The sequence below is a fragment of the Alteromonas portus genome (assembly GCF_005117025.1).
GTDB classification, from domain to species: domain Bacteria; phylum Pseudomonadota; class Gammaproteobacteria; order Enterobacterales; family Alteromonadaceae; genus Alteromonas; species Alteromonas portus.
Genome location: NZ_SWCO01000007.1, coordinates 1 through 115,343 on the forward strand (window position 1 = coordinate 1; position 115,343 = coordinate 115,343).

At 43.5% G+C, this 115,343-nt stretch carries 114 protein-coding genes (1 of these 114 running past the window's edge); 68 read left to right on the forward strand and 46 right to left on the reverse strand.

Annotated elements, in window-relative coordinates; genetic code table 11:
* Positions 1-528 precede the first annotated feature (528 nt).
* Complete coding sequence (locus E5672_RS19805; RefSeq protein ID WP_161569400.1) at positions 529-702, reverse strand: hypothetical protein; 174 nt, start codon at positions 700-702, stop codon at positions 529-531.
* A gap of 38 nt (positions 703-740) precedes the next feature.
* Here E5672_RS19805 and E5672_RS11655 point away from each other — a divergent pair, with 38 nt between their 5' ends.
* Together E5672_RS11655 and E5672_RS11660 are read left to right on the forward strand one after the other, a co-directional pair.
* Positions 741-1,559 (forward strand): glycosyltransferase family 2 protein, encoded by an 819-nt coding sequence (locus E5672_RS11655; RefSeq protein WP_131137242.1) that lies wholly within the window; start codon positions 741-743, stop codon positions 1,557-1,559.
* Positions 1,560-1,584: 25 nt separating this feature from the next.
* Entirely contained in the window at positions 1,585-2,127 is a 543-nt protein-coding gene (locus tag E5672_RS11660; RefSeq protein WP_136782356.1) for a gamma carbonic anhydrase family protein, read from the forward strand.
* Here the strand turns inward: E5672_RS11660 and aroE are convergent.
* A complete protein-coding gene (gene aroE / locus E5672_RS11665; RefSeq protein ID WP_136782357.1) occupies positions 2,124-2,963 on the reverse strand; it encodes a shikimate dehydrogenase in 840 nt (279 codons plus the stop codon). The two genes, E5672_RS11660 and aroE, sit on opposite strands and share 4 nt — an antisense overlap.
* Between aroE and E5672_RS11670 the strand changes: the two genes are divergently transcribed.
* Positions 2,962-3,393 (forward strand): group II truncated hemoglobin, encoded by a 432-nt coding sequence (locus tag E5672_RS11670; RefSeq protein ID WP_136782358.1) that lies wholly within the window; start codon positions 2,962-2,964, stop codon positions 3,391-3,393. The genes aroE and E5672_RS11670 overlap by 2 nt on opposite strands.
* 123 nt (positions 3,394-3,516) lie before the next feature.
* On the opposite strand, the gene E5672_RS11675 is transcribed toward E5672_RS11670, so the two are convergent.
* The 7 genes from E5672_RS11675 to E5672_RS11705 all read right to left on the reverse strand — a co-directional run bounded on the left by E5672_RS11675 (position 3,517) and on the right by E5672_RS11705 (position 9,325).
* Complete coding sequence (locus E5672_RS11675; protein WP_136782359.1) at positions 3,517-4,197, reverse strand: OmpW/AlkL family protein; 681 nt, start codon at positions 4,195-4,197, stop codon at positions 3,517-3,519.
* Between the two features lie 232 nt (positions 4,198-4,429).
* On the reverse strand, positions 4,430-5,362 hold the full coding sequence (gene hemF / locus E5672_RS11680; RefSeq protein ID WP_136782360.1) for an oxygen-dependent coproporphyrinogen oxidase: 933 nt from the start codon (positions 5,360-5,362) through the stop codon (positions 4,430-4,432).
* The gene (gene tsaC, locus E5672_RS11685) at positions 5,359-5,964 is read right to left on the reverse strand and encodes an L-threonylcarbamoyladenylate synthase type 1 TsaC (protein WP_136782361.1); all 606 of its coding nucleotides are present in this window, start codon (positions 5,962-5,964) and stop codon (positions 5,359-5,361) included. The genes hemF and tsaC overlap by 4 nt, the downstream gene beginning before the upstream one ends.
* Positions 5,965-5,997: 33 nt before the next feature.
* Positions 5,998-6,540 carry a DNA topoisomerase family protein gene (locus E5672_RS11690; RefSeq protein ID WP_136782362.1) on the reverse strand — a complete coding sequence of 181 codons (543 nt, stop codon included), beginning with the start codon at positions 6,538-6,540 and terminating at the stop codon, positions 5,998-6,000.
* A gap of 85 nt (positions 6,541-6,625) precedes the next feature.
* The gene (locus E5672_RS11695; RefSeq protein ID WP_014947732.1) at positions 6,626-7,102 is read right to left on the reverse strand and encodes a DUF494 family protein; all 477 of its coding nucleotides are present in this window, start codon (positions 7,100-7,102) and stop codon (positions 6,626-6,628) included.
* Position 7,103: 1 nt separating this feature from the next.
* Positions 7,104-8,213 carry a DNA-processing protein DprA gene (dprA, locus tag E5672_RS11700; RefSeq protein WP_136782363.1) on the reverse strand — a complete coding sequence of 370 codons (1,110 nt, stop codon included), beginning with the start codon at positions 8,211-8,213 and terminating at the stop codon, positions 7,104-7,106.
* Positions 8,214-8,251: 38 nt separating this feature from the next.
* Positions 8,252-9,325, reverse strand: coding sequence for a LysM peptidoglycan-binding domain-containing protein (locus E5672_RS11705; protein WP_136782364.1), 1,074 nt, complete (start codon positions 9,323-9,325; stop codon positions 8,252-8,254).
* A gap of 216 nt (positions 9,326-9,541) precedes the next feature.
* Between E5672_RS11705 and def the strand changes: the two genes are divergently transcribed.
* The 4 genes from def (at position 9,542) to trkA (ending at position 13,776) form a co-directional block, all read left to right on the forward strand.
* A complete protein-coding gene (gene def, locus E5672_RS11710) occupies positions 9,542-10,051 on the forward strand; it encodes a peptide deformylase (protein WP_136782365.1) in 510 nt (169 codons plus the stop codon).
* A gap of 8 nt (positions 10,052-10,059) precedes the next feature.
* The gene (gene fmt / locus E5672_RS11715) at positions 10,060-11,010 is read left to right on the forward strand and encodes a methionyl-tRNA formyltransferase (RefSeq protein ID WP_136782366.1); all 951 of its coding nucleotides are present in this window, start codon (positions 10,060-10,062) and stop codon (positions 11,008-11,010) included.
* A 2-nt stretch (positions 11,011-11,012) separates the two neighbouring features.
* Entirely contained in the window at positions 11,013-12,332 is a 1,320-nt protein-coding gene (gene rsmB, locus E5672_RS11720) for a 16S rRNA (cytosine(967)-C(5))-methyltransferase RsmB (protein ID WP_136782367.1), read from the forward strand.
* 64 nt (positions 12,333-12,396) lie between these two features.
* Positions 12,397-13,776 (forward strand): Trk system potassium transporter TrkA, encoded by a 1,380-nt coding sequence (trkA, locus tag E5672_RS11725; protein ID WP_136782368.1) that lies wholly within the window; start codon positions 12,397-12,399, stop codon positions 13,774-13,776.
* 130 nt (positions 13,777-13,906) lie between these two features.
* On the opposite strand, the gene E5672_RS11730 is transcribed toward trkA, so the two are convergent.
* Both E5672_RS11730 and elbB read right to left on the reverse strand, forming a co-directional pair.
* On the reverse strand, positions 13,907-15,358 hold the full coding sequence (locus tag E5672_RS11730; RefSeq protein WP_136782369.1) for a TrkH family potassium uptake protein: 1,452 nt from the start codon (positions 15,356-15,358) through the stop codon (positions 13,907-13,909).
* Between the two features lie 265 nt (positions 15,359-15,623).
* Positions 15,624-16,277, reverse strand: a complete 654-nt coding sequence (elbB, locus tag E5672_RS11735; RefSeq protein ID WP_136782370.1) for an isoprenoid biosynthesis glyoxalase ElbB — start codon at positions 16,275-16,277, stop codon at positions 15,624-15,626.
* Between the two features lie 421 nt (positions 16,278-16,698).
* On the opposite strand from elbB, the gene polA reads away from it, so the two are divergent.
* Positions 16,699-19,491, forward strand: a complete 2,793-nt coding sequence (gene polA / locus E5672_RS11740; protein WP_136782371.1) for a DNA polymerase I — start codon at positions 16,699-16,701, stop codon at positions 19,489-19,491.
* A gap of 414 nt (positions 19,492-19,905) precedes the next feature.
* On the opposite strand, the gene yihA is transcribed toward polA, so the two are convergent.
* Entirely contained in the window at positions 19,906-20,541 is a 636-nt protein-coding gene (gene yihA, locus E5672_RS11745; protein WP_136782372.1) for a ribosome biogenesis GTP-binding protein YihA/YsxC, read from the reverse strand.
* A gap of 174 nt (positions 20,542-20,715) precedes the next feature.
* Here yihA and E5672_RS11750 point away from each other — a divergent pair, with 174 nt between their 5' ends.
* The 4 genes from E5672_RS11750 (at position 20,716) to E5672_RS11765 (ending at position 23,450) form a co-directional block, all read left to right on the forward strand.
* Positions 20,716-21,339, forward strand: a complete 624-nt coding sequence (locus tag E5672_RS11750; protein ID WP_020742572.1) for a c-type cytochrome — start codon at positions 20,716-20,718, stop codon at positions 21,337-21,339.
* A 300-nt stretch (positions 21,340-21,639) separates the two neighbouring features.
* Positions 21,640-22,338 (forward strand): class I SAM-dependent methyltransferase, encoded by a 699-nt coding sequence (locus E5672_RS11755; RefSeq protein ID WP_136782681.1) that lies wholly within the window; start codon positions 21,640-21,642, stop codon positions 22,336-22,338.
* 127 nt (positions 22,339-22,465) lie between these two features.
* Positions 22,466-22,969, forward strand: coding sequence for a Der GTPase-activating protein YihI (yihI, locus tag E5672_RS11760; RefSeq protein ID WP_136782373.1), 504 nt, complete (start codon positions 22,466-22,468; stop codon positions 22,967-22,969).
* 19 nt (positions 22,970-22,988) lie between these two features.
* A complete protein-coding gene (locus E5672_RS11765; protein WP_136782374.1) occupies positions 22,989-23,450 on the forward strand; it encodes a DUF2489 domain-containing protein in 462 nt (153 codons plus the stop codon).
* Positions 23,451-23,547: 97 nt separating this feature from the next.
* Here the strand turns inward: E5672_RS11765 and E5672_RS11770 are convergent, their stop codons facing one another.
* Positions 23,548-24,156, reverse strand: a complete 609-nt coding sequence (locus tag E5672_RS11770; protein WP_136782375.1) for a DNA-3-methyladenine glycosylase I — start codon at positions 24,154-24,156, stop codon at positions 23,548-23,550.
* A gap of 146 nt (positions 24,157-24,302) precedes the next feature.
* On the opposite strand from E5672_RS11770, the gene glyQ reads away from it, so the two are divergent.
* The 3 genes from glyQ (at position 24,303) to E5672_RS11785 (ending at position 27,819) form a co-directional block, all read left to right on the forward strand.
* On the forward strand, positions 24,303-25,208 hold the full coding sequence (gene glyQ / locus E5672_RS11775; protein WP_014947716.1) for a glycine--tRNA ligase subunit alpha: 906 nt from the start codon (positions 24,303-24,305) through the stop codon (positions 25,206-25,208).
* A 2-nt stretch (positions 25,209-25,210) separates the two neighbouring features.
* Positions 25,211-27,289 (forward strand): glycine--tRNA ligase subunit beta, encoded by a 2,079-nt coding sequence (gene glyS / locus E5672_RS11780; protein ID WP_136782376.1) that lies wholly within the window; start codon positions 25,211-25,213, stop codon positions 27,287-27,289.
* An 86-nt stretch (positions 27,290-27,375) separates the two neighbouring features.
* On the forward strand, positions 27,376-27,819 hold the full coding sequence (locus E5672_RS11785; protein ID WP_136782377.1) for a hypothetical protein: 444 nt from the start codon (positions 27,376-27,378) through the stop codon (positions 27,817-27,819).
* Positions 27,820-28,580: 761 nt separating this feature from the next.
* Here the strand turns inward: E5672_RS11785 and E5672_RS11790 are convergent.
* The 5 genes from E5672_RS11790 to E5672_RS11810 all read right to left on the reverse strand — a co-directional run bounded on the left by E5672_RS11790 (position 28,581) and on the right by E5672_RS11810 (position 31,386).
* Positions 28,581-29,198 (reverse strand): hypothetical protein, encoded by a 618-nt coding sequence (locus E5672_RS11790; protein ID WP_136782378.1) that lies wholly within the window; start codon positions 29,196-29,198, stop codon positions 28,581-28,583.
* The gene (locus E5672_RS11795) at positions 29,195-30,043 is read right to left on the reverse strand and encodes a hypothetical protein (RefSeq protein WP_136782379.1); all 849 of its coding nucleotides are present in this window, start codon (positions 30,041-30,043) and stop codon (positions 29,195-29,197) included. The genes E5672_RS11790 and E5672_RS11795 overlap by 4 nt, the downstream gene beginning before the upstream one ends.
* A 13-nt stretch (positions 30,044-30,056) precedes the next feature.
* On the reverse strand, positions 30,057-30,575 hold the full coding sequence (locus E5672_RS11800; protein ID WP_136782380.1) for a lecithin retinol acyltransferase family protein: 519 nt from the start codon (positions 30,573-30,575) through the stop codon (positions 30,057-30,059).
* Positions 30,576-30,661: 86 nt separating this feature from the next.
* Positions 30,662-30,997 carry a YegP family protein gene (locus E5672_RS11805; protein WP_136782381.1) on the reverse strand — a complete coding sequence of 112 codons (336 nt, stop codon included), beginning with the start codon at positions 30,995-30,997 and terminating at the stop codon, positions 30,662-30,664.
* 164 nt (positions 30,998-31,161) lie between these two features.
* The gene (locus tag E5672_RS11810; protein ID WP_136782382.1) at positions 31,162-31,386 is read right to left on the reverse strand and encodes a DUF2188 domain-containing protein; all 225 of its coding nucleotides are present in this window, start codon (positions 31,384-31,386) and stop codon (positions 31,162-31,164) included.
* A gap of 87 nt (positions 31,387-31,473) precedes the next feature.
* Between E5672_RS11810 and E5672_RS11815 the strand changes: the two genes are divergently transcribed.
* A complete protein-coding gene (locus tag E5672_RS11815) occupies positions 31,474-31,842 on the forward strand; it encodes a helix-turn-helix domain-containing protein (RefSeq protein WP_136782383.1) in 369 nt (122 codons plus the stop codon).
* Positions 31,832-32,659 carry an ImmA/IrrE family metallo-endopeptidase gene (locus tag E5672_RS11820; RefSeq protein ID WP_136782384.1) on the forward strand — a complete coding sequence of 276 codons (828 nt, stop codon included), beginning with the start codon at positions 31,832-31,834 and terminating at the stop codon, positions 32,657-32,659. The genes E5672_RS11815 and E5672_RS11820 overlap by 11 nt, the downstream gene beginning before the upstream one ends.
* Before the next feature lie 474 nt (positions 32,660-33,133).
* Here E5672_RS11820 and E5672_RS11825 read toward each other — a convergent pair whose 3' ends face one another.
* The 5 genes from E5672_RS11825 to E5672_RS11845 form a co-directional block, all read right to left on the reverse strand.
* Positions 33,134-34,975 carry a TniQ family protein gene (locus E5672_RS11825; RefSeq protein ID WP_136782385.1) on the reverse strand — a complete coding sequence of 614 codons (1,842 nt, stop codon included), beginning with the start codon at positions 34,973-34,975 and terminating at the stop codon, positions 33,134-33,136.
* Entirely contained in the window at positions 34,972-35,946 is a 975-nt protein-coding gene (locus E5672_RS11830) for a TniB family NTP-binding protein (protein WP_136782386.1), read from the reverse strand. Before E5672_RS11830 ends, E5672_RS11825 begins: the two co-directional genes overlap by 4 nt.
* Positions 35,943-37,874 (reverse strand): Mu transposase C-terminal domain-containing protein, encoded by a 1,932-nt coding sequence (locus E5672_RS11835; RefSeq protein WP_161569401.1) that lies wholly within the window; start codon positions 37,872-37,874, stop codon positions 35,943-35,945. Before E5672_RS11835 ends, E5672_RS11830 begins: the two co-directional genes overlap by 4 nt.
* On the reverse strand, positions 37,828-38,571 hold the full coding sequence (locus E5672_RS11840; RefSeq protein WP_136782388.1) for a TnsA endonuclease N-terminal domain-containing protein: 744 nt from the start codon (positions 38,569-38,571) through the stop codon (positions 37,828-37,830). Before E5672_RS11840 ends, E5672_RS11835 begins: the two co-directional genes overlap by 47 nt.
* A 167-nt stretch (positions 38,572-38,738) precedes the next feature.
* Positions 38,739-39,116, reverse strand: coding sequence for a helix-turn-helix domain-containing protein (locus E5672_RS11845; RefSeq protein WP_136782389.1), 378 nt, complete (start codon positions 39,114-39,116; stop codon positions 38,739-38,741).
* Between the two features lie 499 nt (positions 39,117-39,615).
* Here E5672_RS11845 and E5672_RS11850 point away from each other — a divergent pair, with 499 nt between their 5' ends.
* From E5672_RS11850 to E5672_RS11880, 7 genes are read left to right on the forward strand one after another with little or no spacing between them, the layout of a single operon-like run.
* The gene (locus E5672_RS11850) at positions 39,616-39,819 is read left to right on the forward strand and encodes a helix-turn-helix domain-containing protein (RefSeq protein ID WP_136782390.1); all 204 of its coding nucleotides are present in this window, start codon (positions 39,616-39,618) and stop codon (positions 39,817-39,819) included.
* 12 nt (positions 39,820-39,831) lie between these two features.
* Complete coding sequence (locus tag E5672_RS11855; RefSeq protein WP_136782391.1) at positions 39,832-42,945, forward strand: type I restriction endonuclease subunit R; 3,114 nt, start codon at positions 39,832-39,834, stop codon at positions 42,943-42,945.
* 33 nt (positions 42,946-42,978) lie between these two features.
* Positions 42,979-44,613 (forward strand): HsdM family class I SAM-dependent methyltransferase, encoded by a 1,635-nt coding sequence (locus E5672_RS11860; protein WP_136782392.1) that lies wholly within the window; start codon positions 42,979-42,981, stop codon positions 44,611-44,613.
* Entirely contained in the window at positions 44,606-45,949 is a 1,344-nt protein-coding gene (locus tag E5672_RS11865) for a restriction endonuclease subunit S (protein ID WP_136782393.1), read from the forward strand. The genes E5672_RS11860 and E5672_RS11865 overlap by 8 nt, the downstream gene beginning before the upstream one ends.
* A 40-nt stretch (positions 45,950-45,989) precedes the next feature.
* Positions 45,990-46,199: a hypothetical protein gene (locus E5672_RS11870; protein WP_136782394.1), complete on the forward strand. Its 210-nt coding sequence runs from the start codon at positions 45,990-45,992 to the stop codon at positions 46,197-46,199.
* On the forward strand, positions 46,192-47,205 hold the full coding sequence (locus E5672_RS11875) for a DNA-binding protein (RefSeq protein ID WP_136782395.1): 1,014 nt from the start codon (positions 46,192-46,194) through the stop codon (positions 47,203-47,205). Before E5672_RS11870 ends, E5672_RS11875 begins: the two co-directional genes overlap by 8 nt.
* A 16-nt stretch (positions 47,206-47,221) precedes the next feature.
* A complete protein-coding gene (locus tag E5672_RS11880) occupies positions 47,222-47,695 on the forward strand; it encodes a type II toxin-antitoxin system death-on-curing family toxin (protein ID WP_136782396.1) in 474 nt (157 codons plus the stop codon).
* Between the two features lie 360 nt (positions 47,696-48,055).
* Here E5672_RS11880 and gyrB read toward each other — a convergent pair whose 3' ends face one another.
* From gyrB to dnaA, 4 genes are all read right to left on the reverse strand, one after another.
* Positions 48,056-50,476 (reverse strand): DNA topoisomerase (ATP-hydrolyzing) subunit B, encoded by a 2,421-nt coding sequence (gene gyrB, locus E5672_RS11885; RefSeq protein WP_101563204.1) that lies wholly within the window; start codon positions 50,474-50,476, stop codon positions 48,056-48,058.
* An 8-nt stretch (positions 50,477-50,484) separates the two neighbouring features.
* Entirely contained in the window at positions 50,485-51,573 is a 1,089-nt protein-coding gene (recF, locus tag E5672_RS11890) for a DNA replication/repair protein RecF (protein WP_136782397.1), read from the reverse strand.
* A gap of 125 nt (positions 51,574-51,698) precedes the next feature.
* Positions 51,699-52,799: a DNA polymerase III subunit beta gene (dnaN, locus tag E5672_RS11895; RefSeq protein WP_136782398.1), complete on the reverse strand. Its 1,101-nt coding sequence runs from the start codon at positions 52,797-52,799 to the stop codon at positions 51,699-51,701.
* Positions 52,800-52,831: 32 nt separating this feature from the next.
* Positions 52,832-54,499 (reverse strand): chromosomal replication initiator protein DnaA, encoded by a 1,668-nt coding sequence (dnaA, locus tag E5672_RS11900; RefSeq protein WP_136782399.1) that lies wholly within the window; start codon positions 54,497-54,499, stop codon positions 52,832-52,834.
* Positions 54,500-55,125: 626 nt separating this feature from the next.
* Here dnaA and rpmH point away from each other — a divergent pair.
* The 25 genes from rpmH to E5672_RS12025 all read left to right on the forward strand — a co-directional run bounded on the left by rpmH (position 55,126) and on the right by E5672_RS12025 (position 77,066).
* Positions 55,126-55,260, forward strand: a complete 135-nt coding sequence (gene rpmH, locus E5672_RS11905) for a 50S ribosomal protein L34 (protein ID WP_014290886.1) — start codon at positions 55,126-55,128, stop codon at positions 55,258-55,260.
* Positions 55,261-55,276: 16 nt separating this feature from the next.
* Positions 55,277-55,636 carry a ribonuclease P protein component gene (gene rnpA / locus E5672_RS11910; RefSeq protein WP_015000154.1) on the forward strand — a complete coding sequence of 120 codons (360 nt, stop codon included), beginning with the start codon at positions 55,277-55,279 and terminating at the stop codon, positions 55,634-55,636.
* On the forward strand, positions 55,621-55,869 hold the full coding sequence (gene yidD, locus E5672_RS11915; RefSeq protein WP_014951464.1) for a membrane protein insertion efficiency factor YidD: 249 nt from the start codon (positions 55,621-55,623) through the stop codon (positions 55,867-55,869). Before rnpA ends, yidD begins: the two co-directional genes overlap by 16 nt.
* 10 nt (positions 55,870-55,879) lie before the next feature.
* Positions 55,880-57,538 carry a membrane protein insertase YidC gene (gene yidC, locus E5672_RS11920; protein ID WP_136782400.1) on the forward strand — a complete coding sequence of 553 codons (1,659 nt, stop codon included), beginning with the start codon at positions 55,880-55,882 and terminating at the stop codon, positions 57,536-57,538.
* A 64-nt stretch (positions 57,539-57,602) separates the two neighbouring features.
* Entirely contained in the window at positions 57,603-58,085 is a 483-nt protein-coding gene (locus tag E5672_RS11925; RefSeq protein WP_014977844.1) for a YajQ family cyclic di-GMP-binding protein, read from the forward strand.
* Positions 58,086-58,087: 2 nt separating this feature from the next.
* The gene (gene mnmE / locus E5672_RS11930) at positions 58,088-59,476 is read left to right on the forward strand and encodes a tRNA uridine-5-carboxymethylaminomethyl(34) synthesis GTPase MnmE (protein WP_136782401.1); all 1,389 of its coding nucleotides are present in this window, start codon (positions 58,088-58,090) and stop codon (positions 59,474-59,476) included.
* Positions 59,477-59,573: 97 nt separating this feature from the next.
* Entirely contained in the window at positions 59,574-60,011 is a 438-nt protein-coding gene (gene mioC, locus E5672_RS11935) for an FMN-binding protein MioC (RefSeq protein ID WP_136782402.1), read from the forward strand.
* Positions 60,012-60,038: 27 nt separating this feature from the next.
* Positions 60,039-60,707 (forward strand): DnaT-like ssDNA-binding domain-containing protein, encoded by a 669-nt coding sequence (locus E5672_RS11940; protein WP_015000151.1) that lies wholly within the window; start codon positions 60,039-60,041, stop codon positions 60,705-60,707.
* 6 nt (positions 60,708-60,713) lie between these two features.
* On the forward strand, positions 60,714-61,541 hold the full coding sequence (locus tag E5672_RS11945) for an ATP-binding protein (RefSeq protein WP_014977842.1): 828 nt from the start codon (positions 60,714-60,716) through the stop codon (positions 61,539-61,541).
* Between the two features lie 896 nt (positions 61,542-62,437).
* Positions 62,438-64,339 carry a tRNA uridine-5-carboxymethylaminomethyl(34) synthesis enzyme MnmG gene (mnmG, locus tag E5672_RS11950; protein ID WP_136782403.1) on the forward strand — a complete coding sequence of 634 codons (1,902 nt, stop codon included), beginning with the start codon at positions 62,438-62,440 and terminating at the stop codon, positions 64,337-64,339.
* Between the two features lie 319 nt (positions 64,340-64,658).
* Positions 64,659-65,294, forward strand: a complete 636-nt coding sequence (gene rsmG, locus E5672_RS11955) for a 16S rRNA (guanine(527)-N(7))-methyltransferase RsmG (protein ID WP_015000148.1) — start codon at positions 64,659-64,661, stop codon at positions 65,292-65,294.
* A gap of 35 nt (positions 65,295-65,329) precedes the next feature.
* A complete protein-coding gene (locus E5672_RS11960) occupies positions 65,330-66,124 on the forward strand; it encodes a ParA family protein (protein WP_014951455.1) in 795 nt (264 codons plus the stop codon).
* A 45-nt stretch (positions 66,125-66,169) separates the two neighbouring features.
* The gene (locus tag E5672_RS11965) at positions 66,170-67,048 is read left to right on the forward strand and encodes a ParB/RepB/Spo0J family partition protein (RefSeq protein ID WP_136782404.1); all 879 of its coding nucleotides are present in this window, start codon (positions 66,170-66,172) and stop codon (positions 67,046-67,048) included.
* 206 nt (positions 67,049-67,254) lie between these two features.
* On the forward strand, positions 67,255-67,641 hold the full coding sequence (locus E5672_RS11970; RefSeq protein ID WP_136782405.1) for an ATP synthase subunit I: 387 nt from the start codon (positions 67,255-67,257) through the stop codon (positions 67,639-67,641).
* Positions 67,642-67,742: 101 nt separating this feature from the next.
* Positions 67,743-68,576 (forward strand): F0F1 ATP synthase subunit A, encoded by an 834-nt coding sequence (gene atpB, locus E5672_RS11975; RefSeq protein ID WP_136782406.1) that lies wholly within the window; start codon positions 67,743-67,745, stop codon positions 68,574-68,576.
* 99 nt (positions 68,577-68,675) lie between these two features.
* A complete protein-coding gene (gene atpE, locus E5672_RS11980) occupies positions 68,676-68,906 on the forward strand; it encodes a F0F1 ATP synthase subunit C (RefSeq protein ID WP_075177146.1) in 231 nt (76 codons plus the stop codon).
* A gap of 37 nt (positions 68,907-68,943) precedes the next feature.
* The gene (atpF, locus tag E5672_RS11985) at positions 68,944-69,414 is read left to right on the forward strand and encodes a F0F1 ATP synthase subunit B (protein ID WP_075177147.1); all 471 of its coding nucleotides are present in this window, start codon (positions 68,944-68,946) and stop codon (positions 69,412-69,414) included.
* A gap of 14 nt (positions 69,415-69,428) precedes the next feature.
* Entirely contained in the window at positions 69,429-69,962 is a 534-nt protein-coding gene (atpH, locus tag E5672_RS11990) for a F0F1 ATP synthase subunit delta (protein ID WP_014951451.1), read from the forward strand.
* Positions 69,963-69,975: 13 nt separating this feature from the next.
* Positions 69,976-71,517 carry a F0F1 ATP synthase subunit alpha gene (gene atpA / locus E5672_RS11995; RefSeq protein WP_014951450.1) on the forward strand — a complete coding sequence of 514 codons (1,542 nt, stop codon included), beginning with the start codon at positions 69,976-69,978 and terminating at the stop codon, positions 71,515-71,517.
* Between the two features lie 58 nt (positions 71,518-71,575).
* Complete coding sequence (gene atpG, locus E5672_RS12000) at positions 71,576-72,436, forward strand: F0F1 ATP synthase subunit gamma (RefSeq protein WP_012520217.1); 861 nt, start codon at positions 71,576-71,578, stop codon at positions 72,434-72,436.
* A 33-nt stretch (positions 72,437-72,469) separates the two neighbouring features.
* A complete protein-coding gene (gene atpD, locus E5672_RS12005; protein ID WP_039221268.1) occupies positions 72,470-73,855 on the forward strand; it encodes a F0F1 ATP synthase subunit beta in 1,386 nt (461 codons plus the stop codon).
* Positions 73,856-73,915: 60 nt separating this feature from the next.
* Complete coding sequence (locus E5672_RS12010) at positions 73,916-74,329, forward strand: F0F1 ATP synthase subunit epsilon (RefSeq protein WP_136782407.1); 414 nt, start codon at positions 73,916-73,918, stop codon at positions 74,327-74,329.
* 208 nt (positions 74,330-74,537) lie between these two features.
* Positions 74,538-75,473 (forward strand): hypothetical protein, encoded by a 936-nt coding sequence (locus E5672_RS12015; protein ID WP_136782408.1) that lies wholly within the window; start codon positions 74,538-74,540, stop codon positions 75,471-75,473.
* 18 nt (positions 75,474-75,491) lie between these two features.
* Positions 75,492-76,379 carry a hypothetical protein gene (locus E5672_RS12020; protein ID WP_136782409.1) on the forward strand — a complete coding sequence of 296 codons (888 nt, stop codon included), beginning with the start codon at positions 75,492-75,494 and terminating at the stop codon, positions 76,377-76,379.
* Positions 76,380-76,466: 87 nt separating this feature from the next.
* The gene (locus E5672_RS12025; protein WP_136782410.1) at positions 76,467-77,066 is read left to right on the forward strand and encodes a glutathione S-transferase family protein; all 600 of its coding nucleotides are present in this window, start codon (positions 76,467-76,469) and stop codon (positions 77,064-77,066) included.
* A 23-nt stretch (positions 77,067-77,089) separates the two neighbouring features.
* On the opposite strand, the gene E5672_RS12030 is transcribed toward E5672_RS12025, so the two are convergent.
* Positions 77,090-77,671 carry a tRNA-uridine aminocarboxypropyltransferase gene (locus tag E5672_RS12030; RefSeq protein WP_136782411.1) on the reverse strand — a complete coding sequence of 194 codons (582 nt, stop codon included), beginning with the start codon at positions 77,669-77,671 and terminating at the stop codon, positions 77,090-77,092.
* Positions 77,672-77,750: 79 nt separating this feature from the next.
* On the opposite strand from E5672_RS12030, the gene E5672_RS12035 reads away from it, so the two are divergent.
* The 3 genes from E5672_RS12035 to E5672_RS12045 all read left to right on the forward strand — a co-directional run bounded on the left by E5672_RS12035 (position 77,751) and on the right by E5672_RS12045 (position 80,374).
* A complete protein-coding gene (locus E5672_RS12035; protein ID WP_136782412.1) occupies positions 77,751-78,089 on the forward strand; it encodes an MGMT family protein in 339 nt (112 codons plus the stop codon).
* 69 nt (positions 78,090-78,158) lie between these two features.
* Complete coding sequence (locus E5672_RS12040; protein WP_136782413.1) at positions 78,159-79,358, forward strand: cyclic di-GMP phosphodiesterase; 1,200 nt, start codon at positions 78,159-78,161, stop codon at positions 79,356-79,358.
* A gap of 374 nt (positions 79,359-79,732) precedes the next feature.
* Positions 79,733-80,374, forward strand: a complete 642-nt coding sequence (locus tag E5672_RS12045; protein ID WP_136782414.1) for a YiaD family glycine zipper/OmpA-like lipoprotein — start codon at positions 79,733-79,735, stop codon at positions 80,372-80,374.
* Between the two features lie 46 nt (positions 80,375-80,420).
* On the opposite strand, the gene E5672_RS12050 is transcribed toward E5672_RS12045, so the two are convergent.
* The 4 genes from E5672_RS12050 to E5672_RS12065 all read right to left on the reverse strand — a co-directional run bounded on the left by E5672_RS12050 (position 80,421) and on the right by E5672_RS12065 (position 85,118).
* The gene (locus E5672_RS12050; protein WP_136782415.1) at positions 80,421-80,888 is read right to left on the reverse strand and encodes a nuclear transport factor 2 family protein; all 468 of its coding nucleotides are present in this window, start codon (positions 80,886-80,888) and stop codon (positions 80,421-80,423) included.
* A gap of 220 nt (positions 80,889-81,108) precedes the next feature.
* The gene (locus tag E5672_RS12055; protein WP_136782416.1) at positions 81,109-82,110 is read right to left on the reverse strand and encodes a LacI family DNA-binding transcriptional regulator; all 1,002 of its coding nucleotides are present in this window, start codon (positions 82,108-82,110) and stop codon (positions 81,109-81,111) included.
* Positions 82,111-82,155: 45 nt separating this feature from the next.
* On the reverse strand, positions 82,156-83,763 hold the full coding sequence (locus tag E5672_RS12060; protein ID WP_136782417.1) for an MFS transporter: 1,608 nt from the start codon (positions 83,761-83,763) through the stop codon (positions 82,156-82,158).
* A gap of 17 nt (positions 83,764-83,780) precedes the next feature.
* The gene (locus tag E5672_RS12065; protein WP_136782418.1) at positions 83,781-85,118 is read right to left on the reverse strand and encodes a GH1 family beta-glucosidase; all 1,338 of its coding nucleotides are present in this window, start codon (positions 85,116-85,118) and stop codon (positions 83,781-83,783) included.
* Positions 85,119-85,557: 439 nt separating this feature from the next.
* Between E5672_RS12065 and E5672_RS12070 the strand changes: the two genes are divergently transcribed.
* The 5 genes from E5672_RS12070 to E5672_RS12090 all read left to right on the forward strand — a co-directional run bounded on the left by E5672_RS12070 (position 85,558) and on the right by E5672_RS12090 (position 93,772).
* On the forward strand, positions 85,558-88,569 hold the full coding sequence (locus tag E5672_RS12070) for a TonB-dependent receptor (protein ID WP_167483142.1): 3,012 nt from the start codon (positions 85,558-85,560) through the stop codon (positions 88,567-88,569).
* 143 nt (positions 88,570-88,712) lie between these two features.
* Positions 88,713-90,386, forward strand: coding sequence for a tryptophan halogenase family protein (locus tag E5672_RS12075; RefSeq protein WP_136782419.1), 1,674 nt, complete (start codon positions 88,713-88,715; stop codon positions 90,384-90,386).
* Positions 90,364-91,869: a tryptophan halogenase family protein gene (locus tag E5672_RS12080; protein ID WP_136782420.1), complete on the forward strand. Its 1,506-nt coding sequence runs from the start codon at positions 90,364-90,366 to the stop codon at positions 91,867-91,869. Before E5672_RS12075 ends, E5672_RS12080 begins: the two co-directional genes overlap by 23 nt.
* 294 nt (positions 91,870-92,163) lie before the next feature.
* A complete protein-coding gene (locus E5672_RS12085; protein ID WP_136782421.1) occupies positions 92,164-93,501 on the forward strand; it encodes a HipA domain-containing protein in 1,338 nt (445 codons plus the stop codon).
* Entirely contained in the window at positions 93,494-93,772 is a 279-nt protein-coding gene (locus E5672_RS12090; protein ID WP_136782422.1) for a helix-turn-helix transcriptional regulator, read from the forward strand. The genes E5672_RS12085 and E5672_RS12090 overlap by 8 nt, the downstream gene beginning before the upstream one ends.
* A gap of 98 nt (positions 93,773-93,870) precedes the next feature.
* Here the strand turns inward: E5672_RS12090 and E5672_RS12095 are convergent, their stop codons facing one another.
* The gene (locus E5672_RS12095) at positions 93,871-94,734 is read right to left on the reverse strand and encodes a YicC/YloC family endoribonuclease (protein WP_025257194.1); all 864 of its coding nucleotides are present in this window, start codon (positions 94,732-94,734) and stop codon (positions 93,871-93,873) included.
* 302 nt (positions 94,735-95,036) lie between these two features.
* Here E5672_RS12095 and rph point away from each other — a divergent pair, with 302 nt between their 5' ends.
* From rph to tusA, 3 genes are read left to right on the forward strand one after another with little or no spacing between them, the layout of a single operon-like run.
* Positions 95,037-95,750, forward strand: a complete 714-nt coding sequence (gene rph / locus E5672_RS12100) for a ribonuclease PH (RefSeq protein WP_014951432.1) — start codon at positions 95,037-95,039, stop codon at positions 95,748-95,750.
* Positions 95,751-95,807: 57 nt separating this feature from the next.
* Positions 95,808-96,449, forward strand: coding sequence for an orotate phosphoribosyltransferase (pyrE, locus tag E5672_RS12105; RefSeq protein WP_136782423.1), 642 nt, complete (start codon positions 95,808-95,810; stop codon positions 96,447-96,449).
* Positions 96,439-96,699, forward strand: a complete 261-nt coding sequence (gene tusA, locus E5672_RS12110; RefSeq protein WP_136782424.1) for a sulfurtransferase TusA — start codon at positions 96,439-96,441, stop codon at positions 96,697-96,699. The genes pyrE and tusA overlap by 11 nt, the downstream gene beginning before the upstream one ends.
* A gap of 53 nt (positions 96,700-96,752) precedes the next feature.
* Here tusA and E5672_RS12115 read toward each other — a convergent pair whose 3' ends face one another.
* The 7 genes from E5672_RS12115 to E5672_RS12145 form a co-directional block, all read right to left on the reverse strand.
* Entirely contained in the window at positions 96,753-97,556 is an 804-nt protein-coding gene (locus E5672_RS12115) for a DUF1206 domain-containing protein (protein WP_136782425.1), read from the reverse strand.
* Positions 97,557-97,673: 117 nt separating this feature from the next.
* Positions 97,674-97,856, reverse strand: coding sequence for a hypothetical protein (locus tag E5672_RS12120; protein WP_240692224.1), 183 nt, complete (start codon positions 97,854-97,856; stop codon positions 97,674-97,676).
* Positions 97,857-97,883: 27 nt separating this feature from the next.
* A complete protein-coding gene (locus E5672_RS12125) occupies positions 97,884-98,345 on the reverse strand; it encodes a hypothetical protein (protein WP_136782427.1) in 462 nt (153 codons plus the stop codon).
* Positions 98,346-98,516: 171 nt separating this feature from the next.
* Entirely contained in the window at positions 98,517-99,104 is a 588-nt protein-coding gene (locus E5672_RS12130; protein ID WP_136782428.1) for a YqaA family protein, read from the reverse strand.
* A 24-nt stretch (positions 99,105-99,128) separates the two neighbouring features.
* Complete coding sequence (locus tag E5672_RS12135) at positions 99,129-100,421, reverse strand: amidohydrolase family protein (RefSeq protein WP_136782429.1); 1,293 nt, start codon at positions 100,419-100,421, stop codon at positions 99,129-99,131.
* 90 nt (positions 100,422-100,511) lie between these two features.
* Positions 100,512-101,093, reverse strand: a complete 582-nt coding sequence (locus tag E5672_RS12140; RefSeq protein WP_136782430.1) for a DUF1285 domain-containing protein — start codon at positions 101,091-101,093, stop codon at positions 100,512-100,514.
* Positions 101,080-101,940, reverse strand: coding sequence for a DUF3014 domain-containing protein (locus E5672_RS12145; RefSeq protein WP_136782431.1), 861 nt, complete (start codon positions 101,938-101,940; stop codon positions 101,080-101,082). Before E5672_RS12145 ends, E5672_RS12140 begins: the two co-directional genes overlap by 14 nt.
* 503 nt (positions 101,941-102,443) lie before the next feature.
* Here E5672_RS12145 and E5672_RS12150 point away from each other — a divergent pair.
* Both E5672_RS12150 and E5672_RS12155 read left to right on the forward strand, forming a co-directional pair.
* On the forward strand, positions 102,444-102,713 hold the full coding sequence (locus E5672_RS12150; protein WP_240692225.1) for a hypothetical protein: 270 nt from the start codon (positions 102,444-102,446) through the stop codon (positions 102,711-102,713).
* A gap of 94 nt (positions 102,714-102,807) precedes the next feature.
* Positions 102,808-103,116 carry a DUF6482 family protein gene (locus E5672_RS12155; protein WP_136782433.1) on the forward strand — a complete coding sequence of 103 codons (309 nt, stop codon included), beginning with the start codon at positions 102,808-102,810 and terminating at the stop codon, positions 103,114-103,116.
* 153 nt (positions 103,117-103,269) lie between these two features.
* Here E5672_RS12155 and E5672_RS12160 read toward each other — a convergent pair whose 3' ends face one another.
* The 4 genes from E5672_RS12160 to E5672_RS12175 all read right to left on the reverse strand — a co-directional run bounded on the left by E5672_RS12160 (position 103,270) and on the right by E5672_RS12175 (position 108,725).
* A complete protein-coding gene (locus tag E5672_RS12160; RefSeq protein WP_136782434.1) occupies positions 103,270-104,637 on the reverse strand; it encodes an ABC1 kinase family protein in 1,368 nt (455 codons plus the stop codon).
* 342 nt (positions 104,638-104,979) lie between these two features.
* Positions 104,980-105,399 carry a hypothetical protein gene (locus tag E5672_RS12165; RefSeq protein WP_136782435.1) on the reverse strand — a complete coding sequence of 140 codons (420 nt, stop codon included), beginning with the start codon at positions 105,397-105,399 and terminating at the stop codon, positions 104,980-104,982.
* A 289-nt stretch (positions 105,400-105,688) separates the two neighbouring features.
* Positions 105,689-106,273 (reverse strand): DUF6702 family protein, encoded by a 585-nt coding sequence (locus E5672_RS12170; protein WP_136782436.1) that lies wholly within the window; start codon positions 106,271-106,273, stop codon positions 105,689-105,691.
* On the reverse strand, positions 106,263-108,725 hold the full coding sequence (locus tag E5672_RS12175; protein ID WP_205676493.1) for a M1 family metallopeptidase: 2,463 nt from the start codon (positions 108,723-108,725) through the stop codon (positions 106,263-106,265). The genes E5672_RS12170 and E5672_RS12175 overlap by 11 nt, the downstream gene beginning before the upstream one ends.
* Positions 108,726-108,918: 193 nt before the next feature.
* Here E5672_RS12175 and proB point away from each other — a divergent pair, with 193 nt between their 5' ends.
* The 4 genes from proB to E5672_RS12195 all read left to right on the forward strand — a co-directional run bounded on the left by proB (position 108,919) and on the right by E5672_RS12195 (position 112,529).
* Positions 108,919-110,019: a glutamate 5-kinase gene (gene proB, locus E5672_RS12180; RefSeq protein ID WP_136782437.1), complete on the forward strand. Its 1,101-nt coding sequence runs from the start codon at positions 108,919-108,921 to the stop codon at positions 110,017-110,019.
* A gap of 124 nt (positions 110,020-110,143) precedes the next feature.
* Complete coding sequence (locus E5672_RS12185; RefSeq protein ID WP_136782438.1) at positions 110,144-110,581, forward strand: acyl-CoA thioesterase; 438 nt, start codon at positions 110,144-110,146, stop codon at positions 110,579-110,581.
* 115 nt (positions 110,582-110,696) lie between these two features.
* Entirely contained in the window at positions 110,697-111,617 is a 921-nt protein-coding gene (locus E5672_RS12190; protein WP_420809574.1) for a D-2-hydroxyacid dehydrogenase, read from the forward strand.
* Positions 111,618-111,626: 9 nt separating this feature from the next.
* Positions 111,627-112,529 (forward strand): DMT family transporter, encoded by a 903-nt coding sequence (locus E5672_RS12195; protein WP_136782440.1) that lies wholly within the window; start codon positions 111,627-111,629, stop codon positions 112,527-112,529.
* Between the two features lie 40 nt (positions 112,530-112,569).
* On the opposite strand, the gene E5672_RS12200 is transcribed toward E5672_RS12195, so the two are convergent.
* Positions 112,570-112,845, reverse strand: a complete 276-nt coding sequence (locus tag E5672_RS12200; protein ID WP_136782441.1) for a hypothetical protein — start codon at positions 112,843-112,845, stop codon at positions 112,570-112,572.
* A 210-nt stretch (positions 112,846-113,055) separates the two neighbouring features.
* On the opposite strand from E5672_RS12200, the gene E5672_RS12205 reads away from it, so the two are divergent.
* Together E5672_RS12205 and E5672_RS12210 are read left to right on the forward strand one after the other, a co-directional pair.
* A complete protein-coding gene (locus E5672_RS12205; protein ID WP_136782442.1) occupies positions 113,056-113,562 on the forward strand; it encodes an RNA polymerase sigma factor in 507 nt (168 codons plus the stop codon).
* On the forward strand, positions 113,555-114,175 hold the full coding sequence (locus tag E5672_RS12210; protein ID WP_136782443.1) for a hypothetical protein: 621 nt from the start codon (positions 113,555-113,557) through the stop codon (positions 114,173-114,175). Before E5672_RS12205 ends, E5672_RS12210 begins: the two co-directional genes overlap by 8 nt.
* A gap of 42 nt (positions 114,176-114,217) precedes the next feature.
* Here E5672_RS12210 and E5672_RS12215 read toward each other — a convergent pair whose 3' ends face one another.
* Positions 114,218-115,343, reverse strand: partial view of a translocation/assembly module TamB domain-containing protein gene (locus E5672_RS12215; protein ID WP_136782444.1) — the final stretch only. Its footprint extends 2,765 nt past the window's final position; 1,126 of the gene's 3,891 nt are visible here — the last part of the coding sequence; the start codon falls outside the window, past its right edge — the gene reads right to left on this strand; its stop codon occupies positions 114,218-114,220.

Here is a 115,343-nt window from a genome sequence, read left to right on the forward strand (position 1 = left end):
CCATGATCAAACTCTTCAATTAAATATATCGAAATATGAATCGTCGTTGTGACACTCTTAACGAGTGCCCACACAGATTGTCTTGTCTAAATTTTTAAAGAACATTCACTTGAAGCCGTTGCTTCTTAGTGACTCACCCTGCTCGAGTGAGGTGCGCATTATACGCTGGAAGTTTTCGTTGTCAACACTTTTTGAAAATTTATTTTCTGAAGCGTTTCTTCTAAACTCCCGTCTTTACTGGCCTATAAAGGTAGTAGAGACTTACTTCAGGAGGCTTGCTGTTTTGCTTTTCCCCCGAAGCGGATGCGCATTTTAGGGAAATGAGCGCTCACGTCAACACTTATTTTAAAAAAAGTGTCATATTTGCTTTGATTGCTTAAAATAGCCGCAACATGAGGAAATATCGAACGAACAAAGGGGCAAAAGCCCGTATTCTATTACCTGTTATTAGTCATCTTACCTATAAACCGCATTTGTTGACTGGTAAACTAATTCAAGTATTACATCTTTTAACTCTTGGCGAACTTGTTAGGCTTTGAAGCTATCTATAAGAAGTTCAAATATGAAATAAGATTCGTCGCGAACAAATATATGTCTATACCCCCTACTACGTAGATAGTCTACCGAACGCTGCTGATACTCTCGATTATTCTTTTGAGGGAAGTTAACTTGTTCGCGGGTACTGGGTATGTCATCCGACATTGCTACACTTATTATATAGATGAGGTTCATCACGCAATATGAAAACGAGCGTTATTTTTACAACCTATAATTCACCAGCATGGTTAGAGAAGGTGCTATGGGGTTTCTTTGAGCAAACCGCAAATGATTTCGAAATCGTTATTGCAGATGATGGCTCTCGTGATGAAACCAAGATGCTTATTCAACGCATGCAAAGTGAAACAGAGATTCCTATCAAGCATGTATGGCAAGAAGATGATGGCTTTCAAAAATGTCGTATTCTCAATAAAGCCATTTTAGCCTCTGAAGGTGAATATCTTATTTTCACAGATGGCGACTGTATACCTCGAAAAGATTTTATCGCTCAACATTTAAGACTGTCAGAGGAAAATACCTATCTTTCTGGTGGTTACTTCAAATTACCTATGAACGTGAGCGAAGCAATAACCCGAGAAGACATAGTAACTCAACGTGCATTCGACGTTGATTGGTTAGTTAGTAAAGGGTTAAAGAAAACGCACAAAACAATGAAGCTAACTGCAAGAGGTGCTTGGGCAGAGTTTTTAAATAAAATAAGTCCAGCTCGCCCAACATGGAATGGTCATAGTGCGTCATGCTATAAAAAACATATTCTTGCCGTAAATGGGTTCGAAGAAACGATGCAGTATGGTGGTCAAGATTGTGAATTTGGAGACCGCTTAGTTAATTACGGATTAAAAGCCAAACGGATACGCTATTCAGCAGTTTGTGTTCACCTAGATCATAAACGTGGGTATGTTACGCCAGAGATGCTTCAAAGAAGTAAGGCAATACGCGAAGATACTAAGAAGAATAAGATAATTAAAGCACGTGTTGGTATAGAAGAATCATCACAGTAAAGCTGTAATTAAAAGAGTTGTTCTGATGCATAAATCAATTGATAGTTTTAAAGGTGTTTCTCCTACATTAGGAAATGATGTCTATATTGATAGCTCGGCAAGGGTCGTCGGTGATGTGGTGTTAGGAGATGATGCGAGCATTTGGCCGCTGGTTGCTGCACGTGGCGACGTGAACAAGATTCGTATCGGCGCTCGCAGTAATATTCAAGACGGCAGTGTTTTGCACGTTACCCGTAAATCCGAGAAAAATCCCGACGGATTCCCACTTATTATTGGCGAGGACGTTACCGTTGGTCATAAGTGTATGCTGCATGGCTGCCAATTGGGTAATCGGATTCTTGTTGGCATGGGCGCTATTGTAATGGATGGCGTTGTCGTTGAAGACGATGTGTTTATCGGCGCAGGTACTTTAGTACCGCCAAACAAGAGACTAGAGAGTGGGTTTCTTTACGTTGGAAACCCTATGCAAAAGAAAAGACCGCTTAAAGACGCTGAAATGGCTTTCCTAAAACAGTCTGCTGTTAACTACGTTGTGTTAAAAGATGAGTACCTTGAAGAAGCGAACTAGTTTCGCTTCTCTCCTTGCTCAACTATAACTCTGACACGTTTTACAATATCTGAAGTGTCAGGGCGCTTTTGTGTCCATATATAGAATGCTTCTGCCGCTTGCTCAACCAGCATGCCCAACCCATCTATTTGTGTTTTAACACCTAATTCGGCTGCATCTCTCATAAAGCGCGTGGGTGAGTTTTTATAAACCATGTCGTAAACCACTTCACAGTGTTGTAAAACACCATCTTCTAAACTACACGGCAACTCGTTGCTTAGACTAGCAGCGGTTGAATTGATAATAATATGTGGCGCAACAGATGCGATATCTTCGAGCGCTACCACCTGCACTTTAGGGTTAGATGCGGCAGTTGCTACTTCATCAGCTTTTGCTTTGGTTCTATTTGCAATGGTCAAAGAAGCCGCCCCTGCTTTTAATAACGGGGAAATGACGCCACGAGCTGCGCCACCGGCACCAATAAGCAATACACGTTTGCCCTCAATTTCCACTCCACTATTAAGTAGATCATTTACCAGGCCCACACCATCTGTGTTGTATCCAAGCACTTCACCATTGATACTATTCATTAGGGTATTAACAGCTTGTGCATCTTTTGCAGCTTGGTCATCTACCTTTGCCAAGTTGAATGCATCGAGCTTAAAAGGCATGGTGACGTTGCAGCCTACAGCGCCTTCCTGTGCTAGAAACGCTTTTGCAGCGCCTACAAAACCATCTACTGGCGCAAGTATCTTTTCATAAGAAATCGTTTCACCCACTTGTTCTGCAAACATTTGATGGATAGTTGGTGATAAACTCTGTGCAATAGGATTTCCGAATACAGCGAATTTTTTCATGGGAATACGAGACTTATTTAATATAAAGAAGAAAAGCGATAGTCGTACTTCGCAGGGTACACCATATGAGCGTATAGGTGGAGAGGAGAAAGTACGGGAATTAGCAAATACGTTTTACGACATTATGGAGACCGACCCACTTGCGAGTGAACTACTTGCTATTCACCCTCAGCCATTAGACAGAATTCGCCACGTGTTCTTTTTGTATTTAAGTTTATGGCTTGGTGGTCCTGATGATTATCAGCAGCAGTTTGGCCACCCGCGCCTGCGTGCACGCCACCTTCCCTATACAGTAACACCAGAATTAAAAGCGCAGTGGATGTATTGTATGCGAAAAGCCATGTTTAAAACGGTTGCAGATATCACTTTAGCTCAACAGTTAATAGACGCTCTTGATCAACTTGCCAATCACATGGTGAATACAAAATAAAAAAGCGCGTTGAAAGGATTAACCTTTAACGCGCAACTCCCCTGTTACTATTTACGCTCTTTATGGCGCATAAAGTAGTGCAATTTTGAAAGCCTGATAGTTAGTAAGGCGTCAAACTAAGAATTAGAATGTGTAACCCACCGATAAGGTATACACCCAAGGATCTATTTCAATATCGCTTACAGTTCCATCAGCCTCACCCACTTTAAAGGTGGCTTCTGTATCAATATCAATAAATCGAACCGATGCGTTTACATGCCATTTGGTATCTATTTGATAGTCCATGCCCACCTGAGCTGATAAACCCAATGAGTTATCAAGCGATAGGTCGCTTAAGCCCGCAGCTTCATTTGCGCCCGTAAACTCCTCATCAAAGATAAAGGTGTAGTTGATACCAGCACCAATGTACGGCTGAAATGCAGCGCTTGCATCGTTGAAATAGTAGTTCGCCGTTAACGTAGGAGGAAGATGCGTGACTTCACCAAGCTGGTTGCCTGTACCTAAAGGGTCAGCTACGGAAAAATTAACGTCGTGCTTAAAGGGCGTTGCTGCGAGTAGTTCGATATTAATATTATCAGTAATAAAGTACGCTACATTTAAACCGAGCTGAGTATCGTTATCGATATTAAGGGCTACACCAAGGTCGGTGCCGCCTGCTACGATGTTAGTCGTAGATTCGTCAGGAGCAACGGTAGTAAGTCCGCCACGGACAATCCAATCGCCTTGCTGATGAGCGCTAGCTAAAGGTGAGAGTGCAGCAAGTGTAAGACAAAGTGCAGATGCAGATAAAAAGTGTTTGCGCATGATGTGTCTCTTTTGTGTTTAACTAAGATGGCGCTACTTTACGTCAGCGCTTAAAAGAAACATTGATCCAGCGCAAGATTGATAACTCACTGAAACACCGATGATATTCCACCTTGATGTAGATCAAAAAAACGCCGCATTAACGTTAATACGGCGTTTTTTAGTCATTAAAGATGAAAGCTGCTATAGGCGGTCCGCTTAAGGATTTGAGCGCTGCCTTATTTAACAATAATTACCAGTCAGTAGGCTTTAACCAATCAGTTAACTTAGCTTCAGCGCTACCCGGTGCAGGCGTATAGCAATACTCCCAACGCGCTAGCGGCGGCATCGACATTAGAATTGATTCCGTACGCCCGCCGGTTTGCAGTCCAAATAAAGTGCCTCGGTCGAATACAAGGTTAAACTCGACGTAGCGGCCCCGGCGATAAAGTTGAAAATCACGCTCTCTTTCGCCGAAATCGGTTTGCTTACGACGTTCAACAATGGGAACGTAAGCATCGATGAAGCCGTTACCAACAGCCTGCATAAACGCAAATGACTGTTCAAAACCCCACTCATTCAGGTCGTCGAAGAATAACCCTCCCACGCCGCGAGTTTCGTTGCGATGTTTCAAATAAAAATAATCATCGCACCACTTTTTGTACTTAGGGTAGACATCATCGCCAAACGGCTTACATAATTTTTTTGCAGTATCATGCCAGTGTAAAACGTCATCTTTAAACGGATAAAATGGCGTCAAGTCGAAGCCGCCGCCAAACCACCAGATAGGTGCTTCGCCTTCTTTTTCTGCAATAAAAAAGCGAACATTAGCGTGTGACGTTGGGATATACGGGTTATGTGGATGAATAACGAGCGATACACCCATTGCTTGAAAGTTTCTTCCCGCAAGTTCAGGGCGATTAGCCGTTGCTGAAGCAGGCATTTGACTGCCAAACACATGAGAAAAGTTAACGCCGCCTTGTTCAATCACCGCACCATTTTTTAAAACTCGAGAGCGACCACCGCCCCCTTCTTCACGCTGCCAACTGTCTTCAACAAACTGACCTTTACCGTCGGCGAGCTCAAGGGTTTGGCAAATGGTGTCTTGCAACCCTAGTAAATAGCGTTTTACTTGCTCTATTACTTCAGCGGCATTTTTACCGTCCAGTAATTCTGCTGATGTCATGCTCTTATTACCTCTGCTGTGTCACCATCGCGAATGGTACTGGGTTTAGTTGCACCGCCTACTTCCCCTTCGACATAGAAAACGGAATCAGCGAATACGGCTTTTGCTTCTTCAGTGGTGGTGGCTGGCGGTTGGCCGGTCAGGTTAGCGCTTGTAGAAACTAACGGTTTACCAAACTTGTTGCACAATTCCACTACTACAGGGTGATTAGTTACGCGCACCGCTATTTTACTATGCTTGCCGGTTAACCAAACTGGCGCAGATGACGACTTAGGTAATAGCCAAGTATTAGGCCCTGGCCAGCTCGAAAAAATATCGGTGCGTCTATCAGGACGAATAGCGTTGTCGTTAACATAAGGCAGTAGCTGACTGTAGTTTGCAGCTATCAAGATCACGCCCTTTTCTACTGGTCGCTGTTTTATCTCTAACAACGCATTTACTGCTACTTCATTGTCAGGGTCACATCCAATACCCATCACCGCTTCGGTTGGATAAACGATTAAACTACCCGCTTCAAAAGCAGCAATAACAGGGTCTACTTCAGATGAATTAGCCTCAACGGGGGTAAACGTATTTACGTTCCCATTTTGGATATCAGACATGGTTTTGATCTCTACGTATAGTTCTTTATGTAATTACTTTTTATAGCCGCAAGCCGGCTGAGGGCACTGTAACTGCCCTTTTTTATCTATTAATACTCCCCAACCGCAGTCTGGACAGCTTTCATTTACCGGCGTGAAATTTAGCACATATCGACATTGTGGATAATGGTTACACGCAAAAAACTGTTTACCGTATTTGTTAGTACGCGAGATCAGGTGCCCTTTCTTACACTTTGGACAATCCACCAAAGTATCTTCTTTTTCTTTAATGGGCTCGATGTGATGGCATGAAGGAAAATTGGTACAGCCGATAAACATGCCAAACCGCCCCTTCTTTATGGCTAAGTCAGATGCGCACTCGGGGCAAGCTATACCATCTAGGGTTTTAAGAACAGTGGTTTGTTTATCGTGCAAAGGCTTGCTGAAGTTACATTCAGGATAGCCCGTACACCCGATAAAAGGACCAGATTTACTGTTCTTTATATGGAGAGGTTTACCGCACTCGGGGCAATCTCCAAAATTATCATCAAGAGCATGCTCGTGAGCAGAAAAAAGTGAATGGTCTATTTTAGACATGTATTAGACGTTAGGGCCTTTAACGCGCTGTAATTTCACAGCGCATTTTTATATAAAGATTTAAATGCTAGAGGCTACGGCTGCATTAATGCAGCACACCGTCTGGCTCTTCGAACAAAAGATCTTCCATTTGTGCGTAGGCTTTTTCCTTACCGGGTACATTAAACAGTACCATTAGTACCACCCACTTCAGGTCTTCCAAGCAAAATTCATTAGAATCAATTTCCATAACGCGATCTATAACCATTTCGCGTGTGGAAGCATCCAATACATTGACCTGCTCTAGGAACATAAGAAAGCCGCGACACTCCACATCTAAACGCATTTGTTCTTCGTGCGTGTAAATACGGCTTAAGCTAGTGCTAATGCCTTTGCAAAAATACGGTTTAATATCCGTTTCTTGTAAAGCAGCTAACTTTTCCAACCATGCGAGGGCTTTATAAATCTCATCGTGATGAAATCCTGCGCGCACAAGCTCTTCCGTTAACTCGTCTTGGTCAACACGAATTTCCGTTTCACTGTGAATGAAGTTTTCAAACAGATACATGAGGATATCGAACATATTATTTTCCCCTCAATTTCACGTAACCACCAGGGACAGCGGCCACTAAACCACGCAACTCATATTCTAATAATGATGCCATTGCTTGCGATACTGATAAGGCATTGCGCTGGGCTATAACATCAATAGCGGTGATGTCATAATCCACACTAGCTAATAATTTATCGGTTGCCAAGCTATTCGCTGTACTTTTTTCGTTTTGCTGATCAACATTCAAGCCTAATTGTGTAGGCTGAACGCCAATTTCATCTAGAATATCGTTTATATTAGTTACTAATTTGGCGCCCTGTTGGATTAACCAATGGCAGCCTTCAGAATACGCGTGAAAGATATTACCAGGCACAGCGAATACTTCTCGCCCCATATCTGCGGCCAAATTCGCAGTTATCAAGGTGCCACTCTTAATTTTTGCCTCTACCACTAAGGTTCCAAGCGATAACGCTGCGATAATTCTATTGCGCCTGGGAAAGTGCCAGGGCTTAGGCCCCTGACCCGGAAAGAACTCTGTGACTGTAACGCCTCCACTGTCATTTATAGTTTCGTAAAGCTTACTATTTTTAGCTGGGTATACGATTTCAGGACCCGTTCCCATTACCGCAATGGTTCCGGTGCTACCAGACAACGCGCCTTGGTGTGCGGCGCAATCAATGCCCATGGCAAGGCCGCTTGTTACTACTATGCCGTATTCTGATAAACCAAACCCAATATCATTTGCTATACGCTTCCCCTGAAGGCTCGCTCTTCTGCTACCTACAATGGCTATTTGTGGGCTCTGCAACAACGTACAATTTCCTGTTGCAAACAATACAAGAGGTGGGCTGTCTAACTGCTTGAGTGATTCAGGATAGTATGAGGACGAATAGGCAATGATATGTCTATTTTCATCCATTTTGTTCCATTTTAACGCAGCATCAATAAGGGGTTGTGATATTTGATCAGTAAGCTTTTTAACGTCTTCAGGTAAAGATGATGTGTTTAAAGCTAATTCTTCAGGCGATAATTGATAATACTCAATAGCCTGTAACCAGATTTTAGAAGAAACGCCTTGTGCAGAAGCTAGTGCAGTCCACGCCAATGTTTCGCTATCAGTTTGAAAAGATTTCAGGTTCACTATCACTCCTTTGCGAGCGACAGTGAACCGTAATACGCTTATGGCTTCGCGACAATGAAGCCCCGTTTAATTCCTTTATTCGCTCGCGTTATTAATCCGTAACTTGCCGCATCAAATGTTTTAAACACAATAACTTCACCCACTTTGAGTGCAGGCTGCGCTACCGTATCAATAAACCACTCACCACCACTTTTGGCACCGGGTTCGTCAATATAGCGTGGACTATCCTCATCTATAATAGCTGGGCCTTGTGCGTACACGCCCAATACTGTGCCTGGCGCCACGTCCATAGAGCCTAAATCAAGAATGACAACGTCGTACTTGCCGAGTAAATCATGGTCGTGCAAGTCACCCACCACAGCCCCTCTTTGTGAAGTCGCAGGAATGAGCTCAAAATCTTCAGGGTGGGAGAAACCACCAGCCATAAGTTTATCGCCGCGCTTTGCTTCTTGATTAGCATCATCAATAAAAAGCAGCATGGTGTCGTCTGCTTGGTCTTTTTCCACCAGCGAAGCGGTAGATACATGCGTGACTTGTATGCCCAACGTCTCACCTTCTATATTTTTGATAGTAGCGTGCTTTCTTATTACTCTGTACTGGTCGTCAGTACTGAATTGTTGCTGGCTTAGCACGAAGTCATCTGAAGCGAACCTTACATTTCCGTCTTGATTACCTAGAAGTCTTGGTAAAACTGAATAGCTGTCCTCGTCCAGCAGCATGTGATGCCTTACGAAAGGAGAGATAGTTGTCCAAGATAGTACATCGACTGGTTTTGGCTTTATTCTTTTATCTGTAGAGGGAGACAGGTTATAGGATAGCTTATCGCGCTTTACGCTTAAGACAGGCTGGCCATCTACGTAGCCAACTACGATGACATCACCAGGATAAATAAGGTGAGGGTTATCTATTTGCGTATTCGTTCGCCATAGCTCTGGCCATAGCCAAGGCTTGTCTAGAAAAATACTCGCGATTTCCCATAGCGTATCGCCACGTTTCACAGTATAGGTCTCTGGTGCAGTGTCTTTTAATTGAAGCGCAAACGCAGGCAAAGACAAAAGCACTCCAAGAATAAATGTTGCTGCGCGACGCGCGTAAATTAATCGCTTTTTCAAATTAACCACCTGCAAATTATTCACTGTCATTTATTGTTGATTTTTCAGACAATAGCACTATATCGGCAGAAGTACGTATTCTTATAGGGTTTTGGTAAAAAACTGCACGAAACCACCCGATATACGTTAGAATAGTAACTTAATAAGCACTGTAAAGTGTGCTGGCAATTAGATCGTATATGAATTTATACAGCGAAAAGGTGAAGTAAGCGACAAATGGCAATTTTAGACGTATTAAGTTTTCCAGATGAACGTCTTCGCACGGTAGCTAAGCCCGTAGAAGAGGTTAACGACGAAATTAAACAATTGGTATCGGATATGTTCGAGACCATGAAAGACGAGAACGGTATCGGCCTTGCTGCAACGCAAGTTAACCGCCACGTTCAAGTTGTTGTTATGGACGTATCGGAAGATCAAAACGAGCCACGCGTATTTATTAATCCTGAAATTATTCGCAAAGATGGTTCAACAATTAGCGAAGAAGGCTGCTTGTCTGTACCGGGTAATTACGCCAAAGTTGAGCGTGCCGAAGCAATTACAGTTAAGGCGTTAGACCAAAATGGCGAGACCTTTGAGTTAGATGCAGAAGGCCTGCTGGCTATCTGTATTCAGCATGAGCTGGATCATTTGAAAGGTAAACTGTTTATTGATTACCTCTCACCGCTTAAGCGCCAACGTATTCGTAAAAAGCTAGAGAAAGAAGCGCGCCTTGCCGCAAAAGCCTAAGGAATAACGTGACAACTCCATTGAAAGTGATTTTTGCCGGTACTCCGGATTTTGCAGCTAAACATTTATCGGCGTTGCTAGCGAGTGAACACGAGGTCATTGCTGTCTATACTCAACCTGATAGGCCCGCTGGCCGAGGTAAAAAGCTTACAGCCAGTCCAGTGAAAGTGCTCGCCGAAGAAAACGCCATTCCTGTATACCAGCCTCAGTCGTTAAAAGCGGTAGAGGCACAGGAAGAATTAGCCTCACTAAATGCTGATTTAATGGTGGTGGTTGCGTATGGTCTAATACTGCCCACTGCTGTATTAAATGCACCCAAACGAGGTTGTATTAATGTACACGGCTCTATTTTGCCAAAGTGGCGAGGCGCAGCTCCAATACAACGCGCTATCTGGGCGGGTGACGCTGAGACCGGCGTTACCATAATGCAAATGGATGAAGGCTTAGACACAGGCGATATGCTGCACATTGCAACATTACCTATCACGCCTGAAGATACCAGTGCCACCTTATATGAAAAGCTTGCGGAGCTTGGTCCACAAGCGTTGGTCGAGGTCGTCGATGAATTTGATCGTTACACCCCCACCAAACAAGATGATTCTCAAGCCACCTACGCGAAAAAGCTATCAAAAGAAGAAGCCCTTATTAATTGGGCAGACGATGCAGATCAAATAGCGCGTAACATCCGTGCTTTCAATCCTTGGCCTGTAGCGTGGATGCAGGTCGAAGATCAAAATGTGAAGGTGTGGTCAGCCAGCGTTGTTCCGTTAAATAAAGATGCTACTCCAGGTACGGTAATCAGTGCCAATAAAGAAGGCATAACCATAGCGACAGGGCGCGATGCACTTTGCATCACTTCACTTCAAATTCCAGGTAAGAAGGCGCTTCCAGCGTCAGACGTTATCAATGCTCGCCAAACGTGGTTTGAAGTGGGTCGTTGTCTGACACAAGCGGATTAAACGTGAAACCATTACCCCTACCCAAACAAAAGAACCTTCGCGCAGATTGCGCGTGGGTTATCTATCAAATTTTAGAACAAGGCAAGTCATCGCGTGAGTGCTTAGAACGGGTTCAGCGCAGACACAACGCCAAAGACAACGCATGGATTCAAGAGATGTCGTTAGGGGTAATGCGTCGACTTCCCCTTTTACAGTATTGGCTGCGCTCTTTGCTTGATAGACCCTTAAAGGGCAACAAAAAAGTTATTGAGCACCTTATACTTCTTGGTTTGTATCAGCTTAACTTTTCACGTGTTAGCAACCACGCGGCCGTTGGAGAAACTGTTGCCGCTGCGTCTTATCTAAATGCAGCTGCTTTAAAAGGGTTAGTAAATGCAGTACTGCGTAATTTTCAGCGAGAGAACCTTGCCGACAAACCCGTGGACGATGCCATTATAAACAGCGGTTTACCTAAGTGGTTGTTTAAGGCAATAGAAAATGCTTATGGCGCAGATGCAGAACAGGTGCGTAGTGAAACGAATGCTATGGCCCCCATTTGGCTTCGCGTGAATAAGCTGCAAACGTCTATGGAGGCCTTTACCAAGGCGCTGGATAAAGCAGAGGTTGCTTATACCCTTAGTGAAAGTCACGCTGATGCGGTAATCCTAACTAAGCGCGAAGACATCACTGCTCTGCCCGGATTTGATAAAGGGCACTTTGCTGTACAAGATGGCGCAGCGCAATTGGCCGCGCACTATTTAAAACCACAGGCAAACGAACGTATTTTAGATTGCTGTGCAGCACCTGGCGGAAAGACAGGGCACATTGTTGAGTCAGCACCTGATACGGAATACGTATTAGCGCTTGATGCTGATGCTACCCGCCTAAAACGGGTAGAAGAAAACATGACTCGCCTTAAGCACATTGTCGATATTAAGCAGGGTGATGCTGCTAACCCAGAAACTTGGTGGGACGGAATACCCTTTGACAGAATATTACTGGATGCCCCCTGCTCTGCTACCGGCGTGATTCGACGTCACCCTGATATTCGCTGGCTTCGAAAATCTAATGACATTGACAATTTAGCGCAGCTTCAACGCCGCATATTAGATACGCTCTGGGGCTTGTTAAAACCAGGCGGCACACTACTTTATGCAACCTGTTCTATTTTGCCAAAAGAGAACATGGCGCAAATACAGCAGTTTTTGTCCGACACACCGGATGCCACCTTATCGCCCATACTGAAAACAGAAACTCTTGATAAACCTGGACGTCAGATAACGCCAGGAGAGCAACAAATGGATGGTTTCTATTATGCGAGGCTGGTAAAGTCATTAGACTGAGTTCTATAGTTGTGCAATGTCATACAGTTATGACCTGCACGAATATGAAGGCAAAATAATAACGATGAAGATCATCATTTTAGGGGCCGGCCAAGTAGGCGGAACACTTGCTGAAAACCTAGTGGGTGAAAATAATGAAATAACGGTTATTGATTCTGACCCCACTATATTGCGCGCACTTCAAGACCGCCTTGATTTACAAGTAGTAACGGGCGTGGGGTCACACCCTGATGTGCTGCGCAAAGCCGGTGCAGAAGATGCCGATATGCTGATTGCCGTAACCAACAGTGATGAAAGTAACATGTTGGCCTGTCAGGTGGCCTACAGTTTGTTCAAAACACCTACTAAAATCGCTCGCGTACGCTCTGAACAATACATCATTTACCAAGAACAGCTATATAAGCAGCAAGACATTCCCGTTGACCACATCATCGCTCCTGAGCAATTAGTAACTAAGGCCATCAAACGTCTTATCGACTACCCGGGTGCACTTCAGGTGGTTGAGTTTGCTGAAGGCAAGGCCAGCCTTGTAGCGGTAAAAGCGTATTACGGTGGCTTGTTAGTAGGCCACGCTTTATCTGCGCTTAAAGATCACATGCCTAACGTTGAAACCCGAGTTGCGGCCATTTACCGACGCGGACGTCCTATTCGCCCATTAGGTACAACGGTTATTGAGGCTGATGATGAAGTATTCTTTATTGCCGCTACCAAGCACATCCGAGCGGTAATGAGTGAGCTTCAAAAGCTTGAATCAAGCTACAAGCGAATTATGATTGCCGGTGGTGGTTTGATTGGTGCTGGCCTCGCGAAAAAGCTAGAGCATAATCATAACGTTAAGCTTATTGAATACAGTCCAGAAAGGGCTAAGTATTTATCTGCCAACTTAGATAAAACCATTGTATTCAGTGGTGACGCATCTGATCCTGAATTACTCAGTGAAGAGAATATTGAACAAGTCGATGCTTTCATCGCGGTAACTAACGATGATGAAGCGAATATTATGTCTGCCATGCTGGCAAAGCGTATGGGTGCTCAAAAAGCCATGGTGCTTATTCAGCGAAGCGCGTATGTGGACTTGGTGCAAGGTGGTGAAATAGATATCGCATTTTCACCTCAGCAGGCCACTATTTCTGCACTGCTTACTCATGTACGTCGCGGTGACATTGTAAACGTGTACTCTTTACGACGAGGTGCTGCCGAGGCTATCGAAGCGATAGCTCACGGCGATGAAAATACGTCTAAGGTGGTTGGCAGGCAGATTGGCGATATTAAGTTGCCACCAGGCACTACAATAGGCGCAATTGTTCGTGATGAGCAGGTGATTATTGCTCACAGCGATACCAAGATTGAAGCAAACGACCACGTAATTTTGTTCTTGGTGGATAAGAAGTACATTAATGATGTGGAAAAGCTGTTCCAACCCAGCGCATTTTTCTTTGGGTAGCGCTTTAGTAAAGCTACATGAGTACGTGCAGTAATAAGCAACAGATATAAAACAAGGGCGATGTTTATCGCCCTTGTTTTTTAAGCTTGTAATAAACCTAACGGTTTACTCTTCCATTTTGTCTTATTTGTTAGCTGCGCCAGAACGTAGGTGAGAACAAAACCAGTAACGAGAAGACTTCTAGTCGTCCAAACACCATAGCAATCACAAGTATCCACTTTCCAGCATCTGTAACATCGGCATAGTTGGCCGCAACACTACCTAATCCCGGGCCCAAATTGTTCAGCATAGCTGCAGTGGCGGTGAAGGCACTTAGGTTATCTAACCCTGTAGCAATAAGGCCTATCATAATTACCACAAATACTACTGCGTAAGCCGAAAAGAACCCCCATACAGCCTCTACGACTCTGTCAGGCATAGCACGGTCGCCAAATTTAACGCTGTACACGGCTTTCGGATGGATAAGCCTATCGACTTCACGTTTACCCTGTAAAAACAATAAGCACACACGCACGACTTTTAAACCACCACCCGTTGAACTCGCGCACCCTCCAATAAAACTCGAAAAAATAAGCATAATAGGCAGGAATGTGGGCCATACCGAAAAATCAGTGGTAGCAAATCCAGCGGTTGTACTGATAGATACAGCTTGGATCATAGCCTGGTCTAACGCTTGCTCTGCAGAACTGTAATAGCCTGAAAGTGTAAGTACTAAGAAGCAAATACCAATCAACGACGCTTGAATAATGAAGAAGGCCTTAAACTCAGGGTCTTTGAAATATCCCTTCACTGAACGTGAACTTACCGCAGCGTAGTGTAGCGAAAAGTTAAGTGCGGCAATGAGTAAGAAAACGGTGCACACCACGTTTACCATGGGGCTATTAAAGTAACCTAAGCTGGCGTCATGATTAGAGAAGCCACCGATAGCGACAGTGGAAAATGCATGACATATCGCGTCAAATACACTCATACCCGACAGCCAGTATGCACCGGCACATGCAATGGTTATGGATAGGTAGATGTACCACAAATGCTTTGCCGTATCGGCAATACGCGGAGTCATTTTATTATCTTTAACAGGGCCAGGCGTTTCTGCACGATACAGCTGCATGCCCCCTACGCCAAGAATAGGCAGTATGGCAACGGCAAGTACGATGATACCCATACCACCTAACCACTGAAGCTGCTGACGGTAAAACTGTACAGAGTGAGGAAGGAAATCTATCCCCTCAATAACCGTAGCTCCCGTTGTAGTCAGCCCAGAAAAAGACTCAAAAAAAGCGTCGGTCACTGTCATGCTTGGTTGTTCTAACAAGATCAGCGGAATTGCACCTACGCTGGCCAGTACAGACCAAAACAGCGCCACAATTAAAAAGCCTTCTCGCGCTCGCAAATCATTTTTTTGCTGACGGTTGGGATACCACAATGCCATGCCACCGATGACACATAATATAAAAGCAAGAGTGAAAGGAAGGCCGCTGCCATCTTGATAAATCAACGACACGATAGCCGGAGGGATCATAGTGACGCTAAAAAGCGCAATTAACAACCCAAGTATTCGTATGATGGCACGGTAGTGCATTGTTTGTTATGCCTTTATTTTTATAGTGCGCATAAGGGCATATGTGCCCTTGTTAGAGTGTGCTTTTTTGAACTGACTTCAAAAAATAAACCTATCTACATGAAATAAAGTAGATTAGATACTATACGTTACGTATAGGTTTTTGATTATAGGACTATAATCAATAAGGGGAAACCTTTGTCTCCCCTAACGTCAGTCTAATTGAAAATAAAAGCAGCTGAGTGTTTTACAATATAAAAACTCGCGCCTTGAATTTTCAAATTTCTTATTTCATAGCAAGCACGGTTTTAACCATTTTGCTAATGCTCGCATGTGCTTCGCTAATACTCTGCGCCAGCATATAAGCAGGTGTAGTAACTAGCTTTGCATCGTTATCAACTACCACTTCGTCAACCGGGCACTCTACATGTGTTGCCCCTAAAGCATTTAATCCACCAGCCGTTTCTACGTCGCTGCCAATTGTCATTTTGGTTTTGTTACCATACACTTTCGCAGCCAACGCAGGTGCAATACACGCATACGCTGCCGGCTTTTTAGCTTGTGCGAAGGCTTTGCACACGGTCAGCACGTCTTCATTGAATGTGCAATTTTCACCGTCTACCGCGAACGTGCACAAATTTTTTGCTGCGCCAAAGCCACCAGGTAAAATAAGTGTATCAAAGGCACTTACGTCGCACTCAGACACGGGCTTTATATCACCTCGGGCAATACGGGCCGATTCTACTAACACATTTCGGGTTTCGCCCTCTGATACTTCACCTGTTAAATGATTCACTACATGCAGTTGGTTTACATTTGGAGCAAAACATTGGTAAGACGCGCCTTCTTGCTCAATGGCTAGAAGTGTCAAAACTGCCTCGTGTAACTCAGCTCCGTCAAACACACCACTACCACTTAAAATAACTGCTACTTGTTTCATATTGTCCTCCTAGACGCTATGCCATCTACTTATTCAAAATTTGGCTATTAAACACACAACTGTTCAAAAAAAGTTCTTAATAATACGTATATACATTGTTAATGGTTATGCTACATTACTTGACCGACTTGGTTAAACCAAAAATAAACGTACACCAAGTTATCCACATAAAATGGAATGATAAGTAGCAGGTACGCTGTTTACACACCTTAGTCTCATTCCCTTATTTTTCTTGATTTGAAAGGTGATCTTTAACTTGACAAAGATCATCCGGATCACCGTGCGTAAAATTTTAGATCACAAAGTTATCCACAGGCGAAATGCGATCGGCTATCGCTCTTAATGTTCCTTCATGATATGGCGATCTGCCCTAGCCTGTGGCATCCTTGCGCACATATTGTCTATTGGAACATCGCCATCTATGCCAGATTCTAAAAAGCCTCCATTTATTCTTGTCGATGGATCGTCATATCTTTTCCGTGCCTTTCATGGTTTACCACCATTAACCAACTCAAAAGGCCAAGACACCGGTGCTATTTATGGTGTTGTGAACATGCTTAAAAGCTTGATCAAACAATACAACCCCACGCACATGGCGGTGATTTTTGATGCTAAAGGCAAGACCTTTCGCGACGATATCTATAAAGAATATAAAGCCAACCGCCCTCCTATGCCAGATGAGCTAAGAAGTCAGATTGAGCCACTACATGTCATCATTAAGGCAATGGGTTTACCTGTTATTGTTGAATCGGGTGTAGAGGCTGATGACGTGATTGGTACGTTAGCAAAACACGCCACAGAAAAAGGTATTGATACCCTTATCAGCACGGGCGATAAAGACATGGCGCAGCTGGTGAATGAACATGTCACCTTAATCAACACCATGACAAACCAGCTGATGGATGTTGAAGGTGTCAATACGAAGTTTGGCATTCCACCCGAGCTTGTGGTCGACTTCCTTGCGCTTAAAGGCGATAAAGTCGATAACATTCCAGGCGTACCTGGTGTAGGCGATAAAAGTGCCCAGGCTCTATTAAATGGTATTGGCGGTATCGACGATATTTATAAGAATCTGGATAAAATTGCAGATCTGTCGTTTAGAGGCAGTAAGTCGATGGCAGCTAAAATGCAGGAATACGAAGAGCAAGCTCGCCTTTCTTATACCCTAGCTACAATCAGTATCGATCTTGATCTCGACTATGATGTTGAAGCTCTTATGCCTTGCCAAGCCAATAACGAACAACTTCGCGATCTGTTTGCGGAATATGAGTTCAAACGCTGGCACGCAGAAGTAAGCGCGCTAATAGCTGGCGGAGATACCTCAGGTGCCAATTCAAGCGCCGACGAAAGCAAAAGTGACAGCGTAGAAGATACCGAACAAAGTGAATCGGTAGAGATAGATAAGTCGAAGTATGAGACTGTGCTAGATGAGGAACGCTTTAATACTTGGGTCGCAAAGCTTGAGAACGCAGAGCTAATAGCTTTTGATACCGAGACAACCAGCCTCAACTACATGGATGCAGAGCTAGTTGGCGTTTCATTTTGTATAGAGGAAGGGGAAGCAGCTTATGTGCCTGTTGCTCACGATTACCCTGATGCACCGGCTCAGCTATCACGAGAGTTTGTATTAAACGCATTAAAACCTATTTTAGAATCAGACAAGGTTGTAAAAGTAGGCCAACACATCAAATACGACAAAAATGTATTAGCGAACTACGACATTACCCTAAACGGCATTGGCTTTGACACCATGCTTGAGAGCTATGTACTAAATAGTACTGCACAGCGTCACGATATGGACTCACTTGCCCTAGCCTACCTTGGCCATAAAACTATCCATTTTGAAGAGATTGCAGGTAAAGGCGCAAAACAGCTAACGTTTAATCAAATTAGCCTTGAAGAAGCTGGGCCTTATGCCGCAGAAGATGCTGATATCACGCTTCGCTTACACAACGCCATTTGGACTAAGTTAAAAGAAATCCCTGAGCTTAAAAATTTATTGATAGATGTTGAGGTTCCCCTGGCCTGTGTACTTTCTCGTATGGAACAGGAAGGTGTATTGATAGACAGCCAAAGACTGCGCCAGCAGAGCCAAGACCTTGCTGCACGTATTGCCGAGCTTGAAAGTGAAGTGCACGAAGAAGCAGGTGAACCATTTAACTTGGGTTCAACAAAACAGCTTCAGCATATTCTTTTTGACAAAATGTCGCTCCCTATCATTAAGAAAACGCCTAAAGGTGCACCGTCTACCTCTGAGGATGTATTGCAAGAACTGGCACTTGAGTACCCGTTGCCGAAGAAGATAATGGAATACCGTGGCCTAACCAAACTTAAGAATACCTACACAGACAAACTTCCAAAGATGATCAATCATCGTACGGGACGGGTGCATACGTCTTATCATCAAGCGGTAACCGCTACGGGGCGTCTATCATCGACCGATCCTAACTTACAGAACATCCCTATTCGCAATGAAGAAGGTCGCCGCGTACGTCAAGCATTTGTACCAAGAGAGGGGAACAAATTTGTCGCAGCCGACTACTCGCAAATTGAGCTGCGTATTATGGCCCATCTTTCAGGGGACAAAGGTCTGTTAGATGCGTTTGCTCATGGTAAAGATATTCATAAAGCAACTGCTGCAGAAGTATTTGGGGTGCCACTTGATGAGGTAACTACCGAACAACGCCGCAGTGCAAAAGCGATTAACTTTGGCTTAATTTACGGTATGAGTGCCTTTGGATTGTCAAAGCAGCTTAATATTCCACGCAACGAAGCGCAAAAGTATATGGACCTTTACTTCGAACGCTACCCGGGTGTGCTTGAGTACATGGACTCAACACGTGAGAGCGCAAAAGAAAAAGGTTATGTAGAAACCGTATTTGGTCGCAGACTTTATTTGCCTGATATTAAAGCCAGTAATGGTGCACGTAGAAAAGGTGCAGAGCGTGCAGCGATAAATGCGCCTATGCAAGGTACAGCGGCAGACATTATTAAGATGGCAATGATTAAAGTTGACGACTGGATCAGAAAAAATGCATCTGATGATGTAACCATGATGATGCAGGTGCACGATGAATTAGTTTTCGAGATAAAAGAAGATAAGGTTGAGACCTATGTCTCTACTATTACAGCACTAATGGAAAGTGCAGCTACCCTCAATGTTCCGCTAGTCGTTGAGGCCGGTGTGGGTGAAAACTGGGATGAAGCTCACTAGTTTGGTAATTAGATTACAGTTTTTACATAAAAAGCCCTGTTATTTTCATTAAATTTGGTAATTTAATTACATAACACCCTTGCCTTTTCTGCGCTTTGTTGTAATATTACGCGTGTAGGGTACAGAGGTGAGAAAGCTGTTTTCAAACCTTTGCTTTAACCCCGACAGTTTTGTCGGGGTTTTTTTATATCTGCAATAAACAAATATTCTTTAAATATCATAAAGTTACAAAATAAATTCATTTTTTATTTCAATTCTTCTGAACTTCTTTGTTTTTCACTACTCTATATCTACGGTTTTTATGTGTTTTCTCTCAGTTTACGCCTCGCATTAAGCGGGGCGTTCTTTTTTCTAAAACCCCGCTTCCATCTATGTAGTAAATCAAGCTAGTGGACTTAATACACATTATTGAGATTATTGAACTTCGTTGTCAGAGTCTTCAGCGTCTTCTTTTTTGTCTAAGCCGAACCACGTGTCCAAAATACGCTCTAGTTCTGGTAAACCATGCTTATTTAATGACGAGAAGGTTTGAACGGTAACATCGCCCATAAATGCCATTGCCGCTTCACGAGCCATTAACAGCTGCGCTTTGCGTTTACCGCTTTTCAATTTGTCGGCCTTAGTAAGTAATGCAAGTACAGGAATATTTGACGCCACAGCCCAATGAATAAGATCTTGGTCTAAATCTTTAAAAGGATGACGAATATCCATTAGTACCACTAAGCCTTTCAGTGATTTACGTTTTTGTAGATATTCACCTAGTGACGCTTGCCACTTCTTTTTCATAGCGACAGGTACTTTGGCAAACCCGTAACCTGGCAAATCAACTAAGCGCAAGTCTTCTTCTAACTCAAATACATTGATTAATTGAGTACGACCCGGCGTTTTACTGGTTCTGGCCAAGTTTTTTTGACGCGTTAATGTGTTAAGCGCGCTCGATTTACCCGCATTTGAGCGGCCAGCAAACGCTACTTCAATTCCGGTATCATTTTTTAAATGACGAATGTCTGGTGCACTCGTAAAGAATTTTGCTTTGGTGTAATACGACATCTAGACTTACCTCCACATGCGTCACAACCTTCGGTTTACAGTTTTTTAATGAATAAACCAGCTAAAAACCATAGTTTTATCATGGAATAGGTTTTTCTGACGCGTTAAATGTGTAAAATACGCATGATATCACGTATATCACGCGAGCCGTTGGATCCATTTAAGAGATTTATTATGAAAAAACTGTGTTTGTTGGTATGTATGTCTTTAGGTTTAAGCGCAACTGCTATGGCAGAAGGCGATGCCGAGGCAGGTAAAGCGAAATCTGCAGTATGTGCAGCCTGTCATGGCCCTGATGGCAACAGCATGATTGACATGAACCCAAAACTTGCTGGCCAGCATGAGAAGTACATTGTTAAGCAATTAACCGAATTTAAACTTGCCTCTCAAACAGGTGGCGAGGAAGGTCGTAACAATGCTGTGATGAACGGCATGGCTGCTCCACTATCAGAGCAAGATATGAAAGACTTAGCCGCTTATTTCTCTAGCCAAGAGCCAAAAGCAGGCGAAACGCCAGAGCAATATGTAGAAGCTGGGCGTGCGCTATATCAAGGTGGTGATGAGTCACGTGGCGTTACTGCATGTATCGCTTGTCACGGTCCTAAAGGCAATGGTATGGGTCTAGCAGGCTTCCCTGATATTAGCGGACAGCACGCAACGTACACTGCTTCACAATTGAAAGCATTCCGCTCTGGTCAGCGTCATAACGATATGAACGGCATGATGCGAGATATTGCGATGAAATTAACTGACGAAGATATCGAGATTTTATCTAACTATATCGCAGGCTTACACTAGGCCTAACCGTATTTACACATTGTTGTTAATTTTTTGTTACCAAAAAAGTTGTATTTTAAAATTATTCGTGTAATCTAACGGCGTAGTTTGTAGGTGCCTTTGAAAAGCTACAAGCTAAATAACAAGAATAATAATAAAAATGCAGCATGGAAGACGGGATAAAGAGCCACGAGGGCCAAAAACAACAATACAGCTCTGCTAACAATAAAAATAAGGGGAGCACGGCTAGGGAAGCAAAATACACATAGATGTGTATAACGGGAGAGGTGTCATCTGACACTCATACAATGTAAGGTGATGGTGAAAACCATCACCTTTTTCTTTTTCAGTCCCTTTATTATTAACTTTTCTATGTCTTGTCCTTTATGCCAAAGCGCTGATACATCATCTCATTACCATACTGATAAAAAGCGGGACTACCTTCAATGTAGTCAGTGTGATCTTGTATATGTCTCTCCAGAGTTCTTACCTTCAAAACAGATTGAAAAGCGAGAATATGATCTTCACGAAAATAGTTTTGAAGACGAAGGGTATCGAACATTTTTAGGCAAGGTTCTAACACCACTTACCCCATTTATAGAAAGTGCGAAAAGCTCTGAACTTGTGGGGCTAGATTTCGGTTGTGGTCCGTCACCTGTGTTAGCAAGTATGCTAGAACAAAAAGGGCTCAAGATGAGTACTTACGACCCCTTCTATGCCAATGACCAAAAGGCACTAGAGAAAAAGTACGACATTGTGACATGTACAGAAGCAATCGAACACTTTCACGCCCCTCATACGGAATGGGCGCTTTTTAACGCACTCATCGATTCAAGTGGCGTTCTTGCCATTATGACTAAACGCGTTATTGATAAAGCCAGGTTTGAAAATTGGCACTATAAAAATGATATCACTCACGTAAGTTTTTTCAGCGAAACAACTTTTCAATATTTGGCACAGCGGGATGGCTACGACGTCGATTTTCCTGCTAATGATGTTGTTATTATGAGAAAACGCTGAAGCATAAAAGCGTAATTCCTTTATTTAGCCGTATTGATTTTACTCAGCGTACCCAAAGATCAATACGTAGACGCTAATTCGCGCTATAATAGCGCTGTTTTTTCACTCTCTTTGTTATTTGGAAATTATGGCACGTTCAAAGAAATCACGTAAAGTCGGCCTAATCGGCGTTCGTAAAGATCCTGACTTTAAACCAAGCGAAAACCGCAAATCAGACTCGCCTCGCCCTAAAAAGCATAAAGGTAAGCCCGCAGGTAATCGCCACAATGTTGAACAGAAAAAAGTGACGGGCAAAAAGAGTGCTGAGAATAAAGATCCGCGCCACGGCAGTAAAAAGCCTATTCAGCTTGTAAAAGCAGTGACGCCTACCCCGGTCCAAAAGAAAAAGTATGCGACACCTGCGCAAGAACTGGCAGCACTTGAAGCAGACCGACGCTTGTCAGATTTACTAGATAAACTTGACGACGATAAGCCGCTAACCCGTGAGCAGCAAGCTTATGTCGATGAGAAGATGGCACGCCACCGCATTCTTTGTGACCTGCTAGGAATAGTAGAAGACGATGATGAAGACGACGATATGGATCCGTTTAACGATTTAGACGCTATTAATATCGACGACTTTAAGCACTAATAAAAAACGGGAAAAAGTCATGCTTTGGGCAGTACTTTCAGGCATCGCGCTACTCATTATTCTTGGACTTGGTTTTTACGCCGGCAAACTGTTGTTTATGCTAAAGCAGCAAAAAGAGCGACAAGAAGCCGCTAGGCAGTCGCGCGTTGCTACTATCACAGACAGTATCATTGTGATAGCCAAGGCAATGGAGCAACAGCAGTGTGATTTATCAGAAGGTGTTATTCGCATCGTGAATTTACTTAACGCCCTTCCCATAAACTCACCACCGGACTTTAAAGCGCAGTACCCTCAAGTTCACGCGCTTTTCACCGAGGTCAGTGGATTTGCCATTTTGGAAGCAAGACAACAGCTACCGAAAAATGAGCGAAGAAAGCAAGATATGGCCCGCGAGCAGATTGAGTCGGAATACGAATCTAAGGTGTTAGACGAATTACCACCGCTAAAGGCGTATTGTGAGACGCTTATAGCCAGTAAATAACGAGTAAGCGTTTTGCTGATATAAAACAAATTAGTATCAAAAAAGCCGACTACAAAATGTAGTCGGCTTTTTTTTGACACGGTTACCTGTGGCTATGTCACTTTATCGCGAGCTCGCAGGTACGCTCGTAGCAATGACACCCTACTTCGTGGTCATTGACCATACCCACAGCTTGCATAAAAGCATAGCAAATCGTTTCACCTACAAAATTAAATCCGTGCTTTTTAAGTGCTTTTGACATTGCCTTTGACGCATCGGTTGATGTGGGTGCTTGCCTGAAGTCTTCCCACGCGTTAATAACCGTACGTCCATCTGTAAATTGCCAAATGAACTCACTGAATGGCTGCGAGGCTTCAATAGTTAAAAAACCCTTGGCATTTTTGATAACCGACTCTATTTTGAGCTTGTTTCTGATTATGCCGCTGTTCTGCATCAGCCTGTCGACATCAGCGGGGCCCATCTCTGAAATTTTCTCAGGGTCGAACTGATAGAATGCCTGCTCAAAATTCTGCTGTTTTTTCAAAATAGTCAGCCAGGATAAACCGGCTTGCTGTCCATCGAGGCATAACTTAGCAAACAACGCGCGACTATCTAGCTCGGGTACACCCCATTCGTTATCGTGGTACGCTAAATAAACAGGTTCGCTGCTCACCCAACCACAGCGGTGCAAAAGCGTATTTTTTTCTATTTTTGTTTGATTGGGCATGACTTAAGATTAAATCCTTGTTGTGAAGTGGCATATTGGCCTTATTCGTGACGTTTTTTCACCCTTTACACCTACATACTATGCCTCACAAATTGTATACTATCCCACCTTTATTTTAAGTCAGATAACTAATAAGCAGCGGATGTATGCAGAAATACGATATTAAGACCTTTCAAGGGTTGATCCTTGCGCTTCAAGATTATTGGGCGCGTCAGGGCTGCGTTATTATTCAGCCTCTGGATATGGAAGTGGGTGCCGGTACTTTTCACCCTATGACGTTCCTACGTTCTTTGGGTCCAGAGCCAATGAGTAGCGCCTATGTTCAACCGTGCCGTAGACCAACCGATGGTCGTTACGGTGAGAACCCGAACCGCTTACAGCATTACTATCAGTTCCAAGTAATGCTAAAGCCTTCACCTGATAATATTCAGGAGTTGTACTTGGGCTCTTTGAAAGAGTTAGGTTTCGATCCGCTGGTTCATGACATTCGCTTCGTAGAAGACAACTGGGAATCACCCACGCTTGGTGCATGGGGGCTAGGTTGGGAAGTGTGGCTAAACGGTATGGAAGTAACACAGTTTACCTACTTCCAGCAGGTAGGCGGTCTAGAGTGTAAGCCTGTTACCGGCGAAATTACCTACGGCTTAGAGCGGCTCGCCATGTACGTTCAAGGTGTAGATAGTATCTACGACCTAGTTTGGACTGACGGCCCTATGGGCAAAGTAACCTACGGCGATGTGTTCCATCAAAATGAAGTAGAACAATCGACGTATAACTTCGAACACGCCAACGTCGAAGCCTTATTTAGAACTTTTGATGAATGTGAAGCAGAAAGCAAAAAGCTTATCGAAAACAACCTTCCACTTCCTGCCTATGAGCAGGTTATGAAGGCCTCACACGCATTTAACTTGCTTGATGCTCGTCATGCTATCTCAGTGACTGAACGCCAGCGTTATATTCTTCGCGTTCGAACGCTTGCCAAAGCGTGTGCAGAAAGCTATTACCAAGCACGTGAAGCACTTGGCTTCCCGCTATGTAACAAGGAGGCATAAGCGTGCGTACAGAAAATTGTTTAGTTGAATTAGGTACTGAAGAGTTACCACCAAAAGCGCTTAAGTCTTTGGGTGAAGCCTTCGCCACACAGTTTGAAGCTGCGCTAACGCAAGCTGACTTAAGCTTTGACTCAGTAAGCTGGTTTGCAGCCCCACGCCGCTTGGCCGTTTATGTTTCAGGTCTAGCTGAAGGTCAAGCTGACAAGGTAGTAGAGAAGCGCGGCCCAGCAGTATCAGCCGCGTTTGATGCTGACGGTAACCCTACAAAAGCTGCACAAGGTTGGGCTCGCGGTAACGGTATTGACGTTGCTGAAGCAGAGCGCCTTGTAACTGACAAAGGTGAATGGTTACTTCACAAAGCCCACGTTCCGGGTCAATCAGTTGCAGAGTTATTGGAAGGCCTTATAAACCAAGCGGTAAGTAAGCTACCTATTCCAAAGCCGATGCGTTGGGGTAATTACAATACTCAGTTTATACGCCCGGTACACACCCTTTGCGTGCTTTACGGAAGCGAAGTCGTTAACGTTTCAATATTGGGCCTAACAAGCGGCCGTGTTGTTCAAGGTCACCGATTCCACGGCGAAGGTCGCTTTGAACTTGATCATGCTGACAATTACGCCTCTGCCCTAGAGCAACAATTTGTGCTTGCAGATTTTGAGGCGCGTAAAGATAAAGTGCGTCAACAGCTTGAAGACGCAGCGCAAAACTTGTCGCTTAAGCCAGACTACAATGAAGACTTACTGGAAGAAATTGCATCACTTGTAGAATGGCCGGTTGTACTTCAAGCTGGGTTTGATGAGGCTTTCTTAGCAGTACCGAAAGAAGCACTTATCTACACCATGAAAGACGACCAAAAATATGTGCCGCTGCTAGATAGCAACGGTGCACTTTCAAACACTTTCTTGTTTGTAACGAATATCGAAAGTCGCGATGCGTCTCAAGTCATTTCTGGAAATGAAAAGGTTATCCGCCCTCGTCTTGCAGACGCAGAGTTCTTCTTTAATAGTGACAAAAAGACGACATTAGAAAGCCGCCTTGAAAGCTTAGAAACCGTGTTGTTCCAAAAACAGCTTGGTACGCTAAAAGAAAAGTCTGAACGTATATCTGCCCTATCGGCATTTATCGCTTCGCAAATAGATGCAAATGAAACACAAGCCGCACGAGCGGGTCTTCTAGCTAAAACCGACTTAATGTCGAACATGGTTATGGAGTTCCCAGACGTTCAAGGTGTTATGGGTAAATACTATGCGCTAAACGACGGTGAAGATGCGCCTGTTGCAGAAGCACTGTATGAACAATACATGCCGCGTTTTGCTGGTGATACTCTTCCTAGTTCAGGCGTTAGCGCGTCGGTCGCACTTGCTGACAAACTAGATACTCTTGTGGGTATTTTTGGTATTGGCCAGTTACCTAAGGGTGATAAAGACCCATTTGCGCTTCGTCGTGCAGCTATCGGTGTATTACGTATTGTCACTGAGCTGTCACTGCCGCTAGATCTTGAAACGCTAGTAACCAAAGCTATCGATGTGTATGGCGATAAGTTAACAAATGCTGAAACCCAATCTCAGGTTGTTGATTTTGTATTGGGTCGATTTACTGCGCTCCTACAAGATCAAGCTATCGCCATTGACGTTATTCAGGCTGTTGCTGCTCGTCGCCCTACTAAGCCAGCTGACTACTTAGCCCGAGTTCATGCGGTAGATAAATTCAGAGCATTGGAAGAAGCCGAAGCGCTAGCTGCGGCTAACAAACGTGTAGCAAACATCCTTGCTAAGCAGAACGTTGAAGTAACAGACACCATCAATATTGATGAGTCATTGTTAGCAGAAGACGCTGAAAAAGCGCTTTACGTTGAGCTCAAAGCTGCTCAGAAAGAAGTGGATATTGCTGTTCCTTCACAGGACTACACGCGTATTCTTACTGCGCTTGCAACCTTACGAAATGTAATCGATAACTTCTTCGATAACGTAATGGTTATGGCTGATGACGAAGCGGTTAAGAATAACCGACTTGCTTTGCTGTCGCTTTTAAGGCAACTTTTCCTTACTACCGCGGACATATCAATTCTCGCGAAGTCGTAGGCTTGTAAAAGTTAATACGGTTTTAAGCCGTTTAGAACAAAAAGCCCAGCTTCTGAATGTTGGGCTTTTTTATTATTGGAGACGCTGTGAAAAAGTTATTAACTATTGCTTCTTTGTGTATAGCCCTATCGGCATGCTCAAGCAGTGGAAGCTTTAAAATCCCAGAAATAGCACCGGACGTGCCACGTATTCAATTTGAAAACATGTTTCTTAGAGGCGTGTTTAATTGGTGGGAAGCGGACCCAAGCTACAAGTTCAAACGTTCAGGCTCTGGTTGGACAGTTGATGTAGAACTCATTGCTGACGGACAACCCTATGACTTTAGGTTATCTGACGCAAAATGGACGCCCTCACAGAGCTGTGGCGGCAAATATAAAGGTCAGCCTGTAATGCTAGGCTCTACCGTTTATTTAGTCTGTGAGCAGGGCTCAGAGAACTTGCAATTCACGCCCTCATCTACAGGCACCTACCGCTTTACTGCAACCTCAGCAAGTGCTGGAGAAGTCGCCTTGGTGGTTTCAAAGGTTTAAACTTGATGCCGTATCTTCGCGGCATCACATTGCTTTTATCATAAAGTAAATTGTTCTCCCCCGTTTAGTTTCACTAATACTTTCTCTGCTCTACCTGAATAATTTGCCAGTGTTCTTAGGCAAAAAAAAAGCGACCCGTTGGTCGCTTTTTTCAATTAGTATGTGGGATCTCATAATCCTTGCAAAAAAGAACACCTGTTTTTAAAAGCGTTGCGCGAACTATGAGAATTTTTCAGAATCTGAAATTCTCATAATCTCTTCTAAATTCCGCAAAGATTCTCATAATTGCTTCTAAATCCCTTACCATATACATGTCGCCAAAGGTGTTGTCAGAACAATCAGAGGGACAACATACTCGGATGTACAAGCTCAGAGCGCTTTTATCCGAGCACTCCCATTACAAATAAGTATCTCTGCCGCCTGCCACTCTCGTAATTTACCGTTATGCGTCGGCGGAAATTTCAACAACACCGGCTCATCACCAATGTTTATATTCCGCTCAATGAACTCAATGTCATTACACCAAATTCTGAATAATTCGTCACCGACACCCTTTAAAACATTTTTCATGATAACTGATTCATAAACTCCTTGTTTCTCATAACGAGTTTGTTTAACGTTGCCTTTATCGCATTAGTAATGCCTAAACTCATAGATAATGGTTGCAGACAATCAAATTTAGAATTGACGTTTCAGTAACAAACTAAGCACTAATTAAAAAAATCAGGCTAAAAAAAGCTTCAAAGAACATTGAGAATGCTTTAAGGCACTAATTGTGAGTCTTGCTCAATCCACAGCAATAAGAAAACTATTCCGGCAAAAGAAAAACTGACAAAAGAGCGAACCACCCAATTTAACTGCCTCAGTTTCAAGTTATATCTGCTTCCCCAGCCAACAAGGTAACTCAAATACCAAACAACAAAGTTCAGTACAAAAATGACGAAGAGCAAATAACCAGATAGGGGCACCAATATCCAAAATCGCCATACTTCTATTTGTCCGTGGATCTCCGGTATTAAAGTTAAAAACTGCCCAAGCAACAAGCCAAAGCTTAAACAACCAATTGCATACACATTTTTCAATAACGTACTGGCAGCATCGGAAAGCAGTTGATTCCTTGGAAACGCGAAAGAAAAGCTCATCAAAATCAAACCAAAGCAAGCTAGCGTATTCCAGAGTATCGGACCAACTCCTTGTTCTATTGCTGTTTGCAAATAATTGGCAGGCCCCTTTCCGTCTAGCCACTTTACAAAGTAGACCGACAATATCGCTGGAATACACCAGTAGAGAAAGACCGAAAGTGGTTGTTTTACCTCTTCCATGCTTACTGAAAAATCACTTTTGCGGAGTTTTTGATACTCTCGGCTAATAGAAATCATGCAGCTTCAGTCTCACGGTTTGACAATTTATACAACTCTCCATCATGCTTTATACGCGGTTTTTCTAGAGAACATTGCCGTATTAACTCATTAATAAAAATTCGAGTTCTCCTTTTGCTATAAACATTTTCCCCGTTAAATCTTTCGAAAAACCTCTCCGTCGCTCTTGCGATAGCAATTAGAAAATACTTTACTTCTAAGTAACCAATAAAAATCACTGTGGGAAAATAGAAAAATATCCATACTAGTTGTTCTGGCGATGCTTGACCGTAAAACTCCAATACCGATGTTAATGTTACGTCTTCTTTAACACTCAATGTAGCTACCATTGCAGAAAGCATGAGAAACATTGCCAACACTCGCGGCTTTGAATCCTCTGCAAAGACCACATTCACAAAGTCTTTTACTGATAGGTCACTAAACCCTCTGTACTTTTCTCTTAAAAGAGAAGCCTTATCAAGCGATTCCGCGAGTTTCAAATAGTCTGTGCTTTTAGGCGCAACACATGTTTCAAACCATTTAGTTTTTAGCTGATATATTTTGTCTTCTCTAGAACTTAAAAACTTCTTCGCGCGCTCAACGTTTAACTTTTCTTTTTCAAGTGAAAGCTTAATGCTTATAGCCACTGCAAGTAGAAAACTCACTACGAAAAATGCAAACCTAGAACTTTTTGACGACACATACCACTCGACTTCAAGCAGACCGACCATTGCAAAAGTAGTGAATAATGCAAACATAGATGCTATTGCAAACATTGCGAAAAAAATCGGAGATTTAGCAAACAAACCACGCGTCGATACGAAAACTTCATAATACTCATTTACTATGGAATTCATATTTCTCATGTAAGTCTCCTCATCATCCAATATTGCCTTCATTATGATTTAAAGAATTACTTGCAGCAGGTTGGCCGCGAGAGGCATAAACAGCTATACCTCCGGATATAACCAATAAACATAGCATAGAGCTTACACTTATTTTCTTAGACGAAGCGGAGACTAACAACAGAGTTATAGCACTACACAAAAGAGTATTTTCTAGTTGTCGAGATTTCGCTTTATCTAAGCGAATAAGGTTTACAAAATGTTCGCAATTGGCACTGAGTATTGAGTAATCCCACTGACCGATCCATCCTCGAGCTCGATCAATTAAAAAAAGAAAATCTTCTGGTTTACCTATATCGCCGACTTTATAGGAATGACGGCCTTGGGTCACCGTATCAAATTTCTCTTCTTTCACGGTGCCATTTCGTCTGGTCGCCGAAATTAGCTTGTATTGGTTGTCATCACACTTTCGGTCACTCACAATGGACCAGTGCTGATATCCAAGGAAATCAGTAACAATAACTTCTCCTGGTCGATAATCGTTCTTTTTCATAATTAACTTCCTTCAAAGAATTTTAATTGTGATACGAGAGAAAAATAAGTAAGCCATGAACTTTTAGTGCATGGCCAACCTACAAGTTAACTCGCTTTTCTTATCACGTTCGCTCTTGGTCCATAACGCTTTACAGAACTAATTCCATTTTCTCTTGCTTGGTTGCTAGAGTAAGTCTCACTAACCCCTATTGTTTTGCCATTAGATGCTACTAGCGTAAAATACGGATGGCTGGCGGAGCTTATTAAGCGTCGATAATTGTTGTCATATGGACTGTGCAAGCGGCAAGAATGAACACCATTTTCTGCACTTTGATAGGATGTATAACCTTCACTTTGAAGGACTATTTCGTTGTTTGGTGCGACCAATCTAAAATAGTATTGTCGATTTGAACCTAAGAATATTTCATATCTTTCAGCCATAATTCGGCTCCCTAAATTTAAATATTATTGACATGATCAGAACAAGCACTCAAACTTTAGGCTCCTACACCATCGCTAATGAGCAATTGTTCTATGCGTTAATAACAATCTTTATCGTCTGAGATTGTTATATTTCTTCTAAGGAGCGCTCATTTGATTGAGCGTTATCCTTTTGGAGGAAATGGGTCGCTTCCATAACTACTCTTTTCTCTAATCTGTCCATTTTTTCCATGAACTAGCATTTCAGAACCCTGATTTTGCGCTATTTGTCTTGCACTACGAATAGCGTCAGTCTGAGTCGAGAAAACTTCTGTCGCGCGCTGGTTGCCAGCGCCTTTTACAGCCCAACCGTTAACATGGGGCACTACGTGTTGATTTTTACCATTCATATACACACCTAATAAAGAAGATAAACAAATACACCGTCGTTAGATTAATCTAACGACAAGAAAAAGTAAAGACAAAATATTACACCTATGTTAGATTTATCTTACCGCGTGAAAGAATGGAATTTTATAAGAATGTCATTGGGTTCAAAATTAAAAGACTTACGTCTAAGTAAAAGAAAATCTCTACAAGAGGTTGCTAACAGTGTTGGCGCTTCTAAGCCTCACATATGGGAACTCGAAAGAGGTACATCTAAGAACCCTTCTCTCGAGCTTCTAAAAAATCTAGCAAAATACTATAGTGTTACCATAGACTTTCTTACAGACGATACTAGTGAAAACGACAGAGTACAGGCATTTGCTCGTAGTATTGCAGAAAAGAACTTATCTGATTCAGATTTGTTAATATTGGATAACTTAGCCAAGGAACTGGACAAAAAAAATCGAGATGCAAATTAATCTAAATTTATTGGAATTGGCAGATTACGAAACCGCACAAGATATTACCGAAGAGATTTTCAATCAAAATCCTAATGTAAAATTTCCTATTAATCTTGAGCACATCGCCTCTCAAGTTGGGATTTCTGATATTCAGTACCTTCCTTTAGAGGGAATAGAGGGGGCTTTAATTGCTAATGATGTTAAATCTGAAGGGATAATTGCGATTAGTGAAAACATTATCCCTACAAAGCGCCGTTTTACCCTTGCCCACGAATTGGGGCATTTCTTAATACCAAGACATGGTCATAGAATGCAATGCACTGTAAAGGATATGGCTAAGAGAGACGCTCATAACGAATACGTCGATATGGAAGCCGAAGCAAACCTTTTTGCCTCACTACTCTTGATGCCGCCCAAATTGATTAATGAGCGGCAACTTATTTCTGCAAGTTCTAATATTCAAAATATAGTCGACCTTAAAAGTACTTTTGACGTTAGTCTTCAGGCTTGTGCAAACAACTACATAAATTTGCATCAGGATCACTTGGCTGTCGTCTACACATATAATCGCACCATCTTGTATGGGTTAAACTGCGATTCGAACCCTTTTTGGTTAGTTGCGAACAAAAGCTCAAGCGTTCCAGCCGATAGCCAGCTAGCAAAAATCAACCTTAACAGCTCTGAAAAATTCCATAGTAATGAAGTGAGATTGAGCACTTGGTTTTCTGTTAAACAAGAATCTTGTATCGGAAAGACAATCTTAGAAGAAACTTTTGTTCAGGAGAATGGGTATGCAACTACTCTTTTGAAAGTAATGGATTTAAAAAATACATAATTTTGATTGAATTCGTTTCAAACCTTGTTTCTTTTTAGCAAGCACTGGGGCAGCTAGTCGTTTTGGTTACTCGGTGCTAGAAGTAAATATCTTGACTGTATTGAAATATCGGCATTATTTCTTACTTCAAAACACAGAAATTTATGAAGTGTTATTAGCCACACTATCGTTGCTATTCTAACAACATTGATATCGACTCATTTGATACTAAACTTCTGTTGCAGGCAATCGTTCGTAGTCGGCTTTACTAGCCATGAATATAATCCCCTATCATCTATTTTAACAAAAATTCGAAAAAATAGACGTACCGAAACGTTTCATAATATGATAACAAATCAGGTTTTAGTAAAACATTTAAGGGGTTGTGTCCACTTCCCCATTAATGAGACAGTGCTGAACCCGACATTACTGGTCCTTTTCTTTTTCAGGGTTAATTAACAGAACCCCATCGCATGCTGACCACGAAAAGTTCGGTTAAAAACTTACATCATTCCAATCTAAAAGATTACGGACATAGGCATAAATCATCGGTGCATCCACAAACTGATACCTCTGATACAACTTACTCCTAAGCTTATAGTTTTTATCATGGTCAAAGGGCATAATACCGAGTTCAGCTAGATGTCGATATAAATCCCTGGGGCTCATCTCAAGGACATTGGCCAGTTTCGCCCCTATAACAAATCGCGTCTTAAACTTGTGGGCAAACTCTAACGGAATCACTCTCTCGTCAGAGTTGTTGTCAGTCTCGTAGCTCTTGATGAGCTTATGCTTTACTAACTGCGACATGAATTCAGGATGTAATTGCAATTTGCCCGCCATTCTTGTTGCTGAAATGTGGTGGTCTGGAGTGATCCTTTTAATGAGACTGATTAAATCACGATGACAAAGTACCAGGCCTCTTATACCTAATGCCTCATCGTCTAAGTAAGACAATAAGTTGCCGACTCTGCATTCTTGCAGAATAGTTAAAAATAAGTTGGGTATATCACCACCGTATTTTTTCATGGCAACAGGTAAAAGAATCGACTTGGGCATCAACTTAACTTTCTTTGGCGTAAGACTTTTCAAATATTCGACTATCTCACTTTTTGCAATCCTCCAATGTGAACATCGTCCAGGCTCTGGCGGAACAGCGGATAAGAACACTCCGCTGTTACACATTAGCTGCATTTGAGACTTCGTAACCCCAAGTAAAATAGCAGCTTCTGTAGCATTGAGTTGCTCCAGCAAAAAGCTAAGACGCGTTTCTAAATGGGGACGGTATATCAGTGAAAAGGTTCTCCCGCCTTTTTTCTGTCTATCACAAGCTATTAATCCCTCTTTTGTCGCAAGCCTGAGTTTGGATACTGCAACTGAATACTCTTTAGATGCTACCTTCAATGGGAGCCAAACGTTCCCATTGATTGTCTCCTCACTGAACAAGCTATTTCTTTTTGTCGCATAGACACTACGTTTCGTAATTTCTGCTTCTAAAACATCTTTGTACCGTTGAAAGCACGCTTTTTTTGCTTCCTTATAAAAAGATCGGTAAAAGATAGTGAGTTGGTCAACTTTGTGACCTTTGCCGCCCATCTTTTGCAAAACACCAAGCAAAGCAATAAACATCGCCTTGCCCCCAAGCAAACCGCGAGCGACATCCTGGAGGGCATCGAGTGCTTGTTGCATACTATTTAATTTTGTACTGGTACCTGTTTTTTTAACATCGTGGTTTGGTGTAAGCCGCGAGAACAAGCTGACTAGCGATACTCGCTCCTCAAGAGTTAACTCATGGTCAGCCGGCATAAGCTGCTCTCTGTTTTGTTCAGGTACAGCACCGTCCTCAATAAACCGCTGAAGTTCTAGTAGCTGTTTAGATGCTCTAACAGTACTTTGCACACCGTACGGTGCACCACAAACACACTCGTGAAGTTTAGCTTTGAAGAGGTCTGTGTCTGCACAACATGTTGTGCAAACATCCACCAAATTAACCTCATGTTTTACGCATGTTACCGAGGTTTTAAGGTGCCAAGTAGCTCTCCATATTTTATCCTCGCTGATACAAATAGGACAAAACCTAGCTTTTTTAACTAAGTGGAAATTCTCTAACTGGAAGATGCGAAGTGCTGCTTCATCTTGCTCAGCCTGTTTTGTCCAATCCTCTTCGGTAAGGTAGTCGACGAGCTGACTCAAATTTCTTGAAACCCTATCTTCAGCATTTTTGTACAGCCAAGTATGTGAATCATAGTGGTTTAACAAAGCAAGCCGTTTTAGATAAAACAATGGGGATTCGCCAGCCTCTATCGGCGGGTGTATAGGAGGCTTTTTCAACGTCATTTGAAGCCCCCCTTGGTTTGTCGCATGGAATCCCGTTCTACTGCATCGTGGAACGGCATGTTCGGCTTATCCAAAAATTCCCAAGTGAATGTATTACTAAATGGATTTTTAGACCTTTTGCATTCCTGCCAAATCGCTTCGTTGAAGGCTAATTCAAGTGTTTCACTAGTTATCCCCTCATGCCCCATGTCCATTGCGATTTCATAGGCTGTGATCAATATCTTTGTGACGTAATCAATAATCCCCATCGTCGCAAAATAGAATCTTTTTACTAAGTCCTCAGTTAGCGCAAGAGGACTCTTAGTCGCCAAGCTTTGTTCTAATTGTAAAATGACACCACCAAAGATTTTGGTGCTTTCTGGATCAGTGATAGAGAAAGGCGGCAGGTACACTTTTTGGCTAAACCGTCTTTGCAGTTGAGTGTTTATCGAAAGGAGGGTAATACTTCTTTTCAGCCCCATCAAAACGAAACAAACTTTCGAGTCCTCCATAAGTGATTTCAGCCAATCCGAGACTTCTTTTGCTGTAGACGGTCCGCAGTGGTCAACAAAATGCTGAAGCTCATCCACAATCAGCATCATCACTTTCTTTTCTCTAAACAGGTCCTTTATCCTATTGGTTTTTTGCGTTGCAGTACCGCGATAGAAATTAGGGTCATCGAGCTCTACTAAAATCGTTTCGGCCATGCTTTTTACAGTGGGCTTGGACGGCGTCTCTACACACACAAGTGGCTGTGCTATACACACAGAATCATTCATTGGTGGATATTTGACCTTCAGGTGATTTTTGAGTGTTGTTTTACCTGTACCAGGATCTCCAAGGCATAATATATTTTTACTCACGTTCGCAGCAATTTTCGCCCTCAACGCTTTTTCAATTTGTTCAGAGGCTTTTTGATAAGATGGATGAACGACGATAGTGTTTTTGGTTTTGGCGATATGCTTAAAAATGTTCTCTTCGCTAATCATCATAGCGCCTCATCCAAGGTAGCTGAAGCGAATTGGACGACATCAAATGACTCAAAACTGTCAAACACAGTGTCTTCGAGCGGTGCTGGTTGTAGGCGCTCTTGGGAAGAGCTATTTTGATTAGGTTGCGTGAGTTGTGCCGCCTTTCTTCGTTTCTTTTGTAATCTATTCGATTTAAGCGATTTGATATCTTCGTTAAGCCTGTAAACGTGCTCCAAGACTGCCTTTTTATTCTGTTCACCCAGCCCCTTGTCGATGAGATTTTTTCTTATATGCTTGTGTTGTCTGAGGGATAATCCAGTTGCGTACTCAGGTGTAATACTTGGAACACAAATATAGTCTCCATTTTTATCATCCAAGACCCATATTCGACCTAAATCTTCAGGATCGGCACGCACAATAACGTCATAGTTATCATGTCTTCTGCATCTTAAGGCTCGCAAGTCTGCCGAGTTGTAAAACATACTGAAAATCTCAATGCCTTTGTGAGTCAAACGTCTTGTTTCCTCATGTGTCATGCAAAACGCCAGTGCCGCTTCACTTTCGGGTAAAATCGGGGACACAGACTCAAGCCCTTCGTTCCACATTGCAAGAGGAGTCCTTTTTGTCTTTGTGTGGACTCGGTTGTGGTAGATATCAACAATCCAGCGGGATACAAAGCTTTTGAGTTCTTTTTCTGTCACACATGCATAATCTTCAGATTTATAGTCTCCTCTTTGCTGTATTGAGCCAAATGTCGTTCCTGGTAAATGATGGCAAACTTCTCTATTAATAGTTCCCACCATTCTTTCCACAGTGCCTTTGTATCTAGCCTCACCTTTAGGACAAAATTGAAGATTGATACTCAGTTCTGCGCATAGTCGTTTAAATGTTTCTGCGTGGAATTCTGAACCATTATCGCAGATGAGATTCACTGGAATACCATACGCAGTCCATTCGCCTGTAACATCATTTAGATAGGGTGCATTGCTTTCTTTGGGCAAAATTGCATGGCGTAAAGCCCTCATCACAGCAACTAACGAGGGAGGCTCAAACCCTATGTAAAACCCAAGTATCATTCGAGAATACACATCAATTAGCAATGTGATGGTAGCCCGGCCTAGAACAACTCCTGTACCCTCATCAACTAAACAAACGTCAACAGGCGAATGATCAACTTCTACTCGCTCTAAAATCATACTTGTCGATGGTCCTGCTCCCGTCGAACGAAAATGCTTGTCTGCGACTTTTTTACCTTGCCGATGTAACATCGTTTGGTATTGGTCAAGTCCGTTTATTATTCTGTAAAACTGAGCTTTTGAAGGGAATTTGAGTGGCGTCGGTCTCAGCCTGTTGAGAAGCTCTACTTTATGTTCGAGCAGCCGATAAACATGCGACGGTGTGGGTTTATTATTAGAAAGATACTCCTCTTCAATAATCGCTTTAATTTCATCTATGATTATTGAACCGAAGCGGCGTGTACCCGCTTTTCCTGGCCTCCTTTTTCGTAGTGACATGATATCGCCACCGGAGCAGTGATATCTTTTCCACCATTTATAAACCGAATCCATCGATGGAATTTTTTTTAAGCCGAAAGTTTGGCCTGTCTCAGCTATCACGCTCTGTAAGCCAACAGTCGTAGGCTGTTTCCCAAGTAGTTGTATAGCTTTTTTTATAAACTTGAGTCGATAAAAAACGATGTCTCTGTGCTCCGGATCCAAAGATTGCAAGTCTTTACTAAATCTTGCGCTCGGAGTGGAACTAGCATTGACACCTATCAAGCTCAATTCTCCCTTAGTGTGAAGTTGCAATAATTCTTCAACGTGTTTGACAATAACGTTCAAGTTTTCAATATTCTCCAAGTACACCTTGTTTTGAACCTTGCGAACAATTTTGAAGCTTTTGCTATTCAAAGTCAGGTGCGAACCGGCATGAAAAGATGATACTTTCATCGCTGTTATCCTCATTGGTAAATGTCATTGACGTTTCAGACAGGGGTTGACTAAGGTCGACTTGAGCATGTCCATGAGCAATGAATGCAAAAGCTTTAGGCGATGAACCAAGCATCTTCGAAAGTGCAAAAATAGGCGCTTTACGCTTTTCTTGTAACCACGCCTTCATCCCGCTTACTTCGATATTACTGATTGTTAATTTGCTGTAGTGTTTCAGTATGGTGAGATTAGTTTGGAAGTTAGTTACACGTATCTCTCTTTCAGTGAGAACAAAGAAATCCGCTTTTTTCTCTAGCCGAATTATCTCTGAAAACTTCGCTAATTTACTTTTCAGACAACCGTCTTTTAGATAGCTTTCCGGTTTGATTTCAACGTATGCCACCCCTCCGCATCTAAAGCTAAGCTTGAAGTCGGGTGTATAGCTGACTGATTTACCTTCCTCTTTTAACTCGAATTTTTCTGGTTGTTCGAAATAGGCAACTACTCCTTTTGAAAATTCAAACAGTGCACACGCATCTCTCTCTAGCTGTGACTCCCAGGCAACAGACCTCTTGTTTTTCCAAGACGCATAGTAACCAACAACCCGACCTTTCGATCGGCTGACAGGCTCTCTGCTTCTTATGTGCGGTTTAACTGCGTTTTGTCTTGACGCAAGCTGTAACGTTGCCGTCACAGCAAAATCATTAATTTTTCGCATGATTATCCCTTACCAATAATGGCAATAATTAATTTCTGATTATTGTGATGCTGGAAACAGGGATTTGACGACGAGAGATAGGCGGTACATAATCTTGCTTGCGAGGGTAAGTATTATGTACTTGCTATCTCTAGTCGGGCCGGCTTCCAGTCGGTCCTGCTAGTTCCTCATAAGATACCTCTCTCTGATTTTATTTCGTCTTCTATTTTCAATGCCATTTTCATTAGCTGTATTTGGCTTGATGTAAGATTACCAACGTAGTCTTTCATCATATACAACAGTTCAAACTCTTCCCTTGATGCATTATTAGGCGCTCTTAGGCTAAAACGGCTAAGTTCAAGGTCGTTTTTCAGTCGTTCAGTGTCGTTTTGATTTAAACGAAGACAATCAATAATTTTTTCCAGGAGCGCTTCGGAAGGTAACTTGCGGCTATTTTCTAGCGTGCTTATATAGTTTGCACGAACACCCACCATAGAAGCCAAATCTGTTTGACTCAAGTCTCTATTGCGTCGGAGTGTTTCAAGTGTTTTGGAAAAAGGGGTCAAGTGTGCGACTTCAACTGATGGCGTAGTTTAATTTGCACTTATTATATTGGTAATGATCGTCACCGCAATTAGTATTTTTATAAACTATTGAATTATAAGCATAATGTGTATATTAACATACACACCCAAATTCACTCGTTAAGATTCAAACTTAGGAATAATATGAATGGTATCTGAAAGGAACATAGGAGTTGTCGCAGTTAATACAATGTTGACTACAGACCGCTCCGCTACTGCAATTCATTCGCAAGCGAGATAAAACGACAACAGTATCGATTTTTAAAACACGTTACCGGTTAAGCTAAAAAAGACATTTCGTTAGCAAAAAAATATACACACTAATTTTTTTCAAGATGATGATATGTTTGTTATGAAACATCGAGGCTATTCTGATAGCCAACCGTGCATAATGTAACTTCAACTCACAAGATGCTAATTAAATATTAAAATCGTGATATGCTCTTTGGTAATGTACAACCAACACAACAGAGGCAGAGCCATGATCCGCTGTCACCTCGCCCGAATGATGGGCGAGCACAAGATGCGTATTGCCGATGTAGCCAGAGAAACAGGGTTAAGCCGCGCAACAGTCACGTTACTGTACAAAGAAACTGCCCAGAAAGTAGATTTGGGTGCGATCGAAAAACTTTGTCAGCTGTTTGAATGCCAGGTTGGTGACTTACTTGAGATGACACCACAATAAACAAGGAATGTTATGAAATTTAATGAAGATTCTCGCGTAAAAATTCCAGCTATTTTGCATTTAATGCGCCTCGGCTACCAATATCTATCACTCAAGGGGCAAAGCTGGGACCTCGACACTAATATCTTCCCTGACGTATTCAAAACCGCTATCGGAAAAATTAACCCTGGTATTGAAGATGCTGAAGCCGGTCGTTTGCTTGAAGATGTCAAACTATTACTTGATAACGAAGACCTAGGCAAAGCCTTCTTTGAGCGCTTGTCAGAGCGTTCAAATACCAAGCTGATCGACTTTGAAAACTTCAATAACAACAACTTCCATGTTGTTACCGAGCTAACGTGTCAAAACGGCGATGAAGAATTCCGCCCAGACATCACGCTGCTTATCAATGGCATGCCGCTGGTGTTTATTGAGGTGAAAAAGCCCAATAACCGCGAAGGTATTTTGGCTGAGCGTGACCGCATCAATAAACGCTTTCAAAACTCTAAATTCAAACGTTTTGCCAACATCACCCAGTTTATGATTTTCTCCAATAACATGGAGTACGACGACGGCGATCCAGAACCTGTACAAGGTGCATTCTATGCCAGCAGTTCCTACCATAAGCCGGTATTTAATTATTTCCGCGAAGAAGAAATCTTAAACTTAACCGCCTTGCTGAAGCCCGTATCGGATGATGACGAGCTAAAAGTCTTAAAAGACAATAATCTGGAAGTGATCCACAGTAATCCAGAGTTCCAAACCAACAAGCAACCCGAGCGCCCAACTAACCGCATTTGTACCTCTTTACTCAGTCGTGAACGCTTAGCCTTTATTTTGCGTTACGCATTAGCGTATGTGTCCGAGTCAGACGGGCTACAAAAACACATCATGCGTTACCCTCAGTTGTTTGCCACCAAAGCCATTGAGCGCAAGCTCAGCGACGGCGTTAAAAAAGGCATAATTTGGCACACCCAAGGCAGTGGAAAAACCGCCCTAACGTTTTACAACGTACGCTTTTTAACCGACTACTTCCAAAAGCAACAGGTCATTCCAAAGTTTTACTTTATTGTTGACCGCCTAGACCTATTGCAACAAGCGCAACGCGAATTTACCGCCCGTGCTTTAACCGTACACACCATCAACTCACGGGATGCCTTTACCCGTGACATCAAAGCCACACAGGTGATCCATAACCATTCTGGCAAGCCAGAAATCACTGTGGTGAATATTCAAAAGTTTAAAGATGACCCTGATGTAGTTAGCACCAAAGACTATGACGTAACTATACAGCGCGTGTACTTTTTAGACGAAGTACACCGCAGCTATAACCCCAAGGGCAGTTTTTTGGCCAACTTGAGCCAGTCAGACAGCAACGCCATAAAAATAGGCTTAACCGGTACGCCGCTATTGGGGGATGACTACAACTCACGCGCCTTGTTTGGTGATTACATTCACAAGTACTATTACAACGCGTCCATTGCCGACGGCTACACCTTGCGGCTCATTCGTGAGGAGATCAGCACACAATACAAGATTGAACTGCAAAAAGCCCTCGAAGAAGCCGAAGTGAAAATGGGCGATGTGGATCGCAAGCTGATTTACGCCCACCCAAGCTTTGTTGAGCCAATGCTGGCTTACATTGTCAGTGATTTTGAAAAAAGCCGTGGCGCATTAAACGATGCAACGATTGGTGGCATGGTTATTTGTGACAGCTCAGACCAAGCCAAGCATATGTTTGAAATTTTCAGTGGTGTTTATGCGGATACGCCTATTCTGCCGAAAACAACTAGCTCAAAATCCGAAGTTCTAGAAGCTTCCGAACCAATGCCAACGGCTTATTCGGAATCTGTTAAACAAGCAAAAAAAGTAAAAAGCGCCGCCTTGATTCTGCACGACATCGGCACCAAAGAAGAACGCAAAAACTGGGTAGAAGATTTTAAAGCAGGCAAAATCGACTTTTTATTTGTTTACAACATGCTGCTCACTGGCTTTGACGCCAAGCGCCTGAAAAAGCTCTACCTTGGTCGGGTGATCCGCAAACACAACTTGCTACAAGCACTGACTCGAGTGAACCGTACTTACAAAGACTTCCGCTACGGTTATGTGGTCGATTTTGCTGATATTCGTAAAGAGTTCGATGCCACAAACAAAGCCTATTTCGATGAATTACAGGCGGAGCTTGGCGATGAGATGGAGCACTACTCACACCTGTTTAAATCTCAGGAAGAGATCAAACAAGAAATCGAGCATATCAAAGACGTACTGTTCCGTTTTGATACCGACAACATGGAAGAGTTCTGCAACCAAATTAGCCAAATACAAGATCGCGACACCGTACTGGCGCTAAAGAAAGCCCTAGCCGATGCTCGCAGCTTGTATAACTTGGTCCGGTTGCAAGGCGAGTATGACTTTCTTGATGAGTTGGATTTTGCCAAGCTCAACGTGCTTTACCGTGAAACCAGTAATCACTTGGACTTACTCAATCTTAAAAACGACTTAGAAAGCGGTGAAGACACCAGTAACCTGCTCAACCGCGCATTAGAAGAGGTGATATTCAAGTTTTTAAAAATCGGCGAAGAAGAACTGGTACTGGCCGACAAACTGAAAAACACCCTGCGCCAAACTCGTGAAGCCTTGGCCAGCAATTTTGATCAGCAAGACCCGCTGTTTATTAGCTTAAAAGAAGAGCTAGAGCGGCTGTTTAAGAAGAAAAACTTAAGCGAAGTAACTCAAGATGAAATGGTGGCCAACATAGACGCGCTGAATAAAATTCATGACCGCGTGAAAGAGCTCAACCGCCAAAACAACCAACTGCGGCAAAAATACTTAGGCGATGCCAAATACACACGTATTCACAAACGCCTGCAAGAGCGCCAACAAAGCCAAAACGACATCAGCGAATCTGAACGGAAAATATTCGAAGCATTGGCAGGCGTAAAACAAGACGCCGACGAGCAAGTGCTCAACAACAACCAAGTATTGGATAACGAAAGCTACTTTGAACGGCAAATGATGCCGCTGGTGATTGGCCGCTTTATGAAAGAACAAAACATCAAACTCAACGCCGACGCCTCACGATACATTAATCACCTTATCGTCGCCGAATATTTAAAAGAATTTAATACTGGCAGCCAAGCGTGGTAATGCGAGTAAAACTGATTAGGAAGTAATAACCAAATGGTTGAATTAGAATTTCAGCAAAAAACCAAAACCCTGATTGATAGCTTAAAAAGCATCTGTGCCAACTATGGTTTAGGTAACGACGGTAACGAATTTAAAATCATTACCCAAACGTTTTTGTATAAGTTTTTAAACGACAAATTTGCCTTTGAAGCTAAAAAGCTCGATGACAACATCTCCAAGGCGGACAAGTGGGAAGAAGCGCTGGCAGCCATGGGTGAAGACGACCTCGACATGCTGCAACTGCAAATGGGCGGGGATACCGCACGGCTAAAACCACAGCACTTTATCAGTTACCTGTTTAGCCAACAAAACGCGCCGGATTTTGCCAAACTATTTGATGACACCTTAATCGACATTGCCATCACTAATAACGATGTATTCGCTGTAAAAACCGATGGCGGAGCAAAAGTGGTGCTGTTCGACCGCGTTAGCCAATACATCGCTGACGATTCCAAACGCGATGCTTTTTGTCGCGCCATTATCAACAAACTGGTGGAGTTCAGCTTTGAGCGAATTTTCACGCAAAAATTCGACTTCTACGCCACCATTTTTGAATACCTGATCAAAGACTACAACAGCAACTCCGGCGGCAAATACGCCGAGTATTTTACCCCTCATGCGGTAGCACGCATTATGGCGGAAATTTTAGTGCCGAAAGAGCAACGTGGTATAGTACGTAACGTGGCCTGTTACGATCCATCGGCAGGTTCAGGTACCTTGTTAATGAACGTGGCGCACGCCATTGGTGAAAACCGCTGTAGCATTTACACCCAGGACATTTCACAAAAGTCATCCAATCTACTGCGATTAAACCTGATCTTAAATAATTTGGTGCACTCAATTCCGAATGTGATCCAAGGCAATACCGTGCAACACCCTTACCATAAAGACGGCAAAGAGTTAAAACGCTTTGATTACATTGTTTCTAACCCGCCGTTTAAGCTCGACTTCAGTGACTTTAGAGATGAGCTGGACAGCAAAGAAAATAAAGAACGCTTTTTTGCCGGTATTCCCAAAATCAAAGCCAAAGCTAAGGACAAGATGGAAATCTACCAATTGTTCTTGCAGCACATTATTGCTTCACTTAAACCGGGCGGTAAAGCCGCAGTCGTTGTGCCCACAGGTTTTATCACCGCACAATCCGGTATCGACAAAAAGATCCGTGAGCATTTGGTCAAAAACAAAATGCTGGCGGGCGTAGTTTCCATGCCATCAAATATCTTCGCCACCACAGGTACTAACGTATCTATTCTGTTTATCGACGCCAGCAACGATGGCGATGTGGTACTGGTGGACGCCTCAAACTTGGGCGAGAAAGTCAAAGACGGCAAAAACCAAAAAACTGTACTAACGCCAGCAGAAGAGCAACAAATTATTGATGTATTTAACGCTAAGGAAACGGTGGAGGACTTCTCCGTTGCCGTGAGTTATAGCGACATCGAAGCCAAAAATTACTCATTAAGTGCGGGCCAGTACTTCGACGTCAAAATCGAGTATGTGGATATTACCCCAGAGCAGTTTGCGGAAAAGATGCAGGTCTTTACCAGTAATTTAGATAGCTTGTTTAACCAATCGCGTGAATTAGGAGCGGAGATTAAAAAGCAGTTGGCGGGGTTGAAGTATGAGTAAAGTTCGATTCCAAGATATTGTAAAACAGAAAGATGGTTTTCTACGAGGGCCTTTTGGGGGTGATCTAAAAAAGGATATTTTTGTCGAGAAGTCGTGTGATACATATAAAGTATATGAGCAAGGTGTTGTGCTTAACAACGATGAAAGTATTGGTAGATACTACATCTCGAATGATTACTTTAAAAAGAAAATGTATAGATTTGAAGTAAAGCCAAAAGATTTTTTAGTTTCTTGTTCGGGAGTTAATTACGGTGCTATTCATCAACTTAGCGAGAACATAGAAAAAGGGGTGATTAACCAAGCTCTTCTCAGGATAAGATTAGATTCAGAAAAAGTTGACGATAACTATTTCTATTATTTATTTAAAGCGCTTATCGTAAACATGATTGTTGGAAAAAAGGGCGATTCTACTATCCCCAACTTTCCCCCTTTAAGTGTGATAAAAGCACTTGAATTTGAGTTGCCTGAAAAAGATTATCAGATACAGATTGGTAGATTACTAAGTCACTTAGACAAAAAAATCGAACTCAACAACCGTATCAACGCCGAACTGGAAACCATGGCCAAAACCCTGTACGACTACTGGTTTGTACAGTTCGACTTCCCCGACGACTCTCCACAAGGTCAGGGCAAACCCTACAAAACCGCCGGTGGAAAAATGGTCTACAACCCAACCCTAAAGCGGGAAATACCGCTGGGGTGGGAAGTTGATACTTTAGCAAGCTTGATAAAGTCAGACAAAACTGGAGATTGGGGGAAGGAAGAACCAGAAGGAAACTATACTCTTCAAGTTGATTGTATAAGAGGGGCGGATATCAATGGTTTGAATGGTAACGGCAAAATTAACGCGCCGAATCGATACATTCTTCAAAAAAATGACCATAAGCTCCTAGCTCCATTCGATTATGTAATCGAAATATCTGGCGGTAGTCCGACTCAGTCTACAGGGCGAATAGCTTATATAACTGATGATGTGTTGGATCGGTTTACCCATCCATTAATTTGCTCAAATTTTTGTAAAGCAATATCCCTGCGTAATAAAGACTTATTCTATTGTTTTGCTTACCTTTGGAACGACCTATATGACAATGGTGTATTGTTTGGATGGGAAGGGAAAACAAGCGGAATTAAAAACTTATTATTTGACTCATTTGTAACTAAGCACCAAGTACCTATTCCTCCGCTGGGTTTAGCTAAGCAATTTTTTGATTTCGTGGCTTCACTTGAACAACAGAAGCAAACTCTGCTTAAAGAAAATGTTAGGTTGGAGTCGCTCCGTGACTGGCTTCTCCCCATGCTAATGAACGGCCAAGTCACCGTTGGAGAGGCGAGCTAAATGTTTAAAATAACACCACACCGCTTAATCAGGAGGCAACATGAAATTTAACTTTGCACACTTGGGCGGTATTGATAACGGCACCGTTGAGCTGGGTGATTTAACAGTAATCTGCGGCCTTAATAATATGGGTAAAACCTATAGTAGCTATGCCATCTATGGATTATTGCGGCATTTTGAACAGTGGACTGATTTGTTGTTATTTCGAGAGGCTTTAACGAAATGGGCAAAAGGAGCTGTAAATGGCTAAGGACCTAACCGCATCATCCCATGACCGCCAAAATATCCTTAACAACCGCTACGCCCTGCAACAAGCCGAGCAGCACTTGGGTTTGGGTGGTGTGAACTTTGAAGGTGAGACCGTATTCACCAAAGCACAGGTGGTTGCCTTGTATGATGTAAGCGAGAGTACCATTGAGAAGTACCTTGTTAGCCATGCTGACGAGTTAAAAGTTAATGGTTACACCTTGCTTCGAGGGAAAAAGCTTAAAGAATTCAAAGAGTCACTTGATGGTACCGTAATTAATTATGGTACCAAAACGAGTGTATTGGGTGTGTTCAGTTTTCGTGCAGTGCTTAATATCGGCATGCTCCTAACCGAAAGTGAACCGGCTCGCATACTACGCTCGCGCCTGCTGGATATTGTCTTGGATGTAATGGCTGAGCGTGCTGGGGGTCACACCAAGTTTATTAATCAGCGTGATGAGAACTATCTTGTCTCTGCTCTGCAAGAAGAAAACCACCGCCGCCAGTTCACTGATGCTTTGGATAAGTATGTAGAGGTCAATAAATGGACTTATGCACGCTTTACGAACTTGATATACCAAAGCATTTTCCATGAAGACGCGACTGAATATAAAAAGGTGTTAAACCTAGCAACGAAAACCAACATCCGTGAGACGCTGTATTCAGAAGTACTTAATCTGATTGCCAGTTACGAATCAGGTATTGCTCATGAACTAGAGCAAGCCAGCAATAATTTAGGCCGTAAACTTTCGCAGAAAGAGGCGGAGAGCCTGTTTGCGAGTTTTGAAAGTCACCCTCTGTTCAAACCGCTGATTTTGGATGCCAGAACTAAAATGGCCAGCCGCGATTTGTGCTTCCGTGATGCCTTGCACGAAAAGCTGGAAGCTTATATTCAATCTGTACCCGAAGCTGACTTTGATCGTTTCTTGGGTGAGAAGAGCCGTTCTTTGGAAGAGCAATTGAGTGATCCGGAAACATTAGCTGTACTCAAACGCTTGAAAGATCGATAAGCAAAGGAATGTAGCTATGAGCGACTCTACAGAAACAGGCTTACAGTTCTTCTATTTCGATGTGGCGCATGCGATTAGCGTTCACGATTGGATTATAGAGCATTCTGGTGGGCTAGCTGGTACCAAGGATATTGGTCAGTTAGCAAGTCCTATAGAGCACATACAAAATGACTGGTATTATCCAGAAATGGAGGACAAGCTGACCCACTTGGTATTTTCCATTAATAAAAACCATGCTTTTAATGATGGCAATAAAAGATCATCGTTGGTGTTAGGCGCTTATTTTCTTGAATTAAACGGTTTTGATTATGTGGTAAAACGCTTTGCCAAAGAAATGGAAAACATCGTCGTATGGGTCGCTGACAATGTTGTGAGTAAAGCTCTGCTTCATCAAATCATTAGCTCTCTGATTTATGAAGATGAGTATTCAGAAGAGCTAAAACTAGCCATCGTGGAGGCTGCTGCACGATTGAATCAGGACTATCATTAAGCAGTTACTTCAAAGGTATGATATTTTTATTATTTGCTAAAAGTAGCGATTAAATAAAATCAATAAGTTACAGTCGTTAAAGTATGATACTTTTTTGTAAATCTACACCAGCGGCCATTCCAATTTTAGTAATCAGCGCGATGAAAATTATCTCGTTTCTGCGCTTCAAGAAAAAAACTACCGCCCAGTTATATAATTGCTTAGATTACTTAGCCTCGTAACTATATATCTATTTGTCTTTTCCTTGTTTATAAAAAAGGCGCATCGCAATGAGGCGCCCTTTTGCATTAATTATGAGAACTCATGGAAACGATGTGAGACAAATTGGAAACAATTATGAGATCCCACATAGTAAAAACTCTACACGTCTAAGTTTTCCACTTTAAGCGCGTTAGCTTCGATGAATTCTCTGCGAGGCTCAACTTGGTCACCCATCAATGTAGTGAACAGCTGGTCACAACCAATAGCATCTTCAATGGTAACTTGAAGCATACGGCGGCTTTCTGGGTCCATAGTAGTTTCCCATAATTGCTCTGGGTTCATCTCACCTAGTCCTTTATAGCGCTGAATGTATTGACCACGTTTTGCTTCATTCATTAACCATTCTAGGGCTTCTTTGAATGATTCAACTGGCTGTTTACGTTCACCACGCTGAATGTAAGCGTCTTTACCCATCATGTCATTGATAGCAAGATTCAGCTCTTTAAGGCGCTGGTATTCAGACGACTCGATAAACTCATGATCGATAATGTACTCATAATCGATACCATGCATACGCATGATGATTGTAATGTAGTACTCGCTAAGTTCAGCATCAGTGCGAATTTCATAACGGTACGTAGCGCCGTCGTTTTCGCGCTCTGTAAGCTGCTCTACGAAGTGTTTCGCAACGTGCTCTAGTGCAGACTCATCTTTAAGGTCTTCAAGGTTTAGCGTAGGCGTATAAAGCATTCTGTAAAGGATAGATGCAGGCATAAGACGTTTCATACGTGCAATCATCTTCTCTACCGATTGGTACTGCTTAACAAGGTTTTCTAGGCCTACACCACTAATACCTGGGTCTTCATCGCTAGTGTGCAAAGACGCACCGTCAATGGCAATTGATGTTAGGTAGTTAGTTAACGCATCGTCATCTTTAAGATACTGCTCTTGTTTACCCTTCTTCACTTTGTAAAGCGGTGGCTGTGCAATATATACATATCCACGCTCAATGATTTCAGGCATTTGACGATAGAAAAATGTGAGTAGCAGTGTACGAATGTGAGAACCATCTACGTCAGCATCGGTCATGATAATGATGCTGTGATAGCGTAGTTTTTCAGGGTCATACTCGTCACGACCAATACCACAACCTAGTGCAGTGATAAGCGTCGCAACTTCCTGCGAAGAAAGCATCTTATCGAAACGCGCTTTCTCAACGTTTAGTATTTTACCTTTAAGCGGAAGAATAGCTTGGTTTTTACGGTTACGACCCTGCTTAGCTGAACCGCCCGCAGAGTCACCCTCCACTATGTATAGTTCACTAAGTGCAGGATCTTTTTCCTGACAGTCAGCTAGCTTACCTGGTAGGCCAGCCAAATCTAGCGCACCTTTACGGCGTGTCATTTCACGGGCCTTTCGTGCAGCTTCACGAGCGCGAGCAGCATCAATAATCTTACCCGCAATGATTTTACTTTCTGCAGGGTTTTCTAATAAAAACTCTGCTAGCTTTTCATTCATTGCCGACTCAACTGCTGGACGAACTTCAGAAGATACAAGCTTATCTTTTGTCTGTGAGCTGAATTTCGGATCTGGTACTTTAACGGAAATAACCGCGGTTAGACCTTCACGCGCATCGTCACCACTGGCATTCGTTTTTGCCTTTTTGTTCAGGCCTTCCTTTTCCATGTAGTTATTCAATGTACGCGTCAACGCTCCACGGAAGCCGGCCAAGTGAGTACCACCATCGCGCTGAGGAATGTTGTTGGTGAAACAGAACACGTTCTCTTGGAAACTATCGTTCCATTGCATCGCTACTTCTACCGCAATACCGTCTTCTTGTTCACTGCTGAAATGAAACACTTTCTGGTGAACAGGTGTTTTCTTTTCATTTAGGTACTCAACGAACGCTTTGATACCACCTTCGTACATGAAGTGGTCTTCTTTTCCATCGCGTTCGTCTTTCAAGCGAATAGACACACCAGAGTTCAAAAATGATAGTTCACGAAGACGTTTAGCAAGAATATCGTAGTGGTAAAGCGTATCTGTGAAGGTGTCAGAACTTGGCCAGAAACGGATCATAGTTCCCGTTTTGTCAGTATCGCCAGTTACCGCTAGTGGCGCTTGTGGAACACCATGATGATATTCTTGTTCATGCGCTTTACCACCGCGACGAATACGAAGCTTCAGTCGGCTTGAAAGTGCGTTTACTACTGATACACCTACACCGTGCAAACCGCCCGATACTTTATAAGAGTTATCGTCGAACTTACCGCCGGCATGAAGAACCGTCATGATAACTTCAGCTGCAGACACCCCCTCTTCTGGGTGCAATTCAGTTGGTATACCACGTCCATCGTCAGACACAGATACTGAGCCATCGCTGTGAATGAGCACAGTAATCTCAGAACAATGTCCAGCAAGTGCTTCATCGATAGAGTTATCGACCACCTCGAAAACCATGTGGTGTAATCCGGTACCATCATCAGTATCACCGATATACATACCAGGACGCTTTCTTACGGCATCTAATCCTTTAAGTACTTTAATACTGGACGAGTCGTAGTTGTTCTCTGCTGACATACTAGCTTTTACTCCTCTTTCACGCTTCCATGTTCCACGTGAAACATTTTCTTTTCGTTGTATTTTTGTATAAAAGCGAGTTGCGTGGATTCTATTGCAGTAACGAATACCTGCGTATCCATTTTGAGCAACCCATCAATAAATTGTTCTCTTTTATCGGCATCTAACTCAGCGCCTACGTCATCAAGTAAAAATATACTTTTGCGCTGCGTTGCCGAGTTAAATAGCTTAGTTTGTGACATTTGAAGCGCTGCCACAGCCATTCTAAGCTGCCCTCTCGATAAAAGCTCTTGGGCATTTACCCCATTCACTTTAAGCCTTAAATCGGCTTTATGGGGCCCAGAAGACGTATATCCTATTTTACCATCATACTCGCGTTTTTTAACTAGGCTTTCTGATAAACCGACATCTTTTTCCCACCCTTTATAGTAACTTAATTCCACATCGAAGTTAGGAAGAAATTCTTGCGCATATTGTTTGAAGATTGGAGTAAGATTATCTACATATACTTGTCGGGTGGTTGTTAGAGACTCACCGAGTTCAGCAAACTGCGTCTCCCAATATTGGTTTTGAGGGGCACTCAAATTTGCTTGTTGTTTCAATAACGCATTTCTATGTTTTAGAAATTTACCATATTGATTCGCAAGCCATTGAAACTTATGTTCCACGTGAAACAATCCCCAATCACAAAATCGACGACGCTCTGAGGGCGAACCAATTATAAGGTCAGTGCTCTGCGGTGTGAAAAGTTGAAGAGGTACCAAACTAACTAAGTCTGCCAATTTATTTGAATGTTCGCCATTAATGCTACAGGTAAAAGTCTCATTTCGACTTCGTTGGAAACCTAGTTTTAACTCTTCCCCATCTTCGGTTTTGCATGAAGCAAAAACACTGAAGGTATCCTTTTCATTTTGAATTACTGAACTATGTTTATTTGTTCTAAAAGAGCGTCCAAAACCAAGGTAATAAAGTGCTTCAATCAACGAGGATTTTCCACTCCCGTTTACCCCTTTAATGATGGTTAAAGATGGAGAAGGAGAAAGTGATACGGAAGTAAGATTACGAAACTGTGTAATCTGGACGCGGTCCAGTTTCATGAGGTCACACTAATGAAAGAAAAGAAGCGATGAGTATAAATACTCATCGCTTCTTGAATTGATAATTTAAATAACAAAATAACGTGGATAATACGAGACGCTGCAAACACTTAATGTAGTAATGACTACAGTCGCATCGGCATAATTACGTATAAGGCGGCGTCATCTGCATCATCTTCGATAAGCGCACTGGCGTTTGAATCTGACAGGCTCACTTTAACACCATCAGACCCTAACGCATTTAATACGTCAATAAGATAGGCAACGTTAAAGCCTATCTCTAAATCGTCACCTTGATATTGAACATCAACGATTTCTTCTGCTTCTTCTTGCTCTGGGTTATTAGCCGTTATTTTAAGCTCACCAGAAGATAAGTTTAATCGTACACCTCTGAACTTTTCGTTAGATAGAATGGCCGCACGTGAAAATGCTTCTTTGAGTACAGCTTTACTCGCAATTATTTCCTTGTCACCATTTTGAGGTAACACACGGCGATAATCAGGAAACCTACCATCAACTAGCTTCGAGGTGAAAATAAAATCATTTGAAAATATACGAAGGTGATTAGCGCCAATTTGCACCTTAAGAGATTTATCATCTTCGCTAATAAGACGAGAAATTTCCAAAACGCCTTTACGAGGAATAATCACCTGACGAGATGGCAATGCTGTCTCATAATTTAAGCGACAAAGTGCAAGGCGATGGCCGTCAGTTGCTACGGTGCGAATAACATTCTCTTCTGTCTCAAGTGACATGCCATTTAAGTAGTAGCGCACATCTTGCTGAGCCATTGAGAAGCTTGTTGCATCGATAAGACGCTTTAGATCACTGCACGATAATTCAAACTCAACTTCGCCTTCCCAGTCTTCTAGATTTGGGTAGTCGTTGGCAGATAAAGTAGAAAGCGTATAACGACCTCGACCGGCACGAATAAGTGCTTTGCTGCCGTCTAACGAGAAATGAATATCTGTTCCTTCAGAAATACCGCGAATAATATCAAACAGCTTTTTAGCAGGAACGGTAATCTCACCTTCCGTGAACTCACCTTCTAATTTCACACTAGAAATTAGTTCCACCTCTAAATCTGTACCAGTAAGCCAAAGTGCGTCCTCACTTACTTTAATGAGAACATTAGAAAGAATTGGCAATGTATGTCTACGCTCTACAGCACCAGATACCAACTGTAGGGGTTGTAAAAATTGTTCGCGGCTTATAGTAAATTTCATCGCAGTGCTATCTCGCCTCTAAGGTCGTGGTGTTAGGAAGACAAAGTCCTAATGAGGTTCTTATAGTCCTCTTTTATATCATGACTTTCTTCTCTTAGCTGCTCTATTTTTCTACATGCGTGTAAAACGGTAGTATGGTCTCGACCACCAAACGCATTTCCTAACTCAGGTAAACTGTGATTGGTAAGCTCTTTGGCCAATGCCATCGCGACTTGGCGAGGGCGCGCCACACTACGGCTACGTCGTTTAGACAAAATATCAGCCACTTTTATCTTATAATAATCTGCGACAGTTTTCTGAATATTATCAACGGTTACCAATTTTTCTTGAAGCGCCAAGAGGTCTCGAAGGGCTTCACGGACAAAATCAATGGTAATAGGACGACCAGTAAAGTTAGCGTTAGCAATAACACGGTTAAGAGCGCCCTCAAGCTCACGTACATTTGAACGCAAGCGTTTAGCGATAAAGAACGCCACTTCATTAGGTAAGTGAATCCGGTTCTCTGCCGCTTTGCGCATTAAAATAGCAACTCGAGTCTCAAGTTCAGGTGGCTCGATAGCGATGGTTAAACCCCAACCAAAGCGCGACTTTAATCGATCCTCTACCCCATCAATTTCTTTAGGATATCTATCAGAAGTAAGGATGATTTGTTGGTTACCTTCAAGGAGCGCATTGAACGTATGGAAGAACTCTTCTTGTGAACGCTCTTTATTCGCAAAGAATTGGATGTCATCGATAAGTAGTGCATCAACACTGCGATAAAAGCGCTTGAAGTCTTCTATAGCGTTATTTTGCAATGCCTTAACCATATCCTGTACAAAGCGCTCTGAATGCATGTACACAATTTTAGCGTCACCGTTATTAGCTACGATGCCATTACCCACTGCGTGTAATAAGTGAGTTTTACCTAAACCTGTCCCACCATAAATAAACAGCGGGTTATAAGAGCCACCAGGGTTATTTGCTACCTGAGTAGCAGCAGCACGGGCAAGCTGGTTAGATTTACCTTCAACAAAATTATCGAACTGATAAGTCGGGTTAATATTGCTTTTGTGCTTCATCGCTTCAGGGATCGGTATCACTTTAGGCGGCGTTGATGATCGCGGACTTTGATTACCATAATGATTATGATCATTGCGATCTCTATTCTGCGAAAATTGCCCATGATGATCATTATGCTGCGTATAAGACGATGACATCTTAGTCTGCGCATTATAATTTCCCTGATCGCGACTATTAGCGTCAGTCGGAAAATGATCACTTTGAGATAAAGAAGACTGATTTAATGAAGGCTGGGCCTGGCCATTACCATTTAATGGTCGCGGCGAACCGTAGCTTGCATTACTTCCCTGAAATACTGAGTCAGTAGAAGGTGAACTACTGCTATGATTGCCATTGTTGTTCCGACTAGGTGCTGACGTTGACGTATTTCCAGCAGCAGGTTGAGAACGATTTACGCTGTGGCGGCTCATTACTTCTAAACGCAACTGAGGGGCATCATTACCAGCGAATTCTTTCAATAACCCAGTGATGTTATTGAGGTATTTATCTCTCACCCAGTCTAAAACAAAACGATTTGGAGCATATAAAGCTACGACACCATCCTGCTCTTCACAAACAAGCGGTCGTATCCACATACTAAATTGCTGCGTCGGTAATTCTTGACGCAATCTTTCAAGGCATTGGTTCCACAAGGACATGGTACGTAGTTAGCTCCCGTAACTCGCTAAGAAAACCAACTCCAGAAAAGCCAAGCGTAGAAAAGCAGGCACTAAAAAGCGCCATTAGAAGAAAAATAGCGTTGGAAGTGTTGGGTAGCAGCGAGAAATTAAGTTATCGTTTTAATCGCTGTGGATTATCTTACGTTATCAACAAAATGTAAATGGCGATCCAGATCGATCTTTTCGATCAGATATTTAACACACTGATTTTAAACAACCTTTCTTTTAGATCAAAACAAACTATTGCAAGAAAAATTCATTCTAAATTTGTACTAAAAAACCGCTAGATCACCTTGCAATTTGAAGCTTACCCTGCGTTTTTCACAAACCATTGTGGATAACCTAACCAAACTTTATGCGTTATTCACAGACGATTTGTACAAAAACAGCGTTATCGATTAAGCAATCGGTTAAAAAAAGCAAAAATTGTTCACTTATTCATCCGAAAAGCGAGAATATGCATTGACAGCACGCCCCGAGATCTCTAGAATTCAGCGTCCTTTTTCGATGGGCTTTTCTGGTGAAAACACCACATTGTTCTGGCAACAGTATAATGTGTTACCAAAAACGCCTATGTTTAACTAAATATAAGTGAGACTTTGGTCATGAAAAGAACATTTCAACCGAGCAATCTAAAGCGCAAGCGTTCTCACGGTTTTCGTGCTCGTATGGCGACTAAAAATGGTCGTAAAGTACTAGCAGCTCGCCGTGCAAAAGGCCGCGCTCGTCTTTCAGCTTAATTAGAAAGACGCCAAAGTGGGCGAGAATAATTTTTCAAGGGAGTTACGTCTGTTAACTCCCACCCACTTTACCTATGTGTTTGATAACGCAACCCCTGCTGTATCCCCTTCTTTTACTGTTCTAGCCAGAAAAAATACACTCTCTACTCCTCGTTTAGGCATTACGCTTGCGAAAAAACGTATCCGTAAAGCTCACGATAGAAATCGTTTGAAACGATTAGTCAGAGAAAGTTTTAGGCATAAACAGCACAACTTACCCAATGTCGATATTATCGTAATTGGCAAGTCAGGAGCTGACAACCTTAGCAACCAAGAAGTTTTCGCTACATTGGACAAGCTATGGAAAAAATTAAACAAGCGTTGCGGCAACTCTTAATTGCAGTGCCTTTGGCCTTGATAAAATTCTATCAATGGTTCATTTCTCCTATGTTAGGGCAACGATGTCGTTTCCATCCTTCTTGTTCTTGGTATGCTATAGACGCATTAAAAACGCACGGATTAGTAAAAGGCGGTTGGTTATCTATTAAACGCATATTAAAATGCCACCCTTTGCATGCCGGCGGATATGATCCAGTGCCGGAAAAACAACAAGATAAACACTCAAAATAAAGAGACCTCTATGGAATCGCAACGTAGTTTTCTGATAATTGGCCTTGCGCTAGTTAGCTTTTTGCTTTGGCAATCATGGCAAAAAGATTATGGGCCACAGCCAGTTGTGCCTATTGAGCAACAACAAACGCAAGAGACATCACAAGGCGTACCGTCATTTAATGACAATGGCAGCGAAGATGTACCAAGTAGTGATAGCGTACCTGCTGCACAACCTGTCGCAGCGGCGCAAAGCTCTAACCGCATTATTGAAGTAAAAACCGATACGCTTGATTTACGCATCGATTTGCTAGGCGGCGATGTAGTATCAGCAGACTTACTTAAGTTTCCAGTAGAACAAGGTTCTGACATTCCTTATAGCCTACTTCGCTCTGGCAACGGTCTTTATGTGGCGCAAAGTGGCCTTATCGGCGCTCAAGGTCCAGATGCCAGCAGCAGTGGCCGCCCTGTTTATAATGCGCAAAGTGAATTTTATGAAATGACTGGCGACACTCTTGTTATTCCTCTTACGTGGAAAAACAACCAAGGATTGTCGATTACTAAAACTTTCACTTTCACTAAAGGTCAGTACGACGTAAACGTTAGCTATAACGTTGAAAATGGCACCGGCAGCGCAGCAACGGTTCAGCCGTATGCGCAGCTTAAGCAAGTGATGGAGTTTGAAGACGACAGCAACATGTTTATGCCAACGTACCGTGGTGCCGCTTACTCAACGGAAGATGACCGTTATCAAAAGTACTCGTTTGACGAGATAGAAGATGAAGCCCTTCGCGAAACAACGAAAGCGGGTTGGGTTGGCATGCTTGAACATTATTTTGTGTCAGCATGGGTACCTTCACAAGAGCAAACGAACACGCTTTATTCTCGTAACCTGAAAAATCAGTACGCGGTAATTGGTGTATTATCGCCCTCTGAGAGCGTAGCGCCTGGTGAAACCAAAACCCTTGCGTCTACCCTTTATATGGGTCCTAAAGATCAAGAAAGCCTAGCGAAGATTGCGCGCGGCCTAGACCTAACAGTGGATTACGGTATTCTTTTCTGGATTTCACAGCCGCTATTCGCCCTTCTTACATTCCTTCATAGCCTAGTTAATAACTGGGGTGTGGCAATTATCCTTATCACTATTGTAGTGAAAGGCGCCATGTACTGGCTAACTAAGAAGCAATACGAATCAATGGCACGTATGCGCAACTTAGCACCTAAGATGCAGCAGCTAAAAGACCGTTTTGGCGATGACAGACAAAAAATGTCTCAAGCTATGATGGAGCTTTACCGCAAAGAGAAAGTAAACCCTATGGGCGGTTGCTTACCTCTTCTTCTGCAAATGCCAATCTTCCTTGCGCTTTATTGGGTACTAATGGAAAGTGTTGAACTACGCCATGCAGACTTTGTGCTTTGGATCACTGACCTGTCTACAAAAGACCCATACTTTGTGCTGCCAATTCTAACTGGCGCAAGTATGTATCTATTGCAAAAACTTCAGCCAACCACCATTACTGATCCAATGCAGCAGAAAATCATGCAATGGATGCCGGTAGCAATGAGTGTATTCTTCCTGTGGTTCCCTGCAGGTCTGGTACTATACTGGCTAGTTAGTAACGTGATTACCTTGGTTCAAGCCAAAATGATTTATGCTTCAATGGAGAAGCGGGGCATCAGCAGTAAATAGCACGCTGATCAATGAATTATACAGCCCGCCTATGCGGGCTGTTTTGTCTTAAGAGGAATAACCTGTGCCATCATTTGATATTGTTTCTGAAATCAACATGGAAGAAGTACGCAACGCCACTGAAAACGCAAGCCGCGAGCTATCAACGCGTTTCGACTTCCGCGGTATTGACGCGAGCTTTGAGTACAAAGATAAAACCGTGGTCATGAAGGCCGAAGCTGAATTCCAACTTCAGCAAATGGAAAGCATGTTTAGAACGGCGATGTCTAAACGTAACGTCGACACTTCATCTATGGATGTTAAACCCTACGATGCCCATGGAAGAACTTACCGTCAGACCATCACCTTTAAAGAAGGTATTGAACAGCCGATGGCGAAGAAGATTGTGAAGCTGGTGAAAGACGCCAAAATCAAAGTGCAAACGGCTATTCAAGGCGAAGAACTTCGCGTAACAGGTAAAAAGCGTGATGATTTGCAGCAAGTGATTTCGCTGGTTAAAGAGTCGAACTTAGGCCAACCTTTCCAATTTAAAAACTTCCGCGACTAATTATGGAATCACTCACCCTTTCTACCGACACTATTACCGCACAAGCGACAGCGCCCGGTCGTGGCGGCGTAGGTATTGTACGTGTTTCAGGTCCTAAGGCTAAAGCTATCGCAGAGGCGTTAGTACCAAGCGCACTAACACCACGTCTTGCGACCTATACGCCGTTTGTTGATGCTAACAACATCGTAATAGACCAGGGCATAGCACTGTTTTTTAAAGGGCCTAATTCATTTACCGGTGAAGATGTACTTGAACTGCAGGGCCATGGCGGTCAAGTTGTCATGGACATGCTGATTGATGCCGTACTTGCAACGGGCCATGCCCGGCTTGCCAATCCAGGTGAATTCAGTGAACAGGCCTTTTTAAATGATAAGTTAGACCTTGCTCAAGCAGAGGCGATTGCTGACTTGATTGATGCAAGCTCTAAACAGGCAGCCAAAAGTGCGTTGCGCTCGCTACAGGGTGAGTTTTCTACACAAATTAAAACGTTATCTGACCAAATCGTGCATCTTCGTATGTACGTAGAGGCGGCCATCGATTTTCCTGAAGAAGAAATTGATTTCTTATCTGATGGGAAAGTATCAGGTGACTTAAGCGCAATTATGCAAAGCTTAACCAAAGTGCGCGAACAGGCTAAACAAGGCACCTTGTTGCGCGAAGGTATGCAGGTGGTGATTGCGGGGAGACCTAACGCCGGTAAATCGAGCTTATTAAACGCCCTAGCAGGACGAGATAGCGCCATTGTTACTGATATCGCTGGTACCACGCGAGACGTGCTTAAAGAGCATATACACATTGATGGTATGCCGGTGCACATTATCGACACTGCTGGACTTCGAGAAAGCCCAGATAAAGTGGAACAAATTGGTATTGAGCGCGCGTGGCAAGCTATCAATGAAGCTGACCATGTGTTATTTGTTGTGGACTCTACCGCAACCGCTGTTATCGACCCTTATGAAATATGGCCAGAATTTATGGCCCGATTGCCACAAGGCATTCCCGTTACCGTAGTTCGCAACAAGGCCGACCTTAGTACCTTAGATATTGGACAAAGCACGGTTGCCACCGAGCAAGGTGATATCTCAGTCATTAATCTATCAGCCAAAGAAGGTAGCGGCGTCGACACGCTAAAAGCACATCTGGCCAAAACCATGGGCTTTGACACTACAACGGAAGGTCAATTTATTGCGCGCAGACGACATATAGATGCACTCGACCAAGCCTACAGTTATGTAAGCACAGGCGAGCAACAACTGCATGACGCTATGGCAGGTGAATTACTCGCTGAAGAATTGCGCTTGGCTCACCAGGCACTATGTGAGATAACCGGTGAATTCACGTCAGACGATCTACTTGGTAAGATTTTTTCATCGTTCTGTATTGGTAAGTAGCGCAACCAATAAAGTTACAAGTAAGATGGTGAATAACGTAACGGATAAGCCGCACTTACGTTAAGACGACAATCGTAAATAGAGAAGCAACCCAATAATGAGCAAGCATTTTGAAATCATCGTTGGCACCATGTTAGGCGCCGCAGAATACGTGGCAGATGCCATTGCAGAAAAACTTGATGCGAGCGGGCACACCCACACTATTCACGCTGAACCAAATTTGGATGAAATTAAAACAGAATCAACGTGGGTCGTGTGCACATCAACACATGGTGCGGGTGAATTGCCTGACAACATCCAGCCATTTGCAAAGCAGTTAGAGGGCGCAGATTTAAGCGCAGTAAACGCCTACGTTATTGGGCTAGGTGACACCAGTTACGACACCTTTTGTTTCGGCGCAAAAGAAATGGAAAAACGTATTAAAAATGCAGGTGGTACGTTAATCACTGATGCCCTTTACATCGATGTGCTTGAACACCCTATCCCTGAAGATGCCGCCGTGGAATGGTTTTACGAAAAGCTGGCCAATGCTTAAAAAGCGCTTTCACGTGGAACCGATGCGATGAACAGCAACCTTACCCAAGCTGAACTGGCAGCATTGCAATCTCCCCTATCTAACGATTGCCGGGTGCTTTATTTACTTGGGCTTCGAACAGGTGCAAATTCAGCAACGACATCGTCAGCGCCTATTGATTATAAGCAATTATTGAACTTGCTAAACGGCGACAGCAAAGACGAACCTTATCAGCGCGGTCGTCAAATCAATAGCTTGGTGAAGCAGCTTGAACAAGTAGGTTTGGTTGCTCTGCCTCTTGAACTTGATCTTGAGCATACAATCAACGGGAAAACCCTACTTCTTCCGCTTCTAAGCGAGCCACAGTCAGACTTCGACCAACTACACGCCCGTCATAGCGCCATGACCCCTAACTGGACGCCCAATAAGGCGTTGTTTGAAGAAATGGCCTCGCTACTTGGTATTATCGATAAAACATTTGATGACAACGAAGTGGGTGAATTCATTGCCTATTGGTTGGGAAGACCAAGTTCAGTGTTTAGCGAATTTCAATGGACACAAAAGTTTGCCAACAATATCAAGCGTAAGCGTCTCGCTTCAGGCTACGCCCCAACAAAAGTGGTGGGAACGCAACAAGTGAAAGTTGCAGCCGGCATAGAAGCAGATGATAATGCTAGAAAGCTGGTGGAAAAGTATGCCGCAACTAAAAAGAGTTAATTCGTTATGGATCGTATAACCGACAAAATTGCTAATTTAGCGAGAGCGCTCAACAAAGACGTCGATCCCAATCGTGAATACATCGACTATAAAACGCTGCGCAAGCAGTACGAGGCGAAAGCGAACGAAGAAGTATCACAACTACAGCAGCGCAGTAAAAAAGCCCGTGTAGAAGCTATTCATGGCCGTTCTGATCTGAATCCTAAATGGACCTTCGCCAACTTAGTCGAAGACAGTGACGATGTGATTGAAGCCGTATCAATTGCTCAGTCTTTCATAGCTGCCCATGACGACCCTGCATGGCGTCAAAGCGGCTCGCATATGATGTTGTTTTACGGCGATTACGGACGTGGTAAATCTCATATCGCTGGCGCCATAGCCCATCAGCTTATAGAGCAGTACGAAATCTCAGTGCTTTATCGTCAACTGTCTACACTGCTTGAAATGCGCAATTTCTCCTTTGATTTTGGGGCTTCAGACAACGCAGGTCAGCGTTTCAGGGAGATCAATCAGGAACTGCTAGACGTCGATCTGCTTATTCTTGATGAAGTGTGTGTAAACGAAAGCGTGTTAAAGAAGAATGCACAAAGCTGGTTCGGTAACCTGCTAAGACAACGCTTGGTAAACAAGAAAAACTGTATTTTGATCACCAATCACAATTTAGCCGAACTTGAAAATGCCCTTGGTCCCTATTGTTTTGAATCGATTAAAGAGTACGACACCTATAAGGTTAGGTTCCAAGGCCCAAGCCGCCGCGAAGGCTTAACCATTGAGCAAGAAGACATGCAGGGCTCTGTTGCACAGCCGCGCTATCAACCCAACCAGGTGCGCTAATAGCACCTGGTTTCCTCTGTCCTGTTATATTGCTCTTTCTTCTATTAGATTTCCCTTCCCTAATCCTTATTCTCCTCGCTCGTTGTACTAAGAGTCCGCAAATCAAATAGCTTGCTGCTCTCGCTTTTTCCGCTAAAACCATATTGGTTCAACTCATTGATACACTCAAAGGGTTCTTTTAGTAACCCCTTTAACTCATCTTAAAGCCTCATTTCTTTGTAACAAAAGTGACTGTAGTTTGTTCAGCTGCTAACTTTCTCGTCTAAAAAATGAAGTAATTTGAAAAAAATAATTTTGTTGCACATAAAAAAGTGAAGTTTTTATTGGCGCTGAAAAATGCGATCACGCGATCTAATCACAGCTTTTGGAAAAGATCTCCTCCACAATGTGATCACGCTATAACGCACGTAACTACACGATCTTTTGATCGCGATACATAAATAGCAAACATTTTATCCCCAGTTGGATCACATCTTGATCACCCCTGTGGATAGGATCCTACAAACCACTGTGCATAAGCTTTGATCGAAAAAAGAATAACTTTTCAAACGATTCGGGGTGTGGATAAAAAGGCTATTTATACACAAGTTTGAGGTAGGGTTATGGATCGGGGTTTCCCAATGTTATTGATCGCGTAACTTGATGATCTTTATGTGCTTTGATCGGTTACCCACAGATCTTGATGATCCTAATAAAAGTAAAAATAAACAGATCTAAAAGAGATCTTAAGATCTTATAATTCGATCACACCTTTTCAAAAACAGGTTTTGAAGAAAATTTAATCATTTTCTTTATCCAATAAGTCAGATAAAATACGCGCCCTTTTTTCGGCAGTCTCTGCATGAGAAAAATTAGTTTTTAATCGGCTTATCGTAAGTTAATAGTGAGGTTTAACCATGTTTTATGCTGAAGCATTTGATGTCATCGTTGTAGGTGGTGGACATGCAGGTACAGAAGCGGCACTTGCAGCTGCTCGCATGGGTGCCAATACACTGTTGCTCACTCATAATATTGAAACGATAGGCCAGATGTCGTGTAACCCTGCAATTGGCGGGATCGGTAAAGGCCATCTTGTAAAAGAGATCGATGCGTTAGGTGGTGCAATGGCACTGGCTATCGACAAAGGTGGTATTCAGTTTAGAACATTAAACTCGTCTAAAGGCCCAGCTGTTCGTGCAACACGTGCGCAAGCAGACCGTACGCTTTACAAAAACGCTATTCGCGACATTGTTGAAAATCAAGAAAACCTAACCTTGTTCCAACAAAGCGTTGACGATCTGATTGTTGAAAACGATCAGGTATGCGGTGTTGTTACGCAAATGGGCTTGAAGTTTAAAGCCAAGTCTGTGGTACTGACAGTGGGTACTTTCCTTGGCGGAACCATACACATTGGTCTTGAAAACTATCGCGGCGGTCGTGCCGGCGATCCACCGTCTATCGCACTTGCAGATAGACTACGTGCACTTCCGTTTCGTGTTGACCGTTTAAAAACTGGGACACCAGCAAGACTTGATGCTCGCTCGTTAGATTTTTCTGTAATGCAGCCTCAACCTGGTGACAATCCTACGCCGGTATTCTCTTTCATGGGTGACAGAACCATGCACCCAACCCAGATCCCGTGCTACATCACCCACACTAATGAAAAAACCCACGATATCATTCGCGGAGGGTTAGATCGCTCACCTATGTTTACTGGCGTTATCGAAGGTATTGGACCGCGTTATTGCCCAAGTATTGAAGATAAGATCACCCGTTTCGCAGACAAGACATCGCATCAAATTTTTGTTGAGCCAGAAGGTTTAAACAGCATTGAAGTTTATCCAAATGGTATTTCAACCAGTTTGCCATTTGACGTACAGATGAACCTTGTCCGTTCGATCAAAGGTTTTGAAAATGCGCACATTGTTCGCCCGGGCTATGCCATTGAATATGATTTCTTTGACCCACGCGATCTGAAACAAACACTGGAAACGAAGTTTATTCGAGGCTTGTTCTTTGCTGGCCAGATTAACGGTACCACTGGCTATGAAGAAGCGGGTGCGCAAGGGTTAGTAGCAGGCGCGAACGCAGCGCTACAGGTTCAAGAAAAAGACCCGATGATTTTACGCCGCGATCAGGCATACATGGGCGTGCTTATCGACGACTTAGCCACCATGGGTACGAAAGAACCGTATCGCATGTTCACTAGCCGTGCTGAATACAGACTTCTGCTTCGTGAAGACAATGCCGATAGCCGCTTAACCGCGATGGGCCGAGAGATTGGTCTTGTTGATGATGCGCGATGGGCGAAATTTAACGAAAAGATGGAAGCGGTAGAAAGTGAGCTACAGCGTTTACGCGGTCAGTGGATCCACCCTGATCACGCGGCAACGCCAGAACTCAATACCATGCTGAAAAATCCGGTGAGTCGTGAACATTCTCTTGAAGAGCTGATCCGTCGTCCTGAAATGACTTACGGCCGGTTAATGGAAATTGAAAGTGTTGGCCCAGGTCTTGAAGATCCGATTGCTGCAGAGCAAGTAGAAATTCAAATTAAGTACGCCGGCTACATTGCCCGTCAAATGGATGAAATCGCGAAAACGCAGCGACACGAAAATACTTTGTTGCCGGTTGATATGGACTTCAGCAAAATTTCTGGCCTGTCGAACGAGGTTGTAGCCAAGTTAACCGAAGCCAGACCGGAAACTATTGGTAAAGCGTCGCGTATTTCGGGCATTACCCCGGCGGCCATCTCTTTACTGCTGGTTTACCTTAAAAAACACGGCATGTTGCGCAAGCAAGAGAAAATTAGTGCGTAAAACACGCGCTTAAATCAACGCATTACTCGCAGCGCTTAGTTTTTCCTATTTATTCGCGTATTATGATAATCATAATCGCTTAAACTATGCGAAAACTAGAAAAACTCGGCGCTTTTCACACCGTCCCATTACACCAATTTACGTTCGTTGTGCGGCTTTGATGAATTAAGGTGCATTTTTCAAGCGCACCTGTATCGAGCATGAAAGAGCTGCATTAACAAACGGCTGCAAATGAGCGGCAAATCACGATTCGCCGCGCGTGTTTATGGTATGGACTGTGTAGAGCAAAAAACATTAACGCGAACAGACAGATTTTTCGATGACGATACAGCAAGAATTGCACACCATTTTGGTGTCTGGACTCGATGCCCTTTCACTAGATTTAAGTGATAAGCAACAGCAGCAGCTAGTTGACTATGTGCTGCTTATGGACAAATGGAATAAGGCGTACAACCTTACCTCTGTGCGCGATCCTAAGCAAATGATGGTGAAACACATTCTAGACTCGCTGGCTATTGTGCCCTTTCTTGATGGTGACAATATCATTGATGTTGGTACTGGCCCTGGCCTTCCTGGTATGCCATTAGCTATCGCATTTCCGGATAAATCTTTTACACTGCTTGATTCGCTAGGCAAACGTGTACGGTTTATGACCCAATGTGTGCATACCCTTGGATTAACTAACGTAACCCCAGTGCAAAGCCGCGTTGAAGAGCACAATGGCGATACGCCTTACGATATTGTGTTAAGCCGAGCTTTCGCTTCACTAAAAGATATGTTGCACTGGTGTCAGCATCTGGTAGATTCAGAAGGTCAGTTTTTGGCGCTTAAAGGTCAGTTTCCACAAGATGAAATAGACGAAGTGAGTGATCACTTCCATGTGAGCAAAACGGAAAACCTCACTGTGCCAAATTTGGTAGGCGAACGACATCTGGTTTGGCTAAAAAAGAAATAGCCAAAAAATAGACATAGACGAGAACAGGATCAAACGTGGCTAAGGTAATCGCGATCGCGAATCAAAAAGGTGGTGTTGGAAAAACAACCACCGCAGTTAACGTGGCAGCGTCAATGGCAGCAACTAAACGCAAAGTGTTGCTGATTGATCTCGATCCACAGGGTAATGCAACCATGGGAAGCGGCGTTGATAAATACGACGTTGAATCTACCGCATTTGAATTGTTGATTGAAGAAAAGCCAATTAACGATGTTATCGTTAAAGCGACAAGCGGCAAGTACGACCTCATCGCAGCGAACGGTGACGTGACCGCGGCAGAAATTAAGCTGATGGAAATGTTTGCCCGAGAAGTAAGGCTTCGCAACGCGTTGAAGCCTGTCATGGATTACTACGATTTTGTCTTTATCGACTGCCCGCCTTCACTTAACCAGCTAACAGTGAACGCCTTAGCTGCAGCTGATTCAGTGATGGTACCTATGCAGTGCGAATATTATGCGCTAGAAGGCCTCACTGCTCTTATGGATACCATTCAAAAACTGGCATCTGTAGTGAATCCAGAATTGAAGATCGAAGGCGTATTGCGTACTATGTACGACCCGCGCAACCGCCTTGCTAACGACGTTTCAGAACAATTGAAGCGCCATTTTGGTGAACAAGTTTATCGGACGGTTATTCCGCGTAACGTTCGCCTAGCTGAAGCGCCAAGCTTCGGTACGCCAGCGATGTATTATGATAAATCATCGACAGGCGCTAAAGCCTACCTGGCACTGGCGGGTGAAATACTGCGTCGTAGGGATAAAACAACGCCTGCACAGGCAAAAGCAAGTTAAACGACAATAAGCTGAACACTATCAGCACATGCCATAGAGGACACTATGTCAGCACGTAAAAGAGGCCTTGGCCGCGGTTTAGATGCGCTACTCGCAACCAGCCAATCATCTGCTCAAAAAGAACAAGATGCCGCCGAGGTAAATTCAACCAACGGTGAGTTAAGCAAACTCCCTATTGAATACTTAGTGCCGGGCAAGTATCAGCCTCGTAAAGATATGTCACCTGAGGCATTAGAAGAACTGGCATCGTCTATTCGTGCGCAAGGTATTATTCAGCCTATCGTAGTGAGAAAAGTCGACGAGCACCGCTATGAAATTATTGCCGGTGAACGCCGCTGGCGAGCGTCACAATTAGCACAGCTTGACGAAGTACCTTGTTTAGTTAAAAACGTGCCTGACGAAGCGGCAGTGGCCATTGCCCTTATCGAAAATATCCAGCGTGAAGATTTAAATGCTATGGAAGAGGCGCAAGCCCTCGACCGTTTAATGAATGAGTTCGCGCTGACTCATCAAGAAGTGGCCGAAGCGGTGGGCAAATCACGTACCACGGTGACAAATTTACTTCGCCTGAATAATTTAAACGATGACGTGAAATTGTTAGTTGAGCATGGCGATATTGAAATGGGTCATGCTAGAGCGCTGTTAGCGCTTGAAGGTGAAACTCAGTCAGAAACGGCGCAAGTAGTGTCGGGCAAAGGTCTTACCGTGCGCGATACTGAAAAGCTTGTGAAAAAGCTATTAGAGCCCGCTAAACCTAAGCTAGAGAAGAAAGTTGACCCTGACGTGCAAAACCTTATGACACGACTTTCAGAAAATTTGGGCACACCTGTGAGCATTGATCACAATGCAAAAGGCAAAGGTAAGCTAACGATTAGCTTTAGCGACCTTGAACAATTAGATGGAATTATCTCTAAAATTCAATAGGTTAAAATAATAATAATTGAGATGATCTCTTTGCCTACCCGCAATTGATACGCTGTTCGGTGCTAACACCGGACACTCTCCTTTCCGGTTATAGCAATAGAAAATTTTCAGAATAACTTTCAAAAAGCGTTGTACTGTTGAAAATTGTCGGTAAAACAGTATACTTCTGACGCTTTTTGTAAGACGTGAACAAGCTGCGAGTAAAAGTGACGAACAAGTTAGCAAAACGCGGGTTAGATCTCGCTAAGAAAGGGCTACTTTTTCAGGCCGTTACAGCCTTAGTTGTTACCGCATTCGCAGGCGCCGCAGGAGGAAGTCATTCCGCCATGTCGGCAGCGGCAGGGGCTTTAATTAGCATTTTGCCTGCGATAGTGTTTGCTGGCTTTGCATTTCGCTATGCAGGCGCTAGCAAAAACGACCTTGTTGCACGAAGTTTTAGCCAAGGCTCAAAAATGAAGCTGGCACTGACAATCATTTTATTTGTAATTGCGTTTAAAGGCTTGAATGCTACGCCGCTAGAGATTTTCGCAGCGTTCGTGATTACAACCGCTAGCCATGCGCTAGCCATGTTTCATTACGGTACGAAAGAATAAAGACAACGCAAGGCGTTGCGATAACGAAAACAACGTAATCGACCGATTGAGACTAAAGAACCAGTCACCAAATTTTTACACTTTACAACTTGGGTTAAACAATGGCATCTGAATATACTACCTCAGAATACATCAAGCACCACTTGACCAATGCCACCATGTGCTCAACTGACAACGGAATTGCGTTTAATAAAGCGTGTTCTGATGCTGGTTTTTGGGCATGGCATGTCGATACGTTGGCATGGTCTATTGGTCTTGGTTTACTTTTCCTTTTCATCTTTAGAAGCGTAGCGAAAAAAGCGACAACAGGCGTACCTGGCAAAATGCAGGCGTTTGTCGAGCTAATCGTTGAGTTTGTCGATGATAACGTGAAAAGCACTTTCCACGGTAAGAGCGCACTTATCGCGCCATTAGCACTGACCATCTTTGTATGGGTATTGCTAATGAACCTTATGGATCTTGTTCCAGTAGACTTGCTACCTACCATCGCGGGCCTAATTGGTTCTTCAGCGTTTGGTATGGACCCTCACGATGTATACATGAAGGCGGTACCAACCACTGACCTTAACCTTACGTTTGCACTAGCAGCGGGTGTATTCATCCTAATTCTTTACTATTCAATCAAGATGAAAGGCATTGGTGGCTTTACTAAAGAGCTTACTATGCAGCCTTTCGGTCACCCGCTTTTCATTCCGGTGAACTTCATTCTTGAGACAGTTACCTTGCTTGCGCGTCCGCTTTCACTAGCGCTACGTTTGTTCGGTAACCTTTATGCGAGTGAGCTAATCTTCATCCTTATCGCGACGATTGGCTACTTCCAGCTTCCATTGCACTTTATGTGGGCTGTATTCCATATTCTGGTACTTCCGCTTCAGGCGTTTATTTTCATGATGCTAACCATCGTGTACTTGAGCCTAGCGGCAGAAGACCACTAAGAATTAACGGGTACCGAGAATACGTTTTTCGGTACCGTTTTTAACCGAGTTTTATTTTAAACATTAACCTTAACTAAACTTTAAATCGGAGATTTAAACATGCTTGCAATCGCAGTTGCTATCCTAATTGGTATGGGTGCTCTTGGTACCGCTATCGGCTTCGGTCTTCTAGGTGGTAAATTCCTAGAGTCTGCTGCTCGTCAACCAGAACTTGCACCACAACTACAAGTTAAAATGTTCATCGTAGCGGGTCTTATCGATGCTATCGCGATGATCGGTGTTGGTATCGCACTATTCCTATTGTTCGCTCCACCTCAGTACCTACTTTAATTCATACTCTAGCGAACTTTTATGAGGAGAGGCGATAGTGAATATTAACGCCACTTTTATTGGTCAATTAATCGCCTTCGCTGTGTTCGTGGTGTTCTGCATGAAATATGTATGGCCTCCACTGATGGCAGCGATTGAAGAACGTCAGAAGAAAATTGCCGATGGGCTTGAAGCTTCTGAACGTGCAGAGAAAGACCTAGAGCTAGCTCAAGCGAAAGCAACAGAGCAGCTTAAAGATGCGAAAGCGCAAGCAGCTGAAATTATCGAGCAGGCCAAAAAGCGCGCCAACCAATTGGTTGACGAAGAAACGCAAAAAGGCCATGCGGAACGCGAGAAGATTATCGCTTCTGGTTATGCCGAGATTGAAGCTGAACGCAATCGTGCCAAAGAAGATTTGCGCAAGCAGGTTTCTGCACTTGCAGTAGCTGGCGCACAGCAAATCTTACAACGTGAAATCGATGCAAACGCACAAAACGACATTGTTGAAAAACTTGTCGCTGAGCTTTAATAGGGAGATGAGCCATGTCTGAATTGACAACCGTTGCTCGTCCTTATGCTAAAGCTGCTTTCGATTTTGCTGTCGAGAAAGACGCCGTTGCAAAATGGCAAGAAATGCTAGCCTTTGCAGGCGCTGTAGCAGCGAACGATGACATGCACCAGCTTTTGTCTGGTGCGGTTGCCGCTGACACGCTTGCCGACATTTTTAACAATGTTTGTGGTGAGCAACTCGACGAACACGGCCAAAACCTAGTTAAGGTTTTGGCTGAGAATAAACGTTTAGCCGCGTTGCCTGAAATTTCTACTTTGTTTGATGCATTTAAAGCAGATTACGACAAAGAAATAGAAGTGGACGTAACCTCAGCATCTACGCTGACTGATGCACAACAAAATGAGTTGGTTGCATCTTTGGAAAAACGTTTGGCACGTAAAGTGAAGCTTAATTGTAACGTGGACCCTGCCCTGATCGCTGGAATGGTAATTAATGCCGGCGATACAGTCATTGATGGTTCCGTAAAGTCGAAATTGAACCGTCTAGCAGACGCGTTGCAAGCATAACGGGGATAAGAGCATGCAACTTAATTCCACTGAAATTGCTGAACTGATCAAGAAAAGAATTGAACAGTTCAATGTAAGCAGTGAAGCACGTAATGAAGGTACTATCGTCGCAGTAACAGACGGTATTATCCGCATTCACGGCCTTGCAGATGTAATGCAAGGTGAAATGATCGAGCTTCCTGGAAGCCGTTACGCAATTGCACTAAACCTTGAGCGAGACTCTGTAGGTGCAGTTGTTATGGGTCCTTATGCGGACCTTAAAGAAGGCGATAAAGTACAATCTACTGGTCGTATTCTTGAAGTACCAGTAGGTAACGCACTACTAGGTCGTGTTGTTAACACACTAGGTGAGCCTATCGATGGTAAAGGCGCAATCGACGCAGCTGGTTTCGAGCCAGTTGAAAAAATTGCACCTGGCGTAATCGAGCGTCAATCGGTAGACCAGCCAGTACAAACTGGTTATAAGTCAGTTGACGCCATGATCCCAGTAGGTCGTGGTCAGCGTGAGCTTATCATCGGTGACCGTCAGTGTGGTAAAACAGCAATGGCTGTTGACGCTATCATCAACCAAAAAGGTACAGGCATTAAATGTGTGTACGTAGCGGTTGGTCAGAAAGCATCTACTATCGCTAACGTAGTACGTAAACTAGAAGAGCACGGTGCACTTGACCACACTATCGTGGTTGCAGCGTCTGCATCTGAGTCTGCTGCGCTTCAATACCTAGCGCCTTACTCTGGTTGTACTATGGGTGAATTCTTCCGTGACCGCGGTGAAGACGCGCTAATCGTATATGATGATTTGTCTAAGCAAGCTGTTGCTTATCGTCAAATCTCACTACTACTTAAGCGTCCACCAGGCCGTGAAGCTTACCCAGGTGACGTATTCTACCTTCACTCACGTCTACTAGAACGTGCTGCACGTGTAAACGAACAATACGTTGAGCGTTACACAAACGGCGAAGTGAAAGGTAAGACAGGTTCATTGACTGCGCTTCCAATTATCGAAACGCAAGCTGGTGACGTATCTGCATTCGTACCAACTAACGTAATCTCAATTACCGACGGTCAGATCTTCCTAGAAACTGACTTGTTTAACGCAGGTATCCGTCCAGCGGTTAACGCTGGTATCTCGGTATCTCGTGTTGGTGGTGCTGCACAGACTAAAATCATCAAGAAGTTGGGTGGCGGTATCCGTCTAGCCCTAGCTCAGTATCGTGAACTTGCGGCGTTCTCGCAGTTTGCTTCTGACCTTGATGACGCAACTCGTGAGCAACTTGAGCACGGTGAGCGCGTAACTGAGCTAATGAAGCAGAAGCAGTACGCACCACTTTCAATTGCTGATATGGGTGTATCTCTGTTCGCGGTAGAAAAAGGTTTCCTTAAGGGTATCGAGCTTAACAAAATCCTAGATTTTGAAGCCGCTCTTCACTCTTACATGAACAGCGAACACGCTGACCTTATGAAGACTATCAACGAATCAGGTAACTACAACGACGAGATTGCCTCTAAGTTGAACGACGCTTTAACAAACTTTAAAGCGACACAAACTTGGTAATCAATGGTGCTGGTGTTTAACCACCAGCGCAATTCGTTGAGTAATCGGAGAGATAGTCATGGCCAGCGGTAAAGAAATAAAAGGTAAGATTGGGAGTATCAAAAATACTCAGAAGATTACCAGTGCGATGGAAATGGTTGCTGCGTCTAAAATGAAAAAGGCGCAGGAACGCATGGCTTCTGGCCGTCCATATGCACAAAATATGCTTAAAGTGATTGGTCACATTGCAAACGGTAACCTTGAATATCGCCATCCTTATTTGGAAGAGCGTGAAGTCAAGCGCGTCGGTTACATTGTGATTTCCACTGACCGAGGCTTATGTGGTGGCTTGAACACCAATGAATTTAAGCTCGTCACTCAAGACGTCAAAAAATGGCGTGAACAGGGTGTAGAAGTGGATTTCGCTGCATTAGGTTCTAAAGCGTGCAGTTTCTTCAACCGCTTTGGTGGCAAGTTGCTTGCTGCTGAATCTGGTTTAGGTGACAAGCCGTCTGTGAGCGATGTAGTGGGTGTTGTACGCGTTATGCTTAAAGCGTACGACGAAGGACAAATTGACCGAGTATTCTTGGTATTCAATGACTTCGTTAACACCATGACACAGAAACCTGTGATCAATCAGTTATTGCCTTTGCCAAAGTCAGAAGACGAAGAATATCAACATCGTTGGGACTACATCTACGAGCCAGATCCAAAAGAAATTTTGGAAGCACTAATGGTTCGTTACATTGAGTCTCAGGTGTATCAGGGTGTTGTAGAAAACGCGGCGTCAGAACAAGCTGCGCGAATGGTTGCCATGAAGGCAGCAACCGACAACGCCGGTAACCTCATTGATGAGTTACAACTGGTATATAACAAAGCGCGTCAGGCTGCAATCACACAAGAAATCAGTGAGATTGTGAGCGGTGCCGCAGCGGTGTAGGCAAAGGTTTAAAAGAGATAACGAGGACAAATTATGAGTCAAGGTAAGGTCGTCCAAATCATTGGCGCCGTTGTGGATATTGAATTTCCACAAGATGCGGTACCAAGAGTTTATGACGCACTACAAGTTACCGAAGGTGACTTGTCAGGTCTAACCCTGGAAGTGCAACAGCAATTAGGTGGTGGTGTTGTTCGTGGCATCGCACTAGGTACTACTGATGGACTAAAACGTGGTCTTGCAGTAGAAAATACCGGTAACCCAATCATGGTTCCAGTTGGTACGAAGACACTTGGTCGTATCATGGACGTATTGGGTAACCCAATCGACGAAGCTGGCCCAATTGGTGAAGAAGAGCGTATGTCTATTCACCGTGAAGCGCCTAGCTACGAAGATCAGTCTAGCTCGGTAGAACTACTAGAAACTGGTATCAAAGTAATCGACTTGGTTTGTCCATTCGCTAAGGGTGGTAAAGTTGGTCTATTCGGTGGTGCGGGTGTAGGTAAAACCGTAAACATGATGGAACTTATCCGTAACATCGCAATCGAGCACAGCGGTTTCTCAGTATTCGCTGGTGTTGGTGAGCGTACGCGTGAGGGTAACGACTTCTATCACGAAATGAACGAATCAAACGTACTTGATAAAGTATCGCTTGTATACGGTCAGATGAACGAGCCACCGGGTAACCGTCTACGTGTTGCACTTACCGGTCTAACAATGGCTGAGAAGTTCCGTGACGAAGGCCGTGACGTTCTATTCTTCGTAGATAACATCTATCGTTATACCTTAGCAGGTACTGAGGTATCAGCACTTCTAGGTCGTATGCCATCTGCGGTAGGTTACCAGCCTACTCTTGCAGAAGAGATGGGTGTACTTCAGGAACGTATTACGTCAACGAAGACAGGTTCAATCACTTCAATCCAAGCGGTATACGTACCTGCGGATGACTTGACTGACCCATCTCCAGCGACAACCTTTGCTCACTTGGATGCAACGGTAGTACTTTCTCGTGATATCGCGTCTCTAGGTATCTACCCTGCGGTAGACCCACTAGATTCAACGTCTCGTCAGCTAGACCCGCTAGTAATTGGTCAAGAGCACTATGACGTAGCACGTGGCGTACAGACTGTTCTTCAGCGCTATAAAGAGCTGAAAGACATCATCGCGATCCTAGGTATGGACGAACTATCTGAAGAAGACAAGCAAGTGGTATCACGTGCTCGTAAGATTCAGCGTTTCCTATCTCAGCCGTTCTTCGTAGCAGAAGTATTTACCGGTGCACCTGGTAAATATGTATCGCTAAAAGACACAATCAGTGGCTTTAAAGGCATTCTAGACGGTGAGTACGATCACCTTCCAGAGCAAGCCTTCTACATGGTTGGTTCTATCGAAGAAGCGCTAGAGAAAGCCAAGAAAGCATAATAGCGGGGCTAGCATTAGCTAGCCTAGCATCATGCTAACGTACCTAATCAGGAGGTTCACATGGCAATGACAGTACATTTGGACGTGGTAAGCGCGGAGAAAGCGATCTTCTCAGGACGCGTTGAATCGATTCAGGTGACAGGTAGCGAAGGTGAATTGGGTATTAACCCAGGTCACGCGCCACTTATCTCTGCTATTAAACCTGGTATGGTGCGTTTGGTTAAACAGCACGGTGAAGAAGAAGTTATTTATGTTGCTGGTGGTGTACTAGAAGTACAACCTGGCAATGTTACCGTACTGGCTGATACCGCGGTTCGAGCTGAAGATCTTGACGAGCAGGCAGCACAAGAAGCCAAACGACGTGCAGAAGAGCACATCGCCAACCCAGGCGCTGACTTTAATTATGCAGAAGCAGCTCACGAGCTTGCAGAAGCGATTGCACAACTTCGTCTTATTCAGAAGTTACGCAAGTAAAAAGCACAGCTTTGAAAAAACCCGCCAACTGGCGGGTTTTTTATTGTCGAACGAAAAGTAGTCGTTCACATTCTCTTACGTTTATTTTTATTGCTTACGCTGTCGTTAAAGCTTAAGGTTGACGGGATACAAGTGGCTTTAGATATGCTTTTCTAGAGCACTTTACATCATTTTAGTGTAAGCATGGCGACCTTTAAAAACAATTTAAGTGATGAAACTAAACCCCTATTCGAATGCGCCTAGTAGAGTATCTATAAGAGCATATCCATTTGTATTGATTATTGCACTGCTCTTGGTACATTATTTGAGCGGGACTTTGGCATTTATTCATGATGGAGGTGTGATAGATCAAAAGGACTTTAATACAGCGGTTACCATGACGTTGCTTTCTGGGTACTTTTGGTTTTGTTTACAGCTTAATTACAATAATGTACTGAGTACATTAATTTCTATCCTAGTAAAAACCAATCAACTGAGCCATTTAAGCCTGCACAGGAAGAAGCTTTCTGCAAAGCTTCAACAGCACAGTATCAATAGCCTAATTATTGCGGTTTTCACTACTGTTATTTACGTGATTACAGAAAATTTTTTTCTCTCCGAGTTAAAGTTACATCAATACGCCATTATTGTATGCGCAGTACTTTTTTGGTTCTTCTTTTTTCTTATTCTAATCCAGTCGTCATCAAACCTAAGCTATTTACGAGAGCATGTACTCAATCAGACAGAGAGCTACATTGATTATCTCAATTCGCTGTCTTCACTGGCCCGTTTGTCATTTATGAACGCCACTTTATCTATTGGTGCGTTTTCTCTCTTTCCCATTTTCTGGATTAAGCAAACTGTTCCTCTATTCGAGGTCGTAATCGCTCTGTTGTTTTTGTGCGTTGTAACATTATATTTATTCCTTCCTGTGTTAAAGCTACATTTCCAATGGGAAGTAGGTAGAAAGAAGCAAAGCAATGAACTTAATAGGTTGATTAAGGAAGAAGTATCTTTAGAAAAACTAGCACAATATGAACAAGAGCTAGAGAGGATGAGTTTACTGTCGATGAAAATAATCAGGTTTAATGACAAAGTAAGATTAATTGCCTGTATTTCATTAATAGCTATCTCTTGGGGTTTTGTTTTGCTCTTTTTTTTCTAGTTTCAAAGGTCAATTATAATGACCCTTAATCAAACTCCTCTTATGAAAAAAACTAATTTACTCGAAAAGATATTCTATCCATTTTTACTTACTACAATATTGATTATATTGCATTTTTTGGGAGGTGCAATACAACTGGATGTATCCACTGAAGAGGCACAGCGAGACCTGAATACGGCAGTCGGAACATCATTACTTAGTGGCGCTTTTCTATTTTCCATAAGGCTTATTCAGCAGAGTGTAGCTAAGCATCTCTTGATTATCTTAGATGCAACAGAGAGATGTCATGATTTTTGGATACACAGGAAAGAGTTGTCAGAGCAATTTAAGAAACATTTGATTTGGTCAATGTCGGTTGGCTTTATAATGCCACTTTTTTATATGCTTACTGAGGGAGTAATTTCGAGAATTAACGAAAAAGAAGTTTTTATTGTTGCAATGGGGGCTATACCTTTTTGGTTGCTACTGTCTCTGTATATTCTCCAAGTAACCTTCGTTAATCGTCATCTTCGAAAGTTTTTGACTACTGATGATGCTGAACTCATTGATCAAATTAAAATGTATGAGAGTGTTATGATTGTGGCGACTGTAACCGCATCTACGACATTATTCATATTCTCAATTATCCCTGTATTCTGGATAAACTTGCCAATTCACTTGTTTGATATGGTTTTTACTTCCTTATTGTGTTTGTTTTTTACGCTTTTTCTTGTTTCGCCTTTAATTCAATTTTATCGTAGATTGCAAGAAGTTAAGAAAGTATTGGCAGTAAAACTAGATGAAAGGATTGAGTACTTAATTAAAGAAAGTGTTTTGTCAGAACGAAGTGAAGAAATAGAGCGACTGCTCAGTGAGAAAGAGAAATACTGTAGTTTTAAATTTGCGGCATGTATAAATAAAAGTTAATGTAAAAGTTGTGCATGCTCTTATATTTTTAAGGGGCGTGATAATAAGCTATACACTAATTGCTTCAAAAGAAATGGAGTTACAACTGTGCGAATATACGGCGACACGCGTTCTGGAAACTGTTACAAGCTCCAATTGCTTCTTTCCATGTTAGGTAAAACCTGCGAATGGATTGATGTGGACATTATGAAAGGAGAAACACGACTACCTACTTTCCTCGAAAAGTCCCCGAATGGTAAAATTCCGCTGCTTGAATTGGATGATGGCAGGGTGTTGTCGGAGTCGAATGCCATCATGCATTACCTTGCAGCTAACACGCCTTTCATCCCCTCTTCGCCCTACAGTTTTTCACAGCTTTTACAATGGCAGTTTTTCGAACAATACAGTCATGAGCCTTATATTGCTGTGGCTCGATATATCAATATTTATTTAGGACTTCCTGACGACCGCAAAGCTGAATTCGAATCCAAACAAGCCGGTGGTTATCGTGCGTTGGCGGTGATGGAACACCAACTTAGTGCTACACCGTTTTTACTTGGAGATGCTCTGACCCTTGCAGATATTTCACTGTTTGCTTACACCCATGTTGCTCACGAGGGAGGGTTTGATCTTTCAGCCTATCCTGCCATTCGAAATTGGGTAAGTTTAGTCAAAGAGCAAAAAGGCTTCATTCCTATGAGCGTATAGCAGCCTCTATACGGCGTTTCAGGCTAAAGCTGTCGTCTATGTGATGTTGGGCCTTGCCACATATCCTGTAGGGCGCTTTGAGCCTTATAGAGTCCGAAAACGTCAATGTTCTCTAAGCATTGTAATGCGTAAGCGGTTGCTTCAAGTGTTGAAAGCGCATTGTTCAACGTGGTATGGCGAATAGCATAGTTAGAAGGTGGCGCAGAAGCGAAGTGAAGCGCTTGTAAATCTGATAGCCATGGGTTCTTCTTAACTAATCCAAACGCTTGTTTCCAACTACCATCTATAAGAATCAAGGTCTTGACCTCAGAGCGTGTTTTGGGGTCTACATTTTCTATTGGTTTACTACCTTCATTCGGATAAACGAGCACCGAGTGTCGAGGTACACACTGTTCGGAAAAAGATTTCATGCTAGCTTCATCATTAGCAAGAATGATGCGCGTCGATGGAATACACAAAGAAACTAATCGTGCGGTGTTTTTTGCATGCAGGGCTTCTTTTTCATGTTGAATGATCACAATATCTAGTGCCGTACTCACTGTGTTAATGTGAGCGCATATACAGGTTTTTAGAGGGTATTCACAATGTTCACAATAACGGCGCATAACCTAATTTCTTTTTATCTTCTTGGGGCTTGAGAGCTCTGGTTTACTGAGTAATTTGATAGATAGGATAATATACAGCATGCCACATGAAGCAGTACAATCTCGCATTGAAAAAACGCTTTCCTTAGTGCCCGAGGGACATGTAATCAGTTACGCTCTGCTTGCGGATTTGTGTGGATTACCCGGCAGAGCAAGATTGATGGGAAAATGTTTAAAACAAATTGATGCTAACTACCACTGGCATCGCGTATTGCGCGCAGATGGGAAAATTGCTTTTCCTGCCGGTTCTGATAAAGCGGATGAGCAGCGAGAACGGCTTACTGAGGAAGGTGTAGTCGTTAAAAACTACCGAGTAAATATGAGAAAATTCGGTTGGACACCAGATTTACACACTATACTAGTAGAGTTAGAGTATTGAGATTTCACTCATTTAATATGAGAGCAGTCAGCAAATATATGGCGATTAACGCGGTGCAGTGCATATAAGATGATAAAAAAGATAACGATTGATCAGTTAGTGCCAGGTATGTTTGTTCATCAAATTTTAGAGCAAAAAGGTGCGTTAACGGTTACGAGCCAAGGTCGTGTTACGTCTGTTGATGTAGTTAAAACACTTAAAAAGCGAGGCGTAAAGACGCTCGCTATTGATACCGAGAAAGCGTTTACGGTAGAAGCGCCTAGCTCACCAGTTAGTGTTGAAAAGCACCAGGGCTCGTCATATGAACAGCCGGTTAATTCCAAAAAAGTATCACTCGAAAATGAGCTGGTAAAAGCCGCGAAGCTGCACGAGCAAGGAAAAGCAATTCAAAAGTTGTTACTAGCCAATGTACAAAAAGAAACGCCTTTTGATGCAAGTATTCCTAAAGCATTTTCCAATAAACTCGTAGAGTCGGTAGATAGAAACCCCGATGCCCTGCTTTGCCTGACAAAAATTCGCGAAAAAGACGATTATTTATTAGAACACTCTCTTAACGTTGCAATCCTTTTAGCAAACTTCGGCAAGTTTTTAGGCATGTCAGATGAAGAGGTTCAAGACCTTTCCTACGCTGGCTTTTTGCATGATTTAGGCAAGATAAAAATTCCTGATGAAATTCTTCATAAACCAGGTCGTTTAACCGATAGCGAAATGGAGATTATGAAGGGACATGTAAACTACGGCGTAGAATATTTAAAAGACACTGACCTAGGGTCTCCACTGATACAGGCAATTAGTGAGCACCATGAGCGATTGGACGGGCTAGGCTACCCTGCTGGAACTAAAGGTGAGGATATTAGCCAAGCGGGTCGAATGCTTGCCATTGCCGACATGTACGATGCACTCACAGCAGATCGGGTGTATAAGGCTGGTATGTCTAGCCAAAAGGCGTTCTCTATATTAATGAGTGATGCGCCAGCACGTCTTGATCAGTCACTGGTTCAGAAATTTATAAAATGCCTAGGGGTTTATCCTGTAGGAAGCCTTGTCTTACTCTCAAATGAAAGGCTAGCTATGGTGCTTGAACAAAAAGCATCCCCGCTTACACCGTTAGTTAAGGTTTTCTATTCAGTTCGAAATAGTCATTACTTGACGCCAAAAGACATTGACCTTTCTGTAGACAAAACCGTAAGTATAGAAAAAGCGGTTATTGCTTCAGACTATAAAATCGATGTAAATGGATTTTTCGAGCGCTCGGTTTCAGTTGGTTAAAGCGTCACTTATTGGTGACACAGTGTAGAGTTTACCCAATGCTGCTGTCATTCCCTTCTACTATCATCCGTAATAGCGTCGTTTTCGTTTAGCTTATGTTCAGCTTATGTCCTATACAATTAAGCGATAACAGTCACAAAAGAGACGAGGGATTGACCGCTTAATCTCTGTTTTTAAAGTATTATTTTATCACAGATAAAAAGGTAGATTAATGTGCATCACGCCGTGTGCGTTATCCTATCTTCAATGGATGGAACGTTAATTGCTATCTTTTAACGTAATTAACAAAGGTTTTTATACAAAGCTTGTTGGGAGAGGCGAAGGATTTTAGCCACTTCTCAATGCTGAGCTTTTAATTGAAATAAGAGGAAGTTATGAAAAAGACTCTTGCTGTAAGTTTGATTGCTGCGTCATTAACGGTAGCAGGTTGTGCTACTGATCCGAACAATACGCAAAAGGGTGCTGCTATAGGTGCGGTCGTGGGCGCATTGCTTGGTAAAGCAACAGGTGATAACGACAAAAGTCGTTACGCGTGGGGCGCTGCGGTAGGTGCAATTGCAGGTGGTGCGATTGGTAACTACATGGACAAACAGGAAGAAGAGCTTCGAAGCGAGCTTTCTGATACAGGTGTTCAAGTGGTGCGTGAAGGCGATAATCTACGATTGATCATGCCAGGCGACATCACTTTCGCTACTGATAGTTCTAGCATCAGTCCAAACTTCAATCCGGTTCTTCAAGATGTGGCCAAAGTCGTGAACAACTATGAAAAAACCGTATTGATGATTAAAGGCCATACTGATGATACTGGTTCAGAGCAGTACAATCAGTCTCTGTCTGAGCGCCGTGCAGGAGCGGTTAAGAATCTATTGATTAACTATTCTGTAAACCCAACGCGTATCACTACGGTAGGTATGGGCGAATACGCTCCTAAAGTGCCTAACAATAGTGCTGCAAACCGCTCGATGAACCGTCGTGTTGAGATGGAAATTCAGCCACTTACACAGTCTAATACCTAAGTAGCTTGTGTTTAAAACGCAATAAAAAAGCCCCGCTGGGGCTTTTTTATTGCGTAGCCTTTATTTGACCTGCAACACTGTCTGCAAGTGCATTGGGAATGGGGATCGTTAGGTGATATTGAGTTATTTTCCACATCGCTTCCACTTTAATTAAGACACCCGTGCCACGTGTTTCGCCCAAACTTTCATTATCGAGCAGTTCATCAAACCACGCTACGTCGTGATTGGGTGAAAAATAAACGTGTCGGTCTCGCGGGTGATATGTCCATCCTTTGCCTTTGTCAAAGTGTGGTTTAGCGTATGTTTTAAACGCCTCTTTGGTCCAGACTTCAGTTGCATCGGTGCCAATGAAGATTGCGCTTTCATGGTACAAATCAAAATACTCATCAAAGTTCGCGACAGAAGCGTTGTGGTGTAGGTTATCAAGCGTTTGATTTACTAAAATACGATCGTCATCCGCTAAGACTGTCGTGGTGACAGCTAGCATAGCCAAACACATGAGTAGATATTTCATAGTGGGTCCTTTTTTGTTCTAGTATTCCTTATTATGCTGTTGAACGCATCATTCTTATATTCAAAGCAAAAGCTGGTAATAAACTTCTGTTATAGCATTGGATCTGTTGTTTTATTAACGATGCTGTAAGTGATTAAAAGGCGAAGTTTTTTATTTACGTTGTGCTGTCGATATTGCTCAGCTTTAAATTACGCAGCGAATAGATTACGCGAGTTAGACTTTATCCTTCATGCTTTACTGTAGACTCACGCACAACCAAGGAAGGTTCGAAATAATGCTGAACCTCATTAGCCTGTCCGTATACTTTATTCAGTATGTACTTTGCAGACATTTCAGCCATTTCTGCAATTGGGTTACTCACCGTAGTAAGGCGTGGGAAAACATGGTGGGCAAATACCACGTCATCGAAGCCGACAATTGATAAGTCTTGAGGGAGGCTCATGCCTAAATCCCTCGCACAGCTTAAAGCTCCCGACGCCATCCAATCGTTGGCGCATACCAAAGCGGTAAAAGGAATATCACGAGCCATCAGTTCTAACAAACCAACTTTGCCATCTTCTTCAGAATAATCACCGTTAAATATCAACTGTGGATCTACAGGCAATCCTGCTTCTGACAAGGCGCGTTTATGACCCTGTAGGCGAAGGCTTGCGTCACTTTTGTCTTTAGGTCCAGAGATATAAGCAATGTCTTTATGACCTAGTTCAAGCAAATGCCGCGTGGCCAGATACCCACCCTTCTCATTGTCGAGACTGGTGCATGCCTCTGGCAACCCTTCTACCTGTCTGTTAACCAAAGCTACAGGGAGTTTCGACTGATTTAACTCCAATAGATATTCATCTGATAACGCTTCGGCATGCATGATAAGTGCATCGCAGTTGCGGCTGATAAGGAACTCAACAGCATCTTTCTCGGTTTCAACACAGTTTTGTCCTACCGAAATAATGACGTGTTTATCGGCGGCACGCAGCGTTGATTCTACTGCTTGCATCAGGTCGCCAAAGAAGGGGGCGTTTAATTCAGGTACAAGCACACCAATGCTGTCAGTACGGCTGTTTGCCAATGAGCGAGCAACCGAATTAGGACGGTAGTTCAATTCTTTTACCGCTTTGTCGACTCGCTCTTTCAATACTTTATTGACCGAAGCCTTACCATTTAATACACGGGATACCGTAGATAAAGAAACACCAGCGCGTTCGGCAACTTGATAAATGGTGGGCACGTGATAAGACCTCGTTTTTTAGAACAATCACTTTAACTAACAGTATTATGCCGATATCGGCGGTTGTTCGCTACGTCGAGCGAGTAAAGCTTGGGTAACTTCTTTTTGTTTTTCGTCATTTAATGGGTACAGACAAATTAACGCTGCGCCTGCAAAGCCAAACAGCGCTGGTATCCAACTCATTAAAGACTTCATACCCGGAAGCGTTTGATTAATTGTATTGATATCAAGACCGTTATAGCCATAGCTTCCTAATACCAATAAGACGAGCGCCCCTGCAAAACCTCCCCCTGTTTTTTGAACAAAAGAGCCTGCGGAGTAAACGAGTCCGGTGGCTCTGCGGCCTGTTCTATATTCGCTGTAATCTGCCGAGTCTCCTAACATAGAAAAGAACAAAGTGGGTAATATGGCTGCGAAAAACTCAGCACAGCAACCTAAAATGAATATTGCGCTTACGCTTTTCTGAGGAACAAAATAAATTGCCGAGGTTAAGAGGCTGCTCGTTAACAGCGCAATGATAAAGAGCTTCTTGCGACCAAACATAGTGGCTAATTTGGATGTCGCTAATGCGCCAAATATCGACACTACCAGAAGAGCAATAAAAAAGTACCCGGTGAGTAGCTCGTTGCCCATGTAATATTTGAAATAGTAAGCAATAACGCCGTATTTAATACCATTAAACATCATGGTCAAAAAGCCCATTCCCAATAAAATGAGCCAAGGTTTGTTGGAAAGCAGGTCGATAATATCCTGCTGAGAACGGGTATTCTTCGATTCCGGCCGGCGAGTCAGTTGTTTTACAGCAATAGCAGTGAGCGCTATAACAACAATAAAGAGTACACCTGTTATGAGGTTTCTATAATAGAAGAAGGCGGTTATGGTTGAAAGAGGGATCAAAATTAACGGTAGTTGCTTTGCCAAGTCCATCAGTTCTGATGCGAGTGAGCGAGCTGCATGTGATGGTTGGTCACCTGAGCCCACCACGGACGAAAGCGGGTTGGCATTTTGAGGTTCAGAGGCTTGCTGTAAAGTTACACGCTCTTTCGTAGTGAAGACCGTCACACACATTAATACCACGAGTAATGTGGCAAATAACCACATAGTGTACTGATATCCTGTAGCGTTATTGCCTTCGCCTAGCAATTCTACCAACATTGGTAAGCATCCCATTACGAGAAGTCCGCCTAAGAATGCTCCGGCGAAGCGAAAACCGGATAGGCTGGTTCGCTCTCTGTCATCGCTTGTCATCACACCCATTAACGCTGAGTACGGCACATTGTTAACCGTGTACGCTAGCGTCAGCCCGATGTAAGTTAGGTAAGCGTAGATAAGTTTGCCAGAATATGAGAGTTCTGGTGTTGTGAAGCAAAGCACCATAAAAAGGCCAAGAAAAGGAGTAGAGCCTAATATCCAAGGGCGAAACTTCCCCATTTTAGTTTGGGTTCTGTCAGCAATCATTCCCATGATGATATCGGTCACACCGTCAGAAAGACGGACGACAAGAAATAGTAATGCAGCTGCAGCGGCAGTAATTCCAAATGTGTCAGTATAAAATACTGCCAAATAAGCCAGTGCCCCCCGCCATACGAGATTGGCTGCAGCATCACCCATGCCATAACCCACTTTTTCTTTTAATGTCAGCTTATGGTTCATTGCCGTTTCCATTGTTGTTATGTTCGACTTGCTAGCAGTGCTTTGTAAGCATTGGCGCTGAGTTTTAGCGTCCGCTTTTGCGTTTCAAAATCCACATAAACTAGTCCAAATCGCTTTTCATATCCTTCTGCCCATTCAAAGTTGTCAAGAAGGCTCCATGCGAAGTAACCACTCACTTCCACCCCGTCAAGCACTGCGTTATGCACCATGTTTAAGTGGTTATGGTAATAATCAACTCGGTCCACGTCATTCACATGGCCATCTTTAAGTTCGTCTGCCATTGCCGCACCATTCTCAGTAATAAAAATGGGTGGGAGCGTGTATCGTTCGTTTAATGAAGTAAGTAAATCATAAAGCGCTTTGGGATAGATTTCCCAGCCGATATCAGTCAACGGGCCTTGATGAGGATGCTCAAAAAAAAGTGCGCTTTTTTCTTTGGGAGCAGAATAATGTAATCGCGTATAAAAATTAACCCCTAAGAAATCCATGGGCTGACAGATAATCTCCATATCACCCGCTTCGATTGGTGGCCTATCCGCTTCGTCCAAATCCAACAATACTTCGGGATAGCTCCCCTCCATCACTGGCTGCATGTACCATTGGTTAATGTAGTCATCTGCCTTGCGGGTGGCTACTATATCTTCTGGTCTTTGAGTGGCGGGGTAGCAGGGCGTAAAATTTAACACTATGCCGGCTTCACTTTTCGGGACGTTTTTTCTAAGTACCTTCATACCCAAGCCGTGCGCTAGCAATATGTGATGTGCCGCGGTTCTTCCGTATTTTCTGCCTGTTCTGCCCGGAGCATGCACGCCAATCTCATATCCTAAATAAGCACTGCAGAAAGGCTCATTAAATGTTGCATAAGAAAAGACAGACTCACCAAGTGCTTGGGTGATTTTGTCTACATAGTTCTCAAATTCATAAGCGGTTTGTCTGTAAAGCCACCCACCCTTATCTTCCAAGTGCTGCGGGAGATCCCAGTGATATAGGGTAACAAATGGCTTAATTCCCTTTTCGTTCAATGAAGCTATTAAGGTTTTATAGAAGGCTACGCCCTTTGAATTTAACTCGCCCTCATTGGTAATTACGCGCGGCCAAGAAATAGAGAAACGGTATGCGTCTACGTTTAGATCTAACAAAATGTCGAAATCATCTCTCCATCGAGCAATATGATCACAGGCAATATCACCATTTGAGTGGTCTGCGATGGCTGACGGCCGTTCGCAAAATCTATCCCAAATGCATTCGAGACGGTTATCTACATCCCCTTCTATTTGAAAACTAGAGGTGGCAGTGCCATAAATAAACGACTTTTTAAGTAATGGACTGCCTGCGGGAAGCGAAATACTGTTCATAAATTGATAACCTTTTTCTTGCTGCACGAAATTTGAATGAACGCCAGCAGTACAATGACTCAGAAGCAATACAGCGTGTTTATAGCACAAAAAGAAAACGACTAGAAAGCGCTTTCTAAATATTATGTCATTTTTACGTTAAAATATTTTGGTGTTAGAGGTTTTCACTAGCAGTGTTTTAAACTTGTTTTTCTGAATTTGATTTTATCATATGATTGATATTGTTAAATAAATTGTTCTTTCTGTCATGTTCTATTCACTTTTGCGAACTTCTGTCTGTGAATTAATTGTAAAAAATGTGTTGATCTCACACTTTTGTTGAATTAATCTTCAGAAAGCGCTTTCTTATGGCGGGGTTGTTGCCTTATCGTTGAGAAAGCCCTTTCTGATGGCGCACTGAGTTTTGACTACACATATAACAGATGAAGAGAGAGCGACCGTGACACACAAAACACCGCACAAAAGTAAAATCGCAACAAGCTTGTCATTAATACTGGGTACCGCATTAAACAGTGGCGTTTTGTCACCGGTCGCTGCGCAAGAAGCAGACAAAGACATTGAAGTAATTCAAGTGTCTGGCATTCGAAGTAGTGTTCAAGAATCGATGGGGATAAAACGTGATTCTTCGGGTGTTGTAGATGCCATTTCTGCGGAAGACATTGGAAAATTCCCTGATACCAATTTAGCTGAATCTCTTCAACGTATAACCGGTATTTCCATTAGTCGTAATAATGGCGAAGGAAGCCAGGTTACAGCGCGTGGATTCGGACCTGATTTTAATATGGTTACCTTAAATGGTCGAACTATGCCTGGTTCGGCGTTACCGGGTAACGGTGGTACGCCAAATTCTCGCGCATATGATTTTTCCGATCTTGCCTCTGAAAGTGTGAGAGCTGTGGAAGTGTATAAAACTGGCAGGGCTAGCATTGCCACTGGCGGAATTGGTGCGACGGTGAATATCCGAACTGCCCGTCCATTTGATGCGTCTGACAATGGAATTACGGCAAGCATAGGTGCGAAAGCCCTACACGACACTACTAATCGCGTAGGCGATGATGTTACGCCTGAGGTATCAGGGTTCATCAACTACCTCAATGATGACAATACATTTGGCGTCACATTTACAGGCTCTTTCCAACAGCGTGACAGCGCAGCGCAAGGGGCATTTGTAAATCAATGGCGAGTGAATCCATTTGATGGCACGGTACCGCAATCTCCTGATCCAGCCAATCCAGATAGCGGCGACCCTATTGTGCTTAATAATGCACCAGCTATGGGGCAGCTTTTCGCTATACCCTCTGATCTGCGTTATTACATGGCAGACCGAGAGCGTGAAAGAACCAATGCTCAGCTGACATTTCAGTTTGCACCATCAGAGAAAATGACGGCCACACTAGATTACACCTATTCGAAGCAGGATTTGTACGAAGCTCGTGCTGAGCAATCTATCTGGATGGATGACAGGTATTTCACCGAGCTTACTTTCGACGATGAAGCGGTGAAAACACCGGTTTTAATTACGCAAGAGCGACGTGATCTGCTTCCCCGTGATCTGGGGTTAGCGCTACAAGAGCTAAATCAAGTCAACGAAAATAAGTCTATTGGTTTAAACCTTGAGTATTTCGTAAACGATGATTTTACCCTTATCTTTGACCTTCATAATTCGACCGCAGAAGGGCGTCCTGATGCGCCTTACGGAACATGGACAAACTTAGGTTTAGGCGCAAACGTAGTCAAAGGGCAAGGTGTAGATTTTAGCGGTGAGTTTCCGATCATGTTTGTTGACTTCGACGACGCGGCCCGCGACAACTTAAATGGCAACGGCGTATTGGATCAAGATGATGTGGGCACGTCCATTTTGGATATGAACTTTTCATCGCAAGACACCGAAATTACTCAAGCTCGGCTTGATGGTACTTATACCATGGACACGGGCAGCATTAATTTTGGCATAGAGTCGCGCTCTATGGAAAGTACCTCCCTTCAGTCTTTAACTCGCCATACGATGGGGAACTGGGGCATAGAAAATCCAGGTGAGCTTCCTGCTGGCTCTTTAACTCCGCTCGATCTTATAAATGAATTCGATGACTTTGATACCGCAGGCATGTTTTCTCAGGGATTTACTGGGAGCGTAGCTGAAATTGGTGCATTTGCAGCACAGCAGTATGGCTTTGATTTATTAGCTAATAATCCGTTTGCAACAAACAGAACGATTGAAGAAGATATTACCGCTGTTTACTTTGAGCTAGATTTATCGGGTGAACTTAATGGTATGGAGTATAACCTTCTAACAGGTGTACGCTATGAAAATACCGATGTGACCTCTATCGCAAATATAAGTCTGCCTAGTGGCATAGCATGGGAGGGAAATAATGATTTCAACGTTCGTTTCGGTAGCGAAATGGAGGATGTCGAAGTAGAAGCTAGTTACGACCACGTATTACCTGCGTTAGATTTCGATATTGAAGTGGTTGAAAACGTTATTGCCCGTTTCTCTTACAGTAAAACCATCGCAAGACCGACTTATAACAATTTAAGTGCCGCTTCGACAGTGTCACCACAAAGCGGGCCTACCCTGCTTACCGACAGTATCACGGCAACGGCGAGCTCTGGAAACCCATCTTTGATCCCGCTTGAGTCCGACAACCTAGATTTATCACTTGAATACTATTTTGATGAGACAAGCTATGTGTCTGTAGGCTTTTACGATAAGCGAGTTAAGAACTTTATTGGTAATGAACAAGTTGAAGAAAACGTATTTGGTCTAAGGGATGTGACAAATGGCCCTCGTGCAGAAGCGGCGCGCGCTGAATTAGAAGCCCGTGGAATTCCTGTAAACGACACATCTCTATTCAACATGGTTGCTGCTATGGAAAATGGGATTGAGTTTGATTCATTAACCGATGAGCAATTTGAGCAGCAATTCGATATTTTACCTAACAGCGACGACCCGTTGATAACTTTTATCAACTCAAAACCAGTTAACAACAAGGCTGCCAACATTTATGGCTTTGAAGTCGCCGCGCAGCATTTCTTCGGCGACAGTGGCTTTGGTGTATTAGCCAACTATACATCTGTAAAAGGTGACATAGGCTTTGACAATGAAGCCACCCCCTCTATTACTCAATTTGCGCTGGTAGGCTTAAGTGATACTGCAAACCTTGTATTTATGTATGAGAAAGACGCGCTTCAAGCTCGCATTGCTTATAACTGGCGCGACAAGTTTTTAGATACTACTTCCCAATACATTAATGAACCTGGTTATACCGAAGCGTATTCACAGATAGATTTAAGTATCTCCTACGATGTTACCGAAGATTTAACGGTAGCCTTTGAAGGGATCAACATCACTGAAGAAAATATTCGCCGACATGGGCGCACCAGCGCAATGCTTTGGAACTTAGATGAGTTTGGCGCAAGATATACGCTAAGTGCTAGATATACATTCTAAAAAGTTGGGGTGTGTTTGCCCGCTACAGCGCTTAGGGTTGCGCTCTAGCGGGCTTTTTTGTCATAGTCTGACTAAAGGGTGAACAAATAATCGACTGAATTCGATTAGGGTAGTGATTTGATACGTGTCTTGGGGCTTAGCCTATGAGTATTAACGAAAATCATGGAAGTATGCACAAGGTCGTTATTGTAGGCGGTGGCACAGCAGGATGGCTTGCAGCGGGCGTTCTTGGGGCAAAACTTAGCACAAAACACTCAGTTACCCTTGTTGAATCTCCCACTGTCTCATCCATCGGCGTTGGTGAAGGTTCATGGCCGTCACTTCGCGATACCCTTCTGGATATTGGCATTAGTGAATCTGAGTTTTTAACTTTATGCCAAGGCGCTTTTAAACAAGGTTCTAGCTTTGTGAATTGGCGTAAAAATGCGCACAGCTATTACCATCCATTTACTGTTCCTGCTGCCTACAACGAACTCGACATCCATACTTGCTGGAAGGCACTAGCGCCAAACACGCCATACCAAGATGCATTCTCGTTACAGGCCGCAATGTGTGTAGCAGGCAAGGCGCCTAAACAAATAGCTACCCCAGACTATGCCCACGTGCTCAATTACGGTTATCACTTTGACGCTACAAAGCTTGCCGATTTGCTGAAACAACATTGCGTAGACAAGCTAGATGTTGATTACGTGAGCGGGCATATTGGGTCTATTAAATCGTCTTCAGATGGTTATATTGAAAAATTGGTAACTGAGTGCGGCAAAGAAATCATTGGCGATCTGTTTATTGATTGTTCAGGGAGCAGCGGCTTACTTATAGATAAACATTTTAGTGTGCCATGGATGCCGGTTAAGCGCACAATGCTTAACGATCGCGCCGTTGCGCTTCAAGTGCCTTATTCTGGTACCGATACAGAAATAAAAAGTACCACGGTAGCTACTGCACAAACCTGCGGGTGGACGTGGGATATTGCATTGCAGCACCGACGAGGTACCGGTCTAGTTTATTCGTCCCAATTCACAAATGAAGAACAGGCAAAGCAGGTCCTTATTGACTATGTCTGTGAACGTTATCCTGGTGCAAAAGAGCACGAACTTGCCTTTCGCACACTATCTTTTGAGCCTGGCTACAGATCACAGTTTTGGGTAAAAAACTGTTTAAGCTTAGGTATATCTTCGGGGTTTGTTGAACCGCTTGAAGCATCAGCCATTGCCATGGTCGAGCTTGGCTTACGCATGCTCTGTGAGGCGTTTCCGCATAATAAAGAGCACATGGAAATAGTCAGTAAGCGCTATAACCGGCGCTTTGCATATCGCTGGCAGCGAGTTATCGACTTTTTGAAACTACATTATGCGCTTAGTGATAGAGAAGAGCCGTACTGGATAGCGCAGAGAGATAAGGCGTCCATACCCGACTCACTCACTGAATTGCTTGAACTGTGGAAGTATCAAAGCCCTTCTCGCTTAGATCTTATCGAGAACGAAGAGATTTTTCCCTCTGCTAGCTATCAGTATGTACTGTATGGCATGGGCTATTCTACGTCTGTGCCCCCATTACGGCTAAGCGAAGCGAATAAGCGTAAAGCTCTGCATATTCTCGAAAACTTACAACAAACTAAAAGCGCTTATCTGCAGGGATTGCCCTCTAACAGAGTTTTGCTAAATGATATTGCAAAGCGCTACAACAACGAAAAACAACACGTGCCCTTGCATGCTCAACGTGAAAAGAACGAACACGCTTCAGCTTCGAGTTGTAGTGACATAAAAAATACTTCAGATAAAAAGGACACCTCTTATGACCGTATCGGGTTTAGATAGCAGTAAAAATCAAACGCCCGTTAAGAACGTTGTCATTGCGGGTGGTGGTACTGCAGGATGGATGGCGGCCACCGCGTTGTCCCGGCTTTTGGGTAAGTCGATAAAGGTTACGTTAGTCGAGTCGAAAGATATTGGTATTGTAGGTGTGGGCGAGGCCACTATTCCGCCGATAAGAACATTTCACAAATTACTGGGCATCGACGAAAAAGCATTTATGCGCGCTACCCAAGCCACATTCAAACTGGGTATTGAGTTTGAAAACTGGCGTGAACAGGGTCACAGCTATATCCATTCGTTTGGTATTACCGGAAGAGAGTGCTGGGCTGGCGAGTTTCACCATTTTTGGCTAAGGGCTAAAGAATATGGATTTGGCGGTGAATTTGGTGATTATTGCCCTGAACTGATTGCCGCTAAACAAAACAAGTTCGCCACATCAGAAGCCATGCCGCTTAACTTTGCCTATCACTTTGATGCCGTTGCCTACGGTCGTTTTTTAAAGTCTTTAGCGTGCGAAGCAGGGGTTATGCACAAGGAAGGAGACATAGAAAAAGTCGCTGTATGCCCACAAGCAGGCAACATTCAGTCCCTTCAATTAGCAAGCGGAGAAGTGATAAACGGTGATTTCTTTATAGACTGTACGGGCTTTAAAGGGCTGCTTATTGAACAGGCGCTTCACACCGGTTACGACGATTGGCGACACTATCTTTTTTGCGATAGAGCAGTAGCCATGCAAACAGAACTTACTGCCCCACCTGTGCCATATACCAAAAGTGTGGCACACAGGGCGGGATGGCGTTGGCAGATACCACTGCAAGAGCGAATGGGTAATGGATTGGTATTTTGTAGCCGCTTTATGAGCGATGAGGACGCCATTAATACACTTAAATCGCAGGTGACAGGTGTGCCAATTAATGAGCCGAGAGTCATTCGTTTTACGCCTGGTAAACGTAGGCGTGGTTGGAATAAAAACTGCGTAGCGCTCGGGCTATCCAGTGGCTTTATTGAGCCACTAGAGTCGACCAGCATCCATCTAATCATGACTGGCCTTATACGCTTAATGCGCCTATTTCCTTTTGATGGCATCACCCAAAGCGCAATCGACGAATACAATAATAAGTTTGATAGCGAAATGTCGGCCATACTCGACTTCATTGTTATGCATTACAAGGTTACACAGCGCGAGGACAGCCCTTTTTGGCAGCAATGCCAACGCATGGAGATTCCGCCGTCACTTAAACATAAATTGGCTTTATTTGCCGAAACTGGCCGCGTGTTTTTGGATGACGGAGATATTTTTCGTGTTGATTCCTGGACTCAAGTATTAATGGGCCAGGGCATGACACCAAGCCAGTACCATCGTGTTGCCGATGAAATGAGTGAGCAGTCTTTAAAGCAGTTCATGGCAGGGTTAAAGCAGCAGGTGGATAATCACGTAGCTAAACTTCCCTTGCACGAGGCCTTTTTAACAAAGTATCTGAGATGAATTATTAGAAGCGTTAGTTGTTAATAACAAATAGTGCGTTAACGGTGAGCCGAGCAGCTCCTAACTAAAGAGTTACCAAACATACTGCATCAGCACCATACCCACATAGAAGTCTGGGCTTAGTGCTATCTAAATTGGGAAAAACGCAAACAAAGTACTGACAAAGATAATCCATTTTATAGTTGGCGGTAGTTTGTTACTGGAAATGATTGTTGCTTTATATTAAAACGGTAGATTTCTACCGAAACTGTGCTAATGTTTTATACTAAACGGTAATAAACTACTGGATAGATGATGCAAACAGTCACACTGCAATTATTTAATCAAGGCCAATGGTGGGATGCTGCTACTTTGTGTTTTTCTGATGAGCGGATCAATGCAAGTTGTTCGCTGTATTATGAGCATGAATATATTGCTAAGGTCGCAAGCTATGAGGTTAAAGATTGCTGGGCATGCTCCGTCAATGCGCCTATTAGCATTGTTCCTAAAGACTACCCTCATTGGCCAGCTCTATTAGATGATATTTTGCCGGTGGGTAAGTCTCGAGATTGGTGGCTCAGTTATCTTAATGTCAGTCGCTCAGACGAGTTTCAACAAAATTACGCACTGTTGACTAATGCTTGTATGTCGCCCGTTGGTAACTTAAGAATAAAAGAAGCCGTACCGACAGAAGCTAATATCGACTCTCGCCGTTTTCCAATTGAGAACGTGATTTCATTACAATATGATTTTTTAGAGTATGCTAATGAACAAGGAGCCGCAGTAGGAGGGGCGACAGGAGCTGGTGGTGTTGCACCAAAACTGCTACTCATGCTTGAAGATGATAATGTTTTCATTGATGGGGACTTTGCAGGTAAGCCGTTGACCGCCACACCTTATCTAACCAAGTTTGCTAGAAATAGACGCTCAACTCGAGATAACAACATCTTAAAAGCTGAGGGCGTTTTTTATAAGGCACTTTCGGAGATTCTGAAGGGTACCAATGTTTCCACCATCGATGTTGAAAAGCTAAAAATATTAGAAGATAAACAAAGTGGCCAAGCTAGTTTATGGCTACCTCGCTTTGACGTCCGCATAGAAAGTGGTGTGGCTAGTCGTATTGGATTGGAAAGTATTTATTCAATCATTAATGCCGAGCCTGGCAGCTATCAAGATCATTTTGATGTGATGGAGACGGTGTGGCGAAGAATAAATTCTGCAACTCAAATGACGAAAAACGAATTTGCTAAGCAATATGTTGTTAGAGATTTTTTAAATATTGTCTTCGGTAACTCAGACAATCACGGCCGCAACATTTCATTTTTAAAATATGACGGCGATATTTGTTTTGCACCCATCTATGATTTTGCTCCTATGAAAGCCGATGAAGAAGGGATAACCCGTTTATTTAAGTGGGGGCGAAGTTGCGAAGTAGATGGGCACGTTAATTTTTTAATCATTGCAGAGCAGCTTTCAGATTATTGTGAGCCTTATGAAATAATTTTATTTTTGCGGCAACTGGCAGAAAAACTAATCGACTTGCCTGAGAGGTTGAAAAGATTGCACTGCCCAGATGAGATATTGAATTTTCCGGCGATTGGTTTTAGTAACACTAAAACTAAGTTAGTAGCAATGGGAGTCTATGATGGTTAGGTTGACGGGTGAACAACGAAAAGAAATTTTAGCTCAGCTTGAAAGTGATCTTGCGAACAATGTTATCGGCATAGGCGATCTAGTAAAGCAGGTTCGTACCCAACTTTATGGCATGACCCAAACACAGTACGCGAAATTTATTAAGGTGTCTGATAAAACATTGCGCGATATCGAGAAAGGGAATACCGATCCTCGCGTCTCGGTACTAAATAAAATTTTAGCGCCTGGTGGTTTTCAACTTTCTGTTCGATCAGTTCGCCGTGATATATAAAATTATCTTTGAGTTGCATCAAGTCATGGGGTTTCATAAAAAATAAAAAAGCCCAGCATGGCTGGGCTTTAGCGTAGGCTTTTGGACTCCAACGGATATTACTCAATATTCTGGATTTGCTCGCGCATCTGCTCAATCAATACTTTAAGTTCAACCGCCGATTGTGTGATGTCGGTGCTGATAGACTTTGAACCTAACGTGTTCGATTCGCGGTTAAACTCCTGCATCATGAAATCTAAACGGCGGCCCACTGCTCCACCCTTTTTAAGGATATTGCGGGTTTCCTTAACGTGAGCATTCAGACGATCTAACTCTTCCGCCACATCTACTTTTTGCGCCAGCATGATCATTTCTTGTTCAAAGCGGCCTGCATCAAGTTCAACCTTTGCTTCTTCAAAGCGGGTTTGCACTTTTTCTCGCTGCCACACCATGATTTCAGGCATACGTGCGGCCACTTTTTCAGCTTCCACTTCAATGGCGTCTAGGCGCTGCGTGATCATACCTTTAAGGGCTTCCCCTTCTGTAGCGCGGGCACTGATGAAGTCGTTTAACGCTTGATCGAACGCTGCCATTACGTCACCGTGAATGGTATCCATATCGGCTTCTTCTGCAGCAATTACGCCAGGCCAGCGCAAAACGTCTAGTGGGTTAACCCCCGTGGATTGGCCATGGGATTGCACCCAATCAGCAGCGTGAAGCACTTGCTTAGCCAACTCTTCGTTTAAGCTTAGCTTGGTTACAGCAGCATCGTTCGCGGTAAAGCGAAGCGCACATTCCACCTTACCTCGGGCTAGCTTTTTACGAAACCGTTCACGTAAAACTGGCTCTAATGAACGAAACTGTTCCGGCAGGCGAAAATAGGTTTCTAAAAAGCGTTGGTTGACCGAGCGTATTTCCCATACGGCTGAGCCCCACTCTTTTTTGGTTTCTACGCGCGCAAACGCTGTCATGCTGTAAATCATAAATATCCTTTAAATTTAACTGAAAGCCTGCAAAAACAACCCGAACGTCGTGTTGTATACGTGAATATCTACAGCAGGTTTTCTTGTATTTTGTATATTAGCGCACATTTACGTAATTCAATAAGCAAACATGTAAAGTTCGTTTTTAACGGCCGCGGGTATTGCGTTATACTTAGGCGCAATTTCGTAGCTACATCGAATTTATAGGTTTTGACCGCGAATTGGGCTTTCTATTCTCATATCGCCGATAAAAACCTGTAAAACGCTACCCTTTTTTAAGCACTTACGTTGTGGAGAACACTATGCGTCCAAGCGGCAGAACCGCCAGTCAAATTCGCCCTGTTACAATTACTCGCCAATACACTTGTCACGCAGAAGGCTCTGTACTTGTAGAGTTCGGTAACACTAAAGTGTTGTGTAATGCGACGGTGGAAGAAGGTGTACCACGCTTTATGAAGGGCCAAGGGAAAGGCTGGATTACTGCTGAGTACAGCATGCTTCCACGTGCTACTCACACGCGAAGCGGCCGTGAAGCTGCGCGCGGCAAACAAGGCGGTCGTACGTTAGAAATTCAGCGTTTAATTGCGCGTTCACTACGCGCAGCGGTAGATTTAAAACTTCTGGGTGAAAACACCATTACGTTAGACTGCGACGTTATTCAAGCCGACGGCGGTACGCGCACAGCGTCAATCACCGGTGCGTGTGTAGCTCTTGTTGATGCACTTACTTACATGCGTGCAAAAGGCATTATCAAAACTAACCCGCTTAAGCACATGATTGCTGCCCTTTCAGTAGGTATTTACGAAGGTACGCCAATTGCCGACCTTGAGTACACCGAAGACTCTGAGGCAGAGACAGATATGAATATCGTAATGACCGAAACTGGCAAGCTGATCGAAGTTCAAGGTACGGCAGAGGGCGAACCCTTCTCGTTTGAAGAGCTCGACGAAATGCTGAAAATTGGCAAGCATGGCCTACGCGAATTGTTCGACATTCAAAAAGCTGCGCTAGCGTAAGCGAGTTATCAAAGCGAATTTAGCGCCTACGGATAAGTTAGTAATAAAGAGGTCATCATGAAAGCGTTTCAGCGTGATTTTATCGAGTTTGCCATTGAGCGTGGCGTACTGAAATTTGGCGAATTTACTTTAAAGTCAGGCCGCGTTAGCCCGTACTTTTTCAATGCAGGCTTGTTTAATCGCGGTGGCGATTTGGCCAAGCTAGGGCGTTTTTACGCTGATGCGTTAATGGATGCTGGCGTGGAATTCGATGTACTTTTTGGTCCCGCTTATAAAGGCATTCCTATTGCAACGACAACGGCCGTCGCACTGGCCGATAGCCACAACCTTGATGTGCCTTATTGCTTCAACCGCAAAGAAGCGAAAACCCACGGTGAAGGCGGCAATCTAGTTGGCAGCCCACTAGAAGGTAAGGTTATGCTGGTGGATGATGTGATCACCGCCGGTACGGCTATTCGCGAGTCGATGACGTTGATTGAACAGCAGCAGGCCAGTTTATCAGGCGTGTTGATTGCTTTAGACAGACAAGAGCGCGGTAACAGCGAACTGTCAGCTATTCAAGAGGTCGAGCGCGATTTTGGCACTCAAGTTATCTCTATTGTATCGCTTGCCGATGTCGTAGCTTATCTGACTGAGAAAGGCGGATATGCTAGTGAGATTAGCGCTATCAATACTTACCGTGAAAACTATGGCATCTGATTTTGACAGCGCATTTAGCGCGGCTAGTCAGCATTTAGATGCGCTAGGATTGCGTTGCCCAGAGCCAGTAATGATGGTGCGTTTGAATATTCGAAAGCTGGCCGATGGGGAAACTTTATCGGTCACGGCTGACGATCCCTCAACGGCCAGAGATATTCCTAGCTTTTGCCGCTTTATGGACCACACGCTGATTGCGTCTCAAACCGAGACCATGCCTTACCAATACGTAATTAAGAAAGGGCGCGCTTAAGCGCCTTTTTTGTCTTTAACACTTAAACGTGCGATGGCTTCCATTCACTTTTTCTAGTCCACCTTTCTGTATTTTGCCTCTAGCGCACAATAAAGCCCGAACATAATAAAGCCTGCGCCTACAGCAGCAATGAGATAAGGCCCAAAAGGCTGCTTCATTAACGTTTCTAATGCTTTTTGTAACCCACCGGCTTGTGAAGGATTACTTAAAACGGCGGCAAGGATAAAAAATCCACCTACTAAGGAATAAACGACCCCTCTTGCGGTATACCCAAGGCGACCAGTTATCTTCACACTCTTTCTAATGCGCTGATTTAAAGCGTGTAGTGAAAACTTCTTTAAAAAGTCTGCAGTGTAAGCATGTTTGAACTGCACAACTGCAAATATAATAATGCAAAGCCCGATTGCAGCCACAAGCAGCAGCCCCCATTCGTATTGCATTAGAAATTCACTCACCTTCTTTCCACTACCTTGGGATGAAGAACTACTTTGTACTTCTAATAAGGTTTTACCCCCTGCATAAGCCGCAACAAAATAGAACGCGCCGGATATACAGAAGAACAGCTTATTTATAACGTGAATGAACAAACTGTCGTCATCTGATTTGTCGGTAATAAAAATCTGCAGCCAACGCCAGCAGGCATAACACGCTAGTCCAAGAACAAGAATTCCTAGAAAAATTTGCCCGAGTGGTTGCTCTTTAAGTGTAATAAAGACATTGGACTGAGAGGCTTTTTCACGGTTTAACGCTGTAAATACAGATGTAAGAATGAAGACACCAAGCATAACGTACATGACTGTTTTGGCACTATACCCCGCTCTAGCGGTTATCTCTTTCCATTTAGACGAAGGTTCCACGGTGTCCTCTCATAGCTTGGTTGTAAAATAAAAAACAATTCAGTTATCTATTTCGTATCAAGTTATGTTCCGTTTTGCACTTGTCTGTATTTTACGCTTGTGAGCTAGCGTTTCAGATTAACGTTCTGAACTATCTGCAACGGCTTTCAAAAGCAAATTTTGAAGCGTACGTTTGCTATGAGCACAATTGCAGTGAACATCTGTCATATGTAGAACTTCACCTTTAAGCATTTTTTGCAGTACAGATGCTCTTACGCTTAATGAGACAAAGCCGTCTTCATTGGGGACTTGTTTCGACATCATCATTTGCTCCTTCAACTGTTTGATTTAATGCAGAGCTGCAGAAGCAAGCTGCCTGCTAATTTGAGGTTTATAGGTTTGCTCAAGTGTGTGCTGAATGGCGGCAATCAGCTTACATACAGACTGATTAGTGGCATGCAAAGGCAATATGGCAATTAGCTGCTGCTGGCACTCCTGCAAAATGGCGTGAGATTCTTTTTTTCTGTGCTCTTGAGCAAGTAACGAAGATAAGTACATGCCCATAGTGCCGAACGCGAGTATATCTTCTTGCACAGCGTTCACTTTCTGAGAGGATACGGGCTGCAGCGCGTTAAGAATGGCCTTCGCGGCTTCAAAGGTTTGATAACCCAACTCCCTGGCATAATCTAACTCACCCTGTTGATGGGCTTTTTGCGTTTGTGCCTGCATTGCTAAGCGATGCTCTCGTGCGCTAGAAGGGTTGAGCTGTAGCCACTTTCTGTAAACTGGGCATAAACGTTGAACATTCATATAAGCACCTCCTGTTTTTTATAACACTAGTGCAAATAAGAATCATTATCAAATGTAAAGTTCAAAAAATCTATTAGCGTAATTTGATTTGGGAATTTAAGGGGGAGCTCGCACGAATTGGTCGATGCTATTTTGATAGCTTTAGCACCGTCAAATCGAAAGGCTCTTTAATTAGGAGAACATATTAGACAGCCACCATAGTAAGACTACCACCAGCGTAATAGCAAACACGGCTTTCATCTTGTAGCGTTTTATAAGTTGCTCTGCTTTGTCACCTGCGTAATACACCACTACTGCAAGGCCAAAATAGCGAATAGCGCGGGCAATAACCGTGGCTAACAGGAATAGCGGAAGAGAGTATTGGGTTGCGCCGGCAGCTAACATGGCCACTTGAAAAGGAATAGGCGCAATACCTAGCGTCATCACAAACCAAAAGCCTTGATTTTGCATTTGTTGTTTAACGCTGTCGAACTGGTCTTGACTAAAAAAGGTATCAATAACCCACTGACCAACAAGGTCGAAAAGGTAATAGCCAAGGGCATAGCCAAAAACAGCGCCAATCACACAGCCCACGGTAGCCATTAATGCAATATTCCAGAGCGACTCTCGTCTAGCTTGCATTAAAGGCACCATAACGGCTTCAAGCGGTATAGGAACAATGGTCGACTCTAAAAATGATGCTAAAGTAATACCTTTCAACATATGTTTAGAGTCAATAAGCTTTTTGGTTTTGTGCTTAACCTTTTTACCTAGTGCCATGTAAACTCTACCACTTTTATTGTTTTACTGCTTGTAAACTACCCCGTCTTTCATTACAAAAGACACGCTTTCCATAAGCGATATATCGTCAAGCGGGTCGCCTTGAACAGCAACAATATCCGCTAACTTACCTTGCTCTAACGTGCCGAGAATATCGCTTATGCCCAATAAATCTGCACTATTAACGGTAGCGCTAAGTAGCGCGTCAGCAGGTTTCATTCCCGCTTCAACCATTAAAGAAAATTCCTGTGCATTATCGCCATGGGCCGATACACCACTGTCTGTACCAAAAGCAATTTTTACGCCTGCTTTATGCGCTTGTTCAAAGGTATTTTGAATAAGCGGGCCAATAGCGGCCGCTTTCGGGCGTACTAATTCTGGAAAGAAACCATCAATTTTTGCTTTGTCTGCTACAAACTTCCCAGCCAATATAGTTGGCACATAGTAGGTGCCGTGCTTCTTCATTAGGGTGCGGATCTCATTGTCCATGTATGTACCGTGCTCGATAGAATCTACCCCAGCTTCAATAGCGCGCTTCATCCCTTCTTTTCCATGAGCATGAACAGCCACCGTCATACCGTAATCTTTTGCAGTATCGACGATCGCTTCTAATTCATCGGTCATGAACTGTGGATTTTGCCCGCTTTTGGCTACGCTTAACACACCACCGGTTGCAGTAATTTTTATCAGGTCTGCGCCATCTTGATATCGAGTTCGTACTGCTTCGCGCGCTTCCACTTCGCCGTTAACAACCCCTTGTTTAGGGCCAACGTCTGGTCGAAGTAGGTGAGATAAACCATTGCTTGGGTCGGCGTGTCCGCCTGTAGTAGCTATAGATTTAGCGACAGTGTAAATACGTGGGCCGGTGGCGTAACCTTTATTAATAGCGTTTCTTAATGCCACTGTTTCATTATATCCGTCACCTAAGTTACGTACGGTGGTAAAGCCTGCATTTAACGTTATTGTTGCGTAATTTGCTGCACGCAGAGCATAGTCAGCCTCGTTTAGTGAAAAGCGTTCAAGATAGGTTTGCGGCCCACCGTGCTGTGACGATAAATGAACATGCATATCCATAAGGCCAGGCATAACGGTTGAAGACGTTAAATCGATAACAGTGTCGCCTTGTTGCGGTTCAGTGAAGCCTTTGTTGATTGCTTTAATTTTGTTGTTCTCAACAACAATTGTCATGTTTTCCTGAAGTGTTTTTGATGTGCCAGTAAACACTTTCCCTGCATGTATCAATGTATCGGCTACCGCAGAAAAGGGCGACGAGAGTAATGCGCTCGCAATGGCAAGCGTGATCAAAGGTTTCTTCATGATAAAGGTCTTCTTTTGATTGTTTTATAGACTATATCGAATGTAATGCACAGACAGGGATAACGCAAAAAAAGCTATGACAAAGGGGAGTTAAGTTATTTCGCCTAAAACGAAAGACGTGCCATTAGATTGGATTTTAAATTGCGTGCACGATCCGCTCGTTACTTCTTTGGCTTGTTCTAATAGTTGATAGTAAGTGTTTTGATGTAGCCTCGCCCACAGATCTCTGCGAACACAGAGGTAGGGAATGGGCGTCGCTTCAGGGTCCTGTATTGCTTTCGGTGGAACCCGAAGTTCAAGCTGACCAGCGCGTTCTAACCGCACAACGTCGCCTGTTTGAGTGGTAAATACGTAGGTACTGCCGTCCTTAAAACCACCCTCTTCCTTTTCCCATTGCGTAATAAGAAAGGGGGTATCTTCAACGGTAATGACCACTTTCTCAACAGGCGTAACTAAGAAGTACTTATCACCTTCACGCTTTAATACAGAGGCAAAAAGCTGAACTAAGCTTGCGCGTCCTATAGGGCTGCCTTCGTAAAACCATCGGCCGTCTAGGGCTATCGTTAGGTTGATGTCACCACAAAAGTCAGGGTTCCATTGATCAACAGGAGGCAAAGGGCGCGCTTTTGAAGACGTGCCCTTTAGTTGTTGTTGAAATCTAGTTAGATCCACGCTCTTCAACCAACGCTTTTAACTCGCGCAATTTCGCTTTAATACGACGCATATTATCTGGTCCCGTGCGAAGTAACTGCTTCTGGGGTTCGTTGAGATTTTCTAAGCGATCATCGGCGTATTTGTATGCCACTGAATCTGTGTACACTTCAACAGGTACAGGCACTTCCGGTGTATCAAGTAGCTGGTCGATCGCGTCTAGCAGTACGCTGTTAAAATCTTGGTCAGGATTGCCAATCTCTGAGTATTTAGCCTGAATATCATCTTTATAAACACCATAGATATTAAGTAGTGCTTCATTATTGAACGACTCTAACATGTCCACATAGGGCGTATATCGCTTGTAGCTTGCAGCATCTATCCACTGCTTTCCTGCTTGAGAGTAAACGCGGAAGTTTTGCTCTGGCGGCGTAAGCAGTTGATGGTTTGGCGCCATCTCATCATTCGCTAAATTAGCTACCGATACGACAAAGCGCTGAATCAGGCCTTCGTTGACAAGCATACGATTTACGACTTCTTTATCTGCAGAAGAACTCTCGATTAATGAAGCTTTAACTGCCGGATCGCTGGTATCCAATGGCTCTGGATCTGGCTCAACGGGCTCTGGAAGTGGTTCAACTTCATCTTTCTCTTCAAGCTCAACAGTAGGTGCTGGCTGGGTAGGTTCAAAAACTTCGGGTTCTTCTGGTGCAGTGACTTCAGGCTCGGTCACTTCAGGTTCGGGTGTAATAACTGGCTCAGGTTCTTCGTCGCTTGGCCAAAAAACTACAGCCAGAATAACAATAAGAAGAATGCCGACAATTATAAAATGTGGGCCTAACGATTTCTTTTCTGACGATTCGCTCATAATGACTCCGCTACAAAAATATCCTTTCGGTAATACTACCAGAGATAACACCCAAAATTAGAAAATCAATCAAGAGAATTGTTCCCCCAAAAAGTAAATTCCTTATTTTGAACAGATTTTAACGTTCAAAAGCCATTTTCCGATTTGTTTTTGACTTAAAATTAGTGGGAACTCCTCATTTTTGAATATTTCTTGCTCAACTATCATGTAAATACGTAAATAATTTTAAAACAATTGTTTAACATTTGCGGTCTTGTGTACTAATGTGTTGATTAATCATAGAAAACGAGTGCTAGAGTACTGTTGCTTATTGTAATCAATGGATGTTTCAAGTCTCGCAGTCCAAATTTTATTGAAATGTGCCTTTTAGGATAGTTAGCGTGAGTAAATTTAAAACATATCATCCGAAGTTACACCGAGCCGTTAAACGTTACACTGCGATACAATATGTTATTGCGTTAGGGGTTTTGATATTCCTATTTTTAAACATGAATAGCCTCTCAATGCACCATCAACTCATAGCGGCAATAACCGTAGTTGTCATGTGCATACAAAACGGATTTATCTTATCGAGAGCAAAAGTGGCACTTGCCGTTGAGGGGCCACGGTTATTGATATTTCCACTGCTGTGGATAGCGACAGGAATGGGGTTGGCTGCGCTAGTGTATAGTGCCTTTTCAATTGCATCGCTGTTAGTCTTAATTAACGCAGTGCGTTATAAAAATCATCGTCCTCCGCTTCACCTCATGAATGAACCCGAAAACCTCGTATAGCGTATATTTAATATAACCTCGTCCTGTTCGTACTTAATATAAAAATCCTTACAGGGCGAGCGTAGTGTGTACGCTAATTTCATGAGGTAGAAAAATGCACAAGTTTTATTTTCGGGATATTGAAGAGTCGCCGATAGCTATCGATTACTTAGAAGTTCAGTCATATGAAATGAATGTGTACCTGGTTTATCTCACTATTGATAATCACAGCGGCATGCTTTACGACAATAAAGACAAGCCTATGCGATTTTTTAGTGCCGGCCATATACGAGAGGCATTTGCGCACTGCCGCGTTCTACAGGCGGTAATGAAGCACGATACGCCTTACGATGAAATGATTGGCAACCCACCAAAAAGTAAAGAACAAATGGCGCTCCCTTTTAGTATGGAATTACCTTATTGAAGATGGTTCTATTTAGCATTTAGGTGAGTTGAAAGTGACGGTTTACGTTCTTCTTTGCAAGGAGTCGACTCGTAAGAAGAACGTGTAGCACAGTATATTCCACGCCTCATATTCAATGATTAATAGAGACATTTCTGAGCCGCCAATTGTTTGCTATAACGCAAGCCATTTGCCAGCAGCCTTTCGCATGTCAACTTTGGCTTGCAGGCGCTTCGCCAGTAAGAACAGTCCGCCCAGTTTTCTGTGTATAAACAGTGCATCAACCGGTGGTGTGTGCCAAAAGTTATGCTCCATCGTGAGGGTCATCCCTTTTTCATGAAGCCTGGCAATAAGGTCGCTTTGTCCAAAGTCATAAGCGCCTTCGTAGCGGATAGCTTCACATGCCTCCATCCCAATGTTTATCACGGCATCGATTTGTGTTGAAGAGTGGCTTTCATCAATCAAGCCAATGCTAAACGCGGCTTGTTGCATCATCGCTCTATCGTTGGCTGCCGCGCTTTTGAGTAACGCTTGGTATTGAGCTGAAATGGCGTCAGGTACCTCTCGTGTAGCCCCAAAATCTAGTAGTACGATTTCTTTTGTATCGGGCTTAAATCGATAATTGGCTAAATTAGGGTCGCTTTGTAGCAATTTGAAATAGAAAATCTCATTAAAAAATAAAGTCATTAACGCAGTCATTACGGCGTCTCGGACTTCCTGTGGCTCATTTAAAAGCGCATCTAAATCATGCGCCTCTATGAAGTCCATCGCTAGGACCGTACTGGTAGTAAGGGGGGCATAGGTTTTTGGAATAACAAACGCATTGTGTTCCTTGCATTGGATATCCGAACCCTCAACCATTGTGCGATAACGATTGAGCATGTCAGCTTCTCGTACGTAATCAGCTTCTTGATGAAGCTGTGCTTTAGCTTCTTGCAAAAGCGGGTTGATATCTAATGATTTGGGAACCAAGCCGGTAATTTTTATAAGTGTAGCTACATTGTCTACATCGCTATCTATGCTTTTTTTCACGCCAGGATACTGCACTTTTACTGCTAACATCCGACCGTCCATCGTAATGACTTTATGGACTTGGCCAATAGAGGCAGCAGCTATAGGGGCAAAGGAAAAGTAAAGTAAGTCATCTTGCCATTTGTCGCCCCAAGACTGATTTAATGTAGCTATAAGCTGGTCCTTGGGCATGGGGTCAGCGTCGTCCCGTAAACGTCCCAAAATGGCGGCGAGTTCTTCGGGAAGAAAGTCACCCGCATCCATTGAAATAAGCTGTCCGAGTTTCATGGCGGCACCACGCATACTGGCAAGCTGGTCTGCAATGTTAGAAATGTTTTTGGGAGTTAAAAGCAATGACGACAACACGGGCTTTTCACCTTTCAGGAGTTGCCCCGCCCCCTGCGAAACTACATTACCCGCGATTTTTCCTGCTAATGAGCCCAAGCGACCTATCCTAGATAAACGCGACGACGGTACCGCTCTACTAGAACGGGTTAGTGGTTCATCGGATTTATTGCGCTTCTCTGCCATAAGTTCACTCAGTTTTATTGAAGACGAAGGGTAACGTTATGTTTGTTATCGTTTAAACAATAACCTAAAAAAGTAAATGGGGCTTATAAATTATACTTTTAGGCTGGGCGTCTGGATCGGGTAAGCAGCTAAAAGTAACCTAATTTTAGGAAGGCGTTTGAATAATAGAATACCCTTAAAAGACGGCTGTTTGAGCTGAACTCAATTTATTAGGAGCATTTGAAGTGCCCATAAGAAACTTGCAAAGAGATGCACTTGGCATGGGGTGGCCAATTTTTCTATCGGGCTCTTATTAAACTCGCTATGTTAAGCACCTGCACCTGCGCGTGCAAAGTGAAAAAACTAGATTATTTGTGAAACGAACTGGATCACCAACCCAACAACGCTTCCATAAGCAAATCCAGCCCAGCCACTTGCTGCTCTGTAGCGCCAAAGGGTAGCGCCAAAGAATCCACACCAAAGCATGGCAGAATAAGTGGATATGAGTCCGCTGCCCATGCCGGAATCGGGCAAAAACAGCATGACGACAAAGGTAAGAGCCATTGCACCACTTAGCAGTACCCACATGATATTTTTCTTATCAGAGAACGCATTGTTTTGTTTGACGTTCTTTGCATCGGCATCTCGCGTTTGCTGTGCATTTTCTGCTTGAACAGCGCACTGAGCTGCCTTTGATGCGCGTAGTTTTCGTGCACTACGCTCACTTCTTGATTGGGGTTTCTTGACCGATGAAGGCAACGGTGATGCAGCGCTATGGGTCATGATGTACCTCACTAACTAGGTTTTAGTAACTGTTTATCCACAGTTAAGGTAGAGCATGGCTGCCAAGATGACTATACGACTTCGGTCTCACACCCCGCAAAAAAGGCGTGTTTTAAGTGTTCGGTTTCTATATACGAATGCAGCATTCGAAAGAGAGACGGCAATAGCTAAGGTTGCTATCTGTTATCTTCATTGCCACGTAAAGCAAATAAACAAAAAAGCCCACCCGCAATCACTGTCGTTTGACAAGGAATGCGGGTGGGCTTTCACAAACTCATACCGTTAGGTATTAGTGATGGTTGCTATTTTGGCTCTTAAAGCTTACTTCCAGCAAGTTAACGCTATCAGCAAAGGTCAGGGTTTTGATATCACCCTTGCCTTCTACATTTAGCGTATTCACTTGTTTCGGCCACAAGTCACGCAATGCATCATGGCGAATTTTAATGCCTTCAAGTACAGGCGGCTCAGCAGTTTCCTGATAAACCCAAAAGTGCTTACCTTCAACTTCAAAGCCAACATCAGCAAGCTTTAATGGCTCGCCTGCTGCATTTAAAATTGCAAAGTGGTGGGCGACATACTCAGCGAATTGTTGCTGCGTTTCTATGTCGTCCATAATATCTGCGTGCTTGTCGAACAGCGCCTTAACCGCGTGTTCAGCGTCATGCAAATTAAAGCGGTGCATCACCTCAATATTTTCTGTTCTAGGGTTGAACAGTACCGTGGTAATTGCGGCTTTTATTTGATGCGCTTGGGCTGCAGTGCTGTACGACATTGCGCTAACTAATAGCGCAGCCGTAATTGCGAATGCACTTACGCTTGCAAGCAGAGCATGCGCGCTCTGCTGCAAGCGAGCCAAAGACAACTTATTCGTCATCTTTGTCCTCGTCGTCGGTTTTCAGTTCGGTCTTTGAGTCGTGCATAAGGTCGCGGTACTCGTAAGTGTTACGCGGCTTATTCTTGTACGCTTCAATACGCGAAGGAATGATACGACGCGGGTAGTGGTTATTTTCCACATCTACGTCTGCGGTTTCCCAATGCGGGTCAACGGTTACGCTTACTAACTCTTTGTCTTTGTCGGTAACAATAAGCTTGCTTACGGCTTTAGGTGTACGACGCCAGATTTCCGCAGGAATACGCATTTCTTCTTTTGTGCCGTCTTCAAACGTTAGTTCAAGAATGATTGGCATTACCAAGCCACCCTTGTTGCTGAAATCTAGCACATAGTAGTTTTTATCTTCTTTAACCGCACGTTCAAAGGCTTTACGCTCCCAAGGCTCAAGATCTTTCAAGAATTTCTTGTACTTGTTGCGCTCTTTGTTAGTTACGGTATAACGATCGTTTTCGTCGTAGAAGTCACTGATATCTTCAAAACGGTCTACCCAAAGTTTTTTACCTTCTTCTTTGTTTCGAATATCGGTAAGTGACTTTGGTTTTTCCATTTCTGCTTCGCGTTCGCGAGCAAAATCGATATCTGGATCTTCAGTGTCTAAACGCAGCTTGTATACGCTGTCTAGGCTAATATCTACATGGTCTGTGGTGTAAAACCAACCACGCCAGAACCAGTCTAGATCAACGCCCGACGCTTCTTCCATAGTGCGGAAGAAATCTGATGGTGTAGGACGCTTAAACATCCAACGCTGCGCGTATTCTTTAAATGCGAAGTCAAAAAGCTCGCGGCCAAGAATAGTTTCGCGAAGAATATTCAGTGCTACTGCAGGCTTGGTATAGGCATTTGGGCCAAGGCGAAGTACAGAGTCAGACTGGGTCATAATTGGCACCTGTGTCTGAGACTTCATGTAGCCTGTGATATCACGTGGCTCAACGCCCCAAGGAATCGTCGGGTCCCACTCGCGACCGGCAACGCCGTCTAGGAAGCTGTTAAGACCTTCATCCATCCATGTCCACTGACGCTCGTCAGAGTTAACTGTCATAGGGAAATAGATATGACCCACTTCGTGAATAACTACGCCAATAAGGAAACGTTTCTCAGCAAGCGAGTACGTGCGTGAACCATCGTCACGAAGCTCTGTACGCGGGCCGTTGAAGGTGATCATGGGGTATTCCATGCCGCCAACCGGGCCATTTACTGACTGTGCTACTGGGTATGGGTAATCGAAGCTAAAGCGGCTATAAACATCCATGGTGTGGATGATTGATTCTGTAGAATACTTCTGCCATAGCTCGCCACCTTCTTTCGGGTAGAAAGACATAGCCATTACCAATGGTTGAGTGTCACCGCCTTGCTGATAACCACGCGCATCCCACGCAAATTTACGCGAAGAAGCCCATGCAAAGTCACGTACGTTTTCTGCCTTAAACTTCCAGGTTTTAAGCTTAGTCGTGCCTTCTTTTTCGTTCTCAATCGCTTCTTCTGGTGAAACGATAAATACGATGCGGTCAGCTTTTTCTGCCTTTTTCAGACGGTCGCGCTGTGTTTTAGTTAACACGTCTTTCGGGTTTTGAAGCACACCCGTTGACGACACGATGTGGTCAGCAGGAACCGTAATATCTACTTCGTAGTTACCGAATTCTAGCGTGAACTCACCACGGCCAATAAACTCTTTATTGGTCCAGGCTTCGTAGTCGGTGTATGCAGCTAGGCGTGGGAACCACTGTGCTAGCAAGAAGATGTCGTTACCACCTTCACGTTCGTCATCTGGGAAGTGCTCGTAACCTGCACGCGCTGAAACAGCATCTTCTTCTACAATGTTAAACGCAAAATCGATATCAAACGTTACTTTACCGCCTGGCTTTAGAGGCTTAGCCAAATCAACACGCATAAGCGTACCAACAATTGTGTGGCGTAAGTCGTTGCCCGCTTTGTCTTCAACGCGAGAGATTGTGTAGCCTAGTTCATTGTCGTCAACAAACTGCTGGCGGCGCAGTGCGCCCATACTTAGCTTAGCTGGCTTGTCGCCATCGGCTGCCTGCGTGCCCGGCCCACGATTGCCGATGCCGCCAAACGTAGTAGTAAGCGCAGACATTGAATCGTCGCGGAATTTGTTTTGGTCAAGCTGGATCCACAAGTACTTAAGCGTATCTGGCGCGTTGTTGTGGTAAGTAATGGTTTCGCTTGCTTCAATGCGGCGCTTGTCTTCAAGCAGCTTTACGTCAATATCGTAATCTACTTGTTGTTGCCAATATTGGTGGCCTGGCTCACCAGCGGCGTTACGGTATACGTTTGGAGTAGGAAGAACTTCGTCCAGCTGACGGAATTTATCTTCAAAATCGCCTTTTGTTTGTTTTATAGCGGCGGTCGTAGGAAGAGAAATCAGCATAGACAACACTGGCGCTAGCCAGAATAGGTGTCGTTTTGCGGTGCTCATGCAGTTTCCTTGCAACTTGTAAGTTAGAATTGTTATAAGATAACAGCATCTAGTATATAAGCATGCCTGCCACAATCCAATTTTTTGACCGTAAACTAACCATGTTTTAACGCAAAAAAACTGTAACAGATCGTTTTGTTTCGCGCTTTAACTGTCGTATTCTTAAGCTCTTGTTATCTTTTTTCTTTCCCCTATGAACCGTTTTAATTGGCAACGTGCCGTTATAAAAGTTGGCAGTGCGCTTATTGCTCCTGAAGGCAATGAATGCAGCGGGCGCTATCTTCTGTCTCTTGCCCGATTTATTACCGCTAGTCGCGACGCTGGCAAAGAAATTATTCTCGTTTCTTCTGGCAGTGTGGCAGCAGGCAGAAGCAAGGTGAAAATTCGCCATAATGCGTCGATTGCAGAGAAGCAGGCCATGGCTGCAATTGGCCAGAACTTGATGATGGCTAATTGGCAGCGATTTTTCGACTTTCCCTGTGCGCAGGTATTACTTACCGCCGATGACCTACGAGATAGAACCCGCTACGTAAATATTAAAAATACCTTGCGCGAAATTTTGAATCACAATGCGCTACCTATCGTGAATGAAAACGACACAGTTGCTGTTAATGAGCTTAAAGTGGGTGACAACGATAACTTAGGTGCCTATACGGCGTTAGTTGCACAAGCTGACACGCTGATTATCTGCTCAGATATCGACGGTTTATTTACCGCAGACCCGAGAAAAGACGTCAACGCCGCCCTCATTCCGCAGGTAGATAAAATAGACAGCACCATTTACGGCCTTGCCGGCGGCGCTGGAACTGCGGTAGGAACTGGGGGCATGCGCACAAAAATTGAAGCAGCGGATAAATGCACCAGTAGCGGTATTCAAACCCTGATTGTAAATGGTCGAAAAGGTGAGACTTTTGATGCATTACTTGAAGGTAGTGTACCGGGGACTCTGTTTACTGCAAGCAGCACACCGGCTAATGCCCGAAGGCTGTGGCTTACTCACACCCTTAAAACCGCTGGCAGAATAGAAGTCGATAATGGGGCTAAAGAGGCGTTAGTGAGAAAAGGCGCATCATTACTGCCGTCGGGTATTGTTGATGTTGTCGGTTTGTTTGAACAAGGCGACGCTGTTGAAGTGGTATGCCAAGGAGAAGTTATTGCCAAAGGTCTTTGCCTGTATAACGCAAAAGACTTAACGCTTATAAAAGGGAAAAAGTCGAAAGAAATTGCCAGTGTGTTAGGTTATGAAACAACCGACGTGGCTATTCACCGAGATGATATGGCGCTTTATTCGTAGCGCCAATCGCGAGTGTTTTTTGCTAGGCAGCGGCGAAGATAGCGCTTTGGCCTTATATTCTCTCGCCTATTTACGTTAACTTTAACAACAACCCCGTGACGAATCTATATGCCAAGGATTGATGATGACTGATATTACTCCAACACTCGCCGACTACCCTTATAACGTCACTATTGCTACCCGCTGGCAAGACAATGATGCATACGGCCATATCAACAATGTTGTGTATTACGGTTTCTTTGATACTGCAGTAAACCGCTTTCTAATCGAGAAAGGGGGGCTGGATATACACAACGGGCAAACCGTTGCTTACGTAGTAAGCAGTCAATGTCAGTACGTATCACCGGCGGCATACCCCGAGGACATATTTGTTGGATTGCGCGTTATCAAATTAGGTCGAAGTTCGGTTACTTATGGGCTGTCGGTTTATGCAGGTGAAAACAGACGACGGGTGGCACATGGCCAGTTTGTGCATGTATTTGTAGACAGAAAAACCGACAAGGCTATTCCTATTCCAGTAAACGTGAAAGCGGCGTTAGAGTCCATCGTGGAAGTGATGTAGGTGGGTTGCAATTATGACTGAATACCCTCCTTCAAACGACTCGATAACATCCGATGCAAGACAAGCGCCCTGCGATGCAGAGAAAAAACAGGTTGTCTTTTTAGATGCAGAAACCATGGATTTACCGAGCCTTAATACTTCAGCACTAGACAAGCTTGACGCTGAGGTTACGCTTTATCAGCAAACCCATGCAGATGAGCTAGTCGAGCGCATTAAAAATGCCGATGCTGTGCTGGTTAACAAAGTCGTGCTGCAAGCCAAAGATTTACAGCAAGCTAAACAGCTTCGTTATATTGGCGTAACGGCGACTGGCATGAACAATATCGACCGTGATTACTGCGAAAAGGCCGATATTACCGTTCAAAATGTAGAGGGCTACGGCACTGATAGCGTTGCTCAACATACGTTGACCTTGGCATTGAATTTGGCCACTAATTTTGTGGCGTATCAGCGTGATGTGCGCAACCAAGCATGGTCTGCCTCTTCTCATTTCTGCTTACTCAATCACCCCGTGGTGGAGTTGGCGGGCAAGCATGCCGTGATTGTAGGCCATGGCGAGCTTGGCAAGCGTGTAGAGGCATTGTTCAAGGCTATGGGGATGCAGGTGAGTATAGCTGCCCGCCCGGGTAAACAAGACGACCCTCGACCTCATCTTGAATCTCTGCTACCCAATGCTGATGTGATAAGCCTTCATTGCCCCCTTACTGAAGACACCGATAAACTCATTAATGCCGATACATTGTCGCTGATGAAGCCAACCGCTTTTCTAATAAACACGGCTCGCGGTGGGCTAATTGATGAAGAAGCCCTTTACTATGCGCTTAAAAACAAACAAATTGGTGGCGCGGGCTTGGATGTACTAAGCGTGGAGCCTCCACCTGTTGATCATATATTGCTTAAAGAGACGTTACCCAATTTGCTAATAACGCCCCATAACGCTTGGACTGGCAAAGGCGCAAGGCAAAAACTGCTCGATAGCGCTATCGCCCATTTATCTGCCCACCTATCTTCTTGTTTATCAGACCCCCAGGGTTAGCAAGCCACCATGAATAACGCGACCTTATTTACTTTGTGCTGTTTGATTTGGGGCTCGACTTGGATTGCCATCACTTATCAAATAGGGCATACCTCTGAAACCTTTGCCATTGCACTGCGTTATTTATTAGCCTCGGCTTGCCTGGGGGCTTACTGCGTTGTTAAGCGTTTACCGCTTAAGCTACCGGTACATGTTCATGTAAAAATGGCCGCAGTCGGCCTTTTTTTATACAGCTTAAACTACACGCTGTTGTATATGGCGCAAGCCCATATTATTAGCGCGCTGCTAGCTCTCATGAGCTCTTGCATTATCTACATTAACGTTGTGCTTCGGCGCTGGTGGCTGAAAGAGCCGATAAGAAAAGAAGTGGTTATAGGCGCTACTTTTGGCTTGGTAGGCATTGTATGTTTGTTTGTGCCTGAGTTCTCCAAAGTTTCCATGGATGCGGCGCTTGCTACCGGTCTTGCCATAGCGTTTGTCAGCTTTTTCTGCGCTTCAACAGGTAACGTTATCTCAGAGCGTATTTTGACCTCGGGTACGCCTGTTATCCAAATGAACTTCTATGCAATGAGCTATGCCATGGTGCTGCTTTTCATCACTTCACTGGCAATGCCGGGTAAGTTGGTTATTCCTACTCATGCCGACTTCTATCTGTCGCTGCTTTATTTGGCTATTTTTGGCTCTGTGTTCGCGTTTGGCGCGTACATGAAACTGTTAAAGCAAATGGGGGCTGACAAGGCTGCATATGTGGTCTTGGTATACCCTATGGTTGCACTGGTTATTTCCACCTTTTTTGAAGGCTATACCTGGAGCGTACTATCTGTTGTAGGGGTGGTAATAGTGCTAATGGGCAACGCCATTGCAATGGGGAAAGTGCCTCGCTTGATGCGCCGCCAACTGGAGTCGAGCTAAGGCCTGTACATCAAAGAACAACAGGCCTTGGTGATATGGTTCATTTAAGCGCGTTAATTTTCTTATTCAGTTCATAAGCAGGCTCGGTCACAATGGTTTCGAGAGTTTCAATACGCGTCATCAAGGCTTTAATTTGCGCATCTTTTTCTTCCAAACGCTGCTGCTGTTTGTCGGTCACGCCTTTTACAAATGGGTTGCTGCATTCGCCGTTCATCCAGTCGTTTAATCGCCACTGAAATTTTGCGTCTAGGTAGCTTGCCAAAAGCACAAGCGACGTGATGCTGCCAATTAACAAAACTAAACTTAACGTAGACATAATGTTTTCCTAATCCTAATTTCAAGGTTGAAGGCTTTTAGGGAAAATGCCCTAAACGCACGCTACTGCACTTACTGTTTTAACTAGTCGTTTGCTGCTTAAAAAAATTACAGCATTGGCGAAAAAAGTTTGTAATAAAAATTCGTGGGGGCAGACTGATAGAAGCAACACAATAAAATAACAACAGCTTTTGTGATTAGGGATGTGACGTTGGGGCAGGGTTTTGAAGATGTTTTTGCGCAATACGGGGCAATACTAAGCCGTGTAGCCAACAGCTATGAGGCAAACGAAGCGATGCAGCAAGAATTATTGCAAGAAATTGCTATTGCCGTCTGGCAGGGACTGTCTCGCTTTAAGGGCGACAGTAGCGTGAAAACCTATATTTTGAAAATAGCCCATAACCGCGCAGTCACTCACGTAGCAAATCAAGTGAAGCGTATTGATACCCATCAATATGACCACGATGACCTAGGTTCTGACGGGTTCGCGAGTAATGCCCACTCACCAGAAGAAATGTCCAGTCAACACCAGTCTTTAGAGCGCTTATTGCGTGCGGTACGGGCGCTACCGCTTCAATCAAGGCAAGTGCTCACACTTTCTCTAGAAGGCTTAAGTTACGATGAAATTGCAGACGTCTGTGGTCTGACTAAAAACCATGTTGGTGTGATATTAAAACGCGCCAAGCAAAGTATCATGCAGGAGCAACCGCATGCATAATTCAGATAAAGAGAATCAAACGAACTCGCCAGTACCAGTAGACGATGAGCAAAACGATGCCCTTTCTGCGCTATGGCAAGCTCAGCCAGTTACAACTATCAACCTCTCGGAAGTAAAAGCCAGCCTAAGCAGTGAACGAATCAAGCAACGCTGGTATATGGTATTGGATTTATTAATGATTGCTCCCGGTGTGTATGTCTTCTTAAAATATTGGGACAACATGTCGTATATCGCGCAAATTATAATTTTGTTTATCTTAATATCGTCTCTTCCTTTTCTCGCTTACCAACTATGGCTCAGAAGCGAAGCTGCATTCTATAAAAATACACAAACTGCAGATCATCTCGCGAAACTCACTAAGCAAATTAAAAATAACGCCAGGATCGCTTATATGACCAAACACTCAACATGGATAGGTATGATTTTTGGGATAGGTTTGGCGCTGGAGCGGTATTTCTTCGGTGATCTCGCATCTGAAAAACTAGCGAGAATTTCAATAGTCATGACTTCCGTAAGCATTGTAATGCTAGTGTGGTATGTGTGGGCGAACAAAAGACAAAAGCGTTTTGAGCGTCAACTCGAAACGCTTGAGAAGATGGCGCAGCAGCGTTAAGGGCGCAAGTATGCAGCAGGACTGTGTATTGCGTGTGGGCGCTTAGTTATTGTTAGTAGTGTTAGGAGCGTCTTTATCATTCAGCACGTTTTGCGAGCTTTCACTACTATCGTCAGGTTCACCACCGTCTTCGTCTTCATCATTATCTTTGCGGGTTCTGTTATCGCCTAAGAAGAATTCGTAATATAGATCTAGTGCAAACTCCGACTGGTCTTCAAGCGTAGTTTGAATAGCCTCTAAATATAAACTTGGTAGAAGCTGATATTTTACCGCCAAGTCAGGCGGAAGCTGTCTGCGTCGCAGCGTACTACTGGCATCGTTTTGCTTTAAGCCTACATCTACATTGTATTCCACAGATAACCGTTCGTTAATTTGCCCTGTTACCGACAGTAAGTCTTCGTTAGTGCTTAAACTAAAATCATCGATACCTAGTGCGCTTCCCACCTGCCCTGTCAAGGTCTTGGTATTTGACAAGCCAAAGCCTAATAGTAAAGAAGCATAATTTGGATCTTGTGTTCCCGAGTTCGGACCTGAACCTGTAAGCAAGTAAGACAGCACGCCTTGTTGATCCATTGCAGGCTCTGAGAAAAGGTTGATGCTCGGTGAGTCGGCTGCGCCGTCTATGCGAATACCTGCAATCACGTCGTCATCGGTTTTATCTGGGTCGCGTATGGCTTCAACCAGTAACAAAGGCTGGTCAATGGGACCGTTAAATTGCACTTCGCCGGTTTGAATAATTAATTGTTGTCCGTATGCACTATAGCGCCCATTCAGAATCTGGAGGTCGCCGTAACCTACTAGCGCAGGTTGAGTGTTCACCCTAATACCGCCATATAGGCTAGCAGTTAGACCAAATGCCTCTAGTTTCACTTCTTCGGTTTTGTTTTTGTCAATATTCACTAGTACCGAAGCGTGAACCATGTCTAAGGGCTCTTCTCTATCTGGTTCGCCTCGCAGGTGCACGTCTTTTGACGGCGAAACTGCGCTTTCGGGGAGCGACTCAATTTCAATTCGCGCCCACGGAATATTCACTTCGCCGGTTACATCGACTTTTTCTTTTGTCGCCGCGATATCAATATTTGGAGATACCTTGAGCCGGATGTTTGGTTGACGGATTTCGAAGCCATTCCCTTTCAAATTGAATGTCGCGCTTGGGTCAGACGACCAG

Coding starts and splice junctions, on each gene's coding strand:
- E5672_RS19805 (WP_161569400.1), bottom strand. CDS start 702: ATGTCGGATGACATACCCAGTACCCGCGAACAAGTTAACTTCCCTCAA.
- E5672_RS11655 (WP_131137242.1), top strand. CDS start 741: ATGAAAACGAGCGTTATTTTTACAACCTATAATTCACCAGCATGGTTA.
- E5672_RS11660 (WP_136782356.1), top strand. CDS start 1,585: ATGCATAAATCAATTGATAGTTTTAAAGGTGTTTCTCCTACATTAGGA.
- E5672_RS11670 (WP_136782358.1), top strand. CDS start 2,962: ATGGGAATACGAGACTTATTTAATATAAAGAAGAAAAGCGATAGTCGT.
- aroE (WP_136782357.1), bottom strand. CDS start 2,963: ATGAAAAAATTCGCTGTATTCGGAAATCCTATTGCACAGAGTTTATCA.
- E5672_RS11675 (WP_136782359.1), bottom strand. CDS start 4,197: ATGCGCAAACACTTTTTATCTGCATCTGCACTTTGTCTTACACTTGCT.
- hemF (WP_136782360.1), bottom strand. CDS start 5,362: ATGACATCAGCAGAATTACTGGACGGTAAAAATGCCGCTGAAGTAATA.
- tsaC (WP_136782361.1), bottom strand. CDS start 5,964: ATGTCTGATATCCAAAATGGGAACGTAAATACGTTTACCCCCGTTGAG.
- E5672_RS11690 (WP_136782362.1), bottom strand. CDS start 6,540: ATGTCTAAAATAGACCATTCACTTTTTTCTGCTCACGAGCATGCTCTT.
- E5672_RS11695 (WP_014947732.1), bottom strand. CDS start 7,102: ATGTTCGATATCCTCATGTATCTGTTTGAAAACTTCATTCACAGTGAA.
- def (WP_136782365.1), top strand. CDS start 9,542: ATGGCAATTTTAGACGTATTAAGTTTTCCAGATGAACGTCTTCGCACG.
- trkA (WP_136782368.1), top strand. CDS start 12,397: ATGAAGATCATCATTTTAGGGGCCGGCCAAGTAGGCGGAACACTTGCT.
- E5672_RS11730 (WP_136782369.1), bottom strand. CDS start 15,358: ATGCACTACCGTGCCATCATACGAATACTTGGGTTGTTAATTGCGCTT.
- elbB (WP_136782370.1), bottom strand. CDS start 16,277: ATGAAACAAGTAGCAGTTATTTTAAGTGGTAGTGGTGTGTTTGACGGA.
- polA (WP_136782371.1), top strand. CDS start 16,699: ATGCCAGATTCTAAAAAGCCTCCATTTATTCTTGTCGATGGATCGTCA.
- yihA (WP_136782372.1), bottom strand. CDS start 20,541: ATGTCGTATTACACCAAAGCAAAATTCTTTACGAGTGCACCAGACATT.
- E5672_RS11750 (WP_020742572.1), top strand. CDS start 20,716: ATGAAAAAACTGTGTTTGTTGGTATGTATGTCTTTAGGTTTAAGCGCA.
- yihI (WP_136782373.1), top strand. CDS start 22,466: ATGGCACGTTCAAAGAAATCACGTAAAGTCGGCCTAATCGGCGTTCGT.
- E5672_RS11765 (WP_136782374.1), top strand. CDS start 22,989: ATGCTTTGGGCAGTACTTTCAGGCATCGCGCTACTCATTATTCTTGGA.
- E5672_RS11770 (WP_136782375.1), bottom strand. CDS start 24,156: ATGCCCAATCAAACAAAAATAGAAAAAAATACGCTTTTGCACCGCTGT.
- glyQ (WP_014947716.1), top strand. CDS start 24,303: ATGCAGAAATACGATATTAAGACCTTTCAAGGGTTGATCCTTGCGCTT.
- E5672_RS11790 (WP_136782378.1), bottom strand. CDS start 29,198: ATGATTTCTATTAGCCGAGAGTATCAAAAACTCCGCAAAAGTGATTTT.
- E5672_RS11795 (WP_136782379.1), bottom strand. CDS start 30,043: ATGAGAAATATGAATTCCATAGTAAATGAGTATTATGAAGTTTTCGTA.
- E5672_RS11800 (WP_136782380.1), bottom strand. CDS start 30,575: ATGAAAAAGAACGATTATCGACCAGGAGAAGTTATTGTTACTGATTTC.
- E5672_RS11805 (WP_136782381.1), bottom strand. CDS start 30,997: ATGGCTGAAAGATATGAAATATTCTTAGGTTCAAATCGACAATACTAT.
- E5672_RS11810 (WP_136782382.1), bottom strand. CDS start 31,386: ATGAATGGTAAAAATCAACACGTAGTGCCCCATGTTAACGGTTGGGCT.
- E5672_RS11815 (WP_136782383.1), top strand. CDS start 31,474: ATGTTAGATTTATCTTACCGCGTGAAAGAATGGAATTTTATAAGAATG.
- E5672_RS11820 (WP_136782384.1), top strand. CDS start 31,832: ATGCAAATTAATCTAAATTTATTGGAATTGGCAGATTACGAAACCGCA.
- E5672_RS11825 (WP_136782385.1), bottom strand. CDS start 34,975: ATGACGTTGAAAAAGCCTCCTATACACCCGCCGATAGAGGCTGGCGAA.
- E5672_RS11830 (WP_136782386.1), bottom strand. CDS start 35,946: ATGATGATTAGCGAAGAGAACATTTTTAAGCATATCGCCAAAACCAAA.
- E5672_RS11835 (WP_161569401.1), bottom strand. CDS start 37,874: ATGAAAGTATCATCTTTTCATGCCGGTTCGCACCTGACTTTGAATAGC.
- E5672_RS11840 (WP_136782388.1), bottom strand. CDS start 38,571: ATGCGAAAAATTAATGATTTTGCTGTGACGGCAACGTTACAGCTTGCG.
- E5672_RS11850 (WP_136782390.1), top strand. CDS start 39,616: ATGATCCGCTGTCACCTCGCCCGAATGATGGGCGAGCACAAGATGCGT.
- E5672_RS11855 (WP_136782391.1), top strand. CDS start 39,832: ATGAAATTTAATGAAGATTCTCGCGTAAAAATTCCAGCTATTTTGCAT.
- E5672_RS11860 (WP_136782392.1), top strand. CDS start 42,979: ATGGTTGAATTAGAATTTCAGCAAAAAACCAAAACCCTGATTGATAGC.
- E5672_RS11865 (WP_136782393.1), top strand. CDS start 44,606: ATGAGTAAAGTTCGATTCCAAGATATTGTAAAACAGAAAGATGGTTTT.
- E5672_RS11870 (WP_136782394.1), top strand. CDS start 45,990: ATGAAATTTAACTTTGCACACTTGGGCGGTATTGATAACGGCACCGTT.
- E5672_RS11875 (WP_136782395.1), top strand. CDS start 46,192: ATGGCTAAGGACCTAACCGCATCATCCCATGACCGCCAAAATATCCTT.
- E5672_RS11880 (WP_136782396.1), top strand. CDS start 47,222: ATGAGCGACTCTACAGAAACAGGCTTACAGTTCTTCTATTTCGATGTG.
- gyrB (WP_101563204.1), bottom strand. CDS start 50,476: ATGTCAGCAGAGAACAACTACGACTCGTCCAGTATTAAAGTACTTAAA.
- recF (WP_136782397.1), bottom strand. CDS start 51,573: ATGAAACTGGACCGCGTCCAGATTACACAGTTTCGTAATCTTACTTCC.
- dnaN (WP_136782398.1), bottom strand. CDS start 52,799: ATGAAATTTACTATAAGCCGCGAACAATTTTTACAACCCCTACAGTTG.
- dnaA (WP_136782399.1), bottom strand. CDS start 54,499: ATGTCCTTGTGGAACCAATGCCTTGAAAGATTGCGTCAAGAATTACCG.
- rpmH (WP_014290886.1), top strand. CDS start 55,126: ATGAAAAGAACATTTCAACCGAGCAATCTAAAGCGCAAGCGTTCTCAC.
- yidC (WP_136782400.1), top strand. CDS start 55,880: ATGGAATCGCAACGTAGTTTTCTGATAATTGGCCTTGCGCTAGTTAGC.
- mnmE (WP_136782401.1), top strand. CDS start 58,088: ATGGAATCACTCACCCTTTCTACCGACACTATTACCGCACAAGCGACA.
- mioC (WP_136782402.1), top strand. CDS start 59,574: ATGAGCAAGCATTTTGAAATCATCGTTGGCACCATGTTAGGCGCCGCA.
- E5672_RS11940 (WP_015000151.1), top strand. CDS start 60,039: ATGAACAGCAACCTTACCCAAGCTGAACTGGCAGCATTGCAATCTCCC.
- E5672_RS11945 (WP_014977842.1), top strand. CDS start 60,714: ATGGATCGTATAACCGACAAAATTGCTAATTTAGCGAGAGCGCTCAAC.
- mnmG (WP_136782403.1), top strand. CDS start 62,438: ATGTTTTATGCTGAAGCATTTGATGTCATCGTTGTAGGTGGTGGACAT.
- rsmG (WP_015000148.1), top strand. CDS start 64,659: ATGACGATACAGCAAGAATTGCACACCATTTTGGTGTCTGGACTCGAT.
- E5672_RS11965 (WP_136782404.1), top strand. CDS start 66,170: ATGTCAGCACGTAAAAGAGGCCTTGGCCGCGGTTTAGATGCGCTACTC.
- atpB (WP_136782406.1), top strand. CDS start 67,743: ATGGCATCTGAATATACTACCTCAGAATACATCAAGCACCACTTGACC.
- atpE (WP_075177146.1), top strand. CDS start 68,676: ATGCTTGCAATCGCAGTTGCTATCCTAATTGGTATGGGTGCTCTTGGT.
- atpH (WP_014951451.1), top strand. CDS start 69,429: ATGTCTGAATTGACAACCGTTGCTCGTCCTTATGCTAAAGCTGCTTTC.
- atpA (WP_014951450.1), top strand. CDS start 69,976: ATGCAACTTAATTCCACTGAAATTGCTGAACTGATCAAGAAAAGAATT.
- atpG (WP_012520217.1), top strand. CDS start 71,576: ATGGCCAGCGGTAAAGAAATAAAAGGTAAGATTGGGAGTATCAAAAAT.
- atpD (WP_039221268.1), top strand. CDS start 72,470: ATGAGTCAAGGTAAGGTCGTCCAAATCATTGGCGCCGTTGTGGATATT.
- E5672_RS12010 (WP_136782407.1), top strand. CDS start 73,916: ATGGCAATGACAGTACATTTGGACGTGGTAAGCGCGGAGAAAGCGATC.
- E5672_RS12020 (WP_136782409.1), top strand. CDS start 75,492: ATGACCCTTAATCAAACTCCTCTTATGAAAAAAACTAATTTACTCGAA.
- E5672_RS12030 (WP_136782411.1), bottom strand. CDS start 77,671: ATGCGCCGTTATTGTGAACATTGTGAATACCCTCTAAAAACCTGTATA.
- E5672_RS12035 (WP_136782412.1), top strand. CDS start 77,751: ATGCCACATGAAGCAGTACAATCTCGCATTGAAAAAACGCTTTCCTTA.
- E5672_RS12040 (WP_136782413.1), top strand. CDS start 78,159: ATGATAAAAAAGATAACGATTGATCAGTTAGTGCCAGGTATGTTTGTT.
- E5672_RS12045 (WP_136782414.1), top strand. CDS start 79,733: ATGAAAAAGACTCTTGCTGTAAGTTTGATTGCTGCGTCATTAACGGTA.
- E5672_RS12050 (WP_136782415.1), bottom strand. CDS start 80,888: ATGAAATATCTACTCATGTGTTTGGCTATGCTAGCTGTCACCACGACA.
- E5672_RS12060 (WP_136782417.1), bottom strand. CDS start 83,763: ATGAACCATAAGCTGACATTAAAAGAAAAAGTGGGTTATGGCATGGGT.
- E5672_RS12065 (WP_136782418.1), bottom strand. CDS start 85,118: ATGAACAGTATTTCGCTTCCCGCAGGCAGTCCATTACTTAAAAAGTCG.
- E5672_RS12075 (WP_136782419.1), top strand. CDS start 88,713: ATGAGTATTAACGAAAATCATGGAAGTATGCACAAGGTCGTTATTGTA.
- E5672_RS12080 (WP_136782420.1), top strand. CDS start 90,364: ATGACCGTATCGGGTTTAGATAGCAGTAAAAATCAAACGCCCGTTAAG.
- E5672_RS12085 (WP_136782421.1), top strand. CDS start 92,164: ATGCAAACAGTCACACTGCAATTATTTAATCAAGGCCAATGGTGGGAT.
- E5672_RS12090 (WP_136782422.1), top strand. CDS start 93,494: ATGGTTAGGTTGACGGGTGAACAACGAAAAGAAATTTTAGCTCAGCTT.
- E5672_RS12095 (WP_025257194.1), bottom strand. CDS start 94,734: ATGATTTACAGCATGACAGCGTTTGCGCGCGTAGAAACCAAAAAAGAG.
- rph (WP_014951432.1), top strand. CDS start 95,037: ATGCGTCCAAGCGGCAGAACCGCCAGTCAAATTCGCCCTGTTACAATT.
- pyrE (WP_136782423.1), top strand. CDS start 95,808: ATGAAAGCGTTTCAGCGTGATTTTATCGAGTTTGCCATTGAGCGTGGC.
- tusA (WP_136782424.1), top strand. CDS start 96,439: ATGGCATCTGATTTTGACAGCGCATTTAGCGCGGCTAGTCAGCATTTA.
- E5672_RS12120 (WP_240692224.1), bottom strand. CDS start 97,856: ATGTCGAAACAAGTCCCCAATGAAGACGGCTTTGTCTCATTAAGCGTA.
- E5672_RS12125 (WP_136782427.1), bottom strand. CDS start 98,345: ATGAATGTTCAACGTTTATGCCCAGTTTACAGAAAGTGGCTACAGCTC.
- E5672_RS12130 (WP_136782428.1), bottom strand. CDS start 99,104: ATGGCACTAGGTAAAAAGGTTAAGCACAAAACCAAAAAGCTTATTGAC.
- E5672_RS12135 (WP_136782429.1), bottom strand. CDS start 100,421: ATGAAGAAACCTTTGATCACGCTTGCCATTGCGAGCGCATTACTCTCG.
- E5672_RS12145 (WP_136782431.1), bottom strand. CDS start 101,940: ATGAGCGAATCGTCAGAAAAGAAATCGTTAGGCCCACATTTTATAATT.
- E5672_RS12150 (WP_240692225.1), top strand. CDS start 102,444: ATGCACCATCAACTCATAGCGGCAATAACCGTAGTTGTCATGTGCATA.
- E5672_RS12155 (WP_136782433.1), top strand. CDS start 102,808: ATGCACAAGTTTTATTTTCGGGATATTGAAGAGTCGCCGATAGCTATC.
- E5672_RS12160 (WP_136782434.1), bottom strand. CDS start 104,637: ATGGCAGAGAAGCGCAATAAATCCGATGAACCACTAACCCGTTCTAGT.
- E5672_RS12165 (WP_136782435.1), bottom strand. CDS start 105,399: ATGACCCATAGCGCTGCATCACCGTTGCCTTCATCGGTCAAGAAACCC.
- E5672_RS12170 (WP_136782436.1), bottom strand. CDS start 106,273: ATGACGAATAAGTTGTCTTTGGCTCGCTTGCAGCAGAGCGCGCATGCT.
- E5672_RS12175 (WP_205676493.1), bottom strand. CDS start 108,725: ATGAGCACCGCAAAACGACACCTATTCTGGCTAGCGCCAGTGTTGTCT.
- proB (WP_136782437.1), top strand. CDS start 108,919: ATGAACCGTTTTAATTGGCAACGTGCCGTTATAAAAGTTGGCAGTGCG.
- E5672_RS12185 (WP_136782438.1), top strand. CDS start 110,144: ATGACTGATATTACTCCAACACTCGCCGACTACCCTTATAACGTCACT.
- E5672_RS12190 (WP_420809574.1), top strand. CDS start 110,697: ATGGATTTACCGAGCCTTAATACTTCAGCACTAGACAAGCTTGACGCT.
- E5672_RS12195 (WP_136782440.1), top strand. CDS start 111,627: ATGAATAACGCGACCTTATTTACTTTGTGCTGTTTGATTTGGGGCTCG.
- E5672_RS12200 (WP_136782441.1), bottom strand. CDS start 112,845: ATGTCTACGTTAAGTTTAGTTTTGTTAATTGGCAGCATCACGTCGCTT.
- E5672_RS12210 (WP_136782443.1), top strand. CDS start 113,555: ATGCATAATTCAGATAAAGAGAATCAAACGAACTCGCCAGTACCAGTA.